This window comes from Streptomyces sp. NRRL S-646 (assembly GCF_000720765.1).
Classification (GTDB): Bacteria; Actinomycetota; Actinomycetes; order Streptomycetales; family Streptomycetaceae; genus Streptomyces.
Genome location: NZ_JODC01000003.1, coordinates 338167 through 452757, shown reverse-complemented (window position 1 = coordinate 452757; position 114591 = coordinate 338167). Strand labels below are relative to the sequence as shown.

At 69.9% G+C, this 114591-nt stretch carries 104 protein-coding genes and 4 pseudogenes (2 of these 108 cut by a window edge); 65 read left to right on the top strand and 43 right to left on the bottom strand.

Features of this window, described 5'->3' with window-relative positions:
• The 4 genes in view from IH68_RS0106480 to IH68_RS0106465 are tightly spaced (at most 9 nt apart) and all read left to right on the top strand, a layout consistent with a single transcriptional unit that may run on beyond the window.
• A protein-coding gene (locus tag IH68_RS0106480; RefSeq protein ID WP_030929741.1) for a glycosyltransferase crosses the window boundary here: on the top strand, positions 1–134 show its 3' end. 1135 nt of this gene lie to the left of the window's left edge; the window shows 134 of its 1269 coding nt (coding positions 1136–1269); its start codon lies off the left edge, out of view; the stop codon is at positions 132–134.
• Positions 131–1780 carry an ArnT family glycosyltransferase gene (locus IH68_RS0106475; RefSeq protein WP_030929738.1) on the top strand — a complete coding sequence of 550 codons (1650 nt, stop codon included), beginning with the start codon at positions 131–133 and terminating at the stop codon, positions 1778–1780. Before IH68_RS0106480 ends, IH68_RS0106475 begins: the two co-directional genes overlap by 4 nt.
• A complete protein-coding gene (locus tag IH68_RS0106470) occupies positions 1777–2958 on the top strand; it encodes a glycosyltransferase (protein ID WP_030929735.1) in 1182 nt (393 codons plus the stop codon). The genes IH68_RS0106475 and IH68_RS0106470 overlap by 4 nt, the downstream gene beginning before the upstream one ends.
• A 9-nt stretch (positions 2959–2967) precedes the next feature.
• Positions 2968–5373: a galactose oxidase-like domain-containing protein gene (locus IH68_RS0106465; RefSeq protein ID WP_030929732.1), complete on the top strand. Its 2406-nt coding sequence runs from the start codon at positions 2968–2970 to the stop codon at positions 5371–5373.
• Here the strand turns inward: IH68_RS0106465 and IH68_RS0106460 are convergent.
• The 4 genes from IH68_RS0106460 to trhA form a co-directional block, all read right to left on the bottom strand.
• Positions 5370–6086 carry a Mut7-C RNAse domain-containing protein gene (locus IH68_RS0106460; RefSeq protein WP_030929729.1) on the bottom strand — a complete coding sequence of 239 codons (717 nt, stop codon included), beginning with the start codon at positions 6084–6086 and terminating at the stop codon, positions 5370–5372. The two genes, IH68_RS0106465 and IH68_RS0106460, sit on opposite strands and share 4 nt — an antisense overlap.
• Positions 6087–6119: 33 nt before the next feature.
• On the bottom strand, positions 6120–6755 hold the full coding sequence (locus tag IH68_RS0106455) for a TetR/AcrR family transcriptional regulator (protein ID WP_030929727.1): 636 nt from the start codon (positions 6753–6755) through the stop codon (positions 6120–6122).
• An 11-nt stretch (positions 6756–6766) separates the two neighbouring features.
• Complete coding sequence (locus IH68_RS0106450; protein ID WP_030929725.1) at positions 6767–8323, bottom strand: MFS transporter; 1557 nt, start codon at positions 8321–8323, stop codon at positions 6767–6769.
• Between the two features lie 111 nt (positions 8324–8434).
• Positions 8435–9181 carry a PAQR family membrane homeostasis protein TrhA gene (gene trhA, locus IH68_RS0106445; RefSeq protein ID WP_030929723.1) on the bottom strand — a complete coding sequence of 249 codons (747 nt, stop codon included), beginning with the start codon at positions 9179–9181 and terminating at the stop codon, positions 8435–8437.
• Between the two features lie 352 nt (positions 9182–9533).
• Here trhA and IH68_RS0106440 point away from each other — a divergent pair, with 352 nt between their 5' ends.
• Positions 9534–11357: a phosphoenolpyruvate carboxykinase (GTP) gene (locus IH68_RS0106440; RefSeq protein ID WP_030929721.1), complete on the top strand. Its 1824-nt coding sequence runs from the start codon at positions 9534–9536 to the stop codon at positions 11355–11357.
• Between the two features lie 447 nt (positions 11358–11804).
• On the opposite strand, the gene IH68_RS0106435 is transcribed toward IH68_RS0106440, so the two are convergent.
• A complete protein-coding gene (locus tag IH68_RS0106435; protein WP_030929719.1) occupies positions 11805–12218 on the bottom strand; it encodes a hypothetical protein in 414 nt (137 codons plus the stop codon).
• Between the two features lie 47 nt (positions 12219–12265).
• Positions 12266–13477 (bottom strand): pyridoxal phosphate-dependent aminotransferase, encoded by a 1212-nt coding sequence (locus IH68_RS0106430; protein ID WP_030929716.1) that lies wholly within the window; start codon positions 13475–13477, stop codon positions 12266–12268.
• A 970-nt stretch (positions 13478–14447) separates the two neighbouring features.
• On the opposite strand from IH68_RS0106430, the gene IH68_RS0106425 reads away from it, so the two are divergent.
• The gene (locus IH68_RS0106425; protein ID WP_030929713.1) at positions 14448–15317 is read left to right on the top strand and encodes a S1 family peptidase; all 870 of its coding nucleotides are present in this window, start codon (positions 14448–14450) and stop codon (positions 15315–15317) included.
• 9 nt (positions 15318–15326) lie between these two features.
• Here IH68_RS0106425 and IH68_RS0106420 read toward each other — a convergent pair whose 3' ends face one another.
• Both IH68_RS0106420 and IH68_RS0106415 read right to left on the bottom strand, forming a co-directional pair.
• Complete coding sequence (locus tag IH68_RS0106420) at positions 15327–16973, bottom strand: N-acyl-D-amino-acid deacylase family protein (protein WP_030929710.1); 1647 nt, start codon at positions 16971–16973, stop codon at positions 15327–15329.
• Between the two features lie 10 nt (positions 16974–16983).
• Positions 16984–18249 carry an amino acid deaminase gene (locus tag IH68_RS0106415; protein WP_030929708.1) on the bottom strand — a complete coding sequence of 422 codons (1266 nt, stop codon included), beginning with the start codon at positions 18247–18249 and terminating at the stop codon, positions 16984–16986.
• A 197-nt stretch (positions 18250–18446) separates the two neighbouring features.
• On the opposite strand from IH68_RS0106415, the gene IH68_RS0106410 reads away from it, so the two are divergent.
• The 5 genes from IH68_RS0106410 (at position 18447) to IH68_RS0106390 (ending at position 23142) form a co-directional block, all read left to right on the top strand.
• On the top strand, positions 18447–19667 hold the full coding sequence (locus tag IH68_RS0106410; RefSeq protein WP_030929705.1) for a sugar kinase: 1221 nt from the start codon (positions 18447–18449) through the stop codon (positions 19665–19667).
• Positions 19664–20425, top strand: coding sequence for an IclR family transcriptional regulator (locus tag IH68_RS0106405; protein WP_030929702.1), 762 nt, complete (start codon positions 19664–19666; stop codon positions 20423–20425). The genes IH68_RS0106410 and IH68_RS0106405 overlap by 4 nt, the downstream gene beginning before the upstream one ends.
• Before the next feature lie 24 nt (positions 20426–20449).
• Positions 20450–20860, top strand: coding sequence for a RidA family protein (locus tag IH68_RS0106400; RefSeq protein WP_030929699.1), 411 nt, complete (start codon positions 20450–20452; stop codon positions 20858–20860).
• Positions 20861–21011: 151 nt separating this feature from the next.
• Complete coding sequence (locus IH68_RS0106395; protein WP_030929696.1) at positions 21012–22493, top strand: GntP family permease; 1482 nt, start codon at positions 21012–21014, stop codon at positions 22491–22493.
• 64 nt (positions 22494–22557) lie between these two features.
• On the top strand, positions 22558–23142 hold the full coding sequence (locus IH68_RS0106390) for a hypothetical protein (protein WP_030929693.1): 585 nt from the start codon (positions 22558–22560) through the stop codon (positions 23140–23142).
• 3 nt (positions 23143–23145) lie between these two features.
• On the opposite strand, the gene IH68_RS0106385 is transcribed toward IH68_RS0106390, so the two are convergent.
• Positions 23146–24489, bottom strand: a complete 1344-nt coding sequence (locus tag IH68_RS0106385) for a M14 family metallopeptidase (protein ID WP_030929691.1) — start codon at positions 24487–24489, stop codon at positions 23146–23148.
• A gap of 333 nt (positions 24490–24822) precedes the next feature.
• Here IH68_RS0106385 and IH68_RS0106380 point away from each other — a divergent pair, with 333 nt between their 5' ends.
• The 4 genes from IH68_RS0106380 to IH68_RS0106365 all read left to right on the top strand — a co-directional run bounded on the left by IH68_RS0106380 (position 24823) and on the right by IH68_RS0106365 (position 30157).
• Entirely contained in the window at positions 24823–27255 is a 2433-nt protein-coding gene (locus tag IH68_RS0106380; protein ID WP_030929687.1) for an ATP-binding protein, read from the top strand.
• A gap of 54 nt (positions 27256–27309) precedes the next feature.
• Entirely contained in the window at positions 27310–28215 is a 906-nt protein-coding gene (locus tag IH68_RS0106375) for an MEDS domain-containing protein (RefSeq protein WP_030929684.1), read from the top strand.
• A 161-nt stretch (positions 28216–28376) separates the two neighbouring features.
• On the top strand, positions 28377–28775 hold the full coding sequence (locus tag IH68_RS0106370; RefSeq protein ID WP_037884635.1) for an ATP-binding protein: 399 nt from the start codon (positions 28377–28379) through the stop codon (positions 28773–28775).
• Between the two features lie 59 nt (positions 28776–28834).
• Positions 28835–30157, top strand: a complete 1323-nt coding sequence (locus tag IH68_RS0106365; protein WP_030929678.1) for an Nramp family divalent metal transporter — start codon at positions 28835–28837, stop codon at positions 30155–30157.
• Positions 30158–30169: 12 nt separating this feature from the next.
• Here the strand turns inward: IH68_RS0106365 and IH68_RS0106360 are convergent, their stop codons facing one another.
• The 3 genes from IH68_RS0106360 to IH68_RS0106350 form a co-directional block, all read right to left on the bottom strand.
• Complete coding sequence (locus IH68_RS0106360) at positions 30170–31426, bottom strand: hypothetical protein (RefSeq protein WP_030929674.1); 1257 nt, start codon at positions 31424–31426, stop codon at positions 30170–30172.
• 74 nt (positions 31427–31500) lie between these two features.
• Complete coding sequence (locus IH68_RS0106355; protein ID WP_030929671.1) at positions 31501–32007, bottom strand: SigE family RNA polymerase sigma factor; 507 nt, start codon at positions 32005–32007, stop codon at positions 31501–31503.
• A gap of 251 nt (positions 32008–32258) precedes the next feature.
• A complete protein-coding gene (locus IH68_RS0106350) occupies positions 32259–33971 on the bottom strand; it encodes a chitinase (RefSeq protein WP_030929668.1) in 1713 nt (570 codons plus the stop codon).
• A gap of 297 nt (positions 33972–34268) precedes the next feature.
• Between IH68_RS0106350 and IH68_RS0106345 the strand changes: the two genes are divergently transcribed.
• From IH68_RS0106345 to IH68_RS0106275, 15 genes are all read left to right on the top strand, one after another.
• A complete protein-coding gene (locus tag IH68_RS0106345; protein WP_234341267.1) occupies positions 34269–35090 on the top strand; it encodes a hypothetical protein in 822 nt (273 codons plus the stop codon).
• Positions 35091–35174: 84 nt separating this feature from the next.
• Positions 35175–35882 carry a Flp pilus assembly protein CpaB gene (gene cpaB / locus IH68_RS0106340; protein ID WP_030929662.1) on the top strand — a complete coding sequence of 236 codons (708 nt, stop codon included), beginning with the start codon at positions 35175–35177 and terminating at the stop codon, positions 35880–35882.
• Between the two features lie 9 nt (positions 35883–35891).
• Positions 35892–37139 carry an AAA family ATPase gene (locus IH68_RS0106335; protein WP_030929658.1) on the top strand — a complete coding sequence of 416 codons (1248 nt, stop codon included), beginning with the start codon at positions 35892–35894 and terminating at the stop codon, positions 37137–37139.
• Between the two features lie 5 nt (positions 37140–37144).
• On the top strand, positions 37145–37537 hold the full coding sequence (locus tag IH68_RS0106330; RefSeq protein ID WP_037884634.1) for a TadE/TadG family type IV pilus assembly protein: 393 nt from the start codon (positions 37145–37147) through the stop codon (positions 37535–37537).
• Between the two features lies 1 nt (position 37538).
• Positions 37539–37907 (top strand): TadE/TadG family type IV pilus assembly protein, encoded by a 369-nt coding sequence (locus tag IH68_RS0106325; RefSeq protein ID WP_030929652.1) that lies wholly within the window; start codon positions 37539–37541, stop codon positions 37905–37907.
• Between the two features lie 23 nt (positions 37908–37930).
• Positions 37931–39268: a CpaF family protein gene (locus IH68_RS0106320; RefSeq protein WP_030929649.1), complete on the top strand. Its 1338-nt coding sequence runs from the start codon at positions 37931–37933 to the stop codon at positions 39266–39268.
• A gap of 10 nt (positions 39269–39278) precedes the next feature.
• The gene (locus tag IH68_RS0106315; RefSeq protein WP_030929646.1) at positions 39279–40223 is read left to right on the top strand and encodes a type II secretion system F family protein; all 945 of its coding nucleotides are present in this window, start codon (positions 39279–39281) and stop codon (positions 40221–40223) included.
• 40 nt (positions 40224–40263) lie between these two features.
• Positions 40264–41151 (top strand): DUF5936 domain-containing protein, encoded by an 888-nt coding sequence (locus IH68_RS0106310; RefSeq protein ID WP_030929643.1) that lies wholly within the window; start codon positions 40264–40266, stop codon positions 41149–41151.
• A gap of 19 nt (positions 41152–41170) precedes the next feature.
• Positions 41171–42748 (top strand): sensor histidine kinase, encoded by a 1578-nt coding sequence (locus IH68_RS0106305; RefSeq protein WP_030929640.1) that lies wholly within the window; start codon positions 41171–41173, stop codon positions 42746–42748.
• Positions 42749–42780: 32 nt separating this feature from the next.
• Positions 42781–43722 (top strand): response regulator transcription factor, encoded by a 942-nt coding sequence (locus IH68_RS0106300; RefSeq protein ID WP_030929637.1) that lies wholly within the window; start codon positions 42781–42783, stop codon positions 43720–43722.
• Between the two features lie 160 nt (positions 43723–43882).
• On the top strand, positions 43883–44080 hold the full coding sequence (locus tag IH68_RS0106295) for a membrane protein (RefSeq protein ID WP_030929634.1): 198 nt from the start codon (positions 43883–43885) through the stop codon (positions 44078–44080).
• Complete coding sequence (locus IH68_RS0106290; RefSeq protein ID WP_030929631.1) at positions 44077–44688, top strand: pilus assembly protein TadG-related protein; 612 nt, start codon at positions 44077–44079, stop codon at positions 44686–44688. Before IH68_RS0106295 ends, IH68_RS0106290 begins: the two co-directional genes overlap by 4 nt.
• Before the next feature lie 34 nt (positions 44689–44722).
• The gene (locus tag IH68_RS0106285) at positions 44723–45307 is read left to right on the top strand and encodes a hypothetical protein (protein ID WP_030929628.1); all 585 of its coding nucleotides are present in this window, start codon (positions 44723–44725) and stop codon (positions 45305–45307) included.
• An 8-nt stretch (positions 45308–45315) separates the two neighbouring features.
• Complete coding sequence (locus IH68_RS0106280) at positions 45316–45969, top strand: OmpA family protein (RefSeq protein WP_030929625.1); 654 nt, start codon at positions 45316–45318, stop codon at positions 45967–45969.
• A 235-nt stretch (positions 45970–46204) separates the two neighbouring features.
• On the top strand, positions 46205–46735 hold the full coding sequence (locus IH68_RS0106275; protein ID WP_030929621.1) for a GNAT family N-acetyltransferase: 531 nt from the start codon (positions 46205–46207) through the stop codon (positions 46733–46735).
• A gap of 328 nt (positions 46736–47063) precedes the next feature.
• Here the strand turns inward: IH68_RS0106275 and IH68_RS0106270 are convergent, their stop codons facing one another.
• The gene (locus tag IH68_RS0106270; RefSeq protein ID WP_030929617.1) at positions 47064–47789 is read right to left on the bottom strand and encodes an SDR family oxidoreductase; all 726 of its coding nucleotides are present in this window, start codon (positions 47787–47789) and stop codon (positions 47064–47066) included.
• A gap of 104 nt (positions 47790–47893) precedes the next feature.
• Between IH68_RS0106270 and IH68_RS0106265 the strand changes: the two genes are divergently transcribed.
• From IH68_RS0106265 to IH68_RS0106255, 3 genes are all read left to right on the top strand, one after another.
• On the top strand, positions 47894–48742 hold the full coding sequence (locus tag IH68_RS0106265; RefSeq protein ID WP_030929614.1) for a LysR family transcriptional regulator: 849 nt from the start codon (positions 47894–47896) through the stop codon (positions 48740–48742).
• 381 nt (positions 48743–49123) lie between these two features.
• The gene (locus tag IH68_RS0106260; protein ID WP_051833233.1) at positions 49124–51001 is read left to right on the top strand and encodes a Flp family type IVb pilin; all 1878 of its coding nucleotides are present in this window, start codon (positions 49124–49126) and stop codon (positions 50999–51001) included.
• 11 nt (positions 51002–51012) lie between these two features.
• Positions 51013–51552 (top strand): hypothetical protein, encoded by a 540-nt coding sequence (locus IH68_RS0106255; RefSeq protein WP_159403649.1) that lies wholly within the window; start codon positions 51013–51015, stop codon positions 51550–51552.
• Positions 51553–51598: 46 nt separating this feature from the next.
• Here the strand turns inward: IH68_RS0106255 and IH68_RS0106250 are convergent, their stop codons facing one another.
• Entirely contained in the window at positions 51599–51973 is a 375-nt protein-coding gene (locus IH68_RS0106250; RefSeq protein ID WP_030929603.1) for a DUF192 domain-containing protein, read from the bottom strand.
• 130 nt (positions 51974–52103) lie between these two features.
• On the opposite strand from IH68_RS0106250, the gene IH68_RS0106245 reads away from it, so the two are divergent.
• From IH68_RS0106245 to IH68_RS0106230, 4 genes are all read left to right on the top strand, one after another.
• A complete protein-coding gene (locus IH68_RS0106245) occupies positions 52104–52874 on the top strand; it encodes a prepilin peptidase (protein ID WP_030929600.1) in 771 nt (256 codons plus the stop codon).
• A gap of 95 nt (positions 52875–52969) precedes the next feature.
• The gene (locus IH68_RS0106240; RefSeq protein ID WP_030929597.1) at positions 52970–53554 is read left to right on the top strand and encodes a dihydrofolate reductase family protein; all 585 of its coding nucleotides are present in this window, start codon (positions 52970–52972) and stop codon (positions 53552–53554) included.
• A 45-nt stretch (positions 53555–53599) separates the two neighbouring features.
• Positions 53600–54472 (top strand): LLM class flavin-dependent oxidoreductase, encoded by an 873-nt coding sequence (locus IH68_RS0106235; protein WP_030929594.1) that lies wholly within the window; start codon positions 53600–53602, stop codon positions 54470–54472.
• A gap of 57 nt (positions 54473–54529) precedes the next feature.
• Positions 54530–55321 carry a methyltransferase domain-containing protein gene (locus tag IH68_RS0106230; protein ID WP_030929591.1) on the top strand — a complete coding sequence of 264 codons (792 nt, stop codon included), beginning with the start codon at positions 54530–54532 and terminating at the stop codon, positions 55319–55321.
• Between the two features lie 3 nt (positions 55322–55324).
• On the opposite strand, the pseudogene IH68_RS49650 reads toward IH68_RS0106230, so the two are convergent.
• Positions 55325–56511 (bottom strand): annotated as a pseudogene (locus tag IH68_RS49650) (winged helix DNA-binding domain-containing protein).
• Between the two features lie 646 nt (positions 56512–57157).
• Between IH68_RS49650 and IH68_RS0106220 the strand changes: the two are divergent.
• From IH68_RS0106220 to IH68_RS0106190, 7 genes are all read left to right on the top strand, one after another.
• Positions 57158–57931 (top strand): isoprenyl transferase, encoded by a 774-nt coding sequence (locus IH68_RS0106220; protein WP_030929588.1) that lies wholly within the window; start codon positions 57158–57160, stop codon positions 57929–57931.
• A 309-nt stretch (positions 57932–58240) separates the two neighbouring features.
• Positions 58241–59566: a PhoH family protein gene (locus tag IH68_RS0106215; protein ID WP_030929585.1), complete on the top strand. Its 1326-nt coding sequence runs from the start codon at positions 58241–58243 to the stop codon at positions 59564–59566.
• A gap of 420 nt (positions 59567–59986) precedes the next feature.
• A complete protein-coding gene (locus tag IH68_RS0106210) occupies positions 59987–60670 on the top strand; it encodes a transglycosylase SLT domain-containing protein (protein ID WP_030929582.1) in 684 nt (227 codons plus the stop codon).
• Positions 60671–60829: 159 nt separating this feature from the next.
• Positions 60830–62236 (top strand): AI-2E family transporter, encoded by a 1407-nt coding sequence (locus IH68_RS0106205; RefSeq protein ID WP_030929579.1) that lies wholly within the window; start codon positions 60830–60832, stop codon positions 62234–62236.
• A 133-nt stretch (positions 62237–62369) separates the two neighbouring features.
• Entirely contained in the window at positions 62370–63194 is an 825-nt protein-coding gene (locus IH68_RS0106200) for a hypothetical protein (protein WP_030929576.1), read from the top strand.
• 58 nt (positions 63195–63252) lie between these two features.
• The gene (locus IH68_RS0106195; protein ID WP_030929573.1) at positions 63253–63645 is read left to right on the top strand and encodes a roadblock/LC7 domain-containing protein; all 393 of its coding nucleotides are present in this window, start codon (positions 63253–63255) and stop codon (positions 63643–63645) included.
• 4 nt (positions 63646–63649) lie between these two features.
• Positions 63650–64078 carry a hypothetical protein gene (locus tag IH68_RS0106190; RefSeq protein ID WP_030929570.1) on the top strand — a complete coding sequence of 143 codons (429 nt, stop codon included), beginning with the start codon at positions 63650–63652 and terminating at the stop codon, positions 64076–64078.
• 46 nt (positions 64079–64124) lie between these two features.
• On the opposite strand, the gene IH68_RS0106185 is transcribed toward IH68_RS0106190, so the two are convergent.
• The 5 genes from IH68_RS0106185 to IH68_RS0106170 form a co-directional block, all read right to left on the bottom strand.
• Positions 64125–66458 (bottom strand): ABC transporter permease, encoded by a 2334-nt coding sequence (locus tag IH68_RS0106185; protein WP_030929568.1) that lies wholly within the window; start codon positions 66456–66458, stop codon positions 64125–64127.
• Entirely contained in the window at positions 66455–67141 is a 687-nt protein-coding gene (locus tag IH68_RS0106180) for an ABC transporter ATP-binding protein (protein ID WP_030929565.1), read from the bottom strand. Before IH68_RS0106180 ends, IH68_RS0106185 begins: the two co-directional genes overlap by 4 nt.
• Positions 67138–67662, bottom strand: a complete 525-nt coding sequence (locus IH68_RS0106175; RefSeq protein ID WP_030929563.1) for a PadR family transcriptional regulator — start codon at positions 67660–67662, stop codon at positions 67138–67140. Before IH68_RS0106175 ends, IH68_RS0106180 begins: the two co-directional genes overlap by 4 nt.
• A 231-nt stretch (positions 67663–67893) precedes the next feature.
• On the bottom strand, positions 67894–68151 hold the full coding sequence (locus tag IH68_RS57865) for a hypothetical protein (protein WP_078912344.1): 258 nt from the start codon (positions 68149–68151) through the stop codon (positions 67894–67896).
• Positions 68148–69065, bottom strand: coding sequence for an SPFH domain-containing protein (locus IH68_RS0106170; protein WP_030929561.1), 918 nt, complete (start codon positions 69063–69065; stop codon positions 68148–68150). Before IH68_RS0106170 ends, IH68_RS57865 begins: the two co-directional genes overlap by 4 nt.
• A 273-nt stretch (positions 69066–69338) precedes the next feature.
• Here IH68_RS0106170 and IH68_RS0106165 point away from each other — a divergent pair, with 273 nt between their 5' ends.
• Complete coding sequence (locus tag IH68_RS0106165) at positions 69339–71717, top strand: transglycosylase domain-containing protein (RefSeq protein ID WP_030929559.1); 2379 nt, start codon at positions 69339–69341, stop codon at positions 71715–71717.
• 88 nt (positions 71718–71805) lie between these two features.
• On the opposite strand, the gene IH68_RS0106160 is transcribed toward IH68_RS0106165, so the two are convergent.
• The 4 genes from IH68_RS0106160 to IH68_RS0106145 form a co-directional block, all read right to left on the bottom strand.
• The gene (locus IH68_RS0106160) at positions 71806–72066 is read right to left on the bottom strand and encodes a hypothetical protein (RefSeq protein ID WP_030929558.1); all 261 of its coding nucleotides are present in this window, start codon (positions 72064–72066) and stop codon (positions 71806–71808) included.
• Positions 72067–72163: 97 nt separating this feature from the next.
• Positions 72164–72469 (bottom strand): hypothetical protein, encoded by a 306-nt coding sequence (locus IH68_RS0106155; RefSeq protein WP_030929557.1) that lies wholly within the window; start codon positions 72467–72469, stop codon positions 72164–72166.
• A 14-nt stretch (positions 72470–72483) separates the two neighbouring features.
• Positions 72484–72669: a hypothetical protein gene (locus IH68_RS0106150; RefSeq protein WP_030929556.1), complete on the bottom strand. Its 186-nt coding sequence runs from the start codon at positions 72667–72669 to the stop codon at positions 72484–72486.
• Between the two features lie 73 nt (positions 72670–72742).
• Positions 72743–72976: a hypothetical protein gene (locus IH68_RS0106145; RefSeq protein WP_030929555.1), complete on the bottom strand. Its 234-nt coding sequence runs from the start codon at positions 72974–72976 to the stop codon at positions 72743–72745.
• A gap of 484 nt (positions 72977–73460) precedes the next feature.
• On the opposite strand from IH68_RS0106145, the pseudogene IH68_RS57005 reads away from it, so the two are divergent.
• A pseudogene (locus IH68_RS57005) lies at positions 73461–73716 on the top strand (IS5/IS1182 family transposase); the annotation flags it as partial.
• A 134-nt stretch (positions 73717–73850) separates the two neighbouring features.
• On the opposite strand, the gene IH68_RS0106140 reads toward IH68_RS57005, so the two are convergent.
• On the bottom strand, positions 73851–74267 hold the full coding sequence (locus tag IH68_RS0106140; protein WP_030929554.1) for a hypothetical protein: 417 nt from the start codon (positions 74265–74267) through the stop codon (positions 73851–73853).
• Positions 74268–74620: 353 nt separating this feature from the next.
• Between IH68_RS0106140 and IH68_RS57860 the strand changes: the two are divergent.
• Positions 74621–75078 (top strand): annotated as a pseudogene (locus IH68_RS57860) (hypothetical protein); the annotation flags it as partial.
• 185 nt (positions 75079–75263) lie between these two features.
• Here IH68_RS57860 and IH68_RS0106135 read toward each other — a convergent pair.
• From IH68_RS0106135 to IH68_RS0106110, 6 genes are all read right to left on the bottom strand, one after another.
• On the bottom strand, positions 75264–77372 hold the full coding sequence (locus tag IH68_RS0106135) for a SpoIIE family protein phosphatase (RefSeq protein ID WP_030929552.1): 2109 nt from the start codon (positions 77370–77372) through the stop codon (positions 75264–75266).
• A 308-nt stretch (positions 77373–77680) separates the two neighbouring features.
• Entirely contained in the window at positions 77681–78364 is a 684-nt protein-coding gene (locus IH68_RS0106130) for a DUF402 domain-containing protein (protein ID WP_030929549.1), read from the bottom strand.
• 90 nt (positions 78365–78454) lie between these two features.
• Positions 78455–79840, bottom strand: coding sequence for a class II fumarate hydratase (locus IH68_RS0106125; protein ID WP_030929545.1), 1386 nt, complete (start codon positions 79838–79840; stop codon positions 78455–78457).
• A gap of 79 nt (positions 79841–79919) precedes the next feature.
• Positions 79920–80720, bottom strand: a complete 801-nt coding sequence (locus tag IH68_RS51675; RefSeq protein ID WP_234341245.1) for a helix-turn-helix domain-containing protein — start codon at positions 80718–80720, stop codon at positions 79920–79922.
• Positions 80721–80936: 216 nt separating this feature from the next.
• Positions 80937–81476 (bottom strand): SH3 domain-containing protein, encoded by a 540-nt coding sequence (locus IH68_RS57855; protein WP_030929539.1) that lies wholly within the window; start codon positions 81474–81476, stop codon positions 80937–80939.
• A gap of 1106 nt (positions 81477–82582) precedes the next feature.
• On the bottom strand, positions 82583–84274 hold the full coding sequence (locus IH68_RS0106110) for a fumarate hydratase (RefSeq protein ID WP_030929536.1): 1692 nt from the start codon (positions 84272–84274) through the stop codon (positions 82583–82585).
• Between the two features lie 180 nt (positions 84275–84454).
• Between IH68_RS0106110 and IH68_RS0106105 the strand changes: the two genes are divergently transcribed.
• On the top strand, positions 84455–85156 hold the full coding sequence (locus IH68_RS0106105; protein WP_030929533.1) for a DUF1707 SHOCT-like domain-containing protein: 702 nt from the start codon (positions 84455–84457) through the stop codon (positions 85154–85156).
• Positions 85157–85330: 174 nt separating this feature from the next.
• On the top strand, positions 85331–85708 hold the full coding sequence (locus tag IH68_RS49645) for a WhiB family transcriptional regulator (protein ID WP_030929529.1): 378 nt from the start codon (positions 85331–85333) through the stop codon (positions 85706–85708).
• Between the two features lie 199 nt (positions 85709–85907).
• Here IH68_RS49645 and glpX read toward each other — a convergent pair whose 3' ends face one another.
• The gene (glpX, locus tag IH68_RS0106095; protein WP_030929526.1) at positions 85908–86942 is read right to left on the bottom strand and encodes a class II fructose-bisphosphatase; all 1035 of its coding nucleotides are present in this window, start codon (positions 86940–86942) and stop codon (positions 85908–85910) included.
• 127 nt (positions 86943–87069) lie between these two features.
• Here glpX and IH68_RS0106090 point away from each other — a divergent pair, with 127 nt between their 5' ends.
• Positions 87070–87591 carry a DUF4245 domain-containing protein gene (locus IH68_RS0106090; protein WP_030929521.1) on the top strand — a complete coding sequence of 174 codons (522 nt, stop codon included), beginning with the start codon at positions 87070–87072 and terminating at the stop codon, positions 87589–87591.
• A gap of 62 nt (positions 87592–87653) precedes the next feature.
• Here the strand turns inward: IH68_RS0106090 and IH68_RS0106085 are convergent, their stop codons facing one another.
• The 3 genes from IH68_RS0106085 to xseA form a co-directional block, all read right to left on the bottom strand.
• Positions 87654–88244 carry a malonic semialdehyde reductase gene (locus IH68_RS0106085; protein ID WP_030929518.1) on the bottom strand — a complete coding sequence of 197 codons (591 nt, stop codon included), beginning with the start codon at positions 88242–88244 and terminating at the stop codon, positions 87654–87656.
• 160 nt (positions 88245–88404) lie between these two features.
• The gene (locus IH68_RS0106080) at positions 88405–88635 is read right to left on the bottom strand and encodes an exodeoxyribonuclease VII small subunit (RefSeq protein WP_030929512.1); all 231 of its coding nucleotides are present in this window, start codon (positions 88633–88635) and stop codon (positions 88405–88407) included.
• A 75-nt stretch (positions 88636–88710) separates the two neighbouring features.
• Entirely contained in the window at positions 88711–89919 is a 1209-nt protein-coding gene (gene xseA / locus IH68_RS0106075; RefSeq protein ID WP_030929507.1) for an exodeoxyribonuclease VII large subunit, read from the bottom strand.
• Positions 89920–90096: 177 nt separating this feature from the next.
• Between xseA and IH68_RS0106070 the strand changes: the two genes are divergently transcribed.
• Together IH68_RS0106070 and ppgK are read left to right on the top strand one after the other, a co-directional pair.
• Positions 90097–91107: a 4-hydroxy-3-methylbut-2-enyl diphosphate reductase gene (locus IH68_RS0106070; protein ID WP_030929504.1), complete on the top strand. Its 1011-nt coding sequence runs from the start codon at positions 90097–90099 to the stop codon at positions 91105–91107.
• 29 nt (positions 91108–91136) lie between these two features.
• Complete coding sequence (ppgK, locus tag IH68_RS0106065; RefSeq protein ID WP_030929501.1) at positions 91137–91880, top strand: polyphosphate--glucose phosphotransferase; 744 nt, start codon at positions 91137–91139, stop codon at positions 91878–91880.
• 16 nt (positions 91881–91896) lie between these two features.
• On the opposite strand, the gene IH68_RS49640 is transcribed toward ppgK, so the two are convergent.
• Positions 91897–92487, bottom strand: a complete 591-nt coding sequence (locus IH68_RS49640; protein ID WP_030929499.1) for a DUF6542 domain-containing protein — start codon at positions 92485–92487, stop codon at positions 91897–91899.
• A 199-nt stretch (positions 92488–92686) separates the two neighbouring features.
• Here IH68_RS49640 and ychF point away from each other — a divergent pair, with 199 nt between their 5' ends.
• From ychF to IH68_RS0106040, 4 genes and pseudogenes are all read left to right on the top strand, one after another.
• Positions 92687–93775 carry a redox-regulated ATPase YchF gene (gene ychF / locus IH68_RS0106055; RefSeq protein ID WP_030929496.1) on the top strand — a complete coding sequence of 363 codons (1089 nt, stop codon included), beginning with the start codon at positions 92687–92689 and terminating at the stop codon, positions 93773–93775.
• 309 nt (positions 93776–94084) lie between these two features.
• Positions 94085–94355, top strand: a pseudogene (locus IH68_RS52795) (transposase family protein); the annotation flags it as partial.
• A 105-nt stretch (positions 94356–94460) separates the two neighbouring features.
• Positions 94461–95912 carry an MFS transporter gene (locus tag IH68_RS0106045; RefSeq protein WP_030929493.1) on the top strand — a complete coding sequence of 484 codons (1452 nt, stop codon included), beginning with the start codon at positions 94461–94463 and terminating at the stop codon, positions 95910–95912.
• Between the two features lie 120 nt (positions 95913–96032).
• On the top strand, positions 96033–96902 hold the full coding sequence (locus tag IH68_RS0106040) for a helix-turn-helix transcriptional regulator (RefSeq protein WP_030929490.1): 870 nt from the start codon (positions 96033–96035) through the stop codon (positions 96900–96902).
• A 73-nt stretch (positions 96903–96975) separates the two neighbouring features.
• Here IH68_RS0106040 and IH68_RS56285 read toward each other — a convergent pair whose 3' ends face one another.
• From IH68_RS56285 to IH68_RS0106025, 3 genes are all read right to left on the bottom strand, one after another.
• A complete protein-coding gene (locus IH68_RS56285; RefSeq protein WP_159403647.1) occupies positions 96976–97299 on the bottom strand; it encodes a hypothetical protein in 324 nt (107 codons plus the stop codon).
• A gap of 1142 nt (positions 97300–98441) precedes the next feature.
• Positions 98442–99179, bottom strand: coding sequence for a VOC family protein (locus IH68_RS0106030; protein ID WP_030929483.1), 738 nt, complete (start codon positions 99177–99179; stop codon positions 98442–98444).
• An 81-nt stretch (positions 99180–99260) separates the two neighbouring features.
• Entirely contained in the window at positions 99261–100181 is a 921-nt protein-coding gene (locus IH68_RS0106025) for a LysR family transcriptional regulator (protein ID WP_030929479.1), read from the bottom strand.
• A 106-nt stretch (positions 100182–100287) separates the two neighbouring features.
• Between IH68_RS0106025 and IH68_RS0106020 the strand changes: the two genes are divergently transcribed.
• Positions 100288–101112 (top strand): SDR family NAD(P)-dependent oxidoreductase, encoded by an 825-nt coding sequence (locus IH68_RS0106020; protein ID WP_030929477.1) that lies wholly within the window; start codon positions 100288–100290, stop codon positions 101110–101112.
• A 16-nt stretch (positions 101113–101128) separates the two neighbouring features.
• Here IH68_RS0106020 and IH68_RS57850 read toward each other — a convergent pair whose 3' ends face one another.
• Complete coding sequence (locus tag IH68_RS57850; protein WP_234341243.1) at positions 101129–102109, bottom strand: SMP-30/gluconolactonase/LRE family protein; 981 nt, start codon at positions 102107–102109, stop codon at positions 101129–101131.
• Between the two features lie 137 nt (positions 102110–102246).
• Here IH68_RS57850 and IH68_RS0106010 point away from each other — a divergent pair, with 137 nt between their 5' ends.
• From IH68_RS0106010 to IH68_RS0105980, 7 genes are all read left to right on the top strand, one after another.
• The gene (locus tag IH68_RS0106010) at positions 102247–102693 is read left to right on the top strand and encodes a MarR family winged helix-turn-helix transcriptional regulator (RefSeq protein ID WP_199931845.1); all 447 of its coding nucleotides are present in this window, start codon (positions 102247–102249) and stop codon (positions 102691–102693) included.
• Between the two features lie 113 nt (positions 102694–102806).
• Positions 102807–103922, top strand: coding sequence for a DUF4190 domain-containing protein (locus IH68_RS0106005; protein ID WP_037884580.1), 1116 nt, complete (start codon positions 102807–102809; stop codon positions 103920–103922).
• Between the two features lie 147 nt (positions 103923–104069).
• Complete coding sequence (locus tag IH68_RS0106000) at positions 104070–104822, top strand: GntR family transcriptional regulator (protein ID WP_030929469.1); 753 nt, start codon at positions 104070–104072, stop codon at positions 104820–104822.
• Positions 104823–105174: 352 nt separating this feature from the next.
• Positions 105175–105375, top strand: coding sequence for an SPOR domain-containing protein (locus IH68_RS0105995; RefSeq protein WP_030929468.1), 201 nt, complete (start codon positions 105175–105177; stop codon positions 105373–105375).
• Positions 105376–105394: 19 nt separating this feature from the next.
• Positions 105395–105865 (top strand): (deoxy)nucleoside triphosphate pyrophosphohydrolase, encoded by a 471-nt coding sequence (locus IH68_RS0105990; RefSeq protein ID WP_078912340.1) that lies wholly within the window; start codon positions 105395–105397, stop codon positions 105863–105865.
• 168 nt (positions 105866–106033) lie between these two features.
• The gene (locus IH68_RS0105985) at positions 106034–106441 is read left to right on the top strand and encodes an ATP-binding protein (protein WP_030929462.1); all 408 of its coding nucleotides are present in this window, start codon (positions 106034–106036) and stop codon (positions 106439–106441) included.
• Between the two features lie 273 nt (positions 106442–106714).
• Entirely contained in the window at positions 106715–109444 is a 2730-nt protein-coding gene (locus IH68_RS0105980; RefSeq protein ID WP_030929459.1) for a SpoIIE family protein phosphatase, read from the top strand.
• Positions 109445–109849: 405 nt separating this feature from the next.
• Here the strand turns inward: IH68_RS0105980 and IH68_RS0105975 are convergent, their stop codons facing one another.
• Positions 109850–111448, bottom strand: coding sequence for a hypothetical protein (locus IH68_RS0105975; protein ID WP_051833229.1), 1599 nt, complete (start codon positions 111446–111448; stop codon positions 109850–109852).
• 276 nt (positions 111449–111724) lie between these two features.
• On the opposite strand from IH68_RS0105975, the gene IH68_RS0105970 reads away from it, so the two are divergent.
• A complete protein-coding gene (locus IH68_RS0105970; protein ID WP_234341241.1) occupies positions 111725–112879 on the top strand; it encodes a glycosyl hydrolase family 18 protein in 1155 nt (384 codons plus the stop codon).
• A 21-nt stretch (positions 112880–112900) separates the two neighbouring features.
• Here IH68_RS0105970 and IH68_RS0105965 read toward each other — a convergent pair whose 3' ends face one another.
• Together IH68_RS0105965 and IH68_RS0105960 are read right to left on the bottom strand one after the other, a co-directional pair.
• Entirely contained in the window at positions 112901–113671 is a 771-nt protein-coding gene (locus tag IH68_RS0105965) for a succinate dehydrogenase/fumarate reductase iron-sulfur subunit (RefSeq protein WP_030929448.1), read from the bottom strand.
• Positions 113668–114591, bottom strand: partial view of a fumarate reductase/succinate dehydrogenase flavoprotein subunit gene (locus IH68_RS0105960; RefSeq protein ID WP_030929445.1) — the final stretch only. 1020 nt of this gene lie beyond the right edge of the window; 924 of the gene's 1944 nt are visible here — the last part of the coding sequence; its start codon lies beyond the right edge, outside the window; it ends in the stop codon at positions 113668–113670. Before IH68_RS0105960 ends, IH68_RS0105965 begins: the two co-directional genes overlap by 4 nt.

The following is a 114591-nucleotide window of genomic DNA, read 5'->3' as shown; positions in this document are numbered from 1 at the left end:
AGGTCCTCCTCGCCGGGGCCGCGATCCGCGCCGTATGGCGTGAGCAACGCGGCCGCAACGACTGGGAGCTGACCAGCCACGTCGGCGCGCATCTGAACGACACAGCGGTACTCCGAGAGGACGTCCCTGCGTGACCTCCACACTTCCCGCGGTGACCTCCCCGAAGGTCCCCGCGCAGCGGCAGCCTGCGCCCAAAACCGGTTCGACCGGCCTGACGGCGCCGCCCCAACGCCTCCGCTCCTCCCGCCCCGACCTCCTGCTGTGCGGCGCGCTTCTCGTGGCGATCCTCGTCGTGCAGGGCTGGAACATCGCCGACTACCCGACGCTCAGCGACGACGAGGGCACCTACCTCGCCCAGGCCTGGGCGGTCCAGCAGGGCAGGGGCCTGGCCCACTACACCTACTGGTACGACCACCCGCCCCTCGGCTGGATCCAGATAGCCGTGCTCACCTGGATCCCGTCCTGGCTCAGCCCCGGCTCGATGACCGTCGGCTCCATGCGCGTCGTGATGCTGATCGTCTCCGCGGTCAGCGCGGTCCTCGTCTACGTCCTCGCCCGCCGCCTGTCCCTGCCGCGCTGGGCCGCCGGGCTCGCGATGGCCCTCTTCGGCCTCTCGCCGCTCTCCGTCGTCCTCCAGCGCGAGATCTTCCTCGACAACCTCGCGGTGATGTGGACGCTCCTCGCCTTCACTCTCGCCGCCTCCCCGAGCCGCCACCTCTGGCACCACTTCGGCGCGGGCCTCGCGGCCGCCACGGCGGTGCTCACCAAGGAGACGATGCTCGTCGTCCTCCCGGCGCTGTTCGTCACGATGTGGCGGCACAGCCACCGCGACACCCGCAAGTTCGCGGTGACCGGAGCCGTCACGGCCTGCGTGCTGATCGGCTTCAGCTACCCGCTCTTCGCCTTCCTGAAAGGCGAGTTGCTCCCCGGTGGTGGGCACGTCTCGCTCTGGGAGGGCGTCAAGTACCAGATGACCAGGCCGGGTTCGGGCTTCATCCTGGACCAGGGCTCCGGCTCGTACGGCGTACTGCACTCGTGGCTCTACTACGACCGTGTCCTGCCGCTGGGCGGCCTCGCCGGCGCGCTGCTGCTGGTGGCCACCTGGCGCTGGTCGGTCACCGCCCGCGCCCTCGCCGGACCGGCCCTCACGGTCGCGATCCTCACCGCGCTGGCCCTGCGTCCCAACGGCTATCTGCCCGCGATGTACGTCATCCAGGCGCTGCCCTTCCTCGCCCTGGTCCTCGCCGGGGGCACCGCCTCCGTCGCCCACGCCGTGCTGCGCAGAGGGCGGGCGGACGGCGAGAGGCGGTCGCTCACCGGGGGCCGTTACGCTCTCGCCGCCGTCCTCGCGATCGCCGCCGGCGCGTACGTCGTCCCGCGCTGGTACGACGGCGACCACACCGCCGTCACCGCCGACGCCAACGCCCCCTACCGGTCCGCCTCCAAGTGGCTGGCCACCGAGGTCACGGACCCGAAGAACACCCGCGTCCTGGTCGACGACGCGCTCTGGCTGGACCTGGTGCACGACGGATACCGGCCCGGGCCCGGCGTCATCTGGTTCTACAAGGCCGACCTCGACCCGGCCGTCACGAAGACGATGCCGCACGGCTGGAAGGACCTCGACTACGTGGTCGCCTCCCCGACGGTGCGGCGCGACGCGGTGGACCTGCCCCATGTCAGGGCGGCCATCGAGCACTCCACGCCGGTCGCCACCTTCGGCACCGGCCCCGACCGCATCGAGATCCGGCAGATCCAGACCGCCTCCGGAGGCGTCCGATGACCCACGAGTACACCGCCCCCGGGGAACTCGACGATCCCGCCGTACGCGGCGCCGAAGTCGCCGAACCCGGCGCCGTCACCATCGTCGTACCGACGTACAACGAGTCCGCGAACATCCGCCGGCTCCTGCACCAGATCACCGAGTCGGTGCCCTCCCGCCTGCCCTGCGAGGTCGTCTTCGTCGACGACTCCACCGACGACACCCCCGAGGTGATCCACGAGGCGGCCGGGGACTGCCCCTTCCCGGTCACCGTGCTGCACCGCGAGGAGCCGGTCGGCGGGCTCGGGGGCGCGGTCGTCGAGGGGATGAAGGCGGCAGGGTCGGACTGGATCGTCGTCATGGACGGCGACTGCCAGCATCCGCCTTCGCTGGTACCGGAGTTGGTGGCCACCGGCGAGCGTGCGAACGCCGGGCTGGTCGTCGCCTCCCGCTACATCAAGGGCGGCAGCCGCGCGGGACTCGCCGGCAGCTACCGGGTGGCCGTCAGCCGCGGGGCCACCTGGCTGACGAAGTCCCTGTTCCCGCGCAGACTGCGCGGCATCAGCGACCCGATGAGCGGCTTCTTCGCGATCCGCCGCAGCGACATCGCGGCGGAGGCCCTGAAGCCCCTCGGCTACAAGATCCTCCTGGAGCTGGCGGTCCGCAGCCGCCCCCGCCAGGTCACCGAGGTGCCCTTCGTCTTCCAGGACCGTTTCGCGGGGGAGTCCAAGTCGTCCGCGAAGGAGGGCTTCCGCTTCCTGCGCCATCTCGTCGGACTGCGCACCGCCTCGCCCGTCGCCCGCATGGTGGCGTTCGGCCTGATCGGTGCGAGCGGCTTCGTGCCGAACCTGGTCGGGCTGTGGGCGCTGACGGTCGCCGGCCTGCACTACGTACCGGCGGAGATCCTCGCCAACCAGTTCGGCGTCGCCTGGAACTTCGTGCTCATCGAGCACCTGCTGTTCCGCGACCGCCGCGCCCACCGGCGCTGGTGGGACCGCCTCGGCCGGTTCGCGCTGCTCGCCAACGCCGACCTGGTGCTGCGCATCCCGCTGATCGCGCTGTTCGTGAACCGGTTCGGGATGGGTGCGCTCACCGCCACCGCCCTCGCGCTGGTGACGACGTTCGTCCTGCGCTTCGTAGGGACCGAAGCGCTGGTCTACCTCCCGCGCAGGGGCCGCGGGAAGAGCACCGCAAGCTAGGAGAGCCGTGTGAAAAAGCACCGCAGGAGAACCGCACTGGTCGGGGTGGGAGCCCTGACCGCCGGTCTGCTCCTCACCTCACCCCAGTCCGCCGAGGCGGCCAACCTCGTCAAGAACCCCGGCTTCGAGACGGACGGCACCGGAGGGATGCCGTACTGCTGGGAGAAGTCCGGCTGGGGCGACAACGACTTCACCTTCGAGACGACGACCGACGCCCACAGCGGGTCCAAGGCGATGAAGGTGTCGCTCACCCGCCGCGTCAGCGGCGACCGCAAGGCGCTGATCACCGAGTCGACGGACTGCGCGCCGGTGGTGACGGCGGGCAAGCAGTACGACCTCGGGCTCTGGTACAAGACGACCACACCGGACGCGAACATCACCCTGTTCCGGCACGACACGACGGCCGGCTGGCAGTACTGGACCGACCTCAAAACCCTGGAAATGCAGGGGAGTTGGACCCAGGCGACCGTCCGCACCCCCGAGGTCCCGGCCGGCACCGACCGCATCACCTGGGGTGTCTCCGTCTACGGCACCGGCTCGGCGACCACCGACGACTACACGATGGACCAGGTCCCCGACGTCACCCCGCCCGCCACCTGCACGGGCACTGCCGACGAGTGCGCGAACGGCCGCTGGGACGTGCTGCCCACGCAGAACCCGGTGCGCTCCATGCACTCCGTCGTCCTCAACAACGGCAAGGTGCTGCTGATCGCCGGCTCCGGCAACAGCGAGGAGAACTTCAACGCGGGCACGTTCACGAGCGCCGTCTACAACCCGGCCGACGGCTCCTACAAGGTCATCCCGACCCCGAAGGACATGTTCTGCTCGGGCCACATCCAGCTGCAGGACGGCCGGGTCCTGGTGCTGAGCGGCAACAAGGCGTTCCCGGCGGCGGACGGTTCGCACGGCTACGAGGGCTACAAGGACTCGTACATCTTCGACCCGAAGACCGAGACCTACAGCAGGACCAACGATCTGAACGACGGGCACTGGTACCCGTCGGCGACCGAGCTCGGCAACGGTGACGTCGTCTCCTTCGGCGGTCTGCGCGAGGACTCGACCGGCTCGGTGACCGCCGAGTACTGGTCGAACGCCCAGCAGAAGTGGCTGGCGCTGTGGCAGGTCAACCAGACCTGGTCGTACTGGGGTCTGTACCCGTCGATGATCCTGATGCAGGACGGCCGCCTCTTCTACTCGGGCAGCCATGTCTTCGGCAACAACATCCCGGGGACCGGCTCGGCGGTCTACGACTACAACGCCAACACGGTCACGCAGATCCCCGGTCTGCAGAACAAGGACCAGCGGGACCAGTCCGCGAGCGTGCTGCTGCCCCCGGCGCAGGACCAGAAGGTCCTCACTCTCGGCGGCGGCAACATCGAGTCCAACCCGGAGGCCAACCGGCTGACCGACGTCATCGACCTCAAGCAGGCCAACCCGTCGTACGTCGCCGGACCCCCGATCCCGCAGGGCACGGTCGACCTCGGCAACGGTCCGGTGGCCGAGACCGGCAACCAGGGCAAGATGTACGTGTCCGCGGTCCTGCTGCCCGACGGCAAGGTGCTGGAGACCGGCGGTGGACTGCACAACCGCGCCAACCCGGTCCACGAGGCCTCGCTCTACGACCCGGGCACCAACACCTTCGACCCGGTGGCCGCCGACCCGCAGGCCCGCGGCTACCACTCCTCCGCGTTCCTGCTGCCCGACGGCCGTGTGATGGCGACCGGTGACAACCCGGGCAACGGCACCTGGAACCACAACGTGTCGATCTACACCCCGCCCTATCTGCTCAAGGGCGGGCGCCCGACGATCACTTCGATGATCAACTCGGAGTGGCACTACGGCGACACCCAGCGGATCACGGTCGATCACCCCGTCGTCAAGGCCGAGTTGATCCGCCCGGCCGCCGTCACCCACTCCTCCGACCCGAACCAGCGGTTCGTCGACCTGCCGCTGTCCGTCGACGGCAACAACGTCGACCTGAACGTGACGAGCAATCCCAATGTGGCCCCGCCCGGCTGGTACATGCTCTTCGCGGTCGACGCCAACGGCGTCCCGTCGGTGGCCAAGTGGGTGCACCTCCAGGGCCCGCAGGCACTGAGCGCCGCCACCGCCGACGCCCACATCCACTCCTTCGCCGACTCCCTGTCGGGCCAGGTCGCGGGGCCCGGCAAGAAGCGCACCTCGGTGAAGGTCCCCGTCACCATCTCCGGCTGCGACCGGCACTACGGCTCGGTCAACGTGTGCGTGCCGACGGTCTTCCCGAAGGGCGTGAAGAGGACGACGGCCTCACGGTGCAGCTGGCTGAGGACGAATCATTACGGCCGCCTGAAGGTCAACGGCCGGGACGACCCGCTGGGCCTCGACCCGAACAAGGACGGCCTGGCCTGCGGAAAGGCGGATCTGAGGAAGAGCTAGCTCGCGAACTCCTCCAGGGCGCGCGTCACGATGGCCACCAGCTGCTCGTGGTGCGCGCCCTTCCAGTACGCGCGGCCGCAGTCCCGGCACTGCGCGAAGACGTCGTACGACCGGTGCGTGCCGCCGTGCAGCTGGTCGGCCACCTCTTCCTTGGTGGCCTCCCTCAGCAGCCCGTTGCAGGCGGTGCACCGCGTCCAGGGCCGCAGCTCGGGCCGGAACCTGTCGAGGACGTCCCGGAGTTGGTCCTCGGGCCGGGTGCTGTAGACATACGCCCCGGCCCACAGCTCGCGGCGGCGCAGCAGGCCACGGTCGCGGCTGAGCATGACCCGCTGCTCGGCGGCCGAGCGGGCGGCGAGAGCCGGGTCGCCGATGTCCGTCGACTCGTACGCCGTGTCCACGCCGAGCAGGCGCAGCCGGCGCGCGAGCGTGCCGAGGTGGACGTCGAGCAGGAAGCGCAGGGGAGCGCCGGGGACCTGCTGGGGGCGCTCGACGGGCCGGACCTCCACGGTGTCGCCCGCGACGGGGACGTACGAGTGCGGCACCTCGCGGCCGTCGACCCACAGCGTCCCGACCTCGGTGAGTGGCACCCCGGCCGACTCGACGACGTGGCCGAGGGAGGAGACGCCGTCGGTGACGAGCGTCCGGTGCGGCCCGCGCTGGACGAACAGGGCCAGGTCGGGGGCGAACTCGACGTGGATCTCGGGACCGTTCACCTGGTCAGGATGTCACGGACGAGGGTGTTGGCCTCAGATGTTTTTCGGGGTGAGGCCGCGATCCAGGACGTCCAGGGCCTGGTCCACGAGGGCGCGCAGGTCGCCCTCGCAGTCGCCCTCGGCCCAGTACATGTTGACCTCCATCAGGCCACCGATCAGGGACATCGCGTAGACGCGCACCTCAAGGCTCTCCGGGCCGAGGCCGAAGCGCTCGGCGATGGCGTCGCGCAGCGCCCGCGCGGTCTCGGACATGCTTTCGTAGATCCGGGAGCGGACGGCGGGGACCTGGATCGCGAGGTGCGCCCGCATCCGGACCGAATCGGGGTCCTCCGCCATCAGCGCGTCGATGGCGATGTGCATGACGTGCCGCAGCGAGTCCATCCAGGACTCGTCGGCGGGCCGGGAGCGCAACTCCTCGACCATCAGCGGGTCGTACTCGTCCGTGAGGACGATGTCCTCCTTGGTCGGGAAGTACCGGAAGACGGTCGACGGCGACACCTCGGCCCGCTCCGCGATCTGCTCGATCGTGGTGGCGTCGTAGCCCTGCTCCTTGATCAGCCCGTAGGTCGCGGCGCGGATCGCCTCGCGGGTCTTGATCTTCTTGCGTTCGCGCAGGCCGAGCTGGGGTCGGTCGGCGGGGGAGGAGAAGGGGGAGGGTGCGGCCGTCATGGGGTTCATTGTCAGGCATCCTCCGCGGCGGCGACCAAGCCGGGTTCGGCGCTGTCCGCCTGCCGCTCGGCCGTCCCCCGAGGCAGCAGGGCCGCCGCCAGCAGCGCGGAGACCAGGGCGGCGACACCGCACACCAGCAGGACGACGCTCATGCCGTGGACGTACGCGCTGTTCGCGGAGGCGGCCAGGTGGGCTGCGTTCTCGGGCTGTGCCTTCTCGGCGATGATGTGCGCCGCGACCACGGAGTCCCCGGCCGTGTCGGCGGCCTGTGCGGGCAGCCCCGTGACGTCGAGCCGGTCGCGGAAGATGCCGGAGAGCAGACTGCCCAGCAGGGCGATGCCGATCGCAGCGCCGACCTGGCGCAGCGTCATGAGCAGCCCCGAGCCGCTGCCGGCCCGGTCGCGGGGCAGGGTGCCGAGGGCGCCGTCCATCGCGGGGACGACCGAGAAACCGAAGCCGAACCCGGTGATCGACAGCCACAGCGCCGTGAAGCCGTAGCCGGAGTCGACCGTCGTACGGCTGCCGAGCAGCGCGGCGAAGGCCAGCACCACCAGACCGGCGCTCACCGTCGCGCGCGGACCGAACCTGGCGACGACCGGTCCCGCGCCCCGCGCGGCGACCATCAGACCGCCCATCATCGGCAGGAGACGCAGACCGGTGCCGAAGGCGTCGTGCCCGAGCACGGCCTGGAGGTACTGCGGGAGCACGAACAGCAGGCCCGACAGGACGAACATCACCAGGGTCGCGGCGAGCGTGTTGAACAGGAAGCCGCGGTGGGCGAGCAGGGTCATGTCGAGCATCGGCCGCTCGGCACGCCGCTCGCGCAGCACCAGCGCGGCGATCAGGACCACCGCCGCGGCGAACATGACCAGCACCAGGGGGTCGCTCCAACCGCGGTCGGGCGCCTCGATGATCGCGTAGATCAGGGCGCCGAGTCCGCTCGCGGTGAGCGCGGTGGACAGGGCGTCGACCTTGGGAGAGGCGGGGTCGCTGGTCTCGGGGAGCAGGAACACGCAGGCGGCGATGCCGATCGCGGCCATCGGGACGTTGACCAGGAAGACCGAGCCCCACCAGAAGTGGTTCAGCAGCCAGCCGCCGATGATCGGGCCGAGCGGCAGGCCCAGCGCGGAGGCGGCGGAGATGATGCCGACGGCCTTGGTGCGCTCGTCGGGGCCGAACAGCGAGGGCAGCACGGAGAGAGCCAGCGGGGTGATCAGCGCACCGCCGATGCCCATGAACGCCCGGGCCGCGATGACCCAGTTCACATCCCCGGCCAGTGCGCCGACCAGCGAGCCGGCCAGGAAGACGCCGAGCCCGGCGATCAGCATCCGCCGCCGTCCGAAGCGGTCGCCGAGCAGGCCGGCTGGGAGCATCAGCGCCGCGAAGACGACGACATACGCGTCCGCCATCCACTGCTGCTGGCCGGTGGTGGCGCCGAGCTCGCCGGCCATGGTCGGCAGCGCCACATTGAGGATCGTCATGTCGAAGCCGAGCGTGAGCATGCTCGCGACCAGGGCGCCAAGGGCCCACCAGCGACGCGGGTCCGAAGTTGAAGTGGAAGTAGGCATAAAATGAGAGTAGCTCTCAAAATATAGGAGCTGTCAATCGGTTTCGGCGTGCAAAAAGGGCCACGGCTCTGAAGCCGTGACCCTTGGAGTGCTGCGAGGTGCTACGAGTCGCTATCCGTGCTGGTACGCCACCAGCGAGATCCCCACGTAGTGGACGATGAACGCGGCCAGCGTCAAGGAGTGGAAGACCTCGTGGAAGCCGAACCAGCGCGGTGACGGGTTCGGCCGCTTGATGCCGTAGATCACGCCGCCCGCGCTGTAGAGGAGGCCGCCCACGATCACCAGGACCAGCACCGCGATGCCGCCCGCGCGCATGAAGTCCGGCAGGAAGAAGACGGCCGCCCAGCCCATCGCGATGTAGCAGGGGGTGTAGAGCCAGCGCGGTGCGCCGACCCAGAAGACCCGGAAGACGATGCCTGCCGCCGCGGCACCCCAGATGCCCCACAGCAGCCACTGCCCCTTCGTGCCCGGCAGCAGCAGCATCGTCAGCGGGGTGTAGGTGCCCGCGATGATCAGGAAGATATTGGCGTGATCGAGCCTGCGCAGGACGCCGTCCATGCGCGGGCTCCAGTTGCCCCGGTGGTACAGCGCGCTCACGCCGAACAGCAGGCAGGCCGTCAGGGCGAAGATCCCGCAGGCGATGCGGCCTCTGGTCGAGTCCGCGAGCGCCGTGAGTACCAGGCCCGAGACGAGTGCGGCGGGGAACATGCCCAGGTGCAGCCAGCCGCGGAGCCTCGGCTTGATCGGCTCGGCGAGCTGCTGGGCGTGCTGCTTGATCTGGTGCGAGATGGAGGGCGCATCGGAACCGCGGCCTGCGGCCGGCGTGTCCGTTGGCGCGTCGGGGACGGGCGCAGTCATGCCCTGCATCGTACCTACGGGACCGTAAGTTGCGGATGAGTGCGGGCCGAGAACGGGCCAAGAGTGGCCATCATCTCACGGGAGTTGATGCCCTCGGCCGTCAGGCAAAAGAACCTTCAGATGAACTCAACGTGCACGCAAAAACACGCTTGGAAACACTCTGCCGCGTGACGATCCCCACTCCGCTCACCTGTGAGGCCCTCTGGACAGATGGGCACTCGCGTCGGATGATCAAATGAGTGCGGTCGGCACCGGATGAGCGCTGAAGATCCAGCGGATCCAGCCACGAAGCATCCGGGTCGCAGCCCCCACGGGGCCTCCAAAAACAAAAATCCCTCATTTAGGAGCAATCGTGGCGCGCGACATCGCGGCTCCCCCCGTCATCCCCACCAAGCATCAGGAACTGGTCTCGTGGGTGAACGAGATCGCAGCACTGACCCAGCCGGACAACGTGGTCTGGTGTGACGGATCCGAGGCCGAGTACGAGCGCCTGTGCGAGGAGCTCGTCGAGAAGGGCACCTTCAAGAAGCTCGACCCGATCAAGCGCCCGAACTCCTACTACGCGGCCTCCGACCCGACCGACGTCGCGCGCGTCGAGGACCGCACCTTCATCTGCTCCGAGAAGGAGGAGGACGCGGGCCCGACCAACCACTGGAAGGCCCCCGCCGAGATGCGGGAGATCTTCGCCGGCGAGAAGGGCGTCTTCCGCGGCTCGATGAAGGGCCGGACGATGTACGTCGTCCCGTTCTGCATGGGCCCCCTCGGCTCGGACCTCTCCGCGATCGGCGTCGAGATCACCGACTCCGCCTACGTCGCGGTCTCCATGCGCACGATGACGCGCATGGGCCGGCCGGTCCTCGACGAGCTCGGCTCCGACGGCTTCTTCGTCAAGGCCGTGCACACCCTCGGAGCGCCTTTGGAGGACGGCGAGAAGGACGTCCCCTGGCCGTGCAACTCGACCAAGTACATCTCGCACTTCCCCGAGAGCCGCGAGATCTGGTCCTACGGCTCCGGCTACGGCGGCAACGCGCTGCTCGGCAAGAAGTGCTACGCCCTGCGCATCGCGTCGGTGATGGCGCGCGACGAGGGCTGGCTGGCCGAGCACATGCTGATCCTGAAGCTGACCCCGCCGACCGGTGAGTCCAAGTACGTTGCCGCCGCCTTCCCGAGCGCCTGCGGCAAGACCAACCTCGCCATGCTGGAGCCCACGGTCTCCGGCTGGACGGTCGAGACGATCGGCGACGACATCGCCTGGATGCGCTTCGGCGAGGACGGCCGCCTGTACGCGATCAACCCGGAGGCCGGCTTCTTCGGCGTCGCGCCCGGCACGGGCGAGCACACCAACGCCAACGCGATGAAGACACTGTGGGGCAACTCGGTCTTCACCAACGTCGCCCTCACCGACGACAACGACATCTGGTGGGAGGGCATGACGGAGGAGACTCCGGCCCATCTGACGGACTGGAAGGGCAACGACTGGACGCCGGAGTCCGGGACCCCGGCCGCCCACCCCAACGCCCGCTTCACCACCCCCGCCGCGCAGTGCCCGATCATCGCGCCGGAGTGGGAGGACCCGAAGGGCGTGCCGATCTCGGCGATCCTCTTCGGCGGCCGCCGCGCCACCGCCGTCCCGCTGGTCACGGAGTCCTTCGACTGGAACCACGGCGTCTTCCTCGGCGCCAACGTGGCCTCCGAGAAGACCGCCGCCGCCGAGGGCAAGGTCGGCGAGCTGCGCCGCGACCCGTTCGCCATGCTGCCGTTCTGCGGCTACAACATGGGCGACTACATGGGCCACTGGATCGACGTGGCCAAGGACAAGGACCAGTCCAAGCTGCCCAAGATCTACTACGTCAACTGGTTCCGCAAGAACGACCAGGGCAAGTTCGTCTGGCCCGGCTTCGGCGAGAACAGCCGCGTACTGAAGTGGATCGTCGACCGCCTCGACGGCAAGGCTGAGGGTGTCGAGACCCCGATCGGCATCCTGCCGACCAAGGAGGCCCTCGACACCAACGGCCTCGAACTCTCCGACTCCGACCTCGACTTCCTGCTCACGGTCGACAAGGAGGTCTGGCGCGAGGAGGCCGCGCTGGTCCCCGAGCACCTCAACACCTTCGGCGACCACACCCCGAAGGAACTCTGGGACGAGTACCGGGCGCTGGTCGAGCGCCTGGGCTGAGGTCCCCTCCGGGAAAGCTCCGCGGCCGGTTGGGATGTGCCCTGACCAGTGATCGTCACGGCCGGCCGCGGTGAGGTACGGCGAGGCCGCGTACAACGGCGTACGTGGCTCGTGGCCTGTCGTCGCCTTTCCGTCCGCCCCGGCGGAAAGGCGACGACAGGCCTTCGCCGTTGGGGTGCCTGTGATCTGCCGGGTGCGGGTGCGGGTGCGTCGTGGCTTGTCGCGCAGTTCCCCGCGCCCCTAAAGGCAAAAGCCGCTGCAGTGCAGCCGCGCCCTTACTGGCGCGGGGAACTGCGCGATCAGCCACAACGAATCCGCAGCCGCCAAGCAACACGAACCCAACGGCGAATAGGCACCCCGGCCCAAGCCAACGCAGTGCTGTGGCGCCCGGTCCGCGCGTCGCTGCGGGTGCACGCGGACCGGGGCCGTCAAGGGAGCCCGGAGGGCTCAGTGGGACGCGAGCTCGCGCGGCTCGAGAGCCGCCGCGTGGACGTCCATCTGTTCGGCGGCGAGAATCGCGGCCGCCGTGTCGGCGCGGGAGGCGGCGACCACCAGTGCGCGCCCGGCGAGTGCATGGGCCCGCCGATGCAGGGTCACGATGTCGTCGTCGGCCGGTGTCGTCATGCGAACCGGCGGATGCCCGCCCCGCAGCCGCGTCACCTCCGCGGCGAGCCGCTCTGCCGCGGCGTCCAGCTCCTCGGCAGGGACAGCCGCCCGCAGCTCGTCCGTGACGGCGAGCAGCGCCCCGAGATGACCCGCGAGCTGGATGTCCAGCTCCTCCTCACGGGACCGGTGCGGAAAGTCGGAGGTGGTGCCGGCCATCGTGCTGTGGACCGACTTGGTGCGGATCGGTTCGTACATGGATGGCCTCCTGTGCAGTCAGGAAACCATCCTAGCTTAGATTTCGTCTAAAGTTGGCTGTAACCGTCGAGGAAGTTCCCGATCCGGGTGACCGCGTCCCGCAGATCCCCGACCGACGGCAGGGTGACGACCCGGAAGTGATCGGGCTCGGACCAGTTGAACCCGGTCCCCTGCACGACCATGATCTTCTCGCGGCGCAGCAGGTCCAGGACCATCCGCCGGTCGTCCCTGATCTTGAACACCTTGGGGTCGAGGCGCGGGAAGAGATACAGCGCGCCCTTCGGCTTCACGCAGGTCACGCCCGGGATCTGAGTGAGCAGCTCGTACGCGACGTCGCGCTGCTCCTTCAGCCGCCCGCCCGGCAGCACCAGGTCGTTGATGGTCTGCCGCCCGCTCAGCGCGGCGACCACGCCGTGCTGCCCCGGCATGTTCGCGCACAGGCGCATGTTCGCCAGGATCGTCAGACCCTCGATGTACGAGTCCGCGTGGGCGCGCGGTCCGGAGATCGACATCCAGCCGACGCGGTAGCCCGCCACCCGGTATGCCTTCGACATGCCGTTGAAGGTGAGGGTCAGCAGGTCGGGGGCGACGGCGGCGGTCGGGGTGTGCGTGGCGCCGTCGTAGAGGATCTTGTCGTAGATCTCGTCCGAGCAGACCAGCAGGTTGTGGCGGCGGGCGATGTCGGTGAGCCCCTTGATCATCGCCTCGTCGTAGACGGCCCCCGTCGGATTGTTGGGGTTGATGATGACGATCGCCTTGGTGCGGTCGGTGACCTTGCGCTCCACGTCGGCGAGGTCGGGCATCCAGTCGGACTGCTCGTCGCAGCGGTAGTGCACGGCCGTGCCGCCGGAGAGTGAGACCGCGGCGGTCCACAGGGGGTAGTCGGGCGACGGTACGAGGACCTCGTCGCCGTCGTCGAGCAGGCCCTGCATGGCCATCACGATCAGCTCGGAGACGCCGTTGCCCACGAAGACGTGCTCCACGTCCGTCTCGATGCCGAGGGTCTGGTTGTGCATGACGACCGCCCGGCGGGCGGCCAGCAGGCCCTTCGCGTCGCCGTAGCCGTGCGCCGTCGACACGTTGCGGAGGATGTCCTCAAGGATCTCGGGGGGGCACTCGAAGCCGAACGCCGCCGGGTTGCCGGTGTTCAGCTTGAGGATGCGGTGACCGGCCGCTTCCAGCCGCATCGCCTCCTCGAGCACCGGGCCCCGGATCTCGTAACAGACGTTGGCGAGCTTGGTCGACTGGATCACCTGCATGTCTGGGAGCTTACGGCCCGGTAACGCGTCTTGGCCCGTGTTATCCGCCACGTGAGACGTGGGGTTTGGGCTGTTATCGCCGGTAGCTGTCCCATGGGTCCCGCCCGTCCCTACAATGCGCGGTCATGTCCAGGCCACCCGAGTACGAAAACGGGACACCTCAGGGCCCGCCGAACGTGTACCACCCGCAGCCGGAATGGGCTCCCTCGTACGAGGAATACGCCGATCCGGCCGTCGCGCACGGGTGGCTGAACGCGTACGACGAGACGCGCGAGATGGCTCCGGTGGTGGACAGGCCTTCCCGGCGGAAGCCGAAGCGCTCCGGCGGGAGGCGAGGGACGGGCCGTCGGTCGTCTGCAGGTGTGTGGGGGCTGGTCGCGCCCACGCGGCGGAGCCGCATATCGATACCGTCCCGCGCCCTTAAGGGGGCTGTGGTTGCCGGCGGTGTGGTTGTCGCCCTGATTGGTGGGTTTTCCTTCGGCGGGTCTTCCTCCGGGCCCTCCGGTGGGGCGCAGGGCAAGGAGGAGAGCACGACCCCGGCGGTCGGCGACTCCGGCGGGCCCACGGCTTCGCAGTCCTCCGGTGGGGCGGCCACCGGCCGGTCGTCCGGTGGGGGAGTGGAATTGTCCCCGGCGGCTTCCCCGAGCCCGAGCGCGTCCACGAGCCCCACCGTGTCCGAGGGCGCGACCCGGGAGCCCTCGGCCGGGACCTCCGCCACGGGCGCCACGACGACACCCACGCCCGCCGGGAGCACGTTGCCCCCCGGCCGCTCCGGCAGCAAGCCCGGACACGGTCAGGGTGCTACGAAGGGTCCCAAGCAGCCGTAGGGCTCGATAGGTTGACCCTGTGGAGCAGGGGGTCCTGAAGCAACTCCTTGCCCAACCACCCTTCTCCCCTCACAATGCACATGTCAAAACTATGGGCGGCCGGAAAATCTCCGGTCGCCCAAGTCGCAAGAGGGGACCCCCACATGAAGAAGCCTCTCCTCGCCGTGCTCTCGACCCTGGTGATAACCGGGGCGGGCATGGCGCCCGCGGTCGCGGCGCCCCTGCTCACGGACGGCGCGGCCACGAAGACGACGACCCGGACGGCCACGCCCACGATCAAGGCCGTCAACTTCGCCGGCACCGTGGCGCTCAGCAACTGCTCCGGGTCCGTCATCCGCTTCCCGAACTCCGCGGACACCGACCCGGCGCTCGTCATGACCAACGGCCACTGCCTGGAGACCGGGTTCCCGGAGCCGGGCGAGGTCATCGTCGACCAGGCCTCCAGCCGTACCTTCAGCCTGCTCAACTCCTCCGCCACCAAGGTCGGGACGCTGCGCGCGAGCAAGGTCGCGTACTCGACGATGACGGACACCGACGTCACGATCTACCAGCTCACCACGACCTACGCGAAGATCAAGAGCACGTACGGCATCAGCCCGCTCACCGTGCAGGACACGCACCCGACCGCGGGCACCGCGATCACGGTCGTCTCCGGTTACTGGAAGAAGACGTACGCCTGCAACGTCGACGGCTTCGTCTACCGCCTCAAGGAGGGCGACTGGACCTGGAAGGACTCGCTCCGTTACACCTCCGCCTGCCAGACCATCGGCGGCACCTCGGGCTCCCCCGTCGTCGACAACGCCACCGGCAAGGTCGTCGCCGTCAACAACACCGGCAACGAGGACGGCGAGCGCTGCACCGAGAACAACCCCTGCGAGGTCGACGCGAGCGGCAACGTGACCGTCCGTCAGGGCATCAACTACGCCGAGGAGACCTACCAGATCCCGGCCTGCTTCACCACCGGCAACAAGCTGAACCTGAGCGCCGCAGGCTGCACTCTGCCCAAGCCGTAGCCCCGTAGCTCACTGCCGGTTGGCGTTCCGTCGCACGGGACTGCGACGGACCGCCCGACCCGCCAGCACGTCCGTCCGCCGGCCGTCCGCAATGACGAACCGGCCGTCGACGAGGACGTACGGAATGCCCGTCGGAAGCGTGCGCGGATTCTCGTACGTAGCCCCCGCGGCCACCGTCTGCGGGTCGAACAGCACCAGGTCGGCCTTGTAGCCCTCGCGGACCAGGCCCCGGTCCGGCAGCCGCAGCCGGGCGGCGGGCCGCGACGTGAGGTGGGCGACGCACTCCTCCAGCGACAGCACGCCCAACTCCCTTACGTACCGGCCGAGATACTGCGGGAAGGTGCCGTAGGCGCGCGGGTGCGGCTTCGTGCCCTGGAGGATGCCGTCCGAGCCGCCGGTGTGGACGCGGTGCCGCATGATCGCCCGGACGTTCTCCTCGTGGCCCACGTGCTGGAGGATCGTCGAGCCCAGCCGGTCCGCCAGCAGCAGGTGACGGGCGGTGGCCCACGGCGTCTCGCCGCGCGCCCGGGCCGACTGCAGGATCGTACGGCCGACGAAGTCGCCCAGCCCCGCATCCGCCACACCCGAGATCTCGATCGTGTCCCACTCGATGGGCACGCCGTGGCAGCCGTCCGCGCCCACGACCTCCATGTGGTGCCGGATCCGCTCCGCGGTCCCGTCGTCCGCAAGCCGCTTCAGGACCGCCTCGGGCCCGCCCTCGCTCGCCCAACTCGGCAGCATCGCCACGAGGGTGGTGCAGCCGGGTGTGTAGGGGTACGTGTCGAGGCTGATGTCGGCCCCGGCCGCCAGGGCCTGGTCCAGCAGCGACAGCAGCTCGGGTGCCCGGCCCTCGTTCACGCCGAAGTTCATGGTGGCGTGGGCGAGATGGAGTGCGCAGCCCGCCTCCCGGGTCAGGGCCACCATCTCCTCGTACGCCTCCAGGGCGCCCGCCCCGTAAGAGCGGTGATGGGGGCAGTAGTAGCCGTCGTACTCGGCCACCACCCGGCACAGCTCGGTCAGTTCGGCGTCCTTGGCGTACATGCCGGGCGTGTAGGTCAGCCCGGAGGACATGCCGACGGCGCCCTGCTCCATGCCCTCGGCGACCAACTGCCGCATCCGGTCGAGCTCCTGCGGGGTCGCCTCGCGGTCCTCCCAGCCGACGGCCAGCATGCGGACCGTCCCCTGCGGGATCAGATAGGCCGCGTTCACCGCGATCCCCCGACCGTCGAAGCCGTGATCCAGCCGGTCCAGGTACTCGCCCACGGAACGCCAGTCGAAGTCGATGTCGTCGCCGTACCCGTTCCAGCCGGTGATCGCGCGGCGCACCTCGGCGAGCGTACGGTCGTCGACGGGCGCGTACGACAGCCCGTCCTGACCCAGGACCTCCAGCGTGACCCCCTGCGCGGCCTTCGCGCTGTGGTCCGGGTCGCGCAGCACGGCCAGATCGCTGTGGGCGTGCATGTCGATGAAGCCGGGGGAGAGGACCAGCCCCTCCGCGTCCAGCTCCCGGCGCGCCTCGGGGCGCTGGCAGCCCGCGGCGGCCGCCTCCTTGACGATCGAGACGATCCTGCCGCCGTCGACCACCACGTCAGCGCGGTACGACGGCTCACCGCTGCCGTCCACGACATCCGCGTCCCGGATGACCAGCTCCTCCACGGCCTGCCCCCTAGAAGAAGGTGCGGATGTAGTCGACCACCGTGCCGTCGGCCTCCGCCACCGGGATCAGCTGCCACTTGTCGAAGGACGTGCACGGGTGGGACAGACCCATGCCCAGCCAGTCCCCGACCTCCAGGTCCGCCTCGTCCGTCGTCCGCAGCCAGGCGTGCTGGTCCGACAGCGCGGTCACCGAGATGCCGGTCGCCGGACGCTCGGCGCCGTCCCGGCGGACGACCTGGGCGAAGGGGAGGTCGAGGTCGTACGCCGCGTCACGCTTGCCGGCGTTGACGAAGGCCTGCTCCGCGGAGGGGCGGGAGACGACCTGGGCCCAGAGCCGGAAGGCGGGCTCCAGGGCGCCCTCCTCCGGGACCCGGTTGAAGGGGGTGAGCTTTCGGTAGTGGCCGTCGTCGTGCGAGACGTAGGCGCCGGAGCGCAGCAACTTCAGGACGGGGACGGAGAGTTCGGGGATCTCCGCGAACACGTCGGCCACCGCGTCGAACCAGGCGCTGCCGCCCGCGCTGACGACGATGTCGTCCGCGTCCTTGAAGCGGCCCGCCCTGTCGAAGTCGACGGCCAGCGCGACCAGCCGCCGCAGCCAGGCGTGCACCCGCTCCGGGTCGGCCTGCGGGACCTCGCCCTCGTAGCCCGCGACCCCGACGAGCCGCAGCGTCCGCGTACCGGCCACGGCATCGGCGATCGCCGCGCACTCCGCTTCCGTACGGACCCCGGTACGGGCGCCCTCACCGGCCGCCAGTTCGACGACGACGTCCAGCGGCCGGGCTGCCCCCTGCAGCGCAGCGTCCATCAGCTCCACCCCGCGCACGGAGTCGACGTAGCAGACGAGACGGAACCCGGGGTCGGCGTCGAGCTCGGCCGAGATCCACTGCAGGGCGGCCGGGTCGACCAGCTCGTTGGCGAGGAAGACCCGCTGGATCCCGAACGCCCGCGCCACACGGACCTGGTGGGGCACGGCGAGCGTGATGCCCCAGGCGCCGCGCTCGATCTGCTGCCGGAACAGCTGGGGGGCCATGGTGGTCTTGCCGTGCGGGGCGAAGGCGAGGCCGTGGCGCGTCGCATACGTCTCCATGAGCGCGAGGTTGTGCTCCAGGCGCTCGGCCGACAGCGCGAGGACGGGGGTCGGGAAGCCGCCGGTGAAGAGGTTGCGGCGCTGGGCGGCCAGCTCGCCGACGGTCAGGCCGTCGGCGTCCGGCGGGAGGCCCTTGAACCGGTGGTCGACGCGTTCCCCGGCGAGCCGGGCGAGGTCTTCCGTGCCCATGAGGCCTCCCTGATCAGGTGAGTTGCAGTGTGTGCAATGCTCATTGCGTATATCGCTTACCGCTGTCTAACATCTCGGCCAACGCGGGGTCAACGGAGCCGCCGCCACCCCGCGCAGACCTAGGAGCTACGACGATCGTGACCGTCAGCGGACCCTGCAACCCCGGTGTGGTCGATGTGGTCACGCTCGGCGAGTCCATGGTCACGTTCCTGCCCTCCCGGCCCGGCCGCCTCGCCGACGTCCCCTCCTTCGACCGCGCCATCGGCGGCGCGGAATCCAACGTGGCCTGCACCCTCGCGGCCGCCGGGCACTCCGTGCGCTGGGTGAGCAGGGTCGGCGCCGACGGGTTCGGCGACCACCTCGTCGAGGCGATCGGGGCGTACGGCGTCGACGTCACCGCCGTACGACGGGACCCGGCACGCCCTACCGGCATCTACTTCCGCACGGCCGGCGACCGCTCGACTGCTGCCCACGAGGTGGCGTACTACCGGACCGGCTCCGCGGCCTCCGCGATGACGGTCGCCAACACGGACCTGAACGCGGTACGCGCCGGGCGGGTGCTGCACCTGTCGGGGATCACGGCGGCGCTCTCGGAGGGCTGCCTGGGGCTGATGCGCGAGCTGACCGCACCGCGGCCCGGTCGCCCGCTGCTTTCCTTCGACGTCAACTACAGGCCGGGCCTGTGGCCGGACACCGACGGAGCGGGGGTGCTGCTGGAACTGGCCCGCGGCGCCGACGTCGTCTTCGTGGGGGAGGACGAGGCGGAGGAGGCGTGGGGCGTGACGGGCGGACCGGAGGCGGTTCGCGCCGCGCTGCCCGAGCCGGAGGTGTTGGTGGTCAAGCAAGGAGGAGTGGGGGCTACAGCTTTCGTGTCGCCCACGGGTGCTCGTGGGCTGGTCGCGCCCCGCGGCGCAGCCGCTGATGGAAGCAGCTCCGCGCCCCTGAATCCGACCGGCGGCCACGCCGTGCCGCCCGCGGACAGTCACGCCGCGCAGCCTGCGGGCCGCCACTGCGCGGAGCCTGCGGGCAGTCGTGCCGCCGGGGCGGCTCCCGAGCCGAAGAAAGGCGGCACCCCGCCGGCGCGGGCGAGCGAAACCCACCCCCGCCCAGCCCCACCGCCGAGCACCTTCGTCCCCGCCCTCGCCGTGGACGTCGTAGCAACCATCGGCGCCGGAGACGCCTTCGCCGCCGGCTTCCTGTCGGCAACCCTGCGCGGCCTCCCGGCAGGGACCTGCCTGCGCCACGGCCACCTCACCGCGGCAGCCACCCTCACCGCCCAAGGCGACCTCGCCCCACCCCCCACCCGCGCACACGCCGACCGCCTCGCCGCCCTCGATGACGACACGTGGGAGAGACTTCGACTCGGCCCCGGCTGGACGCAAGCCGGCCGGCCCCCGGAGGAGGTACGCACCCCATGAGCCAGACCGTCGACCGCGCGCTCAGCATCCTGCCGCTGCTCGCCGAGGGCCCCGCCGACCTCGGCCAGGTCGCCGACCGCCTGGACGTGCACAAGTCCACGGCCCTCCGCCTGCTGCGCACGCTGCACGAGCACGGCCTCGTCTACCGCCAGTCCGACCAGCGCTACCGCCTCGGCGCCCGCCTCATCGCCCTCGCCCAGGAGGCCATGGAGAACCTCGACATCCGCGAGATCGCCCACCCCCACCTCGTACGCCTCAACGAGCAGTGCGGGCACACCGTCCACCTCGCCGTGTACGAGGAGTCCGAGGTCCTCTACATCGACAAGGTGGAGAGCCGGTACCCGGTCCGGATGTACTCACGGATCGGCAAGCCGGTCGCGATCACCGTCGCCGCGGTGGCGAAACTGCTCCTCGCCGACCTGCCCGAAGGGGAGCGCCGGGCGCTCGCCGACAAGCTCGACTACCCCATGTACACCTCCCGTTCCACCCCCAACGCCCCTGCTTTTCTGCGGGAGTTGGACAAGGTGCGCGAACAGGGCTGGGCCACCGACCTCGGTGGCCACGAGGAGTCCATCAACTGCGTCGCCGCACCGATCCGCGGCGCCGACGGCCGGGTCGTGGCCGCGATGTCGGTCTCCGCGCCGAACGTCGTCGTCACCGCCGACGAACTCCTCACCCTGCTCCCCCTGGTGCGCCGCACGGCCGACGCGATCAGCGGGGAGTACTCCGGAAGAACGCCGGTCAAGGACAGCCAGTGAACAGCAGCCAGTGAAGGAAAGCCCGTGACCGAGAAGATCGCCCTCACCCCCAAGACCCACACCACTCCGCCCGCGAAGTTCTCCCACGGCGTCAAGAAGGGCAACATCCTGCAGGTCGCCGGCCAGGTCGGTTTCCTGCCCGCCGAGGAGGGCAAGCCCCCCACGCCCGCCGGCCCGACCCTGCGCGAACAGACCCTCCAGACCCTCGCCAACGTCAAGGCGATCCTGGAGGAGGGCGGCGCGAGCTGGGACGACGTGATGATGATCCGCGTCTACCTCACGGACGTCGACCACTTCGCCGAGATGAACGGCATCTACAACACCTACTTCGAGGAACAGGGCCTCACCCAGCCGCCCGCCGCGCGCACGACGGTCTACGTCGGTCTGCCCGCGGGTCTCCTCATCGAGATCGACGCGCTGGCCGTACTCGGCTGACGGTCCCTCAACTCCCGCACACCGTACGCACTCACGGCGCGGCGCCCGTCATCCCCCAGGGCGCCGTACCGCGATCCCCCCTGCCCGGCTGAGCCCTCTGGGGGAAGACCCCCAGACCCCCTTCCTGTGCACTTACGTAGAGGACCCCCAAATGTCCCTCCCGCTCGCCGCAACAGCCCCAGCCCCCGTGGCCCCACCCCACACGGGAGGCCTGCTCCTCCTGGTCGACGGAACGGCCGGCCTCCTCACCGTCGCCGCCATCGGTATCGCCCTGCTGCTCTTCCTGATCATCAAGGTCAGACTCCAGCCGTTCGTCGCGCTGCTGGCCGTCTCCATAGCCGTCGGCCTGCTCGCCGGCCTCTCGGTCACCGAACTCTTCGGCACGGTCCAGCGTTCGGACGCGGTGTCCACCATCGAGACCGGGATGGGCGGCATCCTCGGCCATGTCGCGATCATCATCGGCCTGGGCACGATGCTCGGTGCGATCCTCGAAGTCAGCGGCGGCGCGGAGGTGTTGGCGTCACGCCTGCTGGGGCTGTTCGGTGAGAAGCGGGCCCCGCTCGCGATGGGCCTGACCGGCCTCATCTTCGGCATCCCGGTCTTCTTCGACGTGGGCATCTTCGTCCTCGCGCCCATCGTCTACGCCGCCGCCAAGCGCTCCGGCAAGTCGATCCTGCTCTACTGCCTGCCCCTCCTCGCGGGCCTGTCGATGACCCACGCGTTCCTGCCCCCGCACCCGGGCCCGGTGGCCGCGGCCGGTCTGCTCCACGTGGAGCTCGGCTGGGTCATCCTGATGGGCGTCGTCTGCGGCATCCCCGCGGTCCTCGCCGCCTGGGCCTTCTCCGCGTGGATCGGCCGCCGCATCTTCGTCGCCGTACCGCAGGACATGGTGGAGGCGGCGGCCGAGGCGAAGCTCGCTGTCATCAACGAGCAGCGGGAGCAGGGGGTGGAGCCGCGCGAGCACCCGGTGCCGCTGGGCACGGTGCTGGGCATCATCGGCACCCCGCTGGTCCTCATCCTCGCGGCCACCTTCTCCTCCATCGCCCTGGACCCCTCCACCGGCCGCTCGGTGATCGAGTTCTTCGGCCACCCGTTCGTGGCCCTGACGATCGCGCTGCTCCTGGCGTACTACCTGCTGGGCATCCGCCGCGGCTGGTCCCGCAAGTCCCTGGAGACGGTGTCGACGGCCTCGCTCAAGCCGGTCGGCAACATCCTGCTCGTGGTCGGCGCGGGCGGTGTCTTCGGCGCGATCCTCAAGGCGAGCGGTGTCGCCCAGGCCCTCTCGGACACCTTCCACGACGTGGGCCTCCCGGTCCTCGTCCTCGCCTACCTGATCTCCGTGGTCCTGCGCGTGGCCCAGGGCTCGGCGACGGTGGCGATCGTCACGACGGCCGGCATCGTCGCCCCCCTCCTCACGGAGGGCCACCACTCCCAGGCCTTCGTCGCCCTCGTCATCATGGCCATCTCGGCAGGCTCGATCTTCGCCTCGCACGTCAACGACGGAGGCTTCTGGATGGTCGCCAAGTACTTCGGCATCAGCGAGCGCGACACCCTGAAGACGTGGACCGTGCTGGAGACGGTGCTGTCGGTCGTGGGGTTCCTGGTGGCTGCGGTACTGAGCCTGTTCGTGTAGGCGTCTCATAACGAAGTTGGGGCTGGCTGTGTCCGCCACAGGATCTTCGACCATACTGCCCGCTGTGGAGCAGCGCATAGGATCGAGCAGCCAGCCCCTGAAGGGCGAGCCCGTGACCGGTGCCGGATTCGACCCGGCCTTCATTCCCGGGCTCACCTCACCCGTCTCCGAGAAGCCGGAGGAGGTCGAGGAGGTCGAGGATGTCGAGGCGGAGGACGCCGAGTCCGCCGAGCCCGAGGAGGCGGAGACCGAGGCCGAGGAGCAGGAGCCGGCCGCCGAGGACGAGGACTCATCGGACGATGACGATGACGAGGCCCCCGAAGGGCCCGTCTTCGAGGCCTCCGACCGGCGCGCGAAGATCGTCGCCGATCACAGGGGCGTCCGGCTCACCCTGGACGACCAGGAGTGCGAGTTCCGCTGGGACGAGATCGGCGCCGTGGAGACCGAGTCGCCCCGCTTCGGCAAGCGGTTCACCATCACCGTCCACACCCCTGACCGCCGCTGGTACCCGATCGAGATCGAGGCGACGGCCAGGGCGCGCTTCAGCGAGTGGGACGAACAGCTGGACGCGGTCCTCGACGCGTACTTCGAGGAAGGCGCCGAGGAAACCAAGGACACCGACGGCACCGAGGCCGAGGACGCCGACTAGCTGCTAGCTGCAGTACTGGGCCGCCTTGCCGATGGATCGGTACATACAGTCGGCGTTCTCCAGCAACTGCAGCACCGCATCCCGGTTCCGTGACGTCTCCCGCTCGATGACCTCGTCGGGCGGGTAGAACCCGCCCCCGGCACTGGACGTCGGATACATCTCGAAGGTGTAGTCGAAGATCTTCTGGCTGCCCCAGAGATAGTCGTCGATCGACCCGTCCGTGATGTACAGGTCGCTCGACTGCTCGGCGGTGTACCCGTTGCTCGCCGCCATCTTCTGCCCCACGGCCTTGAAGGCGGCGGCGTCGTCCGCCGTCATCCCGGTCGCCGTGTCCGAGTAGGTGTACCCGAACGGCCACAGTACGAGCTCGCTGTACGTGTGGAAGTCGATCCCAGCGGTGATCTGCTGCTTGCCGCCGACCACCCGGCTGCGTACGAAGTCGGCGACCACCTTCACCTCGGGCGCGGACTCGGCCGAGGCACCGCGGTAGGTCTCGGACGAGGTGGAGCCCGAAGAGCCGCCGCAGCAGCCCCACTTGTAGTTCCAGTTCCGGTTGAGGTCCGTACCGACGTACGAGGAGCCGGAGTTGGGCTGCCGGTTCTTCCGCCATGACCGGTACGAGCCGGTCGCGATGTCGTACTCGCCGCCGTCCGGGTTGAGATCGGGCACGATCCAGATCTCGCGGCTGTTCACCAGGTTGGTGATGCGGGAGTCGCTGCCGTAACCGGCGCCCAGCTCGCGCAGCAGATACAGCGCCATCTCCACCGTCAGGTGTTCCCGCGCGTGCTGGTGGAAGGTGAAGAGAACCTCCGGCTCGTTCTCGTCCGTCGCCACGTTGTCGCTGACCTTGATGGCGACGATGTCCCGGCCCTGGTACGACTTGCCGATCACCCGCCTGCTCATGATGCTCGGGTAGGCCGCGAGCCGCTGGTCGATCTCCGTGTTCATCTCGGCGTAGTTGTGGTACTTCGAGTCGGCCGAGGGGAAGTCGTACAGCCGTACGCCGTCCGAGGGCGAGGAGCGGTCCGGCACCGAGCCCAACGGTGAGACGTCGTAGCCCTGTCGGCGGAGCGTGCTGATCTGTGCCGCCCGTCCGGAGACGACCACTGTCTCCTCGTCGGCCTCGTCCACGGTCACGCCGGCCGCGGCGATGGCGGTGCGGGTGACGGGGGTGTTGTGGTCCACATGGATCTCGTACTGGCGGACGTCGTCGGCCGAAGGTGCCGCCTTGTGGGCGCTGTTGGCCGTCGCCGAGACGGGTGCCGCGAGGGTGAGGGCGAGCAGGGCGGCGAATGCGGCGCCGCGTCTGCCGCTGCGGGCGCCGGAGCCTCGTATCCGTAGTCGCATGAAGTCTCCTAGGGAGGTGGGGTGGTTCACTGCGACGTGCCTGTGAGGTGCCTGTGCGGGTGCCGCCCATCGTCAGGGAATGGCATGGACAGGTCAATAGAGCGAAAACCGGCCGCGGAGTGTACGCGCAGCCGTCATTACAGAGGCGCCCTCGCGCGAAGTGCACTCGCGGGTGTGACCTGAACGTGCATATATGCCGATTGCGGAGAAGAGTGATGTTCCGCTTCACTCAGGTTCGCCTTGCGCTGTCCGCGCCGGTCGCGCTGGCCAGCCTGCTTTTCTGCTGGGGGTCCGGGGGTCAGCCCCCGGAAAATGCAGCAAGGGAGGCTGATCATGGGCGGATCAGCGCCGCGACGGGACCGTCACCTGCCGGTCGAGACCACCAGCTTCGTCGACCGGCGCGGCGAACAGACCGAGGGCCGCGAACTGCTCGCCAAGGCGCGCCTGGTCACGCTGACCGGACCGGGAGGCGTCGGCAAGACCCGGCTCGCCGCCCGGCTCGCCGCCCGCGTCGAACGGGCCTTCCCGGACGGGGTGCGCTTCGTGCACCTGGCCGGACTGCACGACCCGGCGCTCGTCCCCTTGGCCGCCGCAGACGCGCTCGGCCTGCACGACCACTCCGCGCAGCCCCCGCTGGACGCCCTGGTCGAGCAGGTACGGGACCGACGCCTCCTGCTCGTCCTGGACAACTGCGAACACCTGCTGCAGGCCTGCGCCGAGCTCGCCGCCGCCCTGCTGCACGGCACCACCGGCGTCCGCGTCCTCGCCACCAGCCGGCACCGCCTCGCGCTCACCGAGGAACACCTCATGGAGGTAAGGCCGTTACCCGTCCCCGACCCGGACGGCGACCTGAGGGCCTGCCCGCAGACCCCCGCCGGCGCTGCGACGCCCGGACAGGCCCTCACCGCCGACGGCTACCCGGCCCTCGCCCTCTTCGCCGACCGCGCCGCCGCCGTGGTCCCCGGCTTCCGCATCACAGCCGACAACTGGGCCGCCGTGGCCCGCCTGTGCCGCCGCCTGGACGGCCTCCCGCTCGCCATCGAACTGGCCGCCGTACGCATGCGCGTACTCGGCGTCGAACAGCTCCTGGAGCGCCTCGACGACCGCTACCGCCTCCTCACGGCGGGCAGCAGCGCGGCCCTGCCCCGCCACCAGACCCTGCGCGCCGCCGTCGACTGGAGCCACGAACTCTGCACGCGGCAGGAGCAGTTGGTGTGGGCGCGGGCCTCCGTCCTGGCCGGCGGCTTCGACCTGGAGACGGCGGAGGCGGTGTGCGCGGACGACGAGCGAAGCGAGATGGGGGTCCCCCCGGCCCGAGGCTGGGGGAGAGTGCGGCCGCACGAGGTGCTGGAGGCGGTCGCCGGGCTCGTCGACAAGTCCGTGCTGGGACGGGAGACGGGCCCGGACGGGGTGCGCTACCGGCTGCTGGACACCCTGCGGCACTACGGTCTCGACCGGCTGCGGCAGCTGGAGGGCGAGGAGGACGCCACCCGGCGCCGTCAGCGCGACTGGATGCAGCGGCGGGCCGCCGACTGCGAACGCGCCTGGTTCGGGCCCGGTCAGCGGGAGACCGTCGCCCGGCTGCGGGCCGACCAGGACAACCTGCGCGCAGCCCTCGACTTCAGCCTCACCGCCCCCGGCGAACGCCTCGCCGCCCTGCGCCTCGCAGGCACCCTGTGGTTCTACTGGCACGCCTGCGGTGCACCCCGCGAGGGCCGCTACTGGCTGGAGCGGGCCCTCGACGCCAACCCCGAACCGACCGGCGAGCGGGCCCGCGGGCTGTGGGTGGCCGGGCTCCTCGCGGCCGCCACCCAGGACATGACCGGAGGCCTGCGCCGCGCACGGGACGCCCATGCGCTGGCCGAGCACCTCGGCGACAAGGCCGAGGCCGCCCACGCCGCCTACGTCATCGGCGTCATCCGCCTGTTCAGCAACGAACTGCCCGCCGCCCTCGACCACTTCGAGACCTCCGTCGCCCGCGGCCTTGTCCCGGGCCAGCACCTCAGCCTGCACGGCCTCGACCAGGTCGAACTCGCCTGCGCCCTGGGCTTCCTGGGCCAGGCCGACCGCGCCGTCGAGGTCTGCGAGCACGCCCGCCGGCTGTGCGAGGAGCACGGAGAGGAGTGGGTGCGCTCGTACGTGCTGCGGATGCTGGCCCTCGCCCACACCGTGAAGAAGGACTGGGACGAGGCCGGACGGCACGCCCGCGAGGCCCTGCGCCTCAAGCTCGACGTCAACGACGTCACCGGCATCGCCCTCACCCTCGACCTGCTGGCCCACATCGCGACCCGGGCGGGCGCCCACGAACACGCGGCCGCCCTGCTCGGCGGCGCCGACCGCACCTGGGCCGACATCGACCGGGACCGCTGGGGCTCGACCCACCTGGGCGCCATCCGCCGCGCCGGCGGCGAGCGGACCCTGGCCGCCCTGGGCCAGGCCGCCTTCGAGCAGTCGTACGACAAGGGAGGCGCCCTCGGACTCGCGGAGCTCGTCGCGTACGCGACGGAGGGCGATGAACCCCAACGCCCCACACCGGCAAAGGAGACGAGTGCCCGCCGCAGATCCCGGCCCCCGCAGGACAGCACGCTCACCCGCCGCGAGACGGAGGTCGCCGAACTCGTCGCCCAGGGCCTCGCCAACCAGCAGATCGCCGACCGGCTCGTCATCGCCCGCCGTACCGCCGAAGGCCATGTGGAACGCATCCTCAGCAAACTCGGCTTCAGCAACCGCAGCCAGATCGCCGCCTGGGTGACCGCCCAGAACTGAGCCCCGTCCAGGCTCCCCTCCTGGCCCTCCACACCCCCCACAGAGCGGAGAACCATGACCAGCACACCACACGCCCCCACCCCGTTCGACCACCGCATGGCCGTGTACGGCGCGGACGACGAGTTCGTGGCCGCCGCGCTGCCGTTCCTCGTCGAGGGCCTCGGCGCCCCCGGCGAACCCCCGCCGGTGGCCATCGCCGCCCCCGACAACCTGGACCTGCTGCGCGACGCGCTCGGCGGTGACACCAAGAGCGTCACCTTCGTCCCGCACACCGAGTGGTACACCGGCTCGGCCGCCAACGCCGTGGCCCAGGGCGCCGGTTACCTCGCCGCACACGCCGGCCCCGGCGGCCGTATCCACCTCCTCATGGAACCCGTCTGGAACGGCCGCGCAGGACGCTCCGCCCGGGAGACCACCGAGTGGATCCGCTACGAGGCGCTCGCCAACCTCCTCTTCGCACCGCTGGCGACGACCGCCCTGTGCGCCTACGACACCCGCACCGCCGGCACGGCCATCATCGAGGCGGCCCGCCGCGCCCACCCCGACACCGCCGTCTACGAGGACCCGGTCCGCCTCACGGCCGAACTGGACGCCGTACCACTGCCGTTGCCGCCGGCCACCGCGGAACCGCTCACGCAGCCGGACCCGGAGACGGTCCGCAGGGCGGCCGCCGCCCGTGGACTGGCACCGGCGGACGCGGAGTTGTTCACGGAGGCCGTCACCGCGGCTGCCGTCTCCCTCGGCTCCGTGACCGGCGCCCTGATGTGGGGCGAGGCACCCGCCTGCGTCTGCGAACTGCGCGCCTCCCGCCGCCTCGACGACCCGCTGGCCGGCTTCGTCCCCCCGCCCGTCCCCGAACTGGAACCGGACCAGGGCCTGTGGTTCACCCGGCAGGTGTGCGCCTACGTCGACATCCGTGACGACGGGACGGGGACGACCGTACGGCTGCAGTACGGGTAACCGCTTGCCCGTACGCAGGTATGGAAACAGGTAGTCCTCCCCGTTTGCCGCGGCGCCGGGGAGGACAGCCTGAAACCATGCTGGATCTCTCCGGGACCCCCCACCCGGACCCGGGCCCTCAGTTCGCCGCGTACCCCCAACCACCCCTGCGGGCAGGTGACTTGAGCGTCGAATACGACCCCCGCCCGACCGCCGTCCGCGAGGCCCGCGCAGAGGTCCGAAGACAGCTGGAGGTCTGGGGGCTGACCGACCGGGACGACCTGGTGGACGTCGCCGAACTCCTCGTCAGCGAACTGGCCACCAACGCCCTGCTGCACTCCGCGAGCCGCTTCCGCCTCACCTTGTCCGCGGCGCACGGGGTCCTGCGCTGCGAGGTGCGGGACGGGGGCCGCCGCACCCCGCAGGTGCTCGAGGCGGGCGCCTCGGAGAGCGGCCGCGGGATGTTCCTGGTGAACGCGCTTGCCAGGCGCTGGGGCTGCCACCAGGACGGACAGGGCAAGACGGTGTGGTTCGAACTCGGCACGTGCGGGGCGGACGGCTGCGGCAGGCGGGACCCGTAGCGGCAGCCCCGTGCACCGCCCTCTTGTCATTACCGTCTCTTTGCGGTTTGTTGACCTTCATGGCGGACACCACGGGACACCCCACTGACACCGAGGCCCCATCCGACACGAACGGCACCCCCCGCAAGTCCAGTTGGCGTCACATCGGCCCGGGGATCGTCGTGGCCGCGACCGGGGTCGGTGCCGGCGACCTCGTGGCCACGCTCATCGCGGGCAGCAACTTCGGCTACACCCTGCTGTGGGCCGCGATCGTCGGCTGCCTGGTGAAGATCTCGCTCGCCGAGGCGGCAGGCCGCTGGCATCTGTCCACGGGTCGTACGCTGTTCGACGGCTGGGCGAGCCTGGGCCGCTGGACGACGTACTTCTTCGTCGTCTACGCGGTGATCTGGGGCTTCGTCTACGGCGCCGCGGCGATGTCGTCGAGCGCGCTCCCGCTTCAGGCACTCTTCCCGGACGTGCTGGACCTCAAGGGCTGGGGGATCGTCTGCGGTCTGGTCGGCCTGGCCTTCGTCTGGTTCAACAAGTACGCGGTCTTCGAGAAGGTCATGACGGTCCTGGTGGGCGTCATGTTCGTGGTGACGGTGTACCTGGCGGTCAGGGTCACGCCGAACCTGCCTCACGCGCTGGCGGGCCTGGTCCCCGTCCTGCCGGACGAGAAGGACTCGATCCTCAACACCCTGGGCCTGATCGGCGGCGTCGGCGGCACCATCACCCTCGCCGCGTACGGCTACTGGGTCAACGCCAAGGGCTGGACGAACACCGGCTGGATGAAGGTGATGCGGCTGGACAACCGCGTCGCGTACGCCACGACGGGCGTCTTCGTCGTCGCGATGCTCTTCGTCGGCGCCGAACTGCTCCACTCCGCGAACGTGGCCATCGCGAGCGGCGACAAGGGCCTCATCCAGCTCAGCGACATCCTGGCGAAGGAGTACGGCTCGGGGACGGCGAAGTTCTTCCTGATCGGCTTCTTCGCGACGTCCTTCACCTCGCTGATCGGCGTGTGGCACGGCGTGAGCCTGATGTTCGCGGACTTCGTGGCCCGGTACCGGGGCCGCACGGCGGCGAGGGGCGAGGAGGTCGCCTCGGGCGAGCGGGAACGCTCGTGGCCCTTCCGCGCCTACCTGCTCTGGCTGACCTTCCCGCCGATCGTCCTCCTCTTCCAGGGTCAGCCCTTCCGCCTGATCATCCTCTACGGCGTCCTCGGCGCGGCCTTCCTCCCCTTCCTCGCCCTGACCCTGATCTGGCTCCTCAACTCCTCTCGCACGCCCCGCGAATGGCGCAACGGCCCGCTGAGCAACGCGATGCTCGCCCTCGCGGGGCTGCTGTTCCTGATCCTGTGCGTGAAGCAGGTCTGGGACCAGCCGTGGGCGGAGTTCTTCTGACGCCATCGACCACTACAGCCACCACTTCGGGCTGAGCGCGATCTCGCGGAGCTGCTTCATGGTCAGCGCGGGTGTCTTGCGGGTCGCGTCGTCGTGCGGGGCGCCGGAGTTCAGCTCGCTGATGACCACCCGCCTGCCGTCGGTCCGGATGGTGTCGACGGTCCACATCACGGCTCCGGCGCCGCCCTTCTCACTCGGCACCTGGTGCGTGGTGACCTTCGTCCCGTCGGCCAGGACCTCCGCGCCGGAGCCGAAGAGGTCGCCCTCGACGTCCGACATATTGGCCTGGACGTTGACCTGGACGAGGCTCTTGCCCTTGCCGTCGTCGAGGACGAGGTAGCCGAATCCGGAGTCGTCGCCGCTGTCGTCCGACACCTTGAACACCCTCTTGGGCAGCAATGACTTGAGGATCGGGGCGATCGCAACGGAGCCCGCCGTCTCGCTCGCGCTCGGCTGCGGGGCCGGCTTGTCCGTGTCCGGAGGCATCGCGTCGATGGCGTCCCGCCAGGCACCGGCGGCGGCGAGCTTCCTCAACTGGGCTGCGGACAACGGAGGTTCGGCCCGGCTGACCGGCGCGTCCTTCTCGGCCGCCGCGTTCCACTCGCTCACGCTGACGTGCTGACCCTGAGGCGTGACGAGCTCGGCGCTCCACCACTTGGTGTCCACCCGCCGGTCCGGATACTCGTAGCCCTGCAGCACCATGACCACCGATCCGTCCGGCAGCCGGGTCGTGCTGCAGGCGTCGTAATGGACGAACACCTTCCCCGGGCACTCGGTGGTCCCGCGCGCCTCGTCACTCCCCGGCTCGACCCGCCCCAGGCCGACGCTGATGGCCGCCGCGCCCTTTCTGTCGTCGTACACGAGCTTCACGTACGGCCCCGGCCGCTCGTCCGTCCCGCGCGCTTCCGCCTTGCTGAAATCCCCCTTGGGGAGCAGCTTTTCGAGGGTGCGGATCATCTGGTCGCCGGAGACGGGCGAGGGGGCGGGTGTGGCGGCGGCGGTGTGCCTGCCGGTGCCGACGGAGGCTCCGTCCTGGTGCGCGGACGATCCGCTGCCGGGCAGGAGCAGGGCGCCGCCCACGCCGACGAGAGCGAGGGAGGCGACCCCGCCCACGACGGCGGCCCGCCGCCGCAGCAGCAGGCGGCGCCGCCCCCGCAGTTCACCGGAGGTGACGAGCGCGGCCCGGTCGGTGTCGAAGGTGTCGCCGGCCTGCCGCAGGTCGGCGGAGAGCCGTTCCTCGAAGGGACTGTTGTGCTGCTCGAAGGGCATGACGGACCACCGTTTCGCGAAGAGGTCGAGAAGAGGATGAAGAAGACGGCTGCTCAGGGCGGCGCACGGGCCGTTCAGGGACGGGCGTACTCGCCGAGGTCCTCGCCGAGCAGCTCCCGCAGCCGCCCCAGGGCACGGACGCACCGCGTGCGCACGGCCGCCGAACTGACGTTCATGACCTGGGCGGTCTCCTCGATGGAGCGGTCCTCCCAGTACCGCAGGACGACCACTGCCCGGTCTTTTGCGGGCAGCCGGGCCAGGGCCTCCAGCAGGGTCAGCCGCAACGGCATGTCACGGCCGTCGTCGGGCACGTCGGGCAGCACGTCGGTGGCGCGCTCGGTGCTGCTGCGTCTGCGCTGATGAGTGAGGAACGTACGCATGAGAACGGTCTGCGCGTATCCCGCGGGATTCCCGACGCGGGACACGCGCCTCCAACTGACGTACAGCCGCCCGAGGGTCTCCTGCACCAGATCCTCGGCCAGATGCGTGTCGCCGGCGGTCAGCAGACAGGCGGACCGGTACAGATGCCCGGCCCGCACCGCAGCGAACTCCGCGTACTCGTCCGCCCGCGCCTGTCTCATCCACGTCCCCCTGCCCACGGCCCCGTGCCCGGCACCGCCCGCTCCACTGTCCTCACTTCATTGACGCGGTGGGACCGGGGAAATGTTTCAGAGCAGGTGGTCCGCCTCGCCCGCCTTGATGCCGAGGATCATGGTGCGGAGGGCTTCGCGGGTCGGATCGCTCTCTCTTGGGCTCGCAGCCGCTGCACCTGCGCACAAGTGCGGCGCCGCATGTCCCGCGGCGCCGCACCGAAGCACTCAGTCAAAGGCTGCTACGGCAGCCCATGCACATGCGCCCCCACAGCGTTCGACCACGAACTCCCCGCAGCCGCATCCCAGTTCGTCGACCACGTCATCGCGCCCCGCAGGCCGGGATACGTCTTCGACGGCTTGAAGGAGCCGCAGTTCGTGCCTGCCGTCAGGCAGTCGAGGGCGTTGTTCACCACCGTCGGGGAGACGTACCCGCTGCCTGCCGCGCTCGTCGAGGCCGGCAGGCCCAGGCCCACCTGGGACGGGGCGAGGCCGCCCTCCAGTTGGATGCAGGCCAGGGCGGTGAGGAAGTCCACCGAGCCCTGTGAGTACACCTTGCCGTCGCAGCCCAGCATCGAACCGCTGTTGTAGTACTGCATGTTGACGACCGTCAGGATGTCCTTCACATTCAGCGCGGTCTGGAAGTAGGCGTTCGACGTCGACTGCATGTCGATCGTCTGCGGGGCCATCGTGATCACGAGGGACGAGCCCGCCTTTGACGACAGGGAGTGCAGCGCCTGGGACATGTACGTCGCATTGAGGCCGTTCTCCAGGTCGATGTCGACGCCGTCGAAGCCGTACGTCTGCATCAGGGAGTACACGGAGTTCGCGAAGTTCGTCGCCGACGTCGAGTCGCTCACCGACACCGTGCCGTTCTGGCCGCCCACGGACACGATGACCTTCTTGCCCGCCGCCTGCTTGGCCTTGATGTCCGCCTTGAACTGGTCGACCGTGTAGCCGCCGAGCCCCGTCGAGTCCAGGTTGAAGGTCACGGCGCCCGGCGTCGTCGTCGCGTCCGCGAAGGCCACGGCGATGATGTCGTATTGAGACGAGACATCCGAGATCTTCTGGACCGTCGCGCCGTTGTTGAAGTTCTGCCAGTAACCGGTGACCGCATGCTTGGGAAGCGCGGTGCCACCGCCGCCCCCGGAGGACGCGGTCGTCCTGCCCGTCACCGCCGTCGACTTCGCCGACTCACCCGCCGCGTTCGTCGCGGTGACCTGGAAGGAGTACGACGTCGAGGCCGTGAGGCCGGTCACGGTCGCCGACGCGCCCGTCACCGCCGTCACCTTCGTGCCGTCCCGGTAGACGTTGTAGCCGGTCGCGCCCGAGACCGCGTTCCAGGAGAGGGAGACCGAGGACGAGGTCGTACCGGACACCGAGAGGCCGCTCGGCGTGGACGGGACCGTGGGTGCCGGGTCGCCGCCTCCGCCCCCGTCCGGGCCGTACACCGACACGTCGTCCGCGTAGTACGCCGCCTGGCCGTACCAGCCGTGCGTGTACACCGTCACGGAGGTCGTGGCCGACCCCGTGGTGAAGCTCGTCGTCAGCTGCTTCCACGAGGCCGAGTCCGGGGTCCAGGTCGACACGTCCGTGGTGCCCGTGCCGGTCACGCCGAGGAAGGCGTAGCCGCCCTGCACCCAGGCGCTCAGCGAGTACGTCGAGTTCGGCTTGACCGCCACCGTCTGGCTGCACTGGGCGTCGTCCTGCCCGGCCGGGGTGGCCTTGAGCGCGGCCGCGCCGCCGTGCACGGGGGAGGAGACCGTCGTACCGCTGCTCGCGGAACAGGTCCAGTTGCCGAGGCCGGACTCGAAGCCGGCGTTCCTGGCGTTGTTGACGTCCGCTGCGGACGCCTGGCCCGTGCCCGCGAAGGTGAGGGCGAGGGCGGCGGTGACGGCTCCTGACCATAGCCGTGCTGTCGACAGCCGTGCTGCCGATCGTCTCTGTGGGGACATGACAATAAGTTGGTCCAGACCAATCTGCGTGTCAAGAGGTCCAGACCAAATGGGCCGCAGTCTCGCTCGCGGATCGGCGAGATGCTCGAACCTGCCCCGTTTTGGCGCAACTTGTGAAACGGCAGTTGCTCATCAGCTACACAAACGCTGTTCTCCGGCCACAGAGGCGTGGATACAGTGCTGAGGTAGTCACGGAGTGAAGTCACCTCGGTGTACCGGAGTAACGCGCCGGTTCGCCGACGGGCGTACCACGGGGAGCTGCGCGTGCCAACTGCCATCGCCGTGACCAGTGCCGACATGGCGCTGCCACCGCAGGACGAGCGGACCCTGCCTGCCGTCGTCCTGCAGGACCTGGACAAGCAGCCGCTGGAGCAGGCGCTGGCGGGTGTGCAGAGCCTGATCGACCAGCACGGGCATCTGGTCGTCGTCTGCTCACAGGCGGTCTCCGCGGAGACGGGCCGGCGGCTTCACACGATCCGCTCCCTGCTGGAGACCGACCGAATCGCCCTGTTCCGGCCCGCTCTGCCCCCGCTCGGACTGGCCGTCCTGGCCCGCCAGTTGAGGCAGCTGGCCTCCTGCGACCTCAGCCCCGGGGTGCTCGCCTCCGCCGGCCGCCTGCTCACCCACTACATCCACGCCGGAGCGCTGCTCGGGTCGGTCGCCCGCCTCGACCGCGTCCATGTCGGACTCAAGCAGCACGCCAAGTCGTGGGTACCGGGCCAGCACTTCGCCGTACTCGCCCACCCCGAGCCGCAGTTGGTGAAGCTTGCTCCCGGGGCCACCCTTCCGGGGCCGGAGTTCGGCACCTCGATGCTGGTCGCCAAGGGTCAGCTGCAGTCGGACTGGGTCACCGCGAGCCTCGTCCCGCAGTGGAACGCCCAGGGGCTGCGGGAGGCGGTGCTGCCGGCCGAGTCCGCGGCCTGGTGGGGGACGGGCAAGCTGATCGAGTTCGCCGCCTTCCTGCCCGACCTGTCCGTGCTGTACCAGCTGGTCACGTCGGTACGGCAGGGCTCCTGCCACTGGTGCGGCATCGACGTCATCGGTGACCGCTGTGTCTTCTGCTCCGCAGGCCCGCCGCCCATCCTGGAGAACCAGCTCCCCGCGGGAAGAGGCTCGTGAACCGCCGACCGGCCCCGCCGCAGACGTAACGCCCGCACGATCCCGTCCGCTCGACCGATATCCCCCAATGAGGTTGTACGGTTCATGAACTCCCGTCAGCGCCGTGGCGTGCTACTCCTGCTTCTGTCGGTCGTCTGCGCCCTCGGCGCGTTCGTCGGCGTCCTGTCCGTCATCAGTGACGTGAAGTCCCAGGTCGGGCCCAAGGTCACGGCGTACGAGGTCAAGAGCGACATCAAGCCGTACACCAGCCTCAGCGCGGCCCAGTTCGAGAAGACCGAGATGCCCAAGCGGTGGCTGTCGGCGAACGCGGTCACCGATCTCGCGGGCGTCCGCGGCAAGGTCGCTGTGACGACCCTCAAGAAGGGCTCCCTGCTGCAGAGCGACATGATCGCCGATCAGCCCGCTCTGCAGCCCGGGCAGCAGGAGGTCGCCATCATGATCGATGCGGCGACCGGCGTCGCCGGCAAGATAACGCCGGATTCCAAGGTCAACGTCTACGCCACCTTCGAGGGACAGAAGGAGGGTGACCCCGACCTGTCCAAGATCATCGTAACGAACGCCAGGGTCCTCGACGTCGGCGACCTCCCCTCGCTGCAGCCCGACGCCGACAGCCGCACCGGTCAGCCCACCAAGGTCGTCCCCATCACCTTCGCGCTCTCCGCTCTCGACGCCCAGCGCCTGACGTACGCAGAGTCCTTCGCCAAGCGGGTCCGGCTCGCGCTGGTCGCGCCGAGCGAGACCGGCACCATCCCCGAGCAGGACCGCACGTACCAACTCGCCAAGGACAAGTGAGAGGCCCCCATGCCCACGAGGATCCTCCCGGCAGTCGGTGACGTGGACGCGGTCCGGTCCATCACGACACTGCTCAGCCAGCTCCCGGACGCCGAGCCGGTGGCCCCGGTCGTCGACTCGACCCAGCTCGTCGACACCCTCGCGCGGCTCGCCGCCGAGTCCGTCGACGAGCTGCCCGAGGTCGTGGTGGTGCACGAACGGATCGGCCCGGTCCCCGCGCTGGAGCTCATCCGCGAGGTGGCCCTGCGCTTTCCCGCGGTCGGGGTCATCCTCGTCACCTCGGACGCAAGCCCCGGCCTGTTCCAGGCAGCGATGGACTACGGCGCGCGGGGCCTGGTGGCGCTCCCGCTCAGCTACGAGGAGCTGGCCAGCCGCGTCCAGGCCGTCGCGCAGTGGTCGGTGGGCGTACGACGCCATCTCGGCTCCGGAGGCGACGTCTTCACCGGCGTCGGCGGCACCGTCGTCACGGTGAGCGGCGCCAAGGGCGGCGTGGGCGCGACGCTGACCGCCATCCAACTGGCGCTGGCGGCACAGGCCTCGGGGCGCAGCACCGCGCTGGTGGACATGGACCTGCAGACGGGGGACGTGGCGTCATATCTGGACGTCCAGTTCCGCCGGTCGGTGGTGGACCTGGCGGCGATCACCGACATCTCACCGCGGGTGCTCGCGGACGCGGTCTTCCGCCACGACACGGGCCTTGCGCTGCTGCTCGCCCCGGGGGAGGGCGAGCGCGGCGAGGAGGTGACGGACCGGGCGGCCCGGCAGATCGTCAGCGCCCTGCGCTCCCGCTACGAGGTCGTCGTCATCGACTGTGGCGCCCAGCTCGGCGGGGCCGGAGCGGCCGCGGTGGAGATGGCCGACACGGCCCTGCTGGTCACGACACCGGACGTGGTCGCGGTCCGCGGCGCCAAGCGGACCGTACGGATGTGGGACCGGCTGCAGATCCGCAAGGCGGAGGAGACCACGGTGGTCGTCAACCGGCATTCGCGCGGTACCGAGATCCAGCCGCCACTGATCCAGAAGATCACGGGTACGGCGGTCGCCGGGACCGTGATCCCCGCCAACTTCAAGGAGTTGCAGGGGGCGGTGGACGCGGGGCGGGTCCACGAGCTGGACAGCAGGGGCGCGGTGAAGCAGGCCCTGTGGGCGCTGGCGGGGGAGCTGGGGCTGGTCAAGGTGGTCGAGGGGGCGCAGCGGGGCGGCGGGCGGTTCCGGGGGGACCGCGGGTCGGTGAGTTTCCGGCGGCGCAGGGACTGATGGGGATGGGGATGCGCACGGCTTGGAAAGAGAGGGACAGCGGCCAGGTCACCATCGAGTTCCTGGGCATGATGCCGACGATCATCATCACCCTGGTGGTGCTGTGGCAGCTCGTGCTGGTGGGGTACACGTACACGCTTGCGGGGAATGCTGCGGACGAGGCTGTGCGGGCGGGGACCGCGGCGGAGGGTGACTGGCAGGGAGTGTGCGCACAGAAGGGGAAGGAGAAGCTGCCGGACGCATGGCAGGGCGGCGCCACTGTCACCTGCAGTCCCGGAGCACCGGGCTATGTCACGGCCGACGTCAGGCTCACCGTCCCCATCCTCTTCCCGGGCACGTTCAGTTTCCCGTTCCCCGTGAAGGGCCACGCGGGCGCGGTCGAGGAGGCGACGCACTGAGATGTCGTACGACCGCAAAGACCGCGACCGCGGCCAAGTCGCCATCGAGTACCTGGGGTTCCTGCCCATCCTCCTGATCGTCGGCATGGCGGTCGTGCAGCTCGGGCTGATCGCCTACACCGCACAGCAGGCGGGCACGGCGGCCCGGGCCGGGGCACGTGCCGCATCGCTCGACAACAGCGCCCAGGACGGCTGCGCGAACGCGGTCAGCGACTGGCTGTCCGTCAGCTGTGCGGCCGCGCAGAACGGCGACACCGTGACCGTGACCGCCACCGTCCAGATCCCGTCGATCGTCCCCGGCTGGGACTTCGACCCCGCCAGGAAGACCGCGACCATGCCACTCGACGCGACCGACTCGACCACCGGCTGACGCGGGAACAAGGAGCACCGACGATGAGCCTGCGCGCACGCATCAACTCCCCCGAGGAGAACGGCCACCGGGGCGAGGACGGCCACCTGGTCGCCTCGTACCGCGCCAAGCTCCTGGAGGAGATCGACCTCGCGGAGATGAGCGCGCTGGCCGCGGCCGAGCGCCGCGCCCGCCTGGAGCGGGTGCTCGGGCACATCATCAGCCGCGAGGGCCCGGTGCTGTCCACGGTCGAACGCTCGCAGCTGATCCGCAGGGTGGTGGACGAGGCCCTGGGCCTCGGCATCCTTGAGCCTTTGCTGGAGGACGCGTCGATCACGGAGATCATGGTGAACGGGCCGGACGCGATCTTCGTCGAACGAGGCGGCAGGGTGGAGCAGTTGCCCCTGCGCTTCCCCTCCCACGACCAGCTGATGCAGACGATCGAGCGGATCGTCTCGACGGTCAACAGGCGCGTGGACGAATCGAACCCCATGGTCGACGCGCGCCTCCCGTCCGGCGAGCGAGTGAACGTGATCATCCCGCCCCTGTCCCTCACGGGCGCCACCCTCACCATCCGCCGCTTCCCGCGCTCCTTCACGCTCCAGGAGATGATCGGCTTCGGCTCACTGGACGAGCCCATCCTGTATCTGCTGGCGGGGCTGGTGCAGGCGAAGTCCAACGTGATCGTGTCGGGGGCGACGGGCACGGGCAAGACGACGCTGCTGAACGCCCTGTCGGGCCTGATCCCCGAGACCGAGCGCATCATCACCATCGAGGACTCGGCGGAACTCCAGCTGCAGCAGAGCCATGTGATCCGGCTGGAGTCCCGCCCCCCGAACGTCGAGGGCAAGGGCCAGGTCACCATCCGCGACCTGGTGCGCAACTCCCTCCGTATGCGCCCCGACCGCATAGTCGTCGGTGAGGTCCGCGGCGGCGAGTCACTCGACATGCTCCAGGCGATGTCGACCGGCCACGACGGATCCCTGGCGACGGTGCACGCCAACAGCGCGGAGGACGCGCTGATGCGGCTGAAGACCCTGGCATCGATGTCCGAGGTCGGAGTCCCCTTCGAGGCGCTCCACGACCAGATCAACAGCGCCATCGACGTGATCATCCAGCTCACCCGCTTCGCCGACGGCGCCCGCCGCATCACCGAGATCGCGATCCTCGACAGCCACGGCAGCGATCCGTACCGCCTGGCGACGGTGGCCCGTTTCAACGCACAGCCGATGGCCGCCGACGGCCGCATCTACGGCGCCTTCGAATACTTCCCGCTCCCACGCCGTACCGCGGACCGCCTGTACATGGCGAGCCAGCCGGTCCCTCAGGCGTTCGGCGTCGCCGAGTCCGTAGCACAGCTCGCCATCCGAGAAGCCAGGTAGGAACCGTCCGATGGATCTCCACACCCTAGTCACGCTCACCACCGGCATCACCCTGCTGACCTGCGTCCTGGCGGTCATGGGCCTGCACTCCTACGCCTCGGGCAAGGCCCAGCGGCAGGCACTCGTCGACCGCCTCTCGGCCGCCGGCCAGATACCGGTGGGCGGCCGCCGCCGGCGCTTCCGCAACCTGGACCGCCGACTGCGCCGTACGAAACTGGGCAAGAAGCTGGAACTGCGCCTGGCGGCAACCGGCCTGGACATCACACCGGGTGAGTTCTTCGTCTACATGCTCGCCACGGTGGCGGGTCTGTGGCTGATCGGCCAGGCGTCCCTGGCGCCCTTCTTCGGACCGCTGGCCGGGCTGCTGGGCATCTGGGTGGCGGTGCAGTTCCTGAACTGGCAGCGGCAGAAGCGGATCGAGAAGTTCATCAACCAGCTGCCCGAGCTGGCACGGATCATGGCCAACGCCACCCAGGCCGGGCTGGCGCTGCGCACCGCGATCGGGATGGCGGCGGAGGAACTGGAGGCGCCGGCCGGGGAGGAACTCGCCAAGGTCGCCAACCAGTTGGCGCTCGGCGCGTCCATGGACGACGCCCTGGGCGAACTGGCCGAGCGGCTGCCGTCGCGCGAACTGGTCGTCCTCGTGACGACGCTGGTGCTGTCGAACCGGGCGGGCGGACAGGTGGTCACGGCACTGCGCAACCTCACGGACACACTGGAGGAACGCAAGGAGACGCGGCGCGAGGTCCGCACCCAGCTCTCCCAGGTCAACACGACGTCGTACGCCGTCCCCGTGCTCGGCGTGGGCTCCCTGTTCCTCATGAACGGCGTCAAGCACGGCGCCCTGGACCGAATGACGGGCTCCTCCGTCGGCCAGGCGGCGGTGATCATCGCCTTCGCGCTCTACGCGGTCGGATTCGTTTTCATCCGCCGCCTGTCCCGCATCGACGTCTGAGACGCCCGAGCGTTCCGAGAACTCTGGAGGGAGGACGGCCATGGGACTTCTGCTGGCACTGGTGATGGGCCTCAGCGTCTGGGGCATCTTCGCCGGCATCCGCATGTACCGCGCGGACGCCAAGCTGCCCGGCGACCTGGTGCTCGCCCTGGAGGTGGGCTCGACCCGCACGGGCGCGGTCGACTCGCTCATCGACCGCCTCGGCATGCGGTACGCGCCCGCGGTGCTGCGCCTGATGGGCCCGAAGCTGGTCGCCAAGTACCGCCGCAAGATCGACCTCGCGGGCAACCCCGGCGGCCTGACCATCGACCGCTATGCGGCCCGCCGCGCGGTCTACGGCTTCCTCGGCGGCGTGGGCGGACTGGTGTTCCTGATGAAGGGCAACTTCATCCTGGCCCTCGTCCTGTTCGCCTTCGGCGCGTTCTGGACGGAGGTCGGCATCTGGTCGGCGATCCGCATCCGCAAGGACGTCATCGAGCGCACACTGCCGGACTTCCTCGACGTGCTCGCGGTCGTGGTCAGCGCCGGCCTCGGGTTCCGCCAGGCCCTTGACCGGGTGGCCTCGAAGTACGAGGGCCCCTGGGCGGACGAACTACGCATCACGCTCCGCCAGATGGACCTGGGCATGAGCCGCCGCCAGGCCTTCGCGGAACTGCGTCGCCGCAACGACTCCGAACAGGTCGCGATGTTCGTGACGGCGCTGCAGCAGGGCGAGGAACTGGGCGCGCCGATCGTCGACACCCTCGTATCCCTGGCGAAGGACATGCGCCGCACGGACGCCCAGAACGCCCGCCGCAAGGCGGCCCGAGCGGTCCCCAAGGCCACCATGATGATCACCACCTTCATGGTCCCGGCCACGATGATCCTTCTCGGCGCCGGCCTGATCCTCGGCTCCGGCACCGACTTCGGCTCACTCACGGGCAAGTAGGGACGGGGTGACGAGGACCATGGCGACGACAGAGGAACGCGCGGGACGCGAGGAGCGCACGCGGCTGCTACGACGACGCCCGAGGACCCCGGAGATCACGACCCCACCGGCGGGCACGGTCCTGCCGCCCCACGCCCGCACGGGCGCGCCCGACATCCCGGTGACGTCGGCGACACCGCAGCTCCCACCGGGGTGGGAACGGGCGGACGCGCCGCTGCCGGGTCTGCCGGCGCAGCCGGATCCCCGAGGCCGGGAGTGGCTGCCGGCCCCGGCTCCCGCTCCTTCGGCTGCACCCGCACCCGTTCCCGCTCCGGTGGCAGCTCTGGTGCCGCCGACGGCACCACCCGCACCGGGCAACGAGAGCCGCACACCCCCCACGATCCCCCTCCAGATCAACGCCCTCCAGGCCATGTGCCGCCAGGTCTTCGGCTTCCGCCTCGCGATGATCGCCCTGGCCGCTCCCGCAGCCCTCCTCAATGCCGCACCGGGCGTGGCCACCCGCCTCGTGGGCGCCGCGGTCGTCGTCACCTTCATGGGCTCCTACGTCCTCTTCAGGGACTGGGAGCGCTTCGGCCCCCTGCTCCTGAGGCACCCCACGCTCCTCGCCGTGGACATGCTCTTCGGCTCCCTGCTCCTCATCTCCGCGGGCCCGGACACCACCCTCGCCTACGTCAGCGTCTGCACCCCGCTCCTGGCCGGCATCGTCTACGGCTGGCGAGGAGCCGCGGTCTTCGCGTCGCTCCAGTCCCTGATCCTCTTCTTCGTGCACGCGGCGTCGAGGGACCTGCACTCCGGCCGTCCCGCGGAGACCCTGCTCCTCCCCGGCCTGTGCGTGATCGCGGGCGCGGTCGGCTCGGCCCTGCGCAACCTCATGTTCCGCTTCGGCGCCGCGACACAGGCCCTGACCACGGTGCAGGCCCGCCTGGCGGTGACGGAGGCGGTCAGCGCCGAACGCGCCCGTCTCGCAAGGGAGATGCACGACTCCGTGGCAAAGACCCTCCACGGCGTGGCCCTCGCCGCAGACGGCCTGGCAGGCTCGGCGGGCAGCCCTCACCTGGACGCGGAGCTCGTCAAACAACAAGCCGAACTGGTCGCCCGCTCGGCCCGCAGAGCCGCCGCCGAATCCCGCGAGCTCCTGGCCGACCTGCGCCGCGAATCCGACCCGGACCACGCGACCGACGTCCTGGCCGAACTGGCCGCCCGCACCCGCGACTTCACCACCCGCACCGGCGTTCCGACGGCCTATCGCCCCACCGGCGACGACGCCGTCCCGCCCGTCCCACCCGCGGTGGCCCGCCAGCTCCTCACCATCGCCGCGGAGGCGATGGAGAACGCCCACCGCCACGCGGCCCCGACCCGAGTGGACGTACACGCAGGCGTCCACGGCGGCCTCCTCCGCATCAGCGTCTACGACGACGGCCGCGGCCTGCCCTCCGGCACCACCCTCGAACAACTCCGCCGGGCAGGCCACTTCGGCCTGGTCGGAATGGTCGAACGCGCGGCGTCGGTGGGCGCCCGCATCCGCATCGGCCGCGGCGCCCACCCCAAGGGCACGGAGGTCTGCCTGGAACTCCCCTTGGCGGCCGTGACGACATGAACATCCCCCACAACGCGAGAGGAGGCCGCCCCATGCCGGACCCCGCGACTCCCCACACCGGTTCCCAGCAGCCGCCACCGGAGGACCCGTTCGAGGCCCTCCCCTCACCCGCCCCGCTCAAGGTCGTGGTGGCGGACGACAACCCCGTCGTCCGCGCAGGCCTGACGGCCCTCCTCTCCGGCCGCGCAGACATCACCGTGGTGGCGGAGGCGGCAGACGGCCGCCAGGCCTACGAAGCGGCCCTCCAACACCAGCCCGACGTAGTCCTCCTGGACGTGCGCATGCCCGGCGTGGACGGCATCTCGGCGCTCCCGTACCTGGTGCAGATCGCCCCGGTCGTGATGCTCACGTACAGCAGGGAGTCGGAGATCGTCCAGGAGGCCCTGCGCCGGGGCGCCGGGGGCTACCTGGTCCACGGCGAGTTCACCGCGGAGCAACTGGTGGCAGCGGTATGGGACATCAAGGAGGGCAGGGCCCACTTCACTCCGACGGCGGCGGGGGCGCTGCTGGCGCAGCTCCGTCAAGGACAGGGAGGGCTTCCGCTCCCAGAGGGCCTGGGTAGTGCAACTGCATACGAAAATGAGAACCGCGCACATTCGCATGTATCTACTCAACATCCCGCTCCACCAGCCGATTTCGGCGTACCAGCCACCCCCGCCTCCACTATTTCTTCAAAAAACCTTTCGCAAGTGCAACCGAGTGTGGGACAGTCGTCGTCTGGATGGTCGAGTGGCCGTCCTGTGGCTGCTCCCGACAGGGCAAGGTTCCAACTGAGCACGAGGGAGGCGGAGATCATGGACCTCATCGCGTCCGGCATGAACAACCAGCAGATCGCCGCCACCTGCTTCATCAGCGAGAAGACGGTCAAGAACCACATCAACCGCATCTTCGCGAAACTCCACAGCACCAGCCGCTCGGAGGCAGCCGCCAAGTGGCTCGGCACGGCGCCCGGTTCGGGCCGAGGGGTGGGGTGACCTGAGGTGACGGCAGGGGGGAACGGCCGGTACCGAGCTCGTGGCCGGGTCTTTCTTTGGGCCCGTGATTGGGCCCTGGGGCCCTTCGTCGGGAGGGGTGTTGCGCCGTACGGTTCTCGTGCCGAGAGCGGCACGGAGATCCGACCCGGAGGGGAACACCATGAGCAACTGGATCAACACCACCGTCGCACACCTGCAGACCCGAGCCGCCCGCAACGACAAGGGGCAGACGGCGGTGGAGTATCTGGGGATCATCGCGGTGGTTGTGGCGATCGTGTTGGCTATTACGGGTACGGACATCGGGCAGACGATCTTCGACGCCATCACGGCGAAGATCGCCGAGGTCACCGGCGGTTGAATCAGCCTCGTAAGTACAGCGACGACGCAGGGCAGGCTTTCCCCATCTACATCACGGTGGTGGCGGGCCTGCTCTTTCTCGCGTTCGCGTACCTTGCGGTCGGCCAGGCCGCGGCAACTCGGAACGGGGCCCAGACGGCAGCCGATGCGGCAGCTCTCGCCGCGGCGCAGGACTCGCGGGATCAGCTCGCGGGCATGTGGGTGAAGGCCGTACTCGACCCCACGAAGTGGCAGGACATCTTCGACGGCAACGTGCCGGGGCTCGAGCGTTCGTGCTGGCGCGCGCCCCAGCTCGCCACGCAGAACGGGGCCCACGTCGAGCAGTGTGCTGCGACTCCAGCGGGCCCATTGGGCTACACGGTCGCGGTCAAGACCGACAAGCCGGTCGGAGACTCGATCGTCCCCGGTACCGAGAACCAGTACGCAAAGGCCTCCGCCACTGCCGTGATCGAGCCACTCTGCACGTTCGAGCTCCCGACCGAGGGCGCCGGGACCGACGTACTGCCGCAGCTCGCCTGCAAGGACAACAGGAAATGGGACCTGAACCCGGACGACCCCGCCGGCCTGCCGGGTCCGGAGGACCTTTTCGACGTCCATCTGGCCGACTGACAAGCGAACGACGAGTGATGAAGGAAGCGGAGTCATGAGCATTCGGTTCACTGCGAAAGCCCGTAGGGGGATGGTCGCGTTGACCGTTGCGGCCGGCTTGGCCGTCGGGGTGGCCGGTTGTGGCAGCGGTGGTGGTGGCGACGACAAGAAGCCGGACACGTCGGCGTCCGCTTCCAAGCGCAGTGGTTCCGACCCGAGTGCTCAGGAGGGTCAGTCGGACACGCCCCTGGCCGAGTTGAAGGGGCCGGACGGTCTGCTTCTGCAGATCACCTCGGCCCAACGTGACTCCGGTGGCTTCGTCACAGTGAACGGCAATCTGAAGAACGACGGGGCGAAGACCATTGTTGTGCCGGCCGCGTTGAGCGGCAACGAAACCGAGATCACCAGGAACGGAAGGTCGCTCGGCGGCGCCACACTCGTCGACTCGAAGGGCAAGAAGCGGTACTACGTCCTCCGCGACACGGACGGCCGCCCATTGACGACAACGGGTTTTTCGACCGTCAAGGCCGGTGAGAGCCTGTCCGTGTTCATGCAGTTCCCGTCGCCGCCGACCGACACCTCTGAGGTCAGCTTCCAACTGCCCGGCTTCGCTGCCGGCACCATCACCATCTCCGGGTGAGGCTCGCCGTGACCAACACCCGAACCCCTACGAGCACCCCCCGCCTCGCTCTCACCCTCACCGCAGCCTCCCTCATGGTCGCCACCAACCTCTTCGGCGCCGTAACGGCCCACGCGGACGACTCCCCGAGCGTCCCGCCCGGCACCGAACCAACAGCCTCGGCCCCGGTCAAAGTCGACCCCAACGACCCCGACCTCAAACTCCCCGAAGGCGCCACCCTCGCCGCCCCCAAAGTCCTGGACATCAAGTCCGTCGTGGAGGACCAGAGCGGCGACGAACGCCGCGAGGACACCAACTCCGACGTCAAGTTCGCCCTCCAGGCGGAGGTCCTGTTCAGCAAGGACAGCGCGAAGCTGAGCGACGAGGCGAAGTCCCGTATCGCCGGGATCGCGGACGAGATCAAGAAGCAGAACGCGACGAAGATCCGCGTCTTCGGCTTCACGGACAACCTGGGCTCGGCGGCCCACGGCGACGTCCTCTCCCGGCAACGTGCCAACGCCGTACAGGACGTCCTGGACCAGGAGCTGCACGACCCGAACATCACCTTCGAGGTACGCGGCTACGGCGAGCAGTACCCGATCGCGGACAACTCGACGGAGGCGGGACGGAGGAAGAACCGACGGGTCGAGGTCACGTTCCCGCGTGATGAGAGCGGCAACTGACGTAAGGCGTACGGATATACGGGAACGAACCGAGTCTCGTCCATGCCGTTGCAGGCGGAGGGGCCGCCCGATCAAGGCCACCCTCGCCCGGCGGTACCCAGCGCCCGCCGGACCGTGTCGATCATCGTCGTCGGGGAGTGGAACACCTCCTCCGGGTGACCGGCGGCGCCAGGACGACCCGACGGCAAGGCGGTCTCGGTGGAACCGCACCTCGAGTCGGCCACGTCGTTTGATCGTGACGACTTCTCAGACTCTGCTGCGAACTGCGAGCCTCGACGACCTGGACCGGATCACTGACCTGCACACCCAGGCACGCACCGCGTACTACCAGGCAGGCGGATTCTCGGAGCCGGATCTCACCTCTCCTGAGGCGCGTTCCAGTCGGCGGGAGATGTGGATGCGCGCCCTGGACAACGACGCCACGACGGTACTGTGCGCCGTGCACGGAGGCGAGACCGTAGGAATCCTGGCGATGGGCCCGCCCCTGGATCCTGACGTGGACGCCGCAGCTGCCGGTCAGCTCTACCAGATCCATGTCCGCCCCGGGAGTTGGGGACACGGGATCGGCAGCCAACTGCACGCGGCATTCGTGCAGCGGCTTCGCGATGCGTCCCTCACGACCGGCGTGCTCGAAGCGTGGGAGCGCAACATCCGGGCCCACGCCTTCTACGCCCGGCATGGATGGAAGCCCGACGGGCACCAGAGGCCCGGTCCGGGTGACGCGAACTATGTGCGCATGCGCCTTGAGTTGAGTCCCTCGGCCTGATCACCTGAGCTGGGGCCTGTCATGCCGAGGGCCACAGCAAGTGATCGGCTGTGCCTGCCTTGATCTCCGGGCCCTGCGGCCGCGTTCTCCTTCTCAGCGCCGACGGTGGTTCTGGCGTCGGGAGGAGATCTGTCGCTGAGGGGGATGGTGAGAGTCGAGGAGGTCCTGGCCGGGTTCGACGGACGGGGCCGTCCCGCTCTCGGCACGGAAATGATGGGTGTTCTTCTGGGGGCGGTCGCTGCACCGATGCCGTGCTGGGCGAGGCGTGGGTGCAGCGGCGTCGTGCTGGTGCACGGCGGAGCCGGTTCAGCCGGACGTTCGGGTCACTTCACCATGGCACTTCCCCCGCGTCCTCGAAGAACCCGCCCGTCGGGCCGTCGTCCGGCAGGGTTGCGAGCCGGATTGCCGTTGCCGCGCCCTGTTCCGGGGTGCGGACGCCGCGGAAGCCGTTGAGGTCGGTCGCGCAGTAGCCGGGGCAGGCGGCGTTGATCAGGATGTTCGTGTCGCTCAGCTCCTTGGCGTACTGGACGGTGACGGCGTTGAGGAACGTCTTCGACGGCGAGTAGGCAACGGAAATCGGGCCCGTTTCGGCGCCGGGAGTGGTCTGCCGGGTGAGGGAGCCGACGCTGCTGGACATGTTCACGATCCGCGGCGATGCCGACCTGCGCAGCAACGGCAGCATCGCGTTGGTGACGCGGATGACGCCGATCACGTTGGTCTCCACGGCCGCCCGTACCGTCGCGGGGTCGACCGTGGTGGGCGTCTGCGGCATGCCACCGGTGATCCCGGCGTTGTTGACGAGCACGTCCAGGCGTCCGGCTTCGTCGTCCAGCAGCTCGGCGGCGGCGGTCACGCTCGCGTCGTCGGTCACGTCGAGCAGTACGCCGAACGCGTCGACGCCGGCCGCACGCAGCTTCGCCACGGCGACCTCGCATCGCTCCTCGTTCCGCGCGGCGACACCGACCCTCCAGCCGAGGGCACCCAGCCCGGCCGCGATTTCGTACCCGATTCCCTTGTTCGCGCCGGTCACCAGCGCGATCGTCTGTTCGTTCATGCCATCCATGCTGTCCGGGCGGGGGGCGAACCGGCCAACACCGATCGGGTGGGCAGCGATACCGCACGGGTATCGATCCCGGTGGGGGCCGGTACCCTGGCGGCGTGGAGACGCGTGAGCTGCGGTACTTCGTCGCCGTCGCCGAGGAACTGCACTTCGGGAGGGCCGCACAGCGGCTCGGGATCGCACAGCCCCCGCTGTCGCGGACGATCCGCCAACTCGAACGGCGCCTCGGAGCGACGCTGCTGGAACGCACCAGCCGCACGGTCACCCTGACCGAGGCAGGGTCGGTGCTCCTGAGGGAGGCCCGCGCGGCACTGGTTGCGGTCGAGGCCGCCGAACGCCGAACCCGGCGCGCAGCCCTCGCCGCGAGCGGCCGGCCGGGCGTCGTCCTTGCCTCGAAGGCCGGCGCGTCCAGCGAACTGCTGGCGAAACTGCTCGACACCTACGCCGCCGAGCCCGATGCAGCCGCCGTCGAGGTGCTCCTGTGCGGAATCGGTGAGCAGGAACGCCTGCTGCGCGACGGCCGGGCGGACGTCGCGCTGCTGCACCTGCCGTTCGACGCGACGACAGGGCTCGACACCGAAGAGCTCTGCACGGAGCGACAGGTCGTGATCCTGCCGGCCGGGCACCCCCTCGCCGGCCGGCCCCACGTGCAGATGGCGGAGGTCACCGGGCTGCCCGACCTGCCGATGCCGCGCTGGCCCGGCCGGGACGGCAGGTACCCCGACGGCCCCGGTCCGCAGGCCCGCGACACCGCGCAGTTGTTCCAGCTGATCGCGCTCGGCCGCGCTTCCTGGATCGCGCCGGAGTCGTGCCGGGCCCAACTGCGTGACGACCTCACCGCCGTGCCGGTTCTGGACGCGCCGACGGTCACGACGGTCATCGCCTGGCCACCGCACAGCCGGTCCCGGGCCGTCGCCGGCCTCGTGCGGACCGCGACGCGTCTCTAGCAGCGAGCCGGCCCCGACTACGAGTCGACCGCAACGGTCACCTACTCCACTGAGACCTCTGGAGTGCGCAAGTTGTGGTGGCGGATCCGCGCAGCGGTGAGACGGCCGCACAGGGTGCGCCGCCGGACGCGCTGACCGCGCCCGGGCCCAGCGGTGATTGGGCACCGATTTGGGCCTGCGGACCCATGCTGCCCGGAGGCCCTCTCCCTACCGTTCGAACCCTGTTGTGAACAGACGGCGGGGGAGCCGGGCGAAGTCACCAGGGATCAGGTGAAGGGCCGCCGCCGCCCGGGAAGTTGAGAAGGGGCGGGCATGGCGTCGATCGGGGGAGTCCCGGAGTGCGGGCCTGCATGGCCGTCCGGGCCAGGTGAGCGCCGGACCATGCCGACCCCCCTCTCCTCCGCCCTCATCCTCGTCCACGTCCTCTTCGCGATCACGATCGTCGGCGGCCTCGGGCTGCTGCTCACGGCAACGTCGTACGACGCCCTCGATGGCGGCGTACTCGCGCTCCTCGCCTACGCAGCCGCCCCCGGCACCCTCGGCTGGTGGCTGGCCCGGCGGAGCCGGGAGGGCGGGATCCGGGTCTGGCGCGGACTGGTCGCCGTGCAGGTGTGGCTGATCCTCAGCGGCGTCGCCAACCTCGTTGCGGGATCCGCCCACGGGGGCACACAGCTCGTCCTGCCGGTCCTCGTCCTCTGCTTCCTGCTTCGCCCGGAGAGTCGCAGGTGGTACGAACTCCCCGACCTCGACCGCGCAGAGCGCCGCCCCTTCTCTCTGCCCCGCATGATCCGCTGGCGCCGCGACGACGGCCAGACCGCAGTCGAGTACGCCGGTCTCCTCGCCATCGTCGCCGCCCTCATCACGGCGTTGCTGGTCAGCGGCCTCGGCACCCAGATCCACGGCGGCATCGAGGCCCAGGTCTGCAAGATCACCGGCATGGGCTGCCCGGCCCCGTCGGGCGGCGGCACGGACATCAGGGCAGGGAACGGCAACGGCACAGCCACCCCGGACCAGAAAACCGACGGCGCCGACGACAAGACCGACGACAACAGCAGTGACAAGACCGACGACGGCTGCTTCTCCGGCGTCGGTGCCTTCTTCGGCTGCGCCGGCAACCAGATCAAACAGGCCGGCCAGGGCCTGTTCGTCGACGGCGTCTGGGGTGACGTCACCGGCATCTACGACCTGGTCCGCCACCCGCTCGACACCCTGAAAGGCATCGGCGACTACGGCAAGCAGCTCGGCCACGGCTGGATGGAGAACTCCAAGGGCGCCCGGGACAAGTGGTCCAAGGGCGACTACCTGGGCGCCGTCCTGGGCTGGGGCGGCGCATCGCTGAAGACCGGCGGGACCGTCCTCTACGACGTCTTCGTCGGCGACGACGCCGCGGGCGACTGGAAGAACGGCGACAAGACCCGCGCCGTGAGCCATGTCATCTGGAACATCGGCTCCCTCTTCATCCCGGGCTACGACGTGGCCAAAGTCGGCGAGAAGGTCGGCGACCTCGGCAAGCTGGGCCGGCTCGGCAAGCTCGGCGAGCTCGCGGAGAAGGCGGGCGAGGCGGCGGAGGACGCCAAAAGGGCGGCCAAGGCCGGTGATGCGGCGGGCGCGGAGAAGGCAGCGAAGGAGGCCGACGAGGCGGCGGAGGAGGCCGAGAAGAAGGCCAGGCAGAGCGGCTGCACGATCTCCGCACCGGGCCGCCGCATCCCGTACGACGGCACCGCCCCGGCCGGGCAGGGCACCCTCACCGGCTCCTCCGGCACAGGCACCGCAGTCCTTGCCGCCGGAGCGTCCGGCTCCCCGTACGTCGTACTCGCCGAGGACGGCTGCGACGAGGACGCCAAGAAGGAGGCCGAGGAGGCCCGCAAACAGGCCGACGAGGCGGACGAGGCCGCCGGCCGCATGACCAGGGAAGAGGTCGAGGCGGCCAGGAAGCCGACCGTCGGGCAGGGGGACCCGAGGAAATTCAAGGACCACTTCCTGCGTCACAAGAAGCTGGTGGAGGACGCGCTCGGCACCAAGTACAAGAAGCTCAAGGAGGACGGCCCGCGGTTCCTCGAGGACATCGAGGACAACATCAAGAACGGCACGTTCAAGCTGGTCGGCAAGGGCACGCTGAAGAAGGGCGAACCGGAGGGCCTCATCTACCGTGGCAGGGGCGTGACCATCGTCCTGCACGAGAACGGCAACTACTGGACCGCTCTGAAGTCCGGCGAGGGCCTGGACACGTCCATCGTGATCACCGAGAAGGCCGAGTGACAGGAGTGGCAGTGCCCCCTTCAAGTCCGTCCCCGGCGGGCCCGACTCCCTGGAGCAGGGTCGAGGAAGTCCTGCGGCAGCGATACGTCACGGACGTCCTGGTCCCGGGGCGAATCGACCGGGACGAGACGATTCCCTTGTTCGCCCCGCAGCCGCTCGTCGTCTTCGTTCTGCTCGACGAGGGAGCCGTACGACTGGAGTCGGTCCGCGAGTACGGATACTTGGAGGTCCGGGTCGTGGACTCGGTCACCCTGGACGGCGTCGAGCTCTTCGCGGACATCGAGGAGGAAGGGGACGAACTCGCCCTCGCCTCCCAGGGCGAACAGCTCTTCGGTGACAGCTGGGAACGCCTTCACTGCACCACCATCCGCCCCTTCACGGACGCCGGCTCGAACCCGGCCGAGGGCGTCCTCAAGTGCCTCGCCCTCGAGCTCGAGTCCCGCTACTGGCTCTTCTTCGACCCGACCTGGACCTTCGGCATCAGAATCGGCAATGCCGAGGACATGCGCCGCTGGGAACGGGAGTACGGCGGCCGACCGGAGCCCGAGTAGGGCAGGCTGCCTCCACCGGACCCACAAGTGATCACAGGCCCACCGCTCAGGCGTCCACCATCACCTCCACCCGCACCCCCACTCTCAGCCCCCATCCCTCCATCGCCCCGGCCTGCGACTCCAGCACATGCCGCGCCCGGGCCCGGAGCAGCCCCAACCGCCAGGGCTTCATGGTGAGTACGGCGATGACGGTCAGATCGCGGTCGAGGTAGGCGACGTCGATGGGCATCCGCATCCGGAACGTGTGCACGCTGTTGGCGGGGGAGAGCAGCATCGCCCCGTCGACCGAGTCCCGCCCCAGCAACCCCTTCGTACGGGCGCGGTAGGAGGCGGCGATCTCCAGCGGAACGGCGACAGCGCCCGACCCACCCCCCGTACGCACGATCAACTTCCCCTGTCCGTCCCGCCATTGCCGCCCCATCCCGAGGCCACCTCCCACCGCCGCCACCGTCTCCTTGCCGGAGTGAACGTATCCGCTCCGCACGGCAGTAGGCCCCCCGTGGGCCCAGGGACCCATGCCGCCCGGCCCGCGCCGGGCATAAGGTCCCGCCGTGCGCACACTCCTCACCCTCGTGGCGGCCCTGTGGGGCGCGGGAACGGGCCTCTTCCTGCCCCGCGCGGCCCACCGCTTCTCGGTGGACCCGGGTCGGCCGTGGAGCGACCGCTGCCCCGGAGGCCACCGGATCACGGGCGCCTTCTCCGGCTGGCTGGGCCGAGCGGACTGCCGACAGACCGGGGGGACAGAAGGGGCCGAGGGAGCAGGGTTGTGCGGTCCGTACGGCCCGAGCACGGTGGCCGTCTCCGCGGCAACGGCCCTCGTCTGTGCGGCCCTTGCCGCCGCAGCCGGGCCCCACCCCGAGACGGCGGTCTGGGTGCTTCTCACCCCGGTGGCGGTCCTGCTGACCCTCGTCGACCACCGGGTCCACCGCCTCCCCGACGTCCTGACGCTGCCGCTGGCCGCCACGACCGCCGCCCTCCTCGGTATCGCCGCCGGCCTCCCCTCCGCCACGGGATCCTGGCCCACGGCCCTCCTCGGCGGGCTGACCCTGGGCGCCGCCTACCTCGTCCTCTTCCTCGTCAACCCGTCCGGCATGGGCTTCGGCGACGTGAAACTCGCCCTCGCCCTGGGCACGGCCCTCGGCTGGTACGGCTGGCAGATCCTGCTGACGGGGGCCTTCGCGGGCCTTCTCTACGGCTCGGTGTACGGCCTCGGGATGGTCGTCGCACGCCGCGCGGGCCGCAAGTCGGCCATTCCGTTCGGCCCGTTCATGATCGGCGGGGCGTTCACGGGACTGCTGCTGGGCGCATTCGCGGCGGCCTGACGGCGCGCACACCGCGCAGGTGAACGATCCGCGCGTACGGTGAAAACGACGACCTGTGCGGGACGCACCGGGAACTGACCAGGGCGAGGTGGCCGATGGCGAAGATCGTGTGGACGATGGGCATCTCCCTCGACGGCTATATCGAGGGCCCGGACCACGACATCTCCTGGCACCGGGTCGACGACGAGCTCCACCAGCACATGAACGACACCATCGGACAACTCGGCGGCCTGCTCAGCGGCCGCCGCACCTACGAGGGGATGGCCTCCTACTGGCCCACCGCGGACGCGGACCCCGACGCCTCCGCCGTCACCGTCGAGTTCGCCGGGATCTGGCGGGACATCCCGAAGGCCGTGTACTCGCGGACGATCGAGCACGCCGGGTGGAACACCACCGTCTACCGGGACGTCGTCCCCGAGGAGGTCAGGGCGCTCAAGGAGCGGGCGGCCGCGGATCTCTGGCTCGGCGGGGCCGGGATCGCCAAGGAGTTCCTGCGGCTCGGCCTCGTCGACGCGTACCGGGTGTACGTCCATCCCGCCCTGGTCGGGCACGGCACACGGCTCTTCCCGGAGGCCGACATCGCGGCGTCGCTCCGGCTCGCCGAGAGCCGTGTCTTCGGCAACGGCGTCGTGCTCCTGCACTACGAGCCGGAGACCACCGGAGACCAACGGCGGCGGTGAATAAAGGAGTTGTCCGGTTCGCTCCCGCCCGGATAGGAAGAACGCATGACTGGACTCGGTGCTGTGTTCCGCCCCCAACTGCCTCCCGAGCGCCTCAGGGACGTCGCCCGCCTCGCGGACGAGAACGGCCTCGAAGAGCTCTGGCTCTGGGAGGACTGTTTCCGGGAGGGCGGGATCTCCACCGCCGCTGCCGCCCTCGCCTGGACCGAGCGACTGCGGGTGGGCGTCGGGCTGCTGCCCGTGCCGCTGCGCAATGTCGCCATCACCGCGATGGAGGCCGCCGCGCTGCACCGGATGTTCCCGGGGCGCGCCGTCGTCGCCGTCGGGCATGGTGTGCAGGACTGGATGGGGCAGGTGGGGGCGCGGGTCGAGTCGCCCGTCACGCTGCTCCGTGAGCACCTTGTCGCGCTGCGGGCTCTCCTTGGCGGTGAGCGGGTGACGACCGAGGGGCGCTACGTCCGGCTCGACGACGTCGCCCTCGACTGGCCGCCCGCCGGGCCCGTGCCCGTTCTGGCCGGCGCCACTGGGCCGCGGTCGCTGCGGCTGGCCGGGGAGGCGGCCGACGGCACGATCCTCACCGCGTCGACCGCGGTCGACGGCGTACGGCGGGCCCGTCGGCTCATCGACGAGGGACGGGAGTCGGCCGGCCGGACCGATCCGCACCAGGTGGTCGTGTACCTCCTCACCGCCACCGGCCCGGACGCCGCCGCCCGCCTCCGCGCCGAACTCGCCGACGAGGGGCTTGAGTCCGTCCCCGACCTGGGGGTCGCCGGAGACGCGGGTGCCGTCGCCAAGGCCGTACAGCGGCTGGCGGACGCAGGCGCCGACAGGGTGATCCTGCAGCCGACGGGCGACGAGCCCGACCCCGAGGGCTTCGTCCGGTTCGCGGCACAAGAGGTCAGGCCACTGGTCCCGTGACCGCAGGGTTCGCAACGGCGCCGCAGATGCCCCCACCTCTGACAGGACAGATCGCTCATGCCTCGTAGGGAAAACCGCCGCTTCGAGGACCTCGTGGCCGAAGGCGCGGCCGTACCCACCGAGGGCTGGGACTTCTCCTGGTTCGAGGGGCGTGCCACGGAGGAGCGGCCGTCATGGGGATACGCCCTCTCCCTCGCCGACCGCCTGGCCGGAGCCACCGCCGCGCTGGACATCCAGACCGGGGGAGGCGAGGCCCTGGACTTCGCCCTCGGCCGGGCCGAGAAGGCGCCGGTGCTCACCGCCGCGACCGAGGGCTGGCCGCCGAACGCCGCCAAGGCCACCGCCCTGCTCCGCCCGCGCGGCACGGTGGTCGTCGCCGCGCCTGAGGACGCCCCGCTGCCCTTCACGGACGGCGCCTTCGACCTGGTCAGCAGCCGGCATCCGGTCAGTCCCCGGTGGGCGGAGATCCAGCGCGTGCTGGAGCCCGGGGGCACGTACTTCGCCCAGCACGTCGGCCCACGCAGCGTCTTCGAACTCGTCGAGCACTTCCTCGGCCCCCTGGGACCGGAGGTCAGCGCCGACCGCCACCCCGACCGCGAACGCGTCGCCGCCGAAGCCGCAGGCCTGGAGATCGTCGACCTGCGCGCCGAACGGCTCCGCATCGAGTTCCACGACATCGCAGCCGTCGTCCACTTCCTCCGCAAGGTGATCTGGATGGTCCCCGACTTCACGGTCGAGGCGTACGAGGACCGGCTCCGTGCCCTGCACGAACAGATCGAGGCCGAGGGTCCGTTCGTCGCGCACAACACCCGCCACCTCGTCGAGGCCCGCAAGCCGCACCACCGGTGAGCCCTATGCGTGCGCTCCCGCCGTCACCTCCCCGATCACCAACTCCGGCTCCGCCTCCAGCACTTGCCCCACCCGCTCCACCTGCTCGCCCAGGTCCCGCTCCTGCCGGGCCGTCAGCCGCCCGAGCGGCTCCACTGTGACGGTCGTACGACGTCCCCGGCGCCGCTGGTGCCATACCCCCGCCACCACGCCGTCCACCAGCAGCACCGGGTAGTTGCCGGCCTGGCCGCCCGCCAGCGCACGTCGGTATGCGGCCCCCGGGAACAGCAGCTCCCGGGGCTGCGCGGCGATGCCGTATGCGTCGAAGTACGGCAGCAGCCGGACCCCGCGCACCCGTCTTTCCGGGAACTCTGTGTCGCCCGCCACGACCCAGCACTCCCTCGCCCCCTCGAAGACGACCTCCTCGAGCTCCCCCGCCCCGGCGAGCGTGCCGAACAGCTCGACGGCCCAGCCTCCGGGCGCCGCCAGCCACTTGGCGAAGTCCTGCGGCGTCGCCGGGCCGTATGCGCGCAGGTAGCGGCGTGCGAGCTCGCGCACCGCCTCGTCCGGCGGCAGCGGTGTGAAGCGGGGCGGGCGGGTGTACGTCACCTTGCGGCCCCGGTTCGGGCCGAAGCACAGGGCGCCGGACTGGCCGGCCGTGGGGGTCCCCCCATGCCCTTAAGGCTATGGGGGAGCAGCACCTGCCGCCAGCGCGGCCACAGGTCCTGGAACGCGGGCATCACCCGGTCGCCGGCCCAGGAGCCGGTGCGGGCGACGACCTCCTCGCTCAGCTCGTCGACGGTCAGGGACGCGCCTTCCAGGGCGTCCCCGATCGCCGCCACGATCTGCTGTGCCTGCTCCTCGGTGACCCGCGCGTCCGCTGCGAACGGGCTCGCCTTGGACGGCACGGCGGGCAATGCCGAGCACCACAGGGGCAGTTCGCGCGCGGGCAGCAGATGTACGGTCCCGCGCGGGCCGTGCGTCTTCACCAGTGCCCGCTCCTCCCACAGCGCGGCGCGCACCGCGGCGCGGGTCGTTCCGGCCGTCCGCACCCCCACCGACACCTCGGCCGCCGACAGCACCTGCGCATGCGCGCCGAGCATTGCGTCGACGACATCGGCGACCGCGGTGCCCGGCTCGGCAGGGTTGGCCAGGAACTGCCGTTCCAGTCGGCGCGCGCTCGCCTCGTTCCAGCTGATCCGCAAGGTCATGAGACGACCGTAGGACGGAAGGAGGACAGTTTCTGTCCTATATCGACGTTCCGTGCGCGAATGCGGCCGGTTTCCACATCGTTATCCCCACGAGTCGATTCCGGTCCCATCGGTCACGTAAGTTCAGACCAAGGTAATTCGCGTGAGCAAAGCTGCGCGGCGGCACCGCGCAGTGGAGGGGGCTGCGCGGTGCCCTCTCCACGTCAAATCGGCGTTCGCGGGCCGGGTCACCCGGCTGGGGGATGCGGGGACAACTCGCCGAACGGGACCCAAGACGCGGCAAACCCTCCGGATCACTCCGCTTCCCACCCGTTTCCCCTGGAAATCCGCCGTGATCCGGCCATGAGCCCGCCATGAAACCGCCTCTCCATGGCCATCGGCGCGTCGCCGTTCGAATTCGGAGAGTAGTTGTGGCACGCCGATGCACCCAGCAGCACTTACGAAGGGTTATGGTGGAAACCCCCCCTCGGGCCGGTCCGTCTCCCCCCCACGGACCGGCCCGTTTTCTGTGCCCCCACCACCCCTTGGGGGAGCCGTGGTGGAGCCGGGGGTAGGCTTCGCCTCCGGGGACCGCCATACGGACAGGATCGCCCTCCACACTCCTGGGCCGCGCCTGTCCGATCCGTACGGAGGGGCTGACAATCACGTGAACCTGCGCGACAAGCTGCGCGGCCTGCTGGTCAGGCTGTACGCACGCCGGGTGGAAGGCCACCTGGACCACGCTCAGGTGCCCAAGCACATCGGCGTCATCATGGACGGCAACCGACGCTGGGCGAAGGCCGCGGGCTCCTCCACCGAGCACGGCCACCGGGCCGGTGCCGAGAAGATCGAGGAGTTCCTCGGCTGGTGCAGTGAGACGGACGTCGAGGTCGTCACCCTGTGGCTGCTGTCGACGGACAACTTCGACCGGCCCCAGGCCGAGCTCGGCCCGCTCCTCGGCATCATCGAGGACGTCGTGAAGACGCTCGCCACCGACGGCCGCTGGCGCGTGCACCACGTCGGCACCCCCGACCTGCTCCCGCCGCAGATGCAGACCACCCTGAAGGAGGCCGAGGAGGCCACCGCAGGCATCGACGGGATACTGGTCAACGTCGCCATCGGATACGGCGGCCGCCAGGAGATCGCCGACGCCGTGCGCTCGATGCTCCTCGACGCCCAGGACAAGGGCACCTCGATGGAGGACCTCGCCGAGGCGGTCGACGTCGACATGATCGGCCGCCACCTCTACACCGGCGCCCAGCCCGACCCGGACCTGGTGATCCGTACCAGCGGTGAGCAGAGGTTGTCCGGATTCATGCTCTGGCAGACCGCGCACTCCGAGTACTACTTCTGTGAGGTCTTCTGGCCGGCCTTCCGCAAGGTCGACTTCCTGCGCGCCCTGCGTGACTACGCGGCGCGCCACCGCCGTTACGGCGGCTGACGAGCGACGGGCCTGCCGCTTGGGGCGCAAGTAACGAGGAGTTCACCAGGGCGCCGTCATATGCGTCGGCATGGCACTGCATGTTCGAGGGCATAAGCCAGTCAGGTCGATGCCCGAACCACGGGTGTCGGATCTCAGCGGGCGGCACGGGGCCGTCCGCCCGGGAGGCCCTTTGCACCAGCCCGACCGTGCGGTTCCAGCACGGAAGACAAGGCGGAGGGCCGGTTTTCGGCCCGTGCATTGCGGCCGTCGACCGGTCCAGCTCCACTCCGTCGCTCCCCGACCTCATCCGAGGGGGTACGTCCTTCCGTGGTGACCAGCACAAAGCGCCACAAGCCAGACCGGCGCACCTATGTTCTCGACACCAGTGTTCTGCTGTCGGACCCCAATGCCCTGAACCGCTTCGACGAGCACGAGGTCGTGCTCCCCATCGTCGTGGTGACGGAACTGGAGGCCAAGCGGCACCATCCCGAACTCGGGTATTTCGCCCGGCAGGCCCTGCGTCTGCTCGACGACTTCCGGGTCCGTCATGGCCGTCTCGACGCCCCCATCCCGATCGGGGACCTGGGCGGAACCGTTCGTGTCGAGCTCAACCACTCGGACCCCAGCGTGCTGCCCAGCGGCTACCGCCTGGGGGACAACGACTCCCGCATCCTCGCGGTCGCCCGCAACCTGCAGGCCGAGGGGTACGACGTCACCGTCGTGTCGAAGGACCTCCCACTCAGGATCAAGGCCTCCTCCGTCGGTCTCCTCGCCGAGGAGTACCGCGCGGAGCTCGCCATCACGGGCTCCTCCGGCTGGACCGGAATGTCCGAACTGACCCTGCCCGGCGAGCAGGTGGACGTCCTCTTCGAGGAAGGGCATGTGTATGTGCCCGAAGCGTCCGACCTTCCCGTGCACACGGGGCTGACCATCCAGTCGGAGCGCGGCAAGGCGCTCGGCCGGGTCACCGCCGAGGGCAACATCCGCCTCGTGCGCGGCGACCGGGAGGCCTTCGGTATCAAGGGGAGGAGCGCGGAGCAGCGGATCGCGCTCGATCTGCTCCTCGACCCGGACGTCGGGATCGTGTCCATGGGCGGCCGGGCCGGCACCGGCAAGTCGGCGCTCGCGCTGTGCGCGGGTCTGGAGGCGGTGCTGGAGCGGCGCCAGCACCAGAAGGTGATGGTCTTCCGGCCGCTGTACGCGGTGGGCGGGCAGGAGCTCGGCTATCTGCCCGGCTCCGAGTCCGAGAAGATGAGCCCCTGGGCGCAGGCGGTCTTCGACACGCTGTCCGCGGTCACCAGCCGCGAGGTCATCGAAGAGGTCACCGCGCGCGGAATGCTCGAGGTCCTGCCCCTCACCCACATCCGCGGACGCTCGCTGCACGACGCATTCGTGATCGTGGACGAGGCGCAGTCGCTGGAACGGAATGTACTGCTGACCGTTCTGTCCCGAATCGGCGCCAATTCGCGGGTGGTTCTCACCCATGACGTGGCACAAAGGGACAATCTGCGCGTCGGTCGCTACGACGGTGTCGTCGCCGTGGTCGAGAAACTGAAGGGGCATCCGCTCTTCGCGCATGTGACGCTGACCCGGTCCGAGAGGTCCCAGATCGCGGCGCTTGTGACCGAAATGCTCGAAGACGGACAGATCTGAGGTGGACGGCCAAGTCTGAGGTAATTCCAGGTCAGTTGGCGCCGTCCCGCAAAGGCCGTGAGCCTAGCGGGGCGGCGCCTTCGCGTGTTGCTGTTTCTCAAAATCCCTGGGGTCAAACGGGATGTGAGCTTTCACACGCAACTCAGAATTGCCACCCGGCGTCCGGTTACGGCAGAGTCTCACTCCTGTCAGGCCCCGCATACGACACATCTGTACCCCCAGCGGTACGGCACCACAGAAGCACCACAGCTAACTCCACAGCGTCGTCGTATGCCGCCCGAGCACCACGCGGCGCTCCCCTCGCGGGAGTTGCCCACCGGGCCCGCGCCTCCCGTGACCCCGTAGTTGGGAGGCCAGCGCCAAGGGGCACGATTGCGTCCGCCAGGGTCACCGAAGCGGGCGATGCTGGAAGGAAACCGTGTGAGCCGGATTTCGGTCCGGGGATTCGCAGTGGCCTCGGCCACCGCGGTCACCGCCGTCGGAAGCGTTGTCGGAGTTGCCTCGGGCAGCACCGCCCAGCCCAACGACGCCGAGGCGACGGCAAGCGACGCGACGCTCCTGGCGGACATACCCGCGGGCCAGCAGGCCCACGTCCAGACCGCCTCCCTGACGCAGCAGGCCGACGCCCAGGCGATCCAGGCCGACGCGAGCGCCAAGAAGGACGCCGAGGAGGCCGCCCGCAGGGCTGCCGCCGACACCGCGATCGCCAAGAAGGAAGCGGCGGAGAAGGCGGCCAAGGAGGCCAAGGAGCGCGCCGAGGCCAAGAAGGCGGCCAGCCGCAGCAGCGCCGACTTCCCGGTCCAGAGCTCGTACTCCGTCGCCGAGATCCAAGCGATGGCGCGGCAGATGGTGCCGAGCGGCCAGTTCCAGTGCTTCAGCTACATCGTGGACCACGAGTCCAGCTGGAACTACCACGCGGTCAACGCCTCCTCCGGCGCCTACGGCCTCTTCCAGGCGCTGCCCGCCTCGAAGTACTCCTCGGCCGGCTCCGACTGGCAGACCAACCCGGCCACGCAGATCAAGTGGGGCCTGAACTACATGAACAGCCGCTACGGCAGCCCGTGCGAGGCGCAGTCCTTCTGGGCCGCCAACCACTGGTACTAGGCCCGGCGCGGAGCCGCCGAGACCCACGGTCTCGCCTCTCAACCTTGTGCAGCCCCTCCCCGTCATAGGGGGAGGGGCTGTTGCCCTGTACGGTCGATCCGACGACTCCAGGGGGGAGTGGTGGGGAGCACCCGGGGACGCGGGGGAAGAGGACGGATCATGTCGCGAGTGCCAGGGTGGCTCGGCCGTATCGGTGCCGGTCTGACCGAGGTGAGTGAGCGGTTGGACGAGCGCCGCGCCGAGGTGGAACGGGAGACCGTCGGCGACGACGTGCCGCGTCCGCCCCGCAAGGCCGCCGCCGAGGCTCCGCCGCCCCCGGACCAGTCGGCCGAAGCGCCGCCGCCCGCACCCGTCGTCCGCCCCGACCCCGTGCAGGCCGTGCCGTGGAGCGTGCGCGTCGCCGCCGAGGCCGGCTGGCGGCTGCTGGTGCTCGCGGGCACGGTCTGGGTGCTGATGCGGGTCATCAGCGCCGTACAACTCGTCGTGTTCGCCTTCGTCGTGGCTCTGCTCATCACGGCGCTGCTGCAGCCGACGGTGGCCCGTCTGAAGCGGCACGGTGTGCCGCGCGGTCCCGCCACCGCGCTCACCGCGATCCTCGGCTTCGTCGTCATGGGGCTGATCGGCTGGTTCGTGACCTGGCAGGTCATGGAGAACATCGACAACCTCTCCAACCAGATCCAGAGCGGCATCGACGACCTGCGCAACTGGCTGCTGAAGAGCCCCTTCCACGTCACCGACAAGCAGATCAACCAGATCGCCAAGAACCTGCGGGAGGCGGTCGGTGCGAACACCGACCAGATCACCTCCGCGGGACTGGAAGGCGTCCAGGTCGTCGTCGAGGCACTCACCGGCATCCTGCTGACCTTCTTCTCGACCCTCTTCCTCCTCTACGACGGCCGGCGCATCTGGGAGTGGACGCTGAAGCTGGTGCCGGCGGCGGCCCGCCCCGGCGTCGCGGGCGCGGGCCCGCGAGCCTGGCGCACGCTGACCGCCTACGTACGCGGCACGGTGCTGGTGGCCCTGATCGACGCCATCTTCATCGGCCTGGGCATCTACTTCCTCGACGTCCCCATGGCCGTCCCGCTGGCCGTCTTCATCTTCCTGTTCTCCTTCATCCCGCTGGTCGGCGCGGTGGCCTCCGGAGCGCTCGCGGTGGTCGTCGCGCTGGTCACCCAGGGCGTGTTCACGGCCGTGATGACGCTCCTCGTGGTCCTCGCGGTCCAGCAGATCGAGGGCCACATCCTGCAACCGTTCATCCTCGGCCGGGCGGTACGCGTCCACCCCCTCGCGGTGGTCCTGTCCGTCGCCGCGGGCGGGATGGTGGCCGGAATCGGCGGCGCGGTGGTCGCCGTTCCGCTGGTGGCGGTGACGAACACGGTGGTGGGGTATCTGAGGGCGTACTCCGCGGGGCTGACCGATGCTGGCCAGTCACTCTCAGCCCGTCGTGGGGGTCCCCCCGCTCGAGCGAAGCCGAGAGTGGGGGAGTTTGAGGACGAGGCCGTTCAGGCCGAAGGGGGGTCTGGGGGCACAGCCCCCAGCGACGCCACCGAAGACACCGGCACCTGACATCCACCGCTCGATCAAATCTGCACCGAACAAAGCGATTTGAACGAGCCCACGGCTCAACTTCCGTCACCTGGGGACAGGTCGGAAATCTGCGTCCGGAATATGCGTTCGGACTGATACACCTTCCCGCGTGATGTCGGGCTACGACCTGCTGGCGCGGGCCCTCGCCGCCTGTGGGCGGGAAGAGTGGACCGGTGTCCTGCGCGTGTCCGGGGCGCCCGGCGGCGCCCTGCACCTCAGGGACGGGCTCGTCGTCGCCGCCGAGTCGCCCGGGGCGCCGGGGCCCGAGACGCTGCTGCTGCGGTCCGGGCGGGTGGACGGCGAGCAGTGGGCCGGGCTGGTCCGGGAGGCCGGGGGCGCACGCTGGCCGGCCGCCGGGCTGATCGCCCACGGGTACGCCGGTGCCGCCCAGCTCAGGGTGGTGTGCGTGATGGCGCTGCAGGACGCGGTGTTCGCGATCCTCGCCGGCCGCGTCGACGGCTGCGAGCGCGCCGAGGACGGCGCCGAGCCGCACGCTCCGGTCGCCGTGGGCGAGCCGCCCGCCCGGCTCCTGGAGGACGCCGCCCGCAAACTCGCCGCCCTCGCGGCCCTGCCCCGCCCCGTCCACCCCGACCGCGAACGGCCTGTCCCCGCCCGGCGGTCCGACGGCCCGCTCACCGCGCTGCAACGCGCGCTGCTCGACCACGCCGACGGCCGCCGTACCGCCCGCGACCTGGCCTTCCGTGCTGGGCGCGGCGTCTACACCGTCACCGTCGAGGTCGCGCGGATGCTCGGCGAGGGGCTTCTGGAGTGCGCCTCCGCGCCCGCGCCGATCCCGATTCGCGCGGCCCCCGACGGCATCCGGCACCGCACCCCGCCACCGCCCGCACCACCCCCACCGCAGCCGCCGACACCCGTCGACCTGCCCCGCCGCAGACCGGGCGGCTTCTTCCGGCTGCGGAACGGAACCCCGAAATGAACCAGCCGCACAGTTGCCGAATACACGAAATGCGAAGAGGAATAGGGGAGTTGAGCATATGGATCACGAAGCCCTGGCGCTCGAAATGCGCGGCCTTCGGGAGCAGGTGACCGGAATCACCGACACCGCGGTCGCGGCGGCCGACGGACTGCTGATCGCCGCCGACACCGCCGACTCCATCGACCCGGAAGGACTCGCCGCCCTCGCCGCGGCCGGCCTCGGTCTCGCCCGCCGCACCGCCCAGGCGACCGCCCGCGGCACCCTGCGCCAGACCGTGACGTACGGCAGCCACGGCTGTGCCGCCTTCTACGCCGTCGGCGACACCGCCCTGATGGTCGTGCTGGGCGACGAGGGCATGGACGTGGACCTCCTGCACCGGGCGAGCGGGCCCGCCCTGGACCGGATCGGCTCGATCCTCATGCACCAGAACAAGACAGCCGAAGGAGTCTGAAGGGATGGCGACGAAGCGTATGACCCCAGGTTTCTCCGATCAGGTGATGGGCCTGGTCAAATCCCTCCGCACCGACGCCCCCGACTGTGTCGCCTCGGGCGCCGTCGACATGTCCACCGGCATGCTGCTGTCGTACGAGACCGTCGACAACCACCCGCCCGAGGTCCTGGACCTGCTGGCCGGCGCGACCCTCGACCTGTTCCAGGGACGCACGGTCACGATGATCGAGGACGTCTTCAAGGAGCGCCGCGGGATCCAGAGCGACAACCACTTCTTCCAGGAGATCCTGGTCAACAGCGAGAACCTCACACACCTGTTCGTGCGCATGAACGAGCAGCAGGATGTCGTCGCCGTCGTCGTCTGCCGCAAGTCGGTCAATGTGGGCATGCTGTTCGCGCAGGTAAGGCGGGTGGTGCGGGAATACAGCCTGTGAACGCGGCAAGGCCCCTCCCCGTCGTGGGGAGGGGCCGTACCGGAGGTCACTCGGTGCGCAGACCGTCCGGGCGCATCAGCCGCAGCAGCGGGGGCAGGCTGAGCAGGGTCACGGCGAAGACGACCGTGGCGCCGATGGCTGTCATCGACAGCACGCTCGCCCAGTCCACGCTCACCGTCTCGCCGGTCATCTTCAGCAGGACCGCGCCCAGCGTCAGTCCGACCACCGACGCCAGTACGAGGCCCAGGGCGATCGGGATCGCCGTCTGCCACAGCACCGAGAGGCTCAGTGTGCGCCGCCGGGTGCCGAAGGCGACCAGTGACGACAGCAGCTTCTTGCGTTCCCGCAGCTGCTCCAGCTGGGAGACCAGCAGGCTCGCGCCGATCAGCAGGAGGACGCAGGTCGCGCCGACGAACAGGCCGTTGCGGATGGAGCGGAACTCCTTGGACTGCTCGCTGGCCGCCAGGGTGAACACATTGGCCAGCGGATCCAGCCGGGCGGCGGTGTTGCGCGCGTAGTCACCGGCGTCCGCCACCGACGGGTCCAGCGAGACGAACACCCTCTGGATCAGGCCGGCCGCCGCTGCCTGCGGCAGCGCGCCCCTGGTGACGAGCAGGCCGCTGCGCGCGTAGCCGGTCGGGTCCTCGCGCTGCGCTGCCGTCTTCATGCCGGCGGGCACCTTCCAGGCCACCGGGTGGCGCTGCGTCCCGCTGTAGGCCGGGTCGAAGTACGCGGTGGTGCCCGGCTTGGTGATCTTCTCCGTCTCGCTGTCGTACTCACCGCCGACGATCTTGAACGTGTCGCCGTCCCGGCAGGACGTCAGACGCGCCACCTCGCGCAGTTCGGCGCAGCTGCCGACGGCCACCTCCAGCTCGTTCTTGGGATCCTTCGCCCGGTCTCCGAGCGAGCCGAAGGCCACGGCCGAGGCACGGCGTACGCCCTTGGTCTGTGCGAGCTGCCGGCCGGCGTCGGCCAGCGACTGGCCGCTGCTCACGGAGACATCCATCTGGGCCCGGTTGACGTCGTTGCCCGTCTGCTTGGTGTAGTCGTGCTCGACCCCGGCGAACAGCATCTGCAGCGCGATCGCCCCGGCCACCGCGACCGCGATGCCGTTGACCATGCGGGCGGCCGAGCCGCTGCTCAACTGCAGCCTGCGTACGGCGAGTTGCCAGGACACCGAGCCGGAGTCCAGCCGGGCCACCACGGCCTCGACGACCCACGGCAGCAGGGCGGTGACGCCGACCAGCAGCAGCACGGTGCCGCCGATGACCATCCACTGGTTGAAGTCGCCGTTGTTCCTGCCCTGCCCGACCATCGGGTACAGCAGCGCCAGGCCGCCCAGCGGCAGCAGCAGCCGCCACCACAGCCGGCGCCGCGGCGGCTTCGCCGTACGGACCACACCGAGCGGTTCGATGACGACCCCGCGCAGAGCGAACAGCGTCACCAGGACGGCCGCGGCCGGTACGGCGACGGCGACGAGCGCGGCCAGCGCGGACGACGGGTTGAGGTCGCTCGGGAACACGCTCATCTGCCGCACCTTCAGCAGGGCCGCCAGCTGACGCCCCACCAGGAAGAAACCGGTGCCGAAGACGAGCCCGAGCAGCGCCCCGGCGAGGGCCTCGCCGCCGGCGATCCGGCGCGCCATCCCGCCGTCCGCGCCGACCAGCCTGAGGGCCGCGAGCCGGCGGTCCCGGCGCTCGCCGCCGAAGCGGACGGCCGCCGCGATGAACACGCCGACCGGCAGCAGCAGCACCACGAAGATGATCATGATGAGCAGGATCAGGATCGGATCCAGCGAGTCCTGCTGGTTCCCGTGGGAGGGCCCGAAGTAGTCGATGCGCTCGACGACGCCGCTTTCCAGATGGTCCTGGAGCCCCGTGGCGCCCGCGTAGTAGGCGAGTTCGGAGGGCCCGATCAGTCCGGACTGCGCGATGGTGCCGGTGATCCGGTAGGGGATGCGCTCGCGCAGCAGCCTGCCGGAGCCGGACTCGAGCAGCTTCTTCAGGGCCGGCGAGACGACCATGTCGCCCTTCGCGGGAAACTGCGCCACACCCGGCGGCAGGGGCGCCCGCGCGCCCTCGGGCTCCAGGAGCCGCGCGCGCACGTCGTTGCCGCGGAACGCCGTGTCGACTTCGGCGATGACGAGCGTGTCGTCCGCCTTCTTCAACAGCTTCTGGCTGTACGTGAAGTCGTCCCGGGCGCTTTCACGGTGGCTGCGCTGGGACAGCGCGCTCGGGATCGCCGTCGTGAGCAGCAGCAGCGCCACCCCCAGCCCGACACCGACGGCGGTCAGCAGGGCCCGGACCCATCCCTCGCGCCCGCCGGTGAAGGCGAACCGAACCCCCATGGCCAGATCGTCGGCCCACTGCCGCATCCTCATACGATGCGCTCCATGTCCCGGGACTTGCCGTCCCGTACGACGATCTCGCGGTCCGAGTACGCGGCCACCCGGGCCTCGTGCGTGACGAGGACGACGGCGGCGTTGGTGGACCGGGCGGCGTCCGTGAGCAGGTCCATCACGCGCTCGCCGTTGAGCGAGTCGAGCGCGCCGGTGGGCTCGTCCGCGAACAGCACACGGGGGCTGGTGACCAGCGCCCGGGCGACGGCGACGCGCTGCCCCTGACCGCCGGAGACCTCGCCGGGCCGCTTCTTCGCGAGGTCGTCGACCTCCAGCCGCTCCATCCACGTCAGGGAGGTTCGCTCGGCCTCCTTGCGGGAGGTGCCGTTCAGCCTGAGCGGCAGGGCGACGTTCTCCACGCAGGTCAGCTCCGGTACGAGCTGGCCGAACTGGAACACGAACCCGAACTCGGAGCGCCTGAGGGCACTGCGCTCCGCATCGCTCATGGTCGCCATCTCGCGCCCGGCGTACAGGATCGACCCCGAATCGGGCGTCACGATCCCCGCGAGACAGTGCAGCAGGGTCGACTTGCCGGACCCGGAGGGGCCCATCACGGCGACGACCTCACCGGGGTGGATGGAGAACTCGGCGCCGTCGAGCGCGGTGGTCGGCCCGTACGACTTGCGCAGCTCGTCGGCGACGAGCAGGGAACCTGCGGGAGTCACTTGGATACCGCCTCCGCGAGCTTGTCGAGGCGCGCGGCGGTGAGCTCCAGCCAGCGCAGGTCGGCCTCGAGATGGAACAGGGCGTGGTCGCAGATGAGCTGGTCGGCCAGGTCCCCCTTCCGCTTCCGGTCGGTGAGGATCCGCATCATCCGCAGGTGCTCGGAGCGCTGCGTGTCGAGGATGTCGGCCGCGTTGCGGTGGGTGAGCAGTGCGAGGACGACCTTGGTGTACAGCGTGGACTGCAGATACGGCTCGGGCGCCTCCGGTGTCGCGAGCCACCGCTCCACGTCGGTGATCCCGGCGTCGGTGATGGCGTACCGCTTGCGCTCGGGCCCGCCGCCGGCCTCGATGCCGTCGACCTCGACGAGGCCGTTCTTCAGCAGGCGGGACATCGTCGAGTAGACCTGGCCGTAGTGGAGCGGCCGGTCGTGACCGAACTTCTCGTCGAAGGCCCGCTTCAGGTCGTAGCCGTGGCGGGGCCCGGACTCCAGGAGCCCTAGAAGGGTGTGACCGATGGACATGTCCACGACTCTACACAGGGTGTATACGCCTCGTGTATACGCCCAGTGTTTAGATCATGGCGGGATGTACAGGCGGGGCACAGCTTCGCAGGTGGGGGCCGATTGTCACGGTTCTGCTACACGCGCCGTGCACCAGCCTGCCCGGGGTTCGGCCTTTCAGCCCGTCCGGCACCTACGGACAAGGCCGCCTCAGCCACATCCAGCCCGTCCGGCGTTTGAGGACGAGGCCCTTCAGGCCGACGGGGGTCTGGGGGCGGAGCCCCCAGGAGGCCGCCCACGACGGGGAATCGGCCCCGCCTCCCCGGGCAACCGCCCCGCCTCCGCGAGAGCCCGCCGCAGCAAGAACTCGATCTGGGCGTTGGCAGAACGCAGTTCGTCCCCCGCCCACCGGGCGAGCGCCTCATAGACGGACGGGTCCAACCGCAACAGCACCTGCTTGCGCTGCTGCGGCCGACGCCGGGGCGAAGCCCCCTCGGAGGGATCCGTCACTGGTAGAGCGTCCCGGTGTTGAGCACGGGCTGCGGGGCGCGGTCCCCGCACAGCACCACCATCAGGTTGGACACCATCGCCGCCTTCCGCTCCTCGTCCAGTTCCACGATGTCCTGCTCCGCGATCCGGGCGAGCGCGGCCTCGACCATCCCCACCGCTCCGTCCACGATCTGCCGCCGGGCCGCGACGACCGCCCCGGCCTGCTGCCGCTGAAGCATCGCCGAAGCGATCTCGGGAGCGTACGCGAGATGCGTGAAGCGCGACTCGATGATCTGCACTCCGGCCGCCTCCACGCGCGCGTGGAGCTCGGCGGCGAGCTTCTCGGTGATCTCCTCCGCGTTGCCGCGCAGCGACAGCCCGCCCTCGTCGTGGGCGTCGTACGGGTACTCGATGGCGATGTGCCGCACGGCCGCCTCGGTCTGCGTGGCGACGAACTCGAGGTAGTTGTCCACCTCGAAGGTGGCCTGCGCGGTGTCCCGCACCTTCCACACCACCACCGCGGCGAGCTCGATCGGGTTGCCGTAGGCGTCGTTGACCTTGAGGACTGCGGTCTCGTGGTTGCGTACCCGCGTGGAGATCTTCGTGCGCGAGGTGAACGGGTTCACCCAGCGCAGGCCGTCCTGCCGGATCGTCCCCCGGTAGCGCCCGAAGAGCTGGACGACCCGGGCCTCGCCCGGCGCCACCGTGTTCAGCCCGCGCAGCGAGATCACCGCCGCGACGAGGACGACGGCACCGCCGGCCGCGAAGGCCGGATTTGCCTGCGCGGCCGCGAACAGGACGCCTGCGACCAGGAGTCCGAGCAGCCCGAGCAGCAGCGCGAGCGCGCCGCCGATGCTGTGCGCGGTGAACTCCCGGACGCGGGGCGCGGGCATCTCCGGTATGTCGGCGTCAGGAGTGGTGTCGTGTATGGGCATGGGTGGTCCCCCGTTGTCGTGATCCGGTCCGGTGACAGCGCCTTCAAGCGAAAGCGCTTATCTAGCTAAGTGATATCACTTTACCCCGCAGAGCAACCCTGAACCCTTCTCGGCCGTCGGTTCCATCGGAGCGGGTGCTGATTGTCACGTCCGCAAAAGAGCGGATCCACCGACCTTTGTCACATCTCCCGGTGTTAGCTTTCTGAGCTGACCTGTGCTGTGAACCTGTGTGGCAGAAGAGCACACATGACCGAAGCGGAGCGGAACGGACCCATGGGACGAGCGGAAGAGAGACGAGCGCGACAGCGTGGTGGCCGTCGCGCGGCGCCCCCCACGCGCTCGTCCGGCATGGAGTCGTCCGAGGCCGAGCCCACCGTCATAGGCGGCCGGGCCGCGGCTCGCCGGGCGGCTCAGGGCAAGGGCAGGAGCAAGGCCAAGGGCAAGGCGGGCAAGGACGGCAGGAGCTTCATACGCCGGCTGTTCACCTGGAAGAAGATCGTCGGGACCTTCTTCGCGCTGTGCCTGCTCGGCATGGGCGCCTTCGTCGCGCTGTACATGATGATCAGCATCCCCGACGGCGGCAACCCCGACGCGACGCTGCAGAGCAACGTCTACAAGTACAGCGACGGCACGCTCCTGACGCGCGACGGCCAGAAGAACCGCGAGATCGTCGACCTGTCCAAGGTCCCGAAGCCCGTCCAGCACACCTTCGTCGCCGCCGAGAACAAGACCTTCTACGAGGACAACGGCGTCGACCTCAGGGGCACCGCCCGAGGCATCCTCAACACGCTCTCCGGCAAGGGCGCACAGGGCGGTTCGACGATCACTCAGCAGTACGTCAAGAACTACTACCTGACGCAGAACCAGACCGTCTCGCGCAAGCTGAAGGAACTGGTCATCTCGCTGAAGCTGGACCGCACGAAGTCCAAGGACTTCATCCTCGCCGGCTACATCAACACCAGCTACTACGGCCGCGGCGCGTACGGCATCCAGGCCGCGGCGCAGGCCTACTACCACGTGGATGCCCCGAAGCTCTCGGTCGAGCAGGGCGCCTATCTCGCCGCGCTCCTCCAGGCACCGAACCAGTACGACTGGGCGATCGCCTCCGACACCGGCAGGAAGCTCGTGCAGGCCCGCTGGAACTACGTCCTCGACAACATGGTCGAGAAGAACTGGCTGGACAAGGCCAAGCGCGCGGACATGAAGTTCCCGACCCCCAAGGCCCCCAAGGCCGCACCCGGCATGGGCGGCCAGACCGGATACCTGGTGGACGCGGCCAACAACGAGCTCGCCAAGCAACTGGTCTCCGAGGGCAAGTCCGACAACGTCAACGACGCCCTGACGGCGATCAAGGCCGGTGGCTGGACCATCACGCTCAACATCGACAGGAAGAAGCAGGCGGCGCTGGAGAAGGCCGCGAAGACGCAGCTGACCAGCAAGCTGGACAAGAAGAAGCGCAAGGTCGATGGGAACGTCCAGGCCGGCGCCGTCTCCGTGGACCCGAAGTCGGGCGGGGTCGTCGCACTGTACGGCGGCACGAACTACTTCGATCACTACTCCAGTAACGCGTCCCGCCGGGACTACCAGGTGGCTTCCACCTTCAAGCCGGTGATTCTGGCCACGGCCCTCGCCGACCAGGCCCAGACGCAGAGCGGCCAGGAGATCACGGCCACGACGACCTACGACGGGACCAGCGGCCGTCAGGTCGTGGACCACGGCACCAAGGTCGGTTTCGGCCCGCCGAACGAGGACGACACGAACTACGGCAAGATCACCGTCCAGAAGGCGATGGACTACTCCGTCAACTCCGTGTTCGCGCAGATGGGCGTCGATGTCGGCATGGGCAAGGTGCTCAAGGTCGCGGGCCAGCTCGGCATGGACACGGCCGGCCTCAAGCCGGTGCCCGCCCAGACGCTCGGTTCCATGGGCGCGAGCCCGATGGAGATGGCCGGGATCTACGCCACCTTCGCCAACCACGGCAAGAAGGTCACCCCGACCGTCATCAAGTCCGCCGAGCAGGGCAGCCGGACCGAGCAGATGCCCGATCCCATCGGTGGCCAGGTGATCAGCCGAGAGGCGGCCGACACGGTGACCTCCGTGCTGACGGGCGTGGTCGACGACGGTACGGCCAAGAAGTCGGTGGCGAACAACCCCGCCCGCAACGGCCAGCAGGTCGCGGGCAAGACGGGTACGTCCGACAACAACAAGTCGGCCTGGTTCACCGGCTACACGCCTGATTTGGTGACATCCGTGGGTCTGTTCGGCGAGGACGCGAAACCTCCGCATCCGCAGGTCCCGCTCACCGGCGCCACAGGTCTCATCCCGGGCAGCGGCCGTATCAACGGTGGTGGCTATCCCGCGCAGATCTGGGCGGAGTACATGTTCGGCGTGACGAAGAGCAACAACAAGTTCGACCTGGAAACCACCCAGGGCGCGGCGGTCCAGCCGACCTGGACGCCGACGGTCACCCAGACGCCGAGCCGGACGCCCAGCCAGTCGCCGACCACTGAGAAGCCGACCGAGACGCCGTCTCAGACGCCGTCGCGGACCCCGACTCAGACGCCCACACAGACGCCGACGCAAACACCCACGCAGACGCCGACCCAGACCCCCACGACCCCGACGGACCCGCTCAACCCGAACGGCCAGTAGCAGCGGCCGAAGACAAAGGGCGCCCGGCGTTTGCCGGGCGCCCTTTGTCTTCGGCGGTGCTGTCGACGACCCTCCGTGTGGCGGCGTCTCAGCCGGTGACGTCGGCGTCTTTTGAAGGCGACCGGGTCAGCGCAGTTGATGCCGCAGCTCGGGTACGGACTTCGCGGAGCGCGTGGGCGGTCGCGGTGTTGCAGGTGCCGAGCTCGAATCGGGCGACCTCTGTGCCGAGGTCCCAGATCCCCTTGCTGCCCGAGGCGATGGACGCGTCGAACTCCTTGTAGGTGCCGTAGCCGTCGTAGTCCGAGTGCCAGGGGTAGTACCCCGCGGAGCCGTCGGCGTAGTACGCCACCGCACGGATGCTCGCATGGTGGCCGTCCGGGAGCTCGTCATAGACCTTCAGAAATAAGTTGGCGTCGGTGCCCCCTTGGACATATCGATAACCATGCTCACCTGAAAATTCCCTGCTCACGCTCGCGCTTTCGCCAGATTTGACGAGGCTTCTCGAGTACGCCCGTTGCTTCTGCGATCGCCCGGACAGTGCAGGTGTATACCGCTGCCTCAAAGAAGTCGCTCACCATGAACCGGTTGGTGTACCGGAATTCCATTCCGAAGAAGACTGCCACGGCGCAGCCGTAGAGGGCTGCCCAAAAGCCACGCCATCGGCTGTGCGGGTAGATCACCAGTGGAATCACCGGCCATGCGTAGGCTGCGCACAGGAACACGACGAACAGGGCGATGATGAGGAATTTCATTTGTTCCCTGATCTTTACCAGGCGCCGGATTCGTACATGCCGGCGAGGGTGAGGACGACTGCGGGAAAGAAGATGAGAGCCGTCGCGAACAGCCATCCCATTTTCCAGGACGTCTTGTCGGCGATTTTCACACACAGAAGCAGAACCAGTGTCACATAGAGGAACAGCGGGATGAATACGAAACCGAGGCCTGCTCCCATGCTGTCTCTCCCTTGCTGCGGTCCCGGGACCGAACCGACTCAGGAACGGCCCCGGGAATTGGATCACCCGTTGTCAGGGTGTCAGGTTGTCAGTGAAATTCGTGCCCGAGTCGTCGCAGTGAACGACACTTGTCGGGCGGTTGCCAGGGCCGTCTCCGTAGAAGGGTCGGTCGGCCTGTTTGTGGGTCGGCTTGACGCTGCCGTCGGCGCAGAACGCGGCCGCGATGTCCTGCCAGATCGGCGGAGCGTTGCCGATCAATGATCCCCACATGTTCTTGTTCCAGTCGCCGGAGTTCTTGAAGAACATCGAGCAGATGTCTCCGGGGAACTGATTCGCCGTTTCTCGCTGAGTGGGTTCCCCGCCTGGACGACCAGGCGCGGGTGGGCCTGCCCGCTCCCGGGGAAGTGGTCAGGGGGTGGGCAGGGCACCTTTGGGGAGGGTCAGTACGGAAGGGCGTCCAGGACCGACGGACTACTGATTCCTCTGAGACGCAACTCGATCCCCCACGTGCCAATGCATACCAATGGGGGCAGCACGAAGTGCACTGCGCGGGAGTCCCCCTGGATGCTCACGCGCTCAGGAAGCCGGAGTGGTCGAGTCCGCGTCGCCGATCGCGAGGTCACCTTACACGAGGCATGGACACGCCAGGCAAGCGCTTTGAACGATGCCCGTGCTTGCCGCAGGCACGGTAGCTGCGGTACGTCGTCGCAGACCTCGCAGCGCAGCACGTCGGTGCGCGGGGAGCCGGGCGGCCAAGCGTGTCAAGCCACGAACGGCAGCCTGATGAAAGCCGTGCTTCGGCATATCGAAGTCAACGGCTCACCGTCGGTTCCTGATCTGGTCGAGGGCCGGTGTCTGGGGCCGCCTGCACGAAACCGTGCTGTACCGGCTCGACGATGCCGGCCTCATCGACGTGACTCGCGTCGTTCTCGACACCGCGCACGTCAGGGCTGAAAAGGGGGCGAACACACAGGTCCGAGCCCCGTGGACCGAACCCTCACAAGGGCAGGTACTTCAAGCCCCAGCGCCTGCACGCGGACAAGGCCTGAGACGTTTCTCGGTCTCGCCGCGGCAATCTGCTGCTACAAGCGCCTCGTCCGCTTCACCCCGTAGGACACGGTCCAAGTAGGCACGCTGCAGGGCGCCCGGTAGTTCACCGGGTGCCCTGCAGCGTTGCGGCTCAGGCGAGTGTGACTACCCAGTCGTTCGTGCAGTTCCGAATCGAGTCCGCGCTGGCCTCCAGGCTTCCCGCCCAGTCACCGATGCAGGCCTTCACATTGACGGTGGTCCCCTCGTACAGGTCCAAGTTGACGTCGCGCACCGAGTCCACGCCGTCTCTGTTGAAGTACGTGTACGTGTGGAATCGCTGTTCGCCCCCGTCGTACCAGCGGAAGAGCGCGACCGCGGAATGTCCGTCCTTCTCGGTGTCCTTGATGAGCAGGTGCTCGCCGTCCGCCTTCCAGTCGACCCGCGATCCCGACGGGTAGGAGTAGGCGGTCCGGTCGTACTGATTCGCGTAAGCGGCGCCGGCCTGGGTGCCCGCCAGAACCGCGGCACCGATCAGCGCCAGAGCACCCCGTTTGACGATCTTTTTCATCGGTCATTCCCCCTTTTTTTCTGTTGTGCCGTGTAAACGGTCGGAAATGTGCAGCGATTTTGCAACATACACAAGCTCTCGGGGCGGCGCCAGTGGTTTACGTGACGCTCGTTCGGGTTGCCCATGAGCTATTTTTGGTGTGACGTACGTCACGCGGCGATAAATTGCTACTCTCTGTATATTTCCCTGTCCGACGGAATGGCTGAAAAGCGTCGCCCAGTGGTCCGTGCCGTCAGGTTTCCCCGCGATGGGAAATGGCTGAGTTTCGCCTCAACCTGGCCGGGCGTGGAACTCTCCGTGATGGCGACCCCTCGTGCGGCTCACCGGGCGAGGGGTAAAGCCGGCAAAACAACCTCTCCAACACTTTCGGGCCCACCACTCTCTCCACGCTCAAGTCCAAGTATCCGAAACTTGACGCAGGCGCGGTCCTGTCCGCCGATTTCTGCCGCATCATCCAGTCCGCGCTGTACTGCAAGGGCTACGACGGCGGAGACATCGACGGCCTTTGCAGCGACCGCGTGGCGTCGTCCATGGCGAGGCTCAAGGCCGAAATGAGGGTCGACGGTGCTTTCCGGGCAGCGGCCTCGAACCCAAGGTGTTCAAGGGCCTGCTCAACATGGACGCCTACGTCACGTCAACAGCGGGCCCGAGAGCATCCGCGGGATCCGGCAATGGATGAACGGCCGCTACATGAGTCGACAGGACTTTTTACATCATTCCCTGCGACGGCCATCGCTCCCGCGACGTCGCCAAGTCTCTGCTGTACGCGATCCAGTACGAACTCGGCATGGCCGACGGCACCGCCCACGGCCGGCACGCGTGGCCGCCAAGGTCCGCTCCTGGGGCGAGACGCCCGGAGCGGGAGCCGGAGTCCTGGTCGACACGGCCCAGTCGGCCCGCCGTCGCCGCGCGGCCCGTTTCCAGTGAGGTGAACGAACGAACGCACAGTGCCCGCCCGGGTTCACGGGCGGGCACTGCGCGGTTCGTTCCACCGCGTCAGATCTGGACCGAGCTGCTGCCGAGCTCGAACCAGACCACCTTCCCGGTGCTCAGCCGAGTGGCCCCCCACCGCCGGGCCAGCTTGTTCACCAGGTACAGCCCGCGACCGCCCTCGTCCGTCGCCCGTGCCTGCCGCAGGCGCGGCAGCTGCGGTACGTCGTCGCCGACCTCGCAGCGCAGCACGTCGGTGCGCAGCAGTCGCAGCGTGACCGGGCGGGACGCGTAGCGGACGGCGTTGGTGACGACCTCGCTGACGAGGAGTTCCACGGAGTCGCTGAGGTCTTCCATGCCCCAGCGGGAGAGTGCGCGCCGGGCCAGTCGGCGGGCGCGGCCGGGTGCCGCGTCCTCGGGCTCCAGGAACCAGTACGCCACGTCGCTCGGCGCGATCCCGTCGAAGCGGGCGGCGAGCAGCGCGATGTCGTCGTCCCGGTCGCCCGGGCCGAGCATGTCGAGCACCTCGTCGCAGAGTGCTTCCAGCGGCGGCGGATGGTCGGGCCCGGTCAGCTGTGCGGTCGCGGCGAGCTTTTCGCGCAGCTGCTCTATGCCGGTCCACACGTCACGCAGCCGGGACTCGACCAGGCCGTCGGTGTAGAGGAGCAGGGTCGCCCCGGCGGGCGCGTCCAGTTCTACGGCCTCGAAGTCGACGCCGCCCACGCCGATCGGCGCCCCCGGCGGCACCCGCAGTACCTCGGCGCGGCCGCCCAGGTGCAGCAGGACCGGCGGCGGATGGCCGGCGTTGGCGATGGTGATGCGGTGCGACACCGGGTCGTAGACGGCGTAGAGGCAGGTCGCCATGCGGTCGGTGCCCAGGCGCTGGGCCTGTTCGTCGAGGTGGTGCAGGACCTCCTGCGGGGGCAGGTCGAGGCCGGCCAGGGTCTGGGCCGTGGTGCGCAGCTGGCCCATGATGGCCGCGGACGTCATGGAGTGGCCCATCACGTCACCCACCACCAGAGCGACCCGGCTGCCGGGCAGCGGGATCGCGTCGTACCAGTCGCCGCCCACCCGCGCGGTCTCGGCGGCCGGCAGATAACGGGACGCCAGCCGTACGCCCGTGGGCCGCGGGAGGGTCTCCGGCAGCATGGTGCGCTGCAGCTCGTCGGCGATGTATGCCTCGCGGCCGTACAGCACCGCCTTGTCGATGCCGAGGGCGCTGTGCGTGGCGAGCTGGGCGGCGACCAGGAGGTCGTCCGCCTCGAAGGCCATGCGCTCCGGGCGGCGCAGGAACAGCGCGGCGCCGATCACCCGGCGGCGGCCGCGCAGCGGGGCGAGGATCGCGCGCTGTCCGCCGGGTACGACGAACTCGCCGCCGTCGCCCAGGAGTTCGGGCAGGGCGGCACGGGCGGCGGGCGCGTCCGTGAAGACCGGGCGGACCCCGCGCAGCACCTCGGCGAGCGCGCTGCCCGGCCGTACCTCGCACAGTTCGGCGCCGACCGCGTCGAGCCCCGTCATCTCCGGCGGCTCCGGCTGCAGGGCGGGCGAGAAGCCGCCCTCGGTGTCCCGCTCCGCCGGGATCCTGTCGGTGCGCCGCAGCCGCAGCAGGAGCGGGCCGGTGGGCCGCTCGTCGCCGACGGGCAGCGGGTCGCGCAGATAGACGAGGATCGCGTCGGAGAACGTCGGCACGGTGGCCCGGCACAGGCCCATGACGATCTCGTCGAGGTCGATACCGCGGGCGATGCGCCGGGTCGCGGCGCCGACGAACCGCAGCCGGTCGCCGTCCCGCCGCATCGGCGTGGGCTGCCCGGGCGTTGTCGTTCCCTGCCCGGTACGGCGCTCCTGGCCGCCGGCCCCCTGCGGCCGGTCCTGCTCGCCGTCCGGCTGGTCCGGGATGGCCTCGGGGACGGGGCGCGGGCGGTGCGTGCCGGGTTCCAAGGCTTCTGAGGCGGCGGGCTGCGAGTGCTCGGGGCCGGTGGTGTTCGAGGGGGGCGAGGCCGGGTCCTTTCCCTTGTTTCCCTTGCTGCACGGCGTCGCCGTACCCGGCGTCGACGGCGTCTCCCCGGTGCGCGCCTGTGCGGGTAAAGCGGCCGTGGGGGAGGGCGTCTGGGTGTGCAGGAGCGCCCCGCGGGGGTCCGCGGGGTCGGCGCCCGGCTGCGGGCGCTCGAAGGACATGGGGTGCTCCGTCACGCGTGTCGAATCCGTCCGTCCGGGGCTGCGCATCGCGAGCGCAGTTGGTCCCGCAGGAATCCCGATACCCGGAATACGTGTCCCCGGAACGGAATTCCCGCGTGGTCAGAGGCTGTTGTCTTACCACCGGCGAACCGTTCACGGTCCGTTCCGGTGTTGCCCTCGTACCCCTCGCTCACGTCCTGCCGCCCCTCGGTGACGATCGGTCAAGCCCAGCGCATGCTCCGGCAGTTGCTGCTGCACCCTTGCGGAGGACGATCCTACGGTTGTGTACCGGGGGCGCATCAAGAGTCTCACGTGGACACATGCGCGGGCGTACGGTCCCAGTCCTCCGGCAAAGACGGTACAGCCCAGGACGGATCCGGGCGCCAGTGCTGCCAGCCGTCGCTGAACGGCGGGCCCCAGGCACGGATCACCTCCACCGCGGACCGCCCCGCCCTGCGCACCTGTTCGGCGGCCGACGCGTCCATCAGGCCGTCCTGCTGGGCCTGCGCGAACTCGTCCTCGTCACGCCAGTGCCAACTGCGGTCCGGGTGCACGGAGATGTCGAGGAAGTGGTCCTCGGAGTCGACCCCGCCGTCCCAACGCACCAGCGGCGACTCGAGATTCACGTACCAGTTCTTGAACTGCCAGCCCGGCTCCCAGAACAGCCACACCGACCAGGGCTCACCGGGGCGGGCCAGCTTCAGCACTCCGGTGCCGAACCAGTGGTCGAGCTGGACGGTACGGGGCTTGGTGTAGCGGGACTGGAGGGGTTCGACGTGCACCGGGGTGCCGTCGGCGAGGACGGGTCGCACGCACTCGGTGCCGGGTGCCAGCCAGACGGCGAGCAGCTCGTCGTCGTCCCGGACGACGGTGACGGGGCGGGCGATGTGGAAGCGCTCGCCGGCGTTCTCCCGGTAGCGCCACAGGACCTGTGTCCCGGGGGCCCAGAAGCCCGTCCGCACCGCCGGAACCGCGTCCGCTTCCGCTCTCATCGTTCCACCCTCTGCCATGAACAGATATTAGGTGCCCCGGGCATACGACGCTGCGGCGCGCGTCACGGTTCGCGACGGTGCGAAGAATGGTTACGGACGCGTCATCCGCAGGACATCCAGAGCCTCGTCGAGCTGCTCCACCGTGAGGTCGCCGCGCTCCACGTACCCGCTCTCCAGGACGACTTGGCGGATTGTCTTCTGCTCCGCGAGCGCCTTCTTGGCGACCTTGGCGGCCTCCTCGTAGCCGATGTACTTGTTGAGCGGGGTGACCACGGAGGGTGAGGACTCGGCGTACTCGCGGGCGCGCTCCCGGTTCGCGGTGATGCCGTCCACGGTCCGGTCGGCGAGCAGCCGCGAGACGTTGGCGAGCAGCCGGACCGATTCCAGGATGTTCCGGGCGATGACCGGCAGCATCACATTGAGCTCGAAGTTGCCGGCGGCTCCGGCGGTGGCGACGGTGGCGTCGTTGCCCACGACCTGGGCGGCGACCATGAGCACGGCTTCCGGGATGACCGGGTTGACCTTGCCGGGCATGATCGACGAACCGGGCTGGAGGTCGGGCAGGGCGATCTCGGCGAGGCCGGTCCGCGGCCCGGACGCCATCCACCGCAGATCGTTTGCGATCTTGGTCAGCCCGACGGCGACGGTCCGCAGCTGTCCGCTGGTCTCGACGATCCCGTCCCGCGCACCCTGCGCCTCGAAGTGGTTGCGCGCCTCGGTCAGCGGGAGCCCCGTGACGCGGGCGACCTCCTCGATGACGGCGGCGGAGAAGCCGGGCGGGGTGTTGATGCCGGTGCCGACCGCCGTCCCGCCGAGGGGGAGCTCGGCGAGGCGGGGGAGCGCGGCGTACAGCCGTTCTACGCCGTAGCGGATCTGGGCCGCGTATCCGCCGAACTCCTGCCCCAGGGTCACCGGTGTGGCGTCCATCAGATGCGTACGCCCGGACTTCACGACGTCGGCGAACTCCTCGGACTTGCGGGTGAGGGCGCCGGCGAGGTGTTCCAGGGCGGGGATCAGGTCGCGGGTGACGGCGGCGGTGGCGGCGATGTGGATCGAGGAGGGGAAGACGTCGTTGGACGACTGGGAGGCGTTCACATGGTCATTGGGGTGTACGTCCCTGCCGAGCCGCTCGGTGGCGAGGGTGGCGATGACCTCGTTGGTGTTCATGTTCGACGAGGTGCCGGAACCGGTCTGGAAGACGTCGATCGGGAAGTGCTCGTCCCAGTCGCCCCGGGCGACCTCCTCGGCCGCCTCCTGGATCGCCTCGGCGATGTCCTTGTCGAGCACCCCCAGCCGCGCGTTCACCTTCGCCGCGGCGCCCTTGATCCGGGCGAGGGCCTCGATGTGGGCGCGCTCGATGCGCTGGCCGGAGATCGGGAAGTTCTCGACGGCACGCTGTGTCTGGGCCCGCCACTTGGCGTCGGCGGGGACGCGGACCTCGCCCATGGAGTCGTGCTCGATGCGGTAGTCGCTCATGCCCGTATAGCGATCGGGGAGGCGGGGATGTTCCGGACCTTGGGCCGGCCGGGGGTCGTTGCGCAAGCCGGTCCGGTCGTCAGCGGCCGGGCATCCCGAACCGGCCGGTGCAGACGGGCTTTTCGGCCACCTCCGCGCACGCCTGTGCCCCGCGCGGGTCCGGCGCGGCCAGCATCGGGCTGCTGTATCCGTCCGACTTGTCGCCCGGGTACTCCGCGGACAGCTCGTCCTGGCCCGACCTGATCCAGATCTCCCGCGCACCGCCCGTCCGGGTGCGCAGCTCGGACCAGACCGTGGCGCAGGACGGCGAGAACCGCAGCAGCACCACCTCGGCGGGCCTGGCGACTTTGCTCTCGGTGCGGGCGTCCCGGGCGCAGGTCTCGGAGGTGGGGAGTTCTCCCTGGCAGTCGCTGCCGTGGCAGGAGGCGGCCGTCCTGGTCGCCGCGGCGTGGCCGGGGTCCAGGACGTCCGCGGCGGCCGCGGTGACCGCCACGGTGGCGGCCATGGTGGCCAGGGCGACGACGGCGCGACTCGGCCGCGGGAGGCGGCGGCGCCGTACGGCGACCGGCGGCACGGCCGGGACCGGCTGCCGCTTCGCGATGCTCGCCCCGTCGGCCTGCGCCCGTGCGGCGGAGTCCCAGAGGGCGAGCAGCGGGCCGATGTCGGCGTCGGCGAGCCGCCCGAGCGCCACGACGGCCGCCCGGGGCGGGAACTGATCGCCGTTCAGATAGCGGTGCCAGGTCGACTTGCTGAACGGGGTGACGGCGGCCAGGGCGGCCAGGCTCAGCCCCGTCCGCTGCTTGAGGGTACGCAGCCGCTCCGTCAGGAGCCGCCCTTCGTCCTGCGACGCGTCGGGCAGCGGCTGCCTCTGGACCGTCACGTGGCTCTCCATCTCGCTCCCTCGCCATGCCGGGGTGACCGCCCTGATGTGTTCCCGGCGGCGGCGCCCGGCCATACCGCGATCACCGGAATATGAAGGGGAGTTGACTGAGTTGACCTGCGATTACGCCGACCGGGGGTGTGATCGGACGATTACCGGACGGCGCCTCCCGGCAGGCTGGTGCGGCCTGCCGGGAGGTATACCGTCGAGGGGGCGTCAGCACCAGCGGACGGTACCGAGGTTGTGCACGTAGCGGGCGGCGACGTAGCCCCTGTGGTGGGTGAGCCGGTACCAGCGGTGGTTGCCGCGGACGCCGGAGCCCCGCACCTTGCAGGTGATGGCCACACTGGAACCGACCGGCCGCGAGCCGACGACGCGGTGGCCGGTGCCCGGCCCGGAGCGGACGTTCAGCGGGAGACGGTGGGTGGCGACGTAGCCCCAGGTGTGGTTCCTGACGATGTGCCGAATGCCGTGGATGTGGCGGATGTGCCGGATGTGCCGCATCTGGCGGTGGTGGCGCGCGGCACGGCCCTTCGCGTGGTGGCGGCCGTGGTGGCACTTCGGCGCCTTCGGCCTCGCGGGCAGTGTGGACGGCGCGGGGGTCGGCTGCCACACCGGCACGGAGATCTGCGGGGGAGTGGAGTTCAGGGCGTGGGCCTGCGCGGCCGGCCCGGCGGAGGCGACGGCCGCCACCGGGAAGACGGCGACGACCGCGAACGCGGCCACAAGGCCGTTGCGCAGTGTGCGTCGGATCATGGTTTGTCCCTCCGAGATGACCTGCGGATCACGGGCTGTGATCCAGTCAGCACGGAGCGTTTCCGGCGAAGTTCGCAAAGATGCCGTCCCGCCCGTTCCTGGGACGAACTGGGACGGCATCCAGGCGTTACCGCTCCAGTACGGCCACGCCGACGACGTCCCGGGACTGTGCCTTTCAGTCCGTCCGGCGTTCGAGAACGAGGCCGTTCGGGCCGATCGGGGTCCGGGGTGGGGCCCCGGCGGGGTGCGGGGACGGCGCGCCGCGAAAGGGCCAGGGGGCGGGGCGACGGGGCGGGGGCTGGCCCCCGGACCGGGGTGCGGGGGCGGAGCCCTGTGAGGGGTACGGGGGGGCCGGCCCCCGAAGCGGGGGGAGGGAGCGGAGTCCCGTGGGGGTATGGGGCTGGCCCCGAGTCGGGTGCGGGGGTGGAGCGCTGTGAGGGTGCGGAGGATGCGGTCCCTGCCGGGGTGTCGGGGTGGCGCGCCGCGAAGGGGCCAGGGGAGCAGGGTCGCGGGGTCGGGGGCTGGCCCCGAGTCGGGTGCGGGGGCGGAGCCCTGTGAAGGGTGCGGGGGGCTGGCCCCCGAATCCGGGGGGCAGGGGCAGAGCCCTGTGGGGTTATGGGGCTGGCTCCGAGTCAGGTGCAGGCGCGGGGCGCTGTGAGGGGTGATGGGGAGCAGCCCCCGCCGGGGTGCAGTGGGGCCCCGCTAATGGGCCAGGGGAGCAGGGAGCCGGCCCCCGAGTCGGGGTGCGGGGGGCGGAGTCCGGTGGAGGTGTGGGGGTTGGCTCCGAGTCGGGTGCAGGGGCGGAGTCCTGCGAGGGATGCAGCCCCGCAGGGGTGTCGGCGCGCCGCGACGGGGCCAGGGGAGCAGGGGCGCGGGGTCGGGGGCTGCCCTCTGAATCGTGGTGCGGGGGCGCAGCCCCGTGGGGATATGGGGGCTGGCCTCGAGTCGGGTGCAGGGGCGGAGCTCTGCGAGGGGTGCGGGGGCCGTAGTCCCCGCCGGGGTGCAGGGGCGGAGCCCCTGGTGGGGGCGAAGGGGTGGAGCCCCTGGGGGATGGGACGGGTAGGGGCGGCGGGGGCGAGATCCGGTCCCCGCCGCACCGCGGGACACTAGGCCAGCCCAGGACCCCGGACCGGAATGGACGTGAACGTCGGCGCCGGGGCCGGGTCCTGGAAGAAGTCGTTGCCCTTGTCGTCCACCACGATGAACGCCGGGAAGTCCTCGACCTCGATCTTCCAGACCGCCTCCATGCCGAGCTCCTCGTACTCGACGACCTCGACCTTCTTGATGCAGTCCTGGGCGAGGCGGGCGGCGGGGCCGCCGATGGAGCCGAGGTAGAAGCCGCCGTGCGCGTCGCAAGCGTCCGTGACCTGCTTGCTCCGGTTGCCCTTGGCGAGCATGACCTTGGAGCCGCCGGCCGCCTGGAACTGCTCGACGTAGGAGTCCATGCGCCCGGCCGTGGTCGGCCCGAAGGAACCGGACGCATACCCCTCGGGGGTCTTCGCCGGGCCCGCGTAGTACACCGGGTGGTCCTTCAGGTACTGCGGCATCTCCTCGCCCGCGTCCAGCCGCTCCTTGATCTTGGCGTGCGCGATGTCGCGGGCCACGACCAGCGGACCGGTGAGGGAGAGACGGGTCTTGACCGGGTACTTGGTCAGCTCGGCGAGGATCGACTCCATCGGCTGGTTGAGGTCGATCCTGACGACGTCCGACGACTCGTCGAGGCTCGCGGCGGAGCCGCTATTGAGTTCAGCGTCCGTCGTCTCCGGCAGGAAGCGCGCCGGGTCCGTCTCCAGCTGCTCCAGGAAGACGCCCTCCGCCTTGATCTTCGCGACGGCCTGGCGGTCGGCGGAGCAGGACACCGCGATGGCGACGGGGCAGGACGCGCCGTGCCGCGGCAGCCGCACCACGCGCACGTCGTGGCAGAAGTACTTGCCGCCGAACTGCGCACCGATCCCGATCTTCTGCGTCAGCTCGAAGACCTTCTCCTCCAGCTCCTTGTCCCGGAACCCGTGGCCGAGCTCGGAGCCCTCGGCCGGGATCTCGTCCAGGTAGTGCGCGGAGGCGTACTTGGCGGTCTTGAGCGCGTACTCGGCGGACGTACCGCCCACGACGATCGCCAGGTGGTACGGCGGGCACGCGGCCGTACCCAGCGAACGGATCTTCTCCTCCAGGAACTTCATCATGGAGGCCTCGTTCAGGACGGCCTTCGTCTCCTGGTACAGGAAGGACTTGTTGGCGGAGCCGCCGCCCTTCGCCATGAACAGGAACTTGTACGCACCGCCGTCGGTGGCGTACAGCTCGATCTGCGCCGGCAGGTTGGAGCCGGTGTTCTTCTCGTCCCACATGGTCAGCGGGGCCATCTGCGAGTAACGCAGGTTGAGGTTCTTGTACGCGTCGTAGATGCCCCGGGACAGCGCCGCCTCGTCGCCGCCCTCGGTGAGGACGTTCTGTCCGCGCTTGCCCATGACGATCGCCGTGCCGGTGTCCTGGCACATGGGGAGCACGCCCGCGGCCGCGATGTTCGCGTTCTTCAGCAGGTCCAGCGCCACGAACTTGTCGTTGCCGGACGCCTCCGGGTCGTCGATGATGCGCCGCAGCTGGGCCAGGTGCGCGGGCCGCAGGTAGTGCTGGATGTCGTGGATGGCCTCCTCGGCGAGCTTGCGCAGCGCCTCCGGCTCCACCTTGAGGAAGGTCCGCCCGTCGGCCTCGAAGGTGGACACACCTTCGGAGGTCACCAGCCGGTACGGGGTGGTGTCCTCTCCCATGGGGAGCAGATCGGTGTACGCGAACTCAGGCATCTCAGCCCATTCCTCACTCGACAGACGGCGGCCCGCCGTCATTGGCGGGCGCTCACCAGCGTAGAACCTGCCGCTGACACCGGGCTTGTGAGGTAAGGCTCAGTTCGAGAACCGCCTGGGTTTTCCACAGGTCCCGATGAGGGGTAGTCGCGATCTATCGCGTTTCGGTACGCTGCTGTCGTGGACCTTCAGAAGAGCGACCGACCCCAGGACACGGCACCGCGGGTTTCCGAACTGCGCGCCTCGGACGCCGACCGTGACCGCATCGCCGACATCCTGCGCGACGCCCTCGCAGAGGGGCGCCTGACCGCCGACGAGCACGCCGAGCGCGTCGAGGGCGTGCTCGCCGCCAAGACGGTCGGCGAACTGGAGGTCTTCATACGGGACCTGCCCGTGGCCCACCAGCACCGCGCGGCCCCCGCCTTCGCCGCCGCCCCGAACCGCCCCACGGTGGGCGCGATCCCGGCCGACCCGGACGACAACGTCGTGGCGGTGTTCAGCAGCGCCGTCCGCAAGGGCCGCTGGCGCGCGGGACGCCGTATCCACGCGTACGCGATCTTCGGCAGCGTGGAGATAGACCTCAGCGAGGCCCTCTTCGAGTACCAGCAGGTCGCGATCAAGACCTTCTCGTTCTGCGGCAGCGTCGAGATCCGCGTCCCGGAGAACGTGTCGCTGCGCGGCATGGGCGGCGGCGTGCTCGGCAGCTTCGAGGCGGACAACCTCGACTCGACCGATCCGAACGCCCCGGTGGTCTATGTCGACGGCTGGGCCGTGCTGGGCAGCGTGGAGGCGCGGCCGAAGCGGGGCAAGCTCGTCGCGGACATCCTCGACCGCGTCCAGCACAAGGTCGACAAGAGTTTGCGCAAACACCTGGATCGTTGACGGTTGCGAATCGGGGTGCGCCCGAAGGGAATTGGTCCACCCGCGGTCGCCCACCCGGGGCGCTCACGAGCACGCGAAATCCAGCGGTTCGGAACTCAGTGCATAGGCTCGCGCACAGCGGGTAGGCCTTGCTGCATCGTCGCTCGCTCGCGAAGCCGTCGTCAGGAGTAGACCGTGCTGCAACCGCCGCATTCGTCCCTGCAGGTAGCTGCCGTTCCGGCCCAGCGGGTGCCAGTGCGGGACAGGGACCAAGACGCTCCATGGCACACCGAGGCGGTGTGCCGGCGCGACGAGGCCGGCCTGTTCTTCGCACCCTCCAAGGAACCCACAGCCGCCCGGCTCTCCCGCGAGGAGGCGGCCAAGCGCGTCTGCGCCCGCTGTCCCGTCATGGTCGAGTGCCGCGAGCACGCGCTGCTGCAACCGGAGCCCTACGGCGTCTGGGGCGGCCTCACCGCCGCCGAACGCCGCGTGGTCCTCGCGCGAAGGCGCCGCCGCGAAATGGAACTGAAGAAGACGGCACGGACCCAGGGCCGCATAGCAGCAGCGGGCTGACCGCCCACCGCACACACGCCGATGGGGCGCCCCCACCGCACCGGGGGCGCCCCACCGCTGTCACTGCTGCCGTGCGCTTCGAGGCAGGCGGCGCTGCACGTTACTCAGGGGCGCGGGGCTGTATCAATTTGCGGCTCCGCCGCGTGGGCGCGATCAACCACGAACTACCCGCACCCGCCAACGCGCCACGGTCTCCGAGCTATTTGGCGCGATCAAAGTCAATGGCGCTATAGGCGCGCAACTTGCTCAGCCGATGCTCGGAGTTGATCTGCCGCACCGTCCCCGACTTCGACCGCATGACGATCGACTCGGTGGTCGCGTTCTCGGACCGGTACCGAACCCCCCGCAGCAGTTCCCCGTCCGTGATCCCGGTGGCGACGAAGAACACGTTCTCGCCGGCGACCAGGTCGTCGGTGGTGAGCACCCGGTCGAGATCGTGCCCGGCGTCGATCGCCCGCGCCCGCTCCGCGTCGTCCTTGGGCCACAGCTTGCCCTGGATCGTCCCGCCCAGACACTTCACGGCGCACGCGGAGATGATCCCCTCGGGCGTACCACCGATCCCGAGCAGCATGTCGACGCCGGTGCCCTCGCGCAGTGCGTAGATCGACCCGGCGACGTCACCGTCGGAGATCAGCTTGATGCGCGCACCGGCCTCCCGGATCTCCTTGATGATCCCCTCGTGCCGCGGCCGGTCGAGGATCACCACCGTCACGTCCTCCGGCGTGGAGCGCTTGGCCTTGGCGACACGGCGGATGTTCACGGAGACCGGCGCATCGATGTCGACGAAGTCGGCGGCCTCGGGCCCCGTGACCAGCTTGTCCATGTAGAAGACGGCGGACGGGTCGAACATCGACCCGCGGTCCGCGGCCGCCAGCACGGCGATCGCGTTCGGCATGCCCTTGGCCGTCAGGGTGGTGCCGTCGATCGGGTCGACGGCGATGTCGCACTCGGGCCCGGTCCCGTCGCCGACGCGCTCCCCGTTGAAGAGCATCGGGGCCTCGTCCTTCTCGCCCTCGCCGATGACGACCACGCCGTTCATCGACACGGTGGAGACGAGGGTCCGCATGGCGCGCACCGCGGCACCGTCGGCGCCGTTCTTGTCGCCCCGCCCGACCCAGCGGCCCGCGGCCATCGCGGCGGCTTCGGTCACCCGGACGAGTTCGAGGGCGAGGTTGCGGTCGGGGGCTTCGCTGGGGACTTCGAGCTCGGACGGCAAGTGATGATGCTCGGTCATCGAGGCGCACCTTTCTGATACGACGACGGCCGGATGAGGGTTCGACCCTCGACTCTATCGTCAGTCCGACAAAATGAGCAGGGGACCCCACGGATGAGCGAGCCGGGCACCTGCGACGATAGGGGGCGTGGCAGGTTCGAACGGCAAGCAGAAGACGGTCCGGGACATGATCCTCTCCCTGGGCCTCATCGGGATCGCGGCGGCACTCATCTACGTGTTCATCCCGCACGACGACTCGCCTCCGGACCTCCCGCGGGTCGACTACCGCGTCGAACTGCTCACGGCGCGCCGCGCCGCGGCCTACCCGGTGGCCGCACCCGAGGGCCTGTCCAAGGAGTGGAAGGCGACCTCGGTCCGCTTCCAGGGCGACCAGTTCGACGCCTGGCACCTGGGTTTCCACACGCCCGACGGCCAGTACGTGCAGATCGAGCAGTCGACTCAGAAGCCGTCGACTTTCGTCGACCAGGCCACCGAGGGGTCGAACGCGACGAAGGCGACCGAGGAGATCGCGGGCCGCACGTGGACCCGCTACACCGGCGGTCGCTACGACGCCCTCGTGCTCCCGGGCAAGAGCTCGACGACGGTGGTCGCGGGCACGGGCTCGTTCCAGCAGCTGACGGAGATGGCGCAGGCGCTGAAACTGGCGTAGCCGTTTCTGCACGCCGAAGGCCCCCGCGGTGACGCGGGGGCCTTCGGCGTGTTCGGGGTCGCTCAGACCGTGGTGACGACCTGGTCGTACTCCAGGCGCGGGGAGCGCGGGAACCAGGCGTCCTCGCCCGGCTTGCCGATGTTGACGACCATCAGCGGGGTGTGGTCGTCGTCCAGGAACTCCTTCTGGACGCCCGCGAAGTCGAGGCCGGTCATCGGGCCGGCGGCGAGACCGGCGGCGCGGACGCCGATGATGAAGTAAGCGGCCTGCAGCGCGGCGTTCAGACCGGCGGCACCCTCACGAGCCGGGCGCTCGGAGAAGAAGACGTCCTTGGCGGCCGGGAAGTGCGGGAAGAGGGTCGGCAGCTCCTCGTGGAACTCGTTGTCCGCGGAGAGGATCGCGACCAGCGGGGCGGTGGCGGTCTTGGGCTGGTTGCCCTCGGCCATGTGCTTGACCAGGCGCTCACGGGCCTCGGCGGAGCGGACCAGGGTGACGCGCAGTGGCGACTGGTTGAAGGCGGTCGGGCCGTACTTGACCAGGTCGTAGATCGCCTGGACCTGCTCGTCGGTCACCGGCTCGTCGGTGAAGGTGTTCGCGGTACGGGCCTCGCGGAAGAGCAGGTCCTGGGCGGCGGGGTCAAGAACGAGAGACATACGGGAACTTCCTCGGGGTGGCGCCTGGATCCGATCCGGACCGCGGTCCGGATCGACTGACAGGACCGACGGTACGCGAAGGAAGGTTCAAAGTTCAACAACAACTGGGGTGTGGTGATCCGCATCACAGCGGACCGCTGCCACCGTCCCTTGTCGTGCGCTACTCGCCGCCGGCCGCTTCCGCGGTCTCTTCCTCCGCGAGGGCCGCATCCAGGCGGGCGCGCGCCCCGTCCAGCCAGCGCCGGCACACCTTGGCCAGCTCCTCGCCCCGCTCCCAGAGCGCCAGGGACTCCTCCAGCGTCGTACCGCCCGCCTCCAGCCGTCGTACGACCTCGATCAGCTCGTCCCGTGCCTGCTCGTAGCCGAGCGCCTCATCCGCCTTGCTGGTCATCCGCCCACCCTATGCATCGACTCGAACCGTGCCGTGTTCTCAGTGTTCTCAGTGTTCTCAGCGTTCTCGGCGTTCTCAGTCGGCCCGGACCACCGTGAACTCGCCCTCGGCCACCCGCGCCCGCAGCGTCTCGTTCGCCGTCACCTCGTCCGGGGTGCGGACGACATGCCCGTCGGATTTCTGCAGCACTGCGTAACCGCGCTTCAGGGTGGCGGCGGGGGAGAGGGCCACCACGCGCGCGTGCGTGTGCGTCAGCTCGGAGACGGCGCGGTCGAGGAGATGGCCGAGCGTGCGCCGCGAACGGTCGACCAGGGAGGCGACATGATCGGCCCGCTCGTCGATCATCCGGTGCGGATCCTCTATCGAGGGGCGGGCGAGCGCCTGGGCGAGCCCGCGCTCCTCCCGCTCGACGAGCGCCTCGACGCACCGCCGCGCCCGGTTCCGCAACTGCTGCACGCGCTCGTACTCCTCCCCGACATCCGGTACGACCTTCTTGGCGGCGTCGGTGGGGGTGGAAGCCCGCAGGTCGGCGACGTAGTCGAGGAGCGGGTTGTCGGGCTCGTGCCCGATGGCGGACACGACGGGCGTACGGCACGCGGCGACGGCGCGCACGAGCTGCTCGTCGGAGAACGGAAGCAGATCCTCCACGCTCCCGCCCCCGCGCGCGACGATGATGACGTCCACCTCGCCGGCCTCGTCGAGCTCCTTCACGGCCTGCACCACCTGCGGGACGGCGTGCACGCCCTGGACGGCGACGTTGCGCACCTCGAAGCGGACGGCGGGCCAGCGGTGCCGGGCGTTCTCCAGGACGTCCCGCTCGGCCGCGGAGGCACGGCCGCAGACCAGCCCGATGAGCTGCGGCAGGAAGGGCAGAGCCTTCTTCCGCTGGGGCGCGAACAGCCCCTCCGCGGCGAGGGACTTCTTCAACTGCTCCAGCCGCGCGAGGAGTTCACCGACCCCAACGGGCCTTATCTCGGCGGCCCGCAGGGACAGCTGCCCCCGCGGCGCATACCACTCCGGCTTCGCGAGTACGACGACCCGCGCACCCTCGCTCACCACATCGGCGACGGCGTCGAAGACCTGCCGGTAGCAGGTGACGCCGACGGAGATGTCGTGCGACGGATCCCGCAGGGTAAGAAACACCACCCCGGCGCCGGGCCGCCGCGAGAGCTGAGTGATCTGCCCCTCGACCCAGACGGCCCCCAGCCGGTCGATCCACCCACCGATGAGCCGCGACACCTCACCGACGGGCAGGGGCGCTTCTGCGGACGTGTTGAGAGCCATGCGGCGAGCGTAACGGCCACAACTGACAACGCAGGTCAGCCCATCCAGCCCGTCCGGCGTTCGAGGACGAGGCCGTCCAGGCCGAAAGCGGGGTTCTGGGGGCGCAGCCCCCAGGGTCGGGACGGGAACGGGCGGCGGGGGCGATCCGATCTTCGGCCCCCCGAACGCGGCCTTACGATGGACCGCATGACTGCTTCGCCTGGCCGCCGTGTCCTGCTCGCCGCCCCCCGGGGCTACTGCGCGGGTGTGGACCGCGCCGTGATCGCCGTCGAGAAAGCCCTGGAGCAGTACGGGGCTCCGATCTATGTCCGGCACGAGATCGTGCACAACAAGTACGTCGTGCAGACCCTGGAGAAGAAGGGCGCCGTCTTCGTCGAGCGCACGGAGGAGGTCCCCGAGGGGAACATCGTCATGTTCTCCGCGCACGGCGTCGCCCCCGTCGTCCACGAAGAGGCAGAGCGCGGCAAACTCGCCACCATCGACGCGACCTGCCCGCTCGTCACCAAGGTCCACAAGGAAGCCGTCCGTTTCGCCAATGAGGACTACGACATCCTCCTGATCGGGCACGAGGGCCACGAGGAGGTCATCGGCACCTCCGGCGAGGCCCCCGAGCACATCCAGCTCGTGGACGGGCCGGGGGACGTCGCCAAGGTCGAGGTCCGCGACCCGTCCAAGGTCGTCTGGCTGTCCCAGACCACCCTCTCCGTGGACGAGACCATGGAGACCGTCGACGCGCTGCAGGAGAAGTTCCCGCAGCTGATCTCGCCGCCCAGCGACGACATCTGCTACGCCACGCAGAACCGTCAGCTCGCGGTGAAGCAGATGGGCGCCGAGGCCGAGCTGGTGATCGTCGTCGGTTCCCGCAACTCCTCCAACTCCAAGCGGCTCGTCGAGGTCGCCAAGCTCGCGGGCTCGCGCGAGGCGTATCTCGTGGACTTCGCCGACGAGATCGACGAGGCCTGGCTGGAGGGCGTGTCCACGGTCGGCGTCACCTCCGGTGCCTCCGTCCCCGAGGTCCTGGTCGAGCAGGTCCTGGAGTGGCTCGCGCAGCGCGGCTTCGAGGACGTCGAGATCGTCAAGGCGGCCGAGGAGTCCATCACGTTCTCGCTGCCCAAGGAGCTCCGCCGGGACCTGCGCGAGGAGGCGGCGGCGCTGATCGCGGAGCGAACCGGCACCTCGCCGGAGTGACTGTCAGTCGTCCGTCGTAACGTAGGGCCATGCAGATCTTCGGTGTGGACATCGGTGGATCCGGGATCAAGGGCGCCCCTGTGGACCTGGACAAGGGCGACCTGGCGGAGGAGCGCTGCAAAGTGCTCACTCCGCACCCGGCTACACCCGACAGCGTGGCCGACGGTGTGAAGCAGGTCGTAGACCACTTCGGCTGGACCGGCCCGGTCGGCCTCACCTTCCCCGGCGTGGTCACCGGCGGATCCACCATCCGCACGGCGGCCAATGTCGACAAGAGCTGGATCGACACGGACGCGGGCGCGTTGTTCAGCGCCCGCCTGGGTGGCCTGCCGGTGACGGTGGTCAACGACGCGGACGCGGCGGGCGTCGCCGAGATGCACTTCGGCGCGGGCCGGGGCCGCCGGGGCACGGTCATCCTGCTGACCTTCGGAACCGGCATCGGCAGTGCCCTGTTCGTCGACGGCACCCTGGTGCCCAACACCGAGCTGGGCCATCTGGAGCTGCACGGCCACGACGCGGAGAAGCGCGCCTCCAGCAAGGCCAGGGAGGACGGCGAGCTGACCTGGGAGCACTGGGCGCACCGCGTGCAGAAGTACCTCGCCCACGTCGAGATGCTGTTCTCACCGGAACTGATCGTCATCGGCGGCGGCGTCAGCCGGAAGTCCGAGAAGTTCCTGCCCTTCATCGACGGCATCAAGGCGGAGATCGTCCCGGCGCAGCTGCAGAACAACGCGGGGATCGTGGGTGCGGCCATGCACGCCGCGGAGAGCTAGGGCCGGGCCTCGGGGTCTAGTACCGGGGCGGACGGCGGCCTCCGGTGCGTTGGCGTCGCATCAGGGCGGCCTTCCGTCCCGTGACGATCAGGCCCGCGACGAGGGTCCCCCCGTACAACCACCCGGCCTGGGTGGCCAGTGCCGTCACCAGGCCCATCAGCCGGCCGAGCAGCCCGCCGCTGCTGTCGGCCACCGGGAGCAGGCCCGCTGCGAAGGCGATCGGTACGACGACGGGTGCGGTCGCCAGGTCGCTCTTGCGCACCCAGACCGCGGTCAGCAGGCACACCGGCAGGAACAGCACGCCGTACAGCGTCAGCGACGCCCCGAAGAGCAGCTGGTCGAGACAGCCGAGCGCGAACATCAGCGCCCCGCAGAACAGACCGCTGCCCAGCCCGGTCAGCCGCGGGTTGGGCAGCCGCCGTGCCTTCTCGACCGGCGGCGGGCCGGGCTGCCGCGCCGCCGGGCGGGTCGCGGGGCGGCGCTGTCCGGCAGGTCGCGCACCACCGCCCGCACCCCCACCGCTTCCGCCGCGCTTCGCCTGCGGGGGCAGCGGGGGCGTGCCGCGTCGCGTTCCGTTGTGCGGTGGTCCCGACCCGTGTTGCTCCACCGGACCAACTTAGGTCGGTTTATGTGCGCAATCGCCCCTCAGACACGCCGAGGGTCGGACCCTGGCCAAGCGTTCGACGGGGCGCCGGGGCGGGGACCGGTACGCCGTAGACTGGTGGATCGGCCCGCCCGTGCACCGAAGAAGGACCGGGCCCGCAGCCCCAGTCCCCTGATGTCTCTCACGTACGGGAAGTCGCAACGTGTCGCTCACGATCGGAATCGTCGGTCTGCCGAATGTCGGCAAGTCGACCCTGTTCAACGCCCTGACCAAGAACGACGTGCTCGCGGCCAACTACCCGTTCGCCACGATCGAGCCCAACGTGGGTGTCGTCGGCGTCCCCGACGCCCGGCTGACGAAACTGGCCGAAATCTTCTCCTCGCAGCGCATCCTCCCGGCGACCGTCGACTTCGTCGACATCGCGGGCATCGTGAAGGGCGCGTCCGAGGGCGAGGGCCTGGGCAACAAGTTCCTCGCGAACATCCGTGAGTCCGATGCGATCTGCCAGGTCATCCGTGCCTTCAAGGACGAGAACGTCGTGCATGTCGACGGCAAGGTCTCGCCTAAGGACGACATCGAGACGATCAACACCGAGCTGATCCTCGCCGACCTCCAGACCATCGAGAAGGTCCTGCCCCGGCTCCAGAAGGAGTCGCGGATCAAGAAGGACGTGGCGCCGAAGGTCAAGGCGGTCGAGGAGGCCAAGGAGATCCTGGACAAGGGCGTCACGCTGTTCTCGGCGGGCATCGTCCAGGGTTCCGGCAACGAGGAACTCCTCCACGACCTGCACCTCCTGACCACGAAGCCCTTCCTCTACGTCTTCAACGTCGACGAGGACGAGCTGGTCGACGAGGACTTCAAGGCCGAGCAGCGCGCCCTGGTCGCCCCCGCGGAGGCGATCTTCCTCAACGCCAAGCTCGAGGCGGACCTCGCCGAGCTCGACGAGGAGGACGCCATGGAGCTCCTGGAGTCCGTCGGCGCCGAGGAGCCGGGCCTCACCACCCTCGCGCGCGTGGGCTTCAACACCCTCGGCCTGCAGACGTACCTCACCGCCGGCCCCAAGGAATCCCGCGCCTGGACCATCAAGAAGGGCGCCACCGCCCCCGAGGCCGCCGGTGTCATCCACACCGACTTCCAGAAGGGCTTCATCAAGGCGGAGGTCATCTCCTTCGCCGACCTGGTGGAGACCGGCTCGGTGGCCGAGGCCCGCGCGAAGGGCAAGGCCCGGATGGAGGGCAAGGACTACGTCATGCAGGACGGGGACGTGGTGGAGTTCCGCTTCAACGTGTAGCGGGTGACGTGCCACTACGTCGCTGATCTGGCAAATATGCAGGCCAGAGGGGTCCGGCTCTCCGGGGTCGGGCTCCTGGCTTTTCCCGTGCCGGGGCGTGCGCTGTCATGGCCCGGCTGCTCTCCCGGCTGAACAGGGGAAGGTCCGTCACCGCGGTGCCGTGCGGATGGCGCCGTCGAGGCGCGCGGGCTGGGGGATCTGGCGCCCGAGGGAGTCGCGGGCCTCCTGGTGCAGTCCTGTGATGAGGGGGGCGTCGAACAGGCCGGTGCGATCGGGACCACGCGGATGAGGTGCTGGGAGAGTGACGGCGGCCCGTGGGTGACGACATTCCCTCAGACGCTCGCCGGGCCGAGAGCTCACGCCGACTGAGCAAACCGTCGACCGTGCACTGTCCGCGGCGCGGGCACCGGTCGAGCGCGGCGTGGCACGGCTGAAGCCCTGGCGCATCTTCCGCAGATCCAGGTGCAGCCCGAACCGAATGACGTCGATCGGCGCGGCCGTCCTCACCCTGGAGCGCGCCGTCGGTTGGCGGGTGGCCATTCTCCTCGGCATTGCGGTCTCACTGGCGGCGGCCGAGTGAGCCTTCCCCATGACGCCGAAGGTGGCACTGCCAGTGACAGTCTCCGCAGGAGTGCTGTCGAGAGGGATCTGGCTGAGCGGCGGCGGTCGGTTGAGGCTGGGATGCATGACTACCGCTGAAACCGCCACGACCGCCGCGGCCGCGCCGCCGACCAGTGTCCGCATGACGGGCCGTCAGGCCGCTGCCCTGGTGGTGCTCCTGGCGTCGCAGTTCATGATGGCCGCCGACTTCTCCGTGCTGAACGTCGCGCTGCCCGAAGTCGGCACATCACTGGGGTTCTCGACGGGGAGCCTGCAGTGGATCACCACGACGTTCGCGTTGTGCGCCGCCGGGTGCACTCTGGTCTTCGGCCGCGTCGGTGACTATGTGGGGCGTCGGCGCATCTTTACTGCCGGAATGGTCGTCCTGACGGTTTCCTCGCTTGTCGGCGGCCTCGCCGACTCCCCTGCGTTGCTGCTGATCGCCCGTACCCTGCAGGGCCTGGCCACCGCCGCCGTCACGCCCGCCGCGCTCGCGCTGCTGACCACAGCATTCACCGAACCCAGCCTGCGCACCCGGGCGCTGGGTCTGAACAGCGTGATGATGAGCTCCGGCTTCAGTGTCGGCGCGATCCTCGGCGGTGTCCTCACGGACGTGTTCTCCTGGCGTTGGGCTTTCTTCATCAACATCCCCGTGGCCATCGCGGCGATCGTGGTGGTGCCGATCGTCGTCGATGAGAGCCGGGCGGAGCAGCGCAGCCGCATCGACCTGCCCGGTGCACTGCTGATCACTCTGGGCCTCTTCGTCGGGATCTACGGCGTCACCCGAGTCGGGGAGGGAGGCCTCGACCTGGCTGCGGGCGGCTCGCTTGTCGCCGCCGCCGTGCTGCTCGGCGGCTTCTGGGCCGTGGAGAGCCGTACTGCCGACGCCCTGGTACCGGTGAACATTCTCAAGAAGCCCGACATCGCCTTCGGCAACCTGGCTGCCCTGTTCATCTTCGGCGGCGAGACCGCGCTGATCTTCTTCACCGGGCTGTACGTCCAGAACGTGCTCGGCCTTTCCTCGATGGTCGCCGGCCTGGTGCTGCTCGGCATCGGCGTGGGCCAGATCATCGCCGGCACCGTCGGTCCGCGCATCCTCCGGAAGGTCTCGCCGCGTACGATGCTCGGCGTCTCCCTGTTCCTGCAGGGCGCGTTCATGCTGCCGGCGCTGTGCGCCACCTCGGACTCGTACTGGTTGATCCCGTTGATCGCCACCCAGTTCGTGAACGCCTTCTTCTCCATGCTGGCCGCCCTGTGCTTCATGGTCATCGCCACCTCGTCCGTCGAGTCCGACATGCAGGGCATGGCCACCGGCATGGCCACCCAGAGCCAGCAGGTCGGCATCGCGATCGGCATCCCGCTGGTGAGCGCGGTCTTCGCCGCCGTCATCGGACAGGGCACTGTCTCCGCCGCCGAGGAACTCACCGGTATCCACGTCGCGATCGGCGTGGCCGGAGTCTCCCAGGTAGCCGTCGGTCTGCTGCTGTGGCTGGTGCTGCGCGGGAAGGCCCGGCAGGCGGCGTCCGTCACCGCGTAACTCCCCCGGCGCGGTGGCCGAACGGCCGGGTGGGCGGAGTAAAGAACCGTCCACCCGGCCGTCGTGGCCTCGGGTGCCGCGAACCGGGGCGATGTTGCCGTTGCCGTACGGCACTTCATAATGAGAAGGGTGGAACAGATCGTGAACACGGACCTCGGCAGCTACCTGCGACAGATGCGTGAGCGCATCCGGCCGGAGCAGCGGGGACTGCGCACCAGCGGCTCCCGGCGGGTTCCCGGACTGCGCCGGGAGGAGGTGGCCGCCCTCGCGGGAGTGAGCCAGACCTACTACACCCGGCTCGAGCAGTCGCAGACCGCACATGCCTCCCCGCAGGTCCTGCTCTCCATCGCCCGCGCACTTGATCTGAGCCTCGACGAACAGGATTACCTGCTCAAGATCGGGACGCCGATGCAGAATCCGCAGCAGCAGGCGCCCCATGAGGACCAGTTGAGCCCGAGCACCAAAATGTTGATGGCGTCACTGGGGAATGTGGCGGCGGCCGTGTTGAACTACCGGTGCGACATCCTTGCCTGGAACTCGCTCTACCACCGGCTGTTCGCGCCGCATCTCGACTTCGACGTCACCGAGGACGCCCAACTGCGCCCGAACGTCATCAAGATGAACTTCCTCGACGACGAAGTCCGGGCCCTGTACGCGGACTGGGCCGCGGAGTCCGAGTCGAACGTGACCTATCTGCGTTTCATCTCCGGGAACCACCGGCACGATCCGCGATTGGCCGAACTGATTGGTGAACTGACCATTCAAAGCGAGGAGTTCGCGGCGCTCTGGTGGCGACAACGGGTGGCCAACTGCATCGAGGGTACGAAGCTCTTCAGCCATCCGGTCGTCGGCGAAGTGGAGTTGATGTACCAGTCCGCGGACCTTCAGGACGGCAACATCCTGAAGTTCTACCACGCGGAACCGGACTCACCGCACGAGGCGGCCCTTCAGCTCCTGACGGTGGATCTGAACTCCGTTCACCGTCGCTGAAAGCAGCAACAGGAGCTTGGCGAGGCGCTCGGCCGGGGTTTCCCAGGCTCAGTCTTCACTCCTCGCCGTCATCTCAGGGAAGGAGTGGCTGATCCGCCGGCAGAGTCCCCGAATCACCATCAAAGGTCAAGATTCCGTGTATGCGGCGCAGAGGGCCGGTATTCACCTCGCGATTCGAAAGAACATCGAGGAGTTCATATCCAGCGACTAGAACCACCTCATTCCCTTCATATGACTCCAGGTTGATCACTGCGGCCTCAAGCAGGCCAACCTCGCCGACGAGCAAGGGTATGCTGTCACGACCTTTTGTCAGGGCCAATCCAGCTCGCGCATACAGTGATGGTATGAGGGAGGCTCCGCTGGCGCGGGCGATGGTGTCGCCGTCAGTATCGCTCAACTCGGAGATTCTATTACGGGCATGCTCAAGAACTCCTACGAGAGCAATCAGTTCTCGAATGGTAATCTGGACGGCGTCCGAGGTCGCCGAGTAATTCGAGGGCGGTTGGGGTTCATCGCGACGGCGGCGGCGTATCAAAAGGTACTCCCGTAAAGGCCTGTGGCGGGCTCTGAATCCCGTGGATACACCCGCTTGCCGCAGGACAGTTGACGGGACAGGGCTGCATCCCGGTAATCACGGACCGCCTTTGAGAGCTCGGAGGACCGCGACAAATTCGGTGAGCACCTTCAAGTCCACATTTCAGTGCACCTCGGACTGCCAACCGACACCTGAAGTATAGCGAAAGCCCTTTCCTTGTCGACCCGGCCGGTCACGCTTTGCTTCAGCATGCCCTATCTTTACGTCAGTAATACCGGCGCAGGCCAAGTCTGCGAGACCCGCCGACCAAATACCGCACGCCCCACCGCACTGCGCACACGATACCCACGCGGTGGTGCAATCCGCTTCTGTCGAGGGACAGCGAGCCGTCGGATGCCGGGGTTATCCTCGCGCAATTCTCGGCCTCGCGCCCGTCGTGGGCAATACCATGCGGTGGCGTCTCGATTGCGACTGAGATGTCGTCTCACATAACCGCCAATAACGGTGCCCCGCCACCGGCGTCCGTCGAGGTCATAGTGGTTGAGCGGGTCGCCGTTGCAGGCGAGTCGTCCGGATGCGTGGGCAGCGTGGTCCTGATGACCCGGCCCTGGGCTGTCCGTATCGCCGCTCAGGGCGTGGGTGAGGGTGACCCGGTGCAGCGGACCGTACTCCTCCAACTCCCGCCTGCCGTCGGCCGGCGAGACTCGAGCACAAGCCGGCTGGTTCGCGGGCGACCGGCACCGCGGCGATGGTGGGCCTCTTGTTGCGGCATCGAACCGCTTCCAGCGGTGGTGCAGCCGGCGATTGCCGCGATCGGCCGGTCACGCACCGCGGGTGGCTGTTTTTTCCTGGCGCCGGATCAACTCCCTGCTGATCCGGCGGCGTTTACGGTGATGCCAGGCCGCCTCGACCAGAAGACGGCGGGCGTGGCTGTTGCCGGTCTGCGCTGACGCCACGTGGTCTTCGCCGCTGACCCGGAACCGGCCGGAGCCGCTGCTCAAGGGTCAGCGAGGAGTGAGGAGGCAGAATTCGTTGCCTTCCGGGTCGGCCAGAACCCTCCAGTGGATTGCGGACTGGTCGATACCAGGGTCGGTGGCGCCCAGGGCGCGCAGTCTGGCTTCCTCTGCTCCCAGGTCGTCACCGGGGTAGGGGCAGACGTCCAGGTGGACGCGGTTCCACCCGCTCTTGGTGTCGGGGGTGCGGAGGAACTCCAGGTAGGGGCCGACGCCTTTGGCGGAGCGCATGGTCGCGTGGTCGTCGGTGACCTCGTGCAGCGTCCAGTCCATCGCCTGGCCCCAGAACCGGGCCATCCCCCGTGGGTCGGTGCAGTCGACCACCACCGCGGCGATCGGCCCGGTGTCCTGGTAGATCGGGCGGGGCTCCAGGACGCAGAACTCGTTGCCCTCCGGGTCGGCCATGACCGTCCAGGGGACGTCGCCCTGACCCACGTCGGCAGTCGCCGCGCCGAGATCCTTCAAGCGCGCGACCAACTCCGCCTGATGGGCGGTCGAGGTGGTGGCCAGATCAAGGTGCACCCGGTTCTTCACTGTTTTGGGTTCCGGACGGGCGATGATGTCGATGCAGACGGCCACGGGATCGGGGTAGGCGAAACCCACGGGTTCGAGGTTGGTGACGCCGGGTCCCTCGCTGTCGACACCCCAACCAAGTGCCTCCGCCCAGAACCGGCCGAGCGCGGAGTCGTCCCGGGCCTTCATATTGATCTGCACGAGTCTGGTTGCCATGCCGCAGATCCTAGAAGCCGCCGCCTACTCGGGCCGCCGCGATCGGATGTCCTTGTGAACGAAGGCTCCACGAGGACAGGCTCACCCGCCTCCGGGGACCTGCTCCGTCACCTGCCGACAAGCCTCCGCATACGCCCCCACCAACGGCCTGTGGTCACCCTTTCGCCAGGCCAGCACGTACCGGCTGGGCGTGAGCCCGCGGACGGGTCGGGTCACCACGCCGCCGAGGGTGATCAGCGGGACGTTGCCCACCGCCACCAGGCAGACGCCGAGGCCCGCGACCAGGGCCTCGTAGGTCTCCTCCGTGCTGGCGATCTCCGCGCCGATGCGGGGGAGCCGGCCCGCGCGTTCCTCGACCGCGAGCCAGTAGTCCCGCAGCGGCCCCGCGCTCTTCGGGAGGGCCAGGAAGGGTTCCTCGGCCAGGTCCGCGAAGTCGATCTCGGGGCGGGAGGCGAGGGGGTGGGTGTCGGGGAGGGCGACCAGGCGGGGTTCCTCGGCGACGACCGTCCAGGCGTAGCGGTCCTGGCCGGGCAGGGGCAGCCACACGAAAGCCATGTCCGTGTCGCCGTCCGCCAGGCCCGCGGTCGGGTCGTCCCAGCTCACCTGGCGCAGACGGACCGCGGCCTCCGGATGCGAGGCCGTGAAGCGGGAGCGGATCGCGGGCAGCAGACCGCCGCGGCCGGGGCTGGTGCTCATGCCCACCACCAGGGTGCTGCGCTGCGCGGCCCGCGCCTGAGCCACCACGGACGCGGCCTGCGCCCACGCGTCCAGCACCCGCCGGGCGTGCGGCAGCAGCGCCGCGCCCGCCGCGGTGAGCGCCACGCCGTGCCGGTCGCGCCGCAGCAGCTCCACCCCCAACTGCCGCTCCAGCGCCCGGATCTGCTTGCTCAGTGCGGGCTGCGAGACGTACAGCCGCTCGGCCGCGCGCGTGAAGTGCAGTTCCTCGGCGACCGTGACGAAGTACCGCAGGTCCCGCACATGAACGTCCGCCGTCATAGCCATCGGTTATCACCGTAGGTCTTGGACGGGCAACTCGCCACAGGAGCAGCCTGGTTCACGAGGTGCTCAGGGAGTCACTCCGAGCATTGGCCAGGGAGGGTGGGTCTTCGTGAACAAGGTGTGGCTGATCACCGGCGCCAGCAGCGGACTCGGGCGGGCCGTCGCCGAGGCGGCGGTCGCCGACGGTGACGTCGTGGTCGGAGCCGCGCGGCGGCCCGAAGGGCTGGACGACCTCGTGGCCGCCCACCCCGACCAGGTCGAGGCGCTGCGGCTCGATGTCGCGGACACGACCGCCGCCGAACCTGCGGTACGGGACGTGGTGGCGCGGCACGGGCGGATAGACGTCCTGGTCAACAACGCCGGTCGCGGCCATGTCGGTGCCTTCGAGGAGACCACCGAGGACGAGCTGCGCGCCCTGTTCGACGTGCACGTCTTCGGCCCGGCCGCCCTGGTGCGCGCCGTACTGCCGTACATGCGCTCCCGGCGCTCGGGCGCGATCGTGCAGATGAGCAGCATGGGCGGGCAGACGTCCTACCCCGGGTTCTCGGCGTACAGCGGAACGAAATTCGCCCTGGAGGGCATGTCCGAGGCGCTCGCGGGCGAGGTCGCCGAGTACGGCATCAAGGTCCTCGTCGTCGAGCCGGGTGCCTTCCGTACGTCGCTGTACGACGGGACGCAGGCCAGCGCCGACGGCGGGGCGTACGCCACCGTGGGCGGGACGCGCGCGATGGTCGACGCCGGCTTCGACGAGCGGGCCGGCGACCCGGCCAAGGCCGCGGCGCTCATCCTGGCCGCGCTGGAGGCGGGACAGACCCCGCTGCGCCTGCCGCTCGGCGACGACGGCGTGAGTGCGGTCCTCGACCACCTCGACCAGGTACGCGACGACGTCCTCGCCTGGGAGAAGCGCACCCGCCGCACGGGCTTCCGCGACTGAACCGCCCGACCGGGCCTCAGATCCCGTCCACCCACGCCACGGTGAACGGCTCCTCGGGCACTCCCGGCCCCATCGGGCCGCCCTTGTCGAACTGCGAGCGGACGACCAGCAGCCGGCCGTGGGTGCGGGCGAGCGTGGTCGGGGTCTGCAGAGCGGTGTCGGTGAACTGCCGCTCCAGGCGGGCCGAGGTGCCGTCCGGGGACAGCCGCCAGCGGCTGAGAGTGTTGGTGGCGTTGTGCGCGGCACACAGCGTGCCGTGCCCCAGCTCCAGACCGTCGCCGTGCTTCAAGTCGCCGCCTTTCAGGGCCACTTGGCGTACGGAACCGGAGACCGTACCCACTCGGTACAGGCCGCCGCCCGTCATGCCGACGGCGAGCAGGTACCGCCCCGACGGGTCGACCACTATGCCGTTGAGGAAGAGCCCGTCGGACGGGGCCACGGCGCTCAGGTCGTAGGCGGCGTCGAGGGTCGCGCTGCCGCCGCGGGCGCGGCCCAGGTCGGCCGGGGTGACGCGGTAGACCACCGGGCGGGAGCTGTCGGTGACGTAGGCCGTGCCGTCCGGCCCGAGCGCCAGGTCGTTGACGAACGAGGGGCCGCCGCCGGGGACGGTGAAGCGGGCGAGCAGGGCGCGGGTGCGCAGGTCGTAGACGTCCACCCCGGAGGTGGAGTCGATGACCCACAGACGCCCGGCCCGGTCAGCCTTCAGGCCGTTGGCGGTGGTACGGCCGTCGGTGCCGGACGGGAGGAAGACCTCGGCCGCGCGGCTGCCGCGCGCGGCCCGGTACACCGCACCCGTCGTGTACGAGCCGACATAGGCGTCGCCGGTGCGCGCGTCGAGCGCGATGCCTTCGGGGTAGGCGCGGTCTTCGGGAAGCGTGAAGGCCGTGCTGATGCGGGGTGCGGCAGCGGCCCGGGCGGCCGTCGCCGGAAGCGCCACGGCGCCGGCCAGCGCGGCGGCGGTGGTCAGGAACGTACGGCGGTGGATCGAACGGGACACGTCGGTGCCTCTCGTTTCGGGTCGGTTCGGTACTCACTCTCTTGTGTGCATGAACGTAGATTAGAACTCTAATCATCGTCAATGCATTAACGGATGGCTGCATGTTGACCGTTGAAAGGGGCCGCTACCATGCGGAGATGACGTCCATGCCCGTGTCCGAGCGCCTCGGCTCCCACCTCAAGCGGGCCGAACAGGCTCTCAGCGCGACGAAGGCGGCCGTCCTCAAGCCGGCCGGTGTGACGGTGGCGCAGTACTCGGCACTGCTCCACCTCTCCGAGAACCCCGGCATCTCGGCCGCGGCCCTGGCCCGCCTGTGCGGAGTCACCCCGCCGACGATGAACACGGTCCTGAACAACCTCCAGGACCGCGCCCTGATCGAGCGCACCCCCCACGAGTGGCACAAGAACGTCCTGGAGACCCGCCTCACCGACGAGGGCCGCGCGGTGATGGCCGACGCGGACGCCCGCGCCGTACGCGTCGAGCGGGCTCTGGCCGCCGAGTTCACGGACGAGGAACGCGAGGCGCTGGCCGGGCTGCTGGGGCGGTGCGTGGCACTGCTGGAGACGGAGCGCGGGCGGGCGTAACGGAGGCCGGGGGTCCTCTTTTCCTCACCGCACGCTTACCATGCGCCCAGTCGTACGTCAGTTTCGTACGTCAGTTCTGTGCGTCAGTCATCCGAACCAGGAGCACGGCAGCCGTGTCCACACCCCCGCCTCCGGGCCCGTACCCGTACCAGCCCTGGGGGCAGGGCTACCGGCCGTACAACGCTCCCGCGCCGGTCAACGGGGTCGCCATTGCCGCCCTGGTCCTCGGCATCCTCTGCTGCGTGCCGGCCCTGGGGCTGCTGCTGGGGCTGGTCGCACTGCGCCAGATCAGGAGGACCGGCGAACGCGGCAGGGGCATGGCCGTCACCGGTGCGGTCCTCTCCGGACTCGGGCTCGTGCTGTGGGTGGCGGTACCGGTCGGCGGCGCCGCGTTCGACGCCTGGGTGAAGGGCGCCGCACGCGACCACGGCAGCGCCTACTCCCTCACCGAGGGCGAGTGCTTCGACTCCCCGAGCGGATCCCTGGAGGGCATGGCCTACGACGTCGACAAGGTGCCTTGCAGCGGCCTGCACGACGCCGAGGTCTTCGCCACCTTCCGCATGACGGGCGGCGCGGCCTACCCCGGCGACGGCAGGCTCACGGACGTCGCCGACGCCAGGTGCTACGCGCTCCGCTACGGCTACGCCATGGACGCCTGGGCCGTGCCCGACGACGTCGACGTGTACTACCTGACGCCGAGCCGGCAGAGCTGGCGCTACGGCGACCGCGAGGTCACCTGCCTGTTCGGCAACACCGACGAGAAGGCCGGTCTGAAGGGTTCGCTGCGCAACGACAAGCAGACCCTGGACGCCGATCAGGTCGCCTATCTCAAGGCCGTCAACATCGAGAACGCCGCCCTGGACCGGCAGCCCCCGGACAGCCCCGACGACGATCTGCTGTCCAGCCGCCAGTGGGCCGGACGGATGTCGGCCGCGCTCACCGAGGAGGCCCGGACGCTGGGCGACCACCCCTGGCCGGCCGGTTCCAGGACACCGGTCGCGAAGGTCGCCAAGGAGGTCGCGGCGCGCCAGGAGGAATGGGCGCGCGCCGCGAAGGCCGGTGACGCGAGCAGCTTCTACGAGCACTACGACCTCGTCATGGCGCTCTCGACACCCGACCGTGCTGTCACCGCCCGCAAGGCTCTGGGCCTGGCTGCGACCCCGCCCGAATCCCGGGACGAGGAGGACGGTGGGGACGGCACCGGAGGTGGCTCCGAGTTCGAGGTGTGACCACGGCCATAGCGGGGAGAAAGTGCCTGCGTAAAGCCCTCCGTGGGCACATGTCATCACATCGAGTGATTCTCTGGCCTTTGCTTGCACGGCACAACCCTCGGTTGCCAGGCTGTTGCTGTCTGTACAAGCTGATGGGAGCGGCCAGTGACTTTCGGTGAGCAGCCGGCGTACCTGCGTGTCGCGGGTGATCTCCGCAAGAAGATCGTCAATGGTTCGCTGCCGCCGCACACCCGCCTCCCGTCCCAGGCCAGGATCCGCGAGGAGTACGGCGTCTCGGACACCGTCGCGCTGGAGGCGCGCAAGGTGCTGATGGCGGAGGGCCTGGTCGAGGGCCGCTCCGGATCGGGGACATATGTCCGCGAGCGGCCGGTGCCCCGCAGCGTGGCCCGCTCCGGGTTCCGCCCGGCCGGCGGCGCGACCCCCTTCCGCCAGGAGCAGGCCGACGGCGAGGGCCGCGGCACCTGGGAGTCCAACAGCGCCCAGGCCCAGGCGAGCAGCTGCGTCGCCGAGCGGCTCGACATCAAGCCCGGCGACCGCGTGATGTGCACGAGGTACGTCTTCCGTGAGGCCGGCGAGGCGATGATGCTCTCCACCTCCTGGGAGCCCCTCGCGGTCACCGGCCGCACCCCCGTGATGCTCCCCGAGGAGGGCCCCCTCGGCGGCATGGGCGTCGTCGAGCGCATGGCGGCGATCGACGTGATCGTGGACAACGTCACCGAGGAGGTCGGCGCCCGCCCCGGCCTCGCCGAGGAGCTCGTGACCCTTGGCGGCGTCCCCGGTCATGTCGTCCTGGTCATCCAGCGCACCTTCTTCGCCTCGGGCCGCCCCGTGGAGACGGCCGACGTCGTCATCCCCGCCGATCGCTACCGCGTGGCGTACCACCTCCCAGTGAAGTAGCGCACACCTTTACGGCAGTTGACCCCGCCGCCCCCTCCGTACGACCCCCTCCGCGCGCCCTCGGAGCCCGCCCCTTTGCCGGTGGAATCTGGCCGTTCTCGCAGGTCGCCCCGCGCATGCCCGGGATGCCGCTGACCGGATGCGTCGACAGTCGCGTGCGGCGCATTCGAGTCCGTGCGCCCCCCTCGTTCTGGCCGGTTGCGTACCTCTTTGTGAAAAGCCGTGTTCGCTGCGTAAAGGTAAGGCGTAGGCTCGGGCATATGCGGATTGCGGTTTCCTTAGAGGGTGGGGTACGGCACGAACCGCGGGCGAGGGGCGGTCGGGCCGGAGCAGGAAGGAGCGGTGGGGCGCGATGAACGACGGCACGATCACGCTTCCCTGGCTCGTCATTCGGCAGGACGACAACGGCAATCGCTACCGCGTGGGCCGGTACGCGACCCGGGCCGAGGCCCAGAAGATCGCGGACAGCCTCGACGACCGCGGACACAAGCAGCTGTACTGGGTCGAGCGCATAGGTCAGAACGGGCAGAACGGAACAGCCGCGGCCAACTGACTCCCGTAGGCTCCCACGCATGACGGAACGGATCGTGGTGGTGGGCGCCGCCCTGTTCGACGGCGGCCGCCTGCTCGCCGCGCGCCGTAGCGCGCCTCCCGAACTCGCCGGCCGCTGGGAACTTCCCGGCGGCAAGGTCGAACAGGGCGAGACCCCCGACGCGGCCCTCGTACGCGAACTGCGCGAGGAACTCGGCGTGGACGCCGAGGCCGTAGCCCGCGTACCGGGTGAGTGGCCCTTGAAGCCGCCGTACGTCCTGCACGTATGGACGGCCCGCCTGCGCCCGGCTTCCCCCGCTCCCAAACCCCTCCAGGACCACGACGAACTGCGCTGGCTCACCCCGGCCGAGATCTGGGACGTACCGTGGCTGGACCAGGACATCCCGGCGGTCCGTGAGCTGACCGCCCACTGGGGGCAGGGGCGAAGCCCCGCCCCTCAGGGGCGCGGGGCCCCTGTCGATTTGCGGCTGCCGCCGCGCGGGCGCGACTAGCCACAACGCACCCGCAGTCGCCCGACAAACACGCACCCCCGAGTTCATGGGCGGGCGGCTCCACCAGCGGAGCTAAGCGCGCCACGGCGGACGGTACTGCGTGCCGGATATCGGGTATGTCCCCACTAACCCCACGAAAACAGACATTGGTGGGCTCGGGCCTGGGAAGTGATCGGCGTGATCGACACTGAAGGCGACTGCGCCGAGTGGACCTTTCCCGCGGAACCGGGCGCCGTCCGGGGGGCCCGCGCCGCCGTCCGCGGCCAACTGCGCACCTGGGAGCTCGACGTACTCGGAGATCTCACGGCCCTGCTGGTCAGCGAGCTGGTGACCAACTCCCTGCGGCACGCCACCGGACCCATCGGCGTACGCCTCGTGCGGCCCGCCGGCCTTCAGGACGTCCTGCTGGTGGAGGTCTCCGACCCGCTCCCCGACCCGCCGCGCGAACGCGTCGCCCGCCCCGAGGACGAGAGCGGCCGCGGGCTGCAACTCGTCGCCCACTCCTCGCGCCGCTGGGGCACCCGGCCCGGCGAGGCGGGCAAGACGGTGTGGTTCGAACTCGCCGTACCCGGCTGAGCAGGTCCCCGGTCCGGCCCTTCGGACGCTGTACGCGAACGCCCGCCCTGTCGACCGACTGGTTCAGGCCGGTGGCAGTGTCCGGCGCGGGTGATTCGACGAGGTGTCGGCTGGTTAGAAGACTGGAAGTGTTGTCGCAGCCGGGACCGAAAACCGTCGGGACCGTGCTGTGATCGTGAACACCGTGTTGTGCGGCGCCGTAGTGCTGGATACTGCGGGCAGCCGCACCCGGTGACCGGTGCCGGACGCGGTGAGCTGGAGGGGACGGTTCGCGTGAGCGAGATACCAGCGAAGGCCACGGAGTCCGAGGACCCGTCGGACGGCGCGAGGGCGGAGGCCGCGGGTGATGCCGCGGCCGATGTGACGAGCGGGACGGCGGGCCGGACGGGCCTGTCTTCCTTCGACGGGACCGACGGGACCGACGGGACACCTCACGGTGACGCCATGTGGCAGAGCAGTCCGCCCGGCTCCATCTACGACTACATCAAGGTCGCGTCCTTCTCCATCGGCCCCGACGGGCTCGTCGACCAGTGGAGTCTGCGCGCCGAGCAGCTCTTCGGGATCCCCGCCGGGCGCGCGGTCGGCATGGACCCCATCGAGGCGTTCATCGACCACGACCTGCGGGAGCAGGGTCAGCGCAAGATGGCCGAGATCCTCGACGGGCGGGAGTGGACCGGAGTGGTCCCGTTCCGGCAGCCCGGTGGGGCGGCGGGGGAGAGCGGGCGGGAGGGGCTCGCCGAGGTCTATGTGATGCCGACGCGGACCGAGGAGGGCGAGAAGGCCGCCGTCTGCATCGTGGTCGACGTACGCACCCTGCGCAGCATCGAGACCGACCTTGCCGCCTCGCAGTCGATTTTCGGTCAATCTCCTTTCGGTTTCCTTCTGATCGACCCCGACCTGCGGGTCCGCCGTGTCAACGAGCAGTTTGCGAACACCTTCGGTGGCACGCCCGACGACCACCGCGGCCGCGGCGTCCACGACTATCTGCAGCGGCCCGAGGCCGAGCGGGTCGCGGCCACCCTGCGCCGGGTCCTGGAGACCGGCAACTCCATCACGGACATGCACGTCACAGGCTTCGTGCCGGGTTCCGAGGACCGTCGGCACTGGTCCATCAACCTGTACCGCGTGCACAGCGGCTCCGGCCGCCCCATCGGCGTGGCATGGCTCGGAACCGACATCACCTCCCGCCGCGCCGCGGCCCGCGAAGCCGCTGCCGCGCGGCGCAATCTCGCCCTTCTCAACGAGGCAGGCGCCCGCATCGGCAACTCCCTCGACCTGGAGACCACGGCCCGCGAACTCCTCGACGTCGTCGTCCCCGGCTTCTGCGACCTCGCCACGGTCGACCTCTACCAGGGCCTGCTGGCGGGCGACGAGACCCCGCCGGGCCTCGCCGACGGCAGCGGGGAGCTGCGCCGGGTCGCCTTCGCCAGCGCGGTCTCCGACGCACCGTTCGTCGGGGGCGGCGCACCCGTCGCCGTGGGCGCGGTCCACCACTACCCCTTCAACTCCCCTTGTGCGGACGCCCTGCGCACCGCCCGCACCCAGCTCGTCCCCGCCGAGGAGGGCGGCCTCGTCCAGTCCACGCTGGCCGTGCCGATGGTCGCCCACGACACCGTCGTAGGACTCGCGCAGTTCGCCCGTACGAAGGGCAGCGAGCCGTTCGGGGACCGGGACCGGGACCTGGCGGTGGAGCTCGCGGCGCGCGCCGCCGTCTGCATCGACAACGCGCGCCTGTACCGCCGTGAGCACGAACGCGCCCTGATGCTGCAGCGGTCACTGCTCCCGCCGGGCGACCCGGTCGCCTCCGGTCTGGACATCGCCTGCCGCTATCTGCCGGGCAACTCCTCCGCCGACCGCCCCAGCGAGGTCGGCGGCGACTGGTTCGACGTGATCGAACTGCCGGGCCACCGTACGGCGTTGGTGGTCGGGGACGTCATGGGCCGCGGTCTGCGCGCGGCGGTGGCGATGGGCGAACTCCGTTCGGCGGTACGGACCCTCGCCCTTCTCGACCTGGAACCTGCGGAAGTGCTGAGCGCGTTGGACGAGATCGCGCGGGGCCTCGGCGCGCCCGGCGGCGTCCAGCAGGCGACCCGCGCGGCCCGCCGCCCCCGCGAGGCGGACCTCTCGGAGGTGTACCTCGCCACCTGCGTCTACGCGGTCTACGACTCCGTCACCCGCCGCTGCACCTTCGCCAACGCCGGCCATCTGCCGCCCGTCCTGGTCGAGCCCGGCGAGGACGCGCTGATGCTCGACGTGCCGCCGGGCATGCCGCTCGGCGTCGGCGGAGAGCCCTTCGAGGAGGTGGAGGTCGAACTACCCGAAGGCGCGCTGTTGGCGCTCTACACGGATGGACTGGTCGAAAGCCGCGATCACCCCCTGGACGAGGGCCTCCAGGCCTTCGTAGGGGCCCTCACCGACCCCGCCCACCCGTCACCCGACGACCACCCCTCAACGACGGGGCTGCGCGCCGACACCCATCGAAACCTGGAGGACGTCTGCGACCACGTCCTCAACACCCTCGACACCCACCACGGCGAGGACGACATCGCCCTGCTGATGGCCCGCGTCCAGGGCCTGCCCGCCGATTCCGTCGGCGACTGGACGCTGCCGCGCGAGCCGCGCAGCGTGGGCAGGGCCCGTGAGTACGCCCGCGGCCAGCTGCTGTCCTGGGACCTCGAACCCCTCGTCGACACAACGGAGTTGCTGGTCAGCGAGCTGGTCACCAATGCCCTGCGGTACGGCGAGGGCGAGATAAGACTGCGGCTCCTGCTGGACCGCACCCTGGTCTGCGAGGTCTGGGACTCCGGCCTCGTCCAGCCCCGCCGACGCCGCGCCCGTGACACCGACGAGGGCGGCCGTGGCCTCCAGCTCGTCGGCCTCCTGAGCGCGGCGTGGGGCTCCCGCCGCACCCCACGCGGCAAGACGGTGTGGTTCGAACTGCCGCTGCCGGACGGGGAGACGGGGCTGGCGGATCCGGCGGAGGCGCTGCTGAGTCTGTTCTGAGCGGGGCGCTCCGCGGGCTGTGCGGATTCGCGCCGCCGCGGGGCGCAATGGGCCGTCGCTCGTCTGCCGGCATGTCGTGGCTGGTCGCGCCCCACGCGGCGGAGCCGCATATCGACACAGCCCTGCGCCCTCGGCGGCGGAGCCGCATGTGGATACAGCACCGCGCCTTCGGGGCGCGGCCGCTGTACCGACGTGCAGGTCCGCTGCGGTGCTGTCGCGACTGCTCCGTTGTGCGTCGCGGCTTCTCGGCAGGGCCCGCGATGGCCGTCGCTCGTCTGCCGGCATGTCGTGGCTGGTCGCGCCCCACGCGGCGGAGCCGCATATCGACACAGCCCCGCGCCCCTGGGGGGCGCGGTCGAACCGCCGTGGTCTTCGACCGACCTGCTCAAGGTCTGTCCGGCGGAGTCAGTCGGCGGCCTGTCCCGGGGACCCCGGTGCCGCCCACCGGGCCCGGGTGCGGGGGCCGCCGAAGCCGGCCGGTGGGCCGTCCTGTGTGGCTGCGCCCAACAGGATCCCGCCGACGATCGCCCCCGCGGCGCCGGTCTCGTGTTCGGCCGCTCCGGCGACCGGGTTGCCGTGCACCCGTACGTCCCGTTCCGCGAGTTCGCGTGCCCGGCGGGCCAGGGCGTCGGCGGCGAGCAGGTCCGGCGGCACCTCGGCGAGCAGCCGCTCCGCCTCCGCCAGCCGGGTACGCGCCGTGCTCCCGACGGCTCCCCGGTGCGTCGTGACGAAGGCGTCGGCCTCGGCCACGGCACTCCGCGCGACCAGCGACGCGGCGACCGACAGCACCCCGAACCGCCCCACACCCACCGGCGCAAGCCCCCGCACGAGCAGCCGGAGGGCGCCGAGCGGGTCGTACGGCCCGGCCGTCAGCTCCTCTCGTACGGCCGTCAGGACGAGGTCGGCGTGCGCGGCGCGGGCGTGCAGCTCACCGGCGGGGAGGTCCCCCGCGCCCGTCCGCGCGCCCGCGAGCTCCGCCTCCGCCCCGGTGAGCGCGGCCGGCACCAGTCCCGCGGCCGAGGCCAGATCGGCGGCGAGCCGCTCGATGCCGGAGACGAACACCTCTGCCTGGGCTGTCGCGCCCTCGGCGGCCCGCAGATGACGTGCCGCATCCGCTGCCTCCTGCATGTCGGCCGCCTGGCGGGCCTGGTTCAGCCGGGTCGTGGCGAACACCAGGCGGTCCTTGGCCTGTTCGGCATGCCCGATGACGGCATCGACCGCGGCGGCCCCGTACCGCCTGCCGAGGTCGGCCAGCGTCGCCCCGGCGCCTCCGGTGCGCGCGGCCAGCGCACGGAACCGGTCCTCGGCGACCTCCAGCGCCTCGCCCAGACCGTCCGCCGTCTCCAGCGCACGCAGCAGGTCGAACCCCGCGGCCTCCGCGTCCAGCCGCCGCCCCGCCTCCTGACACCGCCCGATCATCCCGGCGAGCGCATGCCGCCGGGACGTCTCGTCCTCCGGGACACCGTCGTCGTACTGCTGCCGCATCCGAAAGGCGGCGGACAGCTCGACCTCGGCGTCCCGCACGGCCCGCAGGAACGGCGCCACGGAATCCGCCCCGGACCGCGCCTCGGCGAACCCGAGTTCCTCCCGGCTGGTGCGCACCCAGTCGTCGGACTCGACCAGCAAGGCCCTTACCTGGTGGTCGAGTTCGGACAGCGGCGATGCGGCGGGCCCGGCGGGGGCCGCACCACCGGGCGTCGTACGTGTGCGGGCGCGCCGTGTGCGCCGCACATACCCGTACCCCGCGACCACGACCACCGCGCCCACCGCAACGAGCGGCAGCACCAGGTCGGCGACCGACGTCCCGTCCTGCTCCGGCGCGGCGGCGCTCGCGGCGGCCGGATGCGTAGGGGCGGCCGGAACCGGCACGTCACTGCTGATCGTCATCCACGGCAACACCAGCCACACCACCGCGGCCAGCCCGCCCACCACGGTGTGCAGCACCCGCACGGATATGTGAGCGGTGGCGCGCCGCGGCCGGCCCCGGATCAAGGATGACGTCACATTTTGGAGCGTATGAGCAGGAATGCGGCCGCGCGACCGGGGTGGGTCAGGGGTGGGGGAGCTGTGGCGGGCGAATGCCGGTGCACACGGGTGGGGTCGGGACGGGATCGACGAGGGGGAGCGGGGATGGAGCAGACGGATCGCACGGGGGAAGAGGCAGGGGCTGCGAAAGGGGCGGCGGGGTCCCGCGAGGACAGCGGGACGGACGAGCCGAGATCGAGGGCCGACGACGCAGCCGCGGCGACTTCCGGGGCCGACGGGGCGCAGAGAACCACCGTGGAAGAGCCGCCCACGACCACGCACACCCCCGCAGCCGCCGACGGCGAGAACCTCCCACCGGGGCCACCCGCACCCGACGACGAAAGTAGTACGGGTGGTCCGGGTGGGAACGAAAAAGCCGATGGCGAAGCCGAGACGACCAAGCAGCCACCCCGCCGCCGCTGGCGACGCCTCACCCTCGCCCTGGTCCTGGCCCTCCTCGTCCCCCTCCTGGCCGCCGAATCCGCCCTCCGCCTGAACTACACCGGCGACCCCAAGGAGGGCACGTACACCAGAAACCGCGACGCCATCTGGCTGGGCCACGCCTGGGTCGACGGCCGCAAGACCGAGGCCGACGTCAACGCACTCGCCCACCGCCTGGAAGGCACCGGCATCCGCGACCTGTACGTCCACGCAGGCCCCCTGGAACACAACGGCACCCTCCCCAAGTCCGCGTACTCCAAAGCAAGTTGGCTCACAAGAACCCTGCACGGCCGAGCGCCGCGGCTACGCGTCCAGGCCTGGCTGGGCGACGTACTCGCGACCGAGGGCCCGACGGGGATGCGCCTGGAGCGGCCGGCGACCCGCGCGGCCGTCGTCGCCTCCACCCGCGAGATCCTGGCGGCCGGCTTCGACGGCGTCCACTTCGACCTCGAGCCCCTCCACTCCGGCGACCGCGACTACCTCACCCTCCTCGACTCGCTCCGCTCCGTGACCCGCGCGCACCACGCCCTGCTGTCCGTCGCCGCGCACCAGATCGACCCGCTGCCCGGCTTCCATGCCTTCTGGGGCACGGTCGCCGGACACCCGAAGTGGTGGTCGCAGCGGTTCTTCGGCCAGGTCGCGCGCCGGGTCGACCAGATCGCCGTGATGTCGTACGACACCATGCAACCGCTCCAGAGCCTGTACGGCGGCTATGTCGCCCAGCAGACCTCGCTCGCCCTGGAGGTCACCCCGCCCTCCACCGACCTGCTGATGGGCCTGCCCTTCTACCACGAGAACCGGTTCGGCCACTGGAACCATGCCGAGACCGTCCCGGCCGCCGTCCGCGGCGTCCGCCTGGGCCTGTCCCGCACGGACGCGGACCGCTCCCGCTTCGGCGTCGCGCTCTACGTCGACTTCGCGGCCACGGAGGCGGACTGGAGGGCGTACCGGGACGGCTGGGTGCACTGAACCCGGCCGCCCTCCCGCGGCCTAGGAAGACCGGCGCCTGATCTTCGACCCCAGCCACACCAGCGGGTCGTACTTGCGGTCGACCGCCCGTTCCTTCAAGGGAATCAGCGCATTGTCCGTGATCTTGATGCCCTCGGGGCAGACCTCCGTGCAGCACTTGGTGATGTTGCAGTAGCCGAGGCCGTGTTCGTCCTGGGCGGTCTTCTTGCGGTCGAGTCCGCCCTCGGCGGCCGCGTCCAGCGGATGCATGTCCAGCTCCGCCACCCGCATCAGGAAGCGGGGACCGGCGAACGCCGTCTTGTTCTCCTCGTGGTCACGGACGACATGGCAGGTGTCCTGGCACAGGAAGCACTCGATGCACTTGCGGAACTCCTGCGAGCGGTCCACGTCCTCCTGCATCATCCGGTACTCGCCGGGCCCCACACCCTCCGGCGGCACGAACGCGGGGACCTCGCGCGCCTTGGTGTAGTTGAAGCCGACGTCCGTGACGAGATCCCGTACGACCGGGAAGGCACGCAAGGGCGTGACGGTGATCGTCTCCTCCTGCGTGAACACGGACATCCGCGTCATGCACATCAGCCGCGGCCGACCGTTGATCTCGGCGGAGCACGAACCGCACTTGCCCGCCTTGCAGTTCCAGCGGACCGCCAGGTCAGGGGCCTGGGTGGACTGGAGGCGGTGGATGATGTCCAGTACCACCTCGCCCTCGTTGACCTCGACCTTGAAGTCCTCCAGGCCGCCGCCCTTGACGTCGCCCCGCCAGACCTTGAAGCGGGCCTCGTAGCTGCTCACTCGTACAGCTCCTCTTCGGCGAGGTACTTGACCAGCTCCTCCTTGTCGAAGAGGGCGAGCAGGTCCGCGCGGATGGGTTCAGTGGTCTCACGGGTGAGGTCGATCTGACCGCGGACGGGGTCCGTGGCCGCCAACCCGCCCGTGGGGTCGGTCAGTCGGCACAGCAGATTGATGTTGCGCCACTTGCGGTCCATCGTCGGATGGTCCTCGCGGGTGTGGCCGCCGCGGGACTCCGAGCGCTCCAGGGCCGCCCGGGCCACGCACTCGCTGACCAGCAGCATGTTCCGCAGGTCCAGCGCGAGATGCCAGCCGGGGTTGAACTGGCGGTGCCCCTCGACACCGGCCCGGCGGGCCCGTACCCGAAGGTCCGCCAGCTTCTCCAGCGCCTGCTCCATCTCGCCCTCGCGGCGGATGATGCCGACGAGGTCGTTCATGGTCTGCTGGAGTTCCTGGTGCAGGGTGTACGGGTTCTCCGGCGGGCGGCCGTCGTCCGCGCCGGGCGCGGGGCCCTCGGCGGAGAAGGGGCGCAGCGCCTCCGCGGCCGCAGTGTCGACCTGGACCTCGTCGACGGCGGGGCGTTCGAAGGCCAGGGCCGCCGAGTACTCGGCGGCGTGCCAGCCCGCCCGGCGCCCGAACACCAGCAGGTCGGACAGCGAGTTCCCGCCGAGCCGGTTGGAGCCGTGCATACCGCCGGCCACCTCGCCGGCCGCGAACAGCCCGGGCACCCCGCGCGCGGCGGCCGTGTCGGACTCGACCGCGATACCGCCCATCACGTAGTGGCAGGTCGGCCCGACCTCCATCGCCTCCGCGGTGATGTCGACGTCCGCCAGCTCCTTGAACTGGTGGTACATGGACGGCAGCCGGCGCCGGATGACCTCGGCGGGCATACGCGTCGACACGTCCAGGAAGACACCGCCGTG

Excerpts from the sequence above, each read along its gene's own strand:
- IH68_RS0106470 (WP_030929735.1), top strand. The coding sequence starts at position 1,777 with ATGACCCACGAGTACACCGCCCCCGGGGAACTCGACGATCCCGCCGTA.
- IH68_RS0106455 (WP_030929727.1), bottom strand. The coding sequence starts at position 6,755 with ATGACGGCCGCACCCTCCCCCTTCTCCTCCCCCGCCGACCGACCCCAG.
- IH68_RS0106450 (WP_030929725.1), bottom strand. The coding sequence starts at position 8,323 with ATGCCTACTTCCACTTCAACTTCGGACCCGCGTCGCTGGTGGGCCCTT.
- trhA (WP_030929723.1), bottom strand. The coding sequence starts at position 9,181 with ATGACTGCGCCCGTCCCCGACGCGCCAACGGACACGCCGGCCGCAGGC.
- IH68_RS0106435 (WP_030929719.1), bottom strand. The coding sequence starts at position 12,218 with ATGTACGAACCGATCCGCACCAAGTCGGTCCACAGCACGATGGCCGGC.
- IH68_RS0106430 (WP_030929716.1), bottom strand. The coding sequence starts at position 13,477 with ATGCAGGTGATCCAGTCGACCAAGCTCGCCAACGTCTGTTACGAGATC.
- IH68_RS0106425 (WP_030929713.1), top strand. The coding sequence starts at position 14,448 with ATGAAGAAGCCTCTCCTCGCCGTGCTCTCGACCCTGGTGATAACCGGG.
- IH68_RS0106415 (WP_030929708.1), bottom strand. The coding sequence starts at position 18,249 with ATGGGCACGGAAGACCTCGCCCGGCTCGCCGGGGAACGCGTCGACCAC.
- IH68_RS0106410 (WP_030929705.1), top strand. The coding sequence starts at position 18,447 with ATGGTCACGTTCCTGCCCTCCCGGCCCGGCCGCCTCGCCGACGTCCCC.
- IH68_RS0106405 (WP_030929702.1), top strand. The coding sequence starts at position 19,664 with ATGAGCCAGACCGTCGACCGCGCGCTCAGCATCCTGCCGCTGCTCGCC.
- IH68_RS0106395 (WP_030929696.1), top strand. The coding sequence starts at position 21,012 with ATGTCCCTCCCGCTCGCCGCAACAGCCCCAGCCCCCGTGGCCCCACCC.
- IH68_RS0106385 (WP_030929691.1), bottom strand. The coding sequence starts at position 24,489 with ATGCGACTACGGATACGAGGCTCCGGCGCCCGCAGCGGCAGACGCGGC.
- IH68_RS0106380 (WP_030929687.1), top strand. The coding sequence starts at position 24,823 with ATGGGCGGATCAGCGCCGCGACGGGACCGTCACCTGCCGGTCGAGACC.
- IH68_RS0106375 (WP_030929684.1), top strand. The coding sequence starts at position 27,310 with ATGACCAGCACACCACACGCCCCCACCCCGTTCGACCACCGCATGGCC.
- IH68_RS0106365 (WP_030929678.1), top strand. The coding sequence starts at position 28,835 with ATGGCGGACACCACGGGACACCCCACTGACACCGAGGCCCCATCCGAC.
- IH68_RS0106360 (WP_030929674.1), bottom strand. The coding sequence starts at position 31,426 with ATGCCCTTCGAGCAGCACAACAGTCCCTTCGAGGAACGGCTCTCCGCC.
- IH68_RS0106355 (WP_030929671.1), bottom strand. The coding sequence starts at position 32,007 with ATGAGACAGGCGCGGGCGGACGAGTACGCGGAGTTCGCTGCGGTGCGG.
- IH68_RS0106350 (WP_030929668.1), bottom strand. The coding sequence starts at position 33,971 with ATGTCCCCACAGAGACGATCGGCAGCACGGCTGTCGACAGCACGGCTA.
- IH68_RS0106345 (WP_234341267.1), top strand. The coding sequence starts at position 34,269 with ATGGCGCTGCCACCGCAGGACGAGCGGACCCTGCCTGCCGTCGTCCTG.
- cpaB (WP_030929662.1), top strand. The coding sequence starts at position 35,175 with ATGAACTCCCGTCAGCGCCGTGGCGTGCTACTCCTGCTTCTGTCGGTC.
- IH68_RS0106335 (WP_030929658.1), top strand. The coding sequence starts at position 35,892 with ATGCCCACGAGGATCCTCCCGGCAGTCGGTGACGTGGACGCGGTCCGG.
- IH68_RS0106330 (WP_037884634.1), top strand. The coding sequence starts at position 37,145 with ATGGGGATGCGCACGGCTTGGAAAGAGAGGGACAGCGGCCAGGTCACC.
- IH68_RS0106325 (WP_030929652.1), top strand. The coding sequence starts at position 37,539 with ATGTCGTACGACCGCAAAGACCGCGACCGCGGCCAAGTCGCCATCGAG.
- IH68_RS0106320 (WP_030929649.1), top strand. The coding sequence starts at position 37,931 with ATGAGCCTGCGCGCACGCATCAACTCCCCCGAGGAGAACGGCCACCGG.
- IH68_RS0106315 (WP_030929646.1), top strand. The coding sequence starts at position 39,279 with ATGGATCTCCACACCCTAGTCACGCTCACCACCGGCATCACCCTGCTG.
- IH68_RS0106310 (WP_030929643.1), top strand. The coding sequence starts at position 40,264 with ATGGGACTTCTGCTGGCACTGGTGATGGGCCTCAGCGTCTGGGGCATC.
- IH68_RS0106305 (WP_030929640.1), top strand. The coding sequence starts at position 41,171 with ATGGCGACGACAGAGGAACGCGCGGGACGCGAGGAGCGCACGCGGCTG.
- IH68_RS0106300 (WP_030929637.1), top strand. The coding sequence starts at position 42,781 with ATGCCGGACCCCGCGACTCCCCACACCGGTTCCCAGCAGCCGCCACCG.
- IH68_RS0106295 (WP_030929634.1), top strand. The coding sequence starts at position 43,883 with ATGAGCAACTGGATCAACACCACCGTCGCACACCTGCAGACCCGAGCC.
- IH68_RS0106285 (WP_030929628.1), top strand. The coding sequence starts at position 44,723 with ATGAGCATTCGGTTCACTGCGAAAGCCCGTAGGGGGATGGTCGCGTTG.
- IH68_RS0106270 (WP_030929617.1), bottom strand. The coding sequence starts at position 47,789 with ATGAACGAACAGACGATCGCGCTGGTGACCGGCGCGAACAAGGGAATC.
- IH68_RS0106260 (WP_051833233.1), top strand. The coding sequence starts at position 49,124 with ATGCCGACCCCCCTCTCCTCCGCCCTCATCCTCGTCCACGTCCTCTTC.
- IH68_RS0106250 (WP_030929603.1), bottom strand. The coding sequence starts at position 51,973 with ATGGGGCGGCAATGGCGGGACGGACAGGGGAAGTTGATCGTGCGTACG.
- IH68_RS0106240 (WP_030929597.1), top strand. The coding sequence starts at position 52,970 with ATGGCGAAGATCGTGTGGACGATGGGCATCTCCCTCGACGGCTATATC.
- IH68_RS0106235 (WP_030929594.1), top strand. The coding sequence starts at position 53,600 with ATGACTGGACTCGGTGCTGTGTTCCGCCCCCAACTGCCTCCCGAGCGC.
- IH68_RS0106230 (WP_030929591.1), top strand. The coding sequence starts at position 54,530 with ATGCCTCGTAGGGAAAACCGCCGCTTCGAGGACCTCGTGGCCGAAGGC.
- IH68_RS0106205 (WP_030929579.1), top strand. The coding sequence starts at position 60,830 with ATGTCGCGAGTGCCAGGGTGGCTCGGCCGTATCGGTGCCGGTCTGACC.
- IH68_RS0106200 (WP_030929576.1), top strand. The coding sequence starts at position 62,370 with ATGTCGGGCTACGACCTGCTGGCGCGGGCCCTCGCCGCCTGTGGGCGG.
- IH68_RS0106195 (WP_030929573.1), top strand. The coding sequence starts at position 63,253 with ATGGATCACGAAGCCCTGGCGCTCGAAATGCGCGGCCTTCGGGAGCAG.
- IH68_RS0106190 (WP_030929570.1), top strand. The coding sequence starts at position 63,650 with ATGGCGACGAAGCGTATGACCCCAGGTTTCTCCGATCAGGTGATGGGC.
- IH68_RS0106185 (WP_030929568.1), bottom strand. The coding sequence starts at position 66,458 with ATGAGGATGCGGCAGTGGGCCGACGATCTGGCCATGGGGGTTCGGTTC.
- IH68_RS0106175 (WP_030929563.1), bottom strand. The coding sequence starts at position 67,662 with ATGTCCATCGGTCACACCCTTCTAGGGCTCCTGGAGTCCGGGCCCCGC.
- IH68_RS0106170 (WP_030929561.1), bottom strand. The coding sequence starts at position 69,065 with ATGCCCATACACGACACCACTCCTGACGCCGACATACCGGAGATGCCC.
- IH68_RS0106165 (WP_030929559.1), top strand. The coding sequence starts at position 69,339 with ATGGGACGAGCGGAAGAGAGACGAGCGCGACAGCGTGGTGGCCGTCGC.
- IH68_RS0106155 (WP_030929557.1), bottom strand. The coding sequence starts at position 72,469 with ATGAAATTCCTCATCATCGCCCTGTTCGTCGTGTTCCTGTGCGCAGCC.
- IH68_RS0106150 (WP_030929556.1), bottom strand. The coding sequence starts at position 72,669 with ATGGGAGCAGGCCTCGGTTTCGTATTCATCCCGCTGTTCCTCTATGTG.
- IH68_RS0106145 (WP_030929555.1), bottom strand. The coding sequence starts at position 72,976 with ATGTTCTTCAAGAACTCCGGCGACTGGAACAAGAACATGTGGGGATCA.
- IH68_RS0106140 (WP_030929554.1), bottom strand. The coding sequence starts at position 74,267 with ATGAAAAAGATCGTCAAACGGGGTGCTCTGGCGCTGATCGGTGCCGCG.
- IH68_RS0106135 (WP_030929552.1), bottom strand. The coding sequence starts at position 77,372 with ATGTCCTTCGAGCGCCCGCAGCCGGGCGCCGACCCCGCGGACCCCCGC.
- IH68_RS0106130 (WP_030929549.1), bottom strand. The coding sequence starts at position 78,364 with ATGAGAGCGGAAGCGGACGCGGTTCCGGCGGTGCGGACGGGCTTCTGG.
- IH68_RS0106125 (WP_030929545.1), bottom strand. The coding sequence starts at position 79,840 with ATGAGCGACTACCGCATCGAGCACGACTCCATGGGCGAGGTCCGCGTC.
- IH68_RS57855 (WP_030929539.1), bottom strand. The coding sequence starts at position 81,476 with ATGATCCGACGCACACTGCGCAACGGCCTTGTGGCCGCGTTCGCGGTC.
- IH68_RS0106110 (WP_030929536.1), bottom strand. The coding sequence starts at position 84,274 with ATGCCTGAGTTCGCGTACACCGATCTGCTCCCCATGGGAGAGGACACC.
- glpX (WP_030929526.1), bottom strand. The coding sequence starts at position 86,942 with ATGACCGAGCATCATCACTTGCCGTCCGAGCTCGAAGTCCCCAGCGAA.
- IH68_RS0106085 (WP_030929518.1), bottom strand. The coding sequence starts at position 88,244 with ATGTCTCTCGTTCTTGACCCCGCCGCCCAGGACCTGCTCTTCCGCGAG.
- IH68_RS0106080 (WP_030929512.1), bottom strand. The coding sequence starts at position 88,635 with ATGACCAGCAAGGCGGATGAGGCGCTCGGCTACGAGCAGGCACGGGAC.
- xseA (WP_030929507.1), bottom strand. The coding sequence starts at position 89,919 with ATGGCTCTCAACACGTCCGCAGAAGCGCCCCTGCCCGTCGGTGAGGTG.
- IH68_RS0106070 (WP_030929504.1), top strand. The coding sequence starts at position 90,097 with ATGGACCGCATGACTGCTTCGCCTGGCCGCCGTGTCCTGCTCGCCGCC.
- ppgK (WP_030929501.1), top strand. The coding sequence starts at position 91,137 with ATGCAGATCTTCGGTGTGGACATCGGTGGATCCGGGATCAAGGGCGCC.
- IH68_RS0106045 (WP_030929493.1), top strand. The coding sequence starts at position 94,461 with ATGACTACCGCTGAAACCGCCACGACCGCCGCGGCCGCGCCGCCGACC.
- IH68_RS0106040 (WP_030929490.1), top strand. The coding sequence starts at position 96,033 with ATGAGAAGGGTGGAACAGATCGTGAACACGGACCTCGGCAGCTACCTG.
- IH68_RS0106030 (WP_030929483.1), bottom strand. The coding sequence starts at position 99,179 with ATGGCAACCAGACTCGTGCAGATCAATATGAAGGCCCGGGACGACTCC.
- IH68_RS0106025 (WP_030929479.1), bottom strand. The coding sequence starts at position 100,181 with ATGGCTATGACGGCGGACGTTCATGTGCGGGACCTGCGGTACTTCGTC.
- IH68_RS0106010 (WP_199931845.1), top strand. The coding sequence starts at position 102,247 with ATGACGTCCATGCCCGTGTCCGAGCGCCTCGGCTCCCACCTCAAGCGG.
- IH68_RS0105995 (WP_030929468.1), top strand. The coding sequence starts at position 105,175 with ATGAACGACGGCACGATCACGCTTCCCTGGCTCGTCATTCGGCAGGAC.
- IH68_RS0105990 (WP_078912340.1), top strand. The coding sequence starts at position 105,395 with ATGACGGAACGGATCGTGGTGGTGGGCGCCGCCCTGTTCGACGGCGGC.